Genomic DNA, 115,343 nt, shown 5'->3' with positions numbered 1-115,343 from the left:
TCGCGACACGGAGCGCGCCCGTCAGATGAGCTGCCAGCGCATCAGACTTGACGGGTCGATGAGCCGTGGTCACGGCATCCGCACCAACCGCATTCACGACACCATCGATGCGGCCGAAGCGGCGCACGATGCCGACCACCGCCTCCGCTATGGCGTGCTCGTTCGACATCTCGACCGGAAGCGCATGGCATTCGGCTATCCCTGCAGCGAGTGCCGCCAATGGCCCGCCGTCGGCATCGACCGCGACGACCGTCGCATCCTCATCGGAGAACCTTCGGACCATTGCCTGGCCGAGGGAGTTGCAGGCGCCGACGACGACGCAGGTCGGACGCCCGGCGGGCGCCGCGCTGCTGCTGACCTCGGTCGCAGGCCCGAGACCGCCGAGCAGGGATCCACCGTCGACCAGAAAGGTCGACCCGGTGATGGCCGATGCCCGAGGCGACGCAAGGAACGCGATCGCGGCTGCGATTTCCTCCGGCGCCGCCATGCGGCCGAGCGGAATACGCCTTGCGACGGCGACCGGATCGATGCGGCCGCGCGCGATCAGCGCTTCGACGAGCTCGGTGCGCGTATAGCCTGGCGCGACTGCGTTGACCCTGATTCCATCGCGCGCCCAGGCGCAGGCGTGATGCCGCGTCATCGCGAGCACACCCGCCTTGGAAGCACTGTAGCCGTTTCGAAACGGCACCGGCCGCAGCGCCGCGCCGGACGCGACATTGACGATGGCGCCGCCACCGGAGCGCCGCATCAACGCCGCCGCCTGCTCCGCGGCGACAAGGCTGCCGCGCAGATTGACCGCCACGAGAGCCTCGAAGGTGGAGACCGGCTGATCCACCACACCCAAGCCATCCGTGTCGGTACGGCCGGCATTGTTGACCAGCACATCGAGGCCCCCGAGGCTGCGGACGCAATCCTCCACCATCTCGGCCACCTGGTCCGGCTGCGCCATGTCGACGCCGAAGGATCCGTGCGCGGCACCCAGCTCGCCGGCGCGAAACGCGGCCTTGTCGGCGTCGATGTCAGCGATCATCACGCGGGCGCCCCGGGCCGCAAAACGCCGCGCGGCCGCCCAACCGATTCCGGCGGCCGCCCCGGTGATCAGGACGACGCGTCCGCTCAGGTCAACTTCCCGTTCCGCCCGTGTCACGCCCGATCCCCGCGATGCATCTGTGCCGCATGGCGCTAGGCAATGTTGGTGAGGACAATCCCGCCGTCGACCGTCAGCACCTGTGCCGATATGAAGCCGCTGTCGTCGCCCACGAGGAAGGCGATCGCCCTGGCGATATCGTCCACCGTGCCGAGCCGTCCGAGCGGCGTCCGCTCGATCCGCCGCGCGTCGAGCTCGGCGTTGCGGTTGCGCATCGTTCCTTCGGTCGGGATCGCCGACGGTGCCACCGCGTTCACCCGGATCTTGCGCTCGCCGAGCTCCGCGGCCGCCGCGCGCGTGATGCCCATGACACCGGCCTTGATGCCGCTATAGACGATGCTGTTCTTCGCCGAGATCAGTCCGGCGACAGACGCGACATTGACGATCGTGCCGCCGCGTTCGGCATCCATCACCTCGGCGGCGGCCTGAATGCCCCAGATGATCGCCTTGAAGCCGATGTTGAGCATACGATCCACGGTCTCGGGCGCGATGTCGGGCACCGATTGGTAGCGCACCCAGGCCGCATTGTTGACGAGGATATCGAGCCGGCCCTGCCGCTCCGCATGGCCGAGAACCGCCGCCCGCATTCCGTCGCGGCTCGCGACGTCCTGCGTGATCGCGACTGCCTCGCCGCCCGCCGCCTTGATCGCATCGACGGTCCCGGCGACAAATTCGGGCTTCAGATCGTTCACCCCGACGATGGCGCCGCGCGCCGCCAGCAGCAAGGCGGTCGCGCGTCCGATTCCATTCCCGGCGCCGGTCACCAGCGCAACACGACCCGCGAGGGGCTTGTCCTTGGCATCAGTCATTGCGGTTTCCCTTTCCTATCCTGACACGGCGACATCGGACGCCGGGGCGATTGCCGCGATGGCGCGGCGGCCGAGCGCGGCCAGGCCTGCGCTGGCATCGCCTTGCGCCTGCAGGGCACGGACACGGCGCAGATGCCGATGCACCGGCACGTCCCAGGTGAACCCCATACCGCCGTGAACCTGCAGCGCGCCTTCGCTGATCAAGCAGCCATAGGAGGCTGCGGCAAGAAACACCGCATCGCGCTCGAGCGGGCCTGCCGCGTCACCGACGCTGCGTGTGATCGCGTGCCTGATGCCTTCGAGCGCGAGCTTTTGCCGCGCCAACGAATGCCGTATCGCCTGGTTGTAGGACAGCGCGCGGCCGAACTGACGGCGCGTCGAGGCGTGCTCCTGCGCCAGCGCGAGGCAGCTCTCTGCCGAGCCGAGGATCGCGGCAGCACGCAGCACGTTGGCGTCCGAGCACAACAGCTCCCATGAGCTCTCCGGCAGGATGCTTGACGCCGGTATGGTGACGCCCTGCAAGCGCACCGCGTGTTCGGGCACCGTCAGATCCAGCCCTGCCGCGTCCTCGACGACGGCGCCTTCGCTGTCCGCCGGAACCAGCGCCGCGCCGTCCGTGCCGATCCGCACCAGAATGCAATCGGCATCCCGAGCGCAGGCCGCACGTGCAACCCAGCCGTTGAGCACCACTGATTCACCTTCACGCTCGGCGCTCACATTGCCCTGCCAGGCGATCGTCGCCAGCATATCGCCGGACACGACGGCCTCGGCCGTGCGCGGCAATACATCCTGCAGCGCGCGGCCGAGCAGCAGCGCCTCCATCAGGGGAAAGCCGAGCAGGCCCGAGCCGGCAGCGGCAACCACCGGAACGGCAAAGGCCAGCGGCAAGTCCAGCCCACCGACGTCCTGCGACGCGATGACACCCAATAATCCGTCATTGGCGAGATGTCTCGCCTGCTCGCGCGGGCCGAGCGGCGCGCAATCCGCCACCGCGCGCGCCGCGGTGACCGCGAACTCGCTCGGCTGCAAACCTTCGGTCAGTGTCGTCATCACTTGCCTTTCGAGAGCTGCAGGATCCTGTCGGCGATGATACCGAGCTGAATTTCGGTGGTGCCGGCATAGATGGTCTCGGCGCGCGCCTGCAGATAGATCGCCTCGAAGCGACGGCGCGCCACCTGCACGGCCGGAAGCACCGGTACCGACGCTTGCGCCAGCAAATCGAGTGCGAGCGCGGCGAAGCGTTGGTGCGCCTCGCTCCAATGCAGCTTGGCCAGACTGCCGCGCGCGCCAATCCTGTCACCGTTGACCAGCGCGTCGACGGCCGTCTCGACATGCGCCTTCAGCACCTCGATATCGACGATGACCTCGCCGATCTTGGCCTCATAGTGGCGATTGGCGACCAGTTGCGCCAGCGACGGATCGCTCTTGCAGGCCGAGATCATATGCCGCAGCTCGTTCTCGAAGCGCCACGCCCGGTACATGCGGTTGGTTGCCCGTTCGATCTCGAGCACGCGGATCGCCGCGTTCCAGCCCTCATCCGGCGCGCCGAGAGCATCGGATTGCAGGACCTCGACGTCGTCGAAGAAGACCTCGCAAAAGCTCTCGCGTCCATCGATCGATTTGATCGGCCGCACGCGGACACCCTTCGCATCGAGCCGCACCGCGAACATCGCAAGGCCGCGATGCCGGTCCTCCAGCGATCCGGTTCGCGCCAGCACCAGGCAGCGCTGGGCGCGGTAGGCTCCGCTGGTCCAGATCTTCTGGCCGTTGATCCGCCAAATCCCGCCGTCAAGCGTGGCACGGGTCCGCAGGCTCGCCAGATCCGACCCGGCCTCCGGCTCGGAAAAGCCCTGGCACCAGATGTCGCGCATCTCGAGGATCGCCGGCAGAAAGCGACGCTTCTGCTCCTCGGTGCCGACGGCGAGGATGATGGGACCTGCGAGCTCCTTGCCGATCGAATTGACGCTCTCCGGCATCGCAAGCGCGCCGATTTCCTGGTTGGCGATCAGGTGCTCGCGCAGGGTCCGGCCGTGGCCGCCATAGGCCCGCGGCCAGGTGATGCCGGCAAGGCCGGCGCGATACATCGCCGCTTCCCATTCAATCGACTGCGAAAGCTCCGGCGACGAGAACGCCGCATTGTCGCTGCGAAAGCTCGCAGGCAGGTTGGACCGCAGCCAGCGACGCATCGCCACCCGATAGGCCTCGCCGGACAATTCTCCGGCCGTGACTGTTGCGGGCGGTGCTGCTTCAATGACTGTCATCGTCGAATTCCTGCGTTGGCTGAACCTCGGGCCGACACCGGCCGTGCGTCGGCCGGCATCACCCCGCTTCTTTCGATCATTGCGACTTGAGCAGATCGCACGCGCTCTCCGAGGCTGGACGCCATGCGTCCTCGGGCGCGATGGTCCCCGTGATCTCGTAATAGTCGAAGGCGTATTTCGATTCCGCCGGCGTCTTGATCCGCGCGACATAGAGCGGACGCATCACCTGCCCGTCGGCGCGGAGGCTGACATCCTTCATCTCGAAATCGTTGACCGGCGTATTCTTCATCTGCTTCATCACGGCCTCGCCATCGTCCGTTCCGGTCGCTGCGACGGCCTTCAGGTAATGCGTGATCGCGCTGTAGGTGGCGGATTTGGCCTCGTTGAGGATCTGGCCGCCGGACGCCTCGGTGAAGCGCTTGGCGAAGGCGCGCGTCTCCGGCGTCATGTCCCAGTAGAACGGTGTGGTCAGACGCACGTTCTGCAAGTCACGCAGGCCGATGCCATGCGTCTGGCTGATCATCAATCCGAGCGGTACCAGCAATTGCTTCTGCGACAGGCCGAACTCCTGGGCCTGCTTGATGGCATTGCCGAAATCCGATCCGGAATTGGCGAGCGCGATCGCCTTCGCGCCGCTCGCCTGCGCCGTCAGCAGGAACGAGGAGAAGTCCGACGAGTTGAGCGGATGCAGCACCGAACCCACCACCTTGCCGCCGCCCGCCTTGATGAAATTCGTGGCGTCGGCCTGCCACCCCTTGCCGAAGGCGTAGTCGACCGTCAGGAAGAACCAGGTGTCAACGCCCTGGGCCAGCAAGGCCTTCACCGTGGCCTTCGGCTGCGCATAGGTATCCACCATCCATTGCGTGGTCATGGGCGAGCATTTGTCGTTGGTGAAGAACGAGCCGGCCGTCCCCGCCAGCATGTAGGGCTTCTTCCGCGCCTTCATGATGTCCTGGACGCCGAGCGCGATCGACGAGGCCGAGCAGCCCACGATGGCGTCGACGGCCTCATTGTCGAGCCATCGCAGCGCGACCGCGACGCCGATATCGGGCTTGTTCTGGTCGTCCGCGACGATCAGCTCGATCTTCTTGCCGTTGACGGCGCCGCCGAAATCGCTGACCGCGAGTTTCGCCGAAACGACCGCTCCGGGGCCGCAATTGTCGGCATAGGGACCATTCTGGTCGTTCATGATGCCGATCTTGATGACATCGCCGGAAACGCCTTGCGCGCGCAGCGGTGTGGCAAACATCAGCAGTGCTCCCAGCATCACGGCGATGTTGAGAAGACGGGTATTGAGCCTCATCTCGAATTCCTCCCTGTAATCGTTGAGCCGACTTCGCGGTTCTTGTTGATCGATGTGTTCAGTGGGGTTGGGTTGCCTTCCCGGCATGCGGGACCAGCAGCGCATCGAGCGCGACGGCCCCCTCGCCCTCCGCTTTCAGCAGCAGCGGATTGATGTCGATTTCCGACACCGCATCCGCCTGCGCGACGGCAAAGCGCGACAGCACCGCGATTGCCCGCGCCGCGGCCTTCAGGTCCGTGCGGCGCCGTCCGCGCGCGCCGTCAAGGACCGCGAACGCCTTGAGCGATCCGAGCATCGCCATCGCCTGCGCCTCGCTGACGGGCGCCATCTGCACGGCAGTATCCTGGACGATTTCTGCAAAGATGCCGCCAAGGCCGACCATCACGACCGGTCCGAACACCGGATCGATCCGGCTGCCGAGGATCAGTTCGGACAGGCCCTGCGCCATCGGCGCGACGATCACGCCGTCGATCACCGCATGCGGCGCCTTGTCGGCGACACGCGCCAGCATCTGGGCATGGGCCCGTCGTACCTCCTCCTCGGACCGCAGGCCAACTGCGACACCTCCGACCTCGGTCTTGTGCGGAAGATCGGGCGAGGCAATCTTCAAGACCACCGGAAACCCGATCTCGCGCGCGGCGCGCGCCACCGCATCGGCATCCGTCGCCAGCCGCTCGGCGAGCACGGGGATGCCGGCTTGCGCCAACGCTTGCTTGGCACCGAGCTCATGGCGGAAAACATCGGCGTTCAGCGGCGCAGCCTTCGCAATGGCCGGCGGGTCCGCATCCTTTGGCGCGGTCGTCAACACCTGCAAGCGCGCCAACGCCGCGATGATGGCGCAGCAGCCGTCGAAGCTCGCAATCGTCGGATAGCCCATGGCATGCAACTCGGCGAGCGCATCGGGCGGACCTTCCACGCACAGTATGACGGGACGATGGGGGTATTGCGCTCGGATGGCGCGCAGCGTCTCCATATACACCGAGCGCAATCGCGGCATATGCAGCGAGAACGGCAGCGGCAGCACGATCGCATCGGAGCACTCGTCGGCCACCACCGCCGACAGGATCTTCTGCAGCATATCGGGCCGGCTGGACATTTGCGCGGTGGCATCGACCGGATTGCGCGCGGACGCAAACGGCACGAGCTCGAGAATCGCGCGCTGCGTCACCTCTCCCAGTTCCGGCAACGACAGCCCGACGGCCTGCGCTGCATCAGCAAGCAGAACGCCGAAGCCGCCCGATGCCGTCACGACCGCAAGGCGCGGCCCCTTCGGCAACCTATCCGGCAACAGGATGGAGGCGGCATGACCGAGGTCGATCAGTTCCTCGATGCTGCGCACCCGGACCGCGCCGTAACGCGACAGCAGCGCATCAAAGACTGCATCCGATCCCGCCATGGCACCGGTATGGGACGCCGCCGCGGCCTGCCCCGCCTCCGACGTGCCGACCTTCAGTGCGATGACCGGCTTGCCGGCATCGCGCGCCTCGGTCAGCGCGGCGATGAGCCGACCGGCATCACGGCAGGCTTCCAAGCAGCAGAGGATGACCTTGGTCGCGGGATCCCGGGCCAGCCAGGCGATACCGTCGGCGATGTCGATATCGCACTCATTGCCGGTTGTCATGAATCGGCTGATGCCGGCACCACGATCGCTCGCCATGCGCATGGTGTAGCTGCCGAGATTGCCGCTCTGCGACACGATGCCGAGCGAGCCCGCTTTCGGCATGCTGTGCTCGAGCACGATCGAGAAGGTCGCGATGGCCCGTTCTGGAATGCTGACAGCGCCAAGGCAATTCGGACCGAGCAACCGCATGCCGGTCCGACGCGCGGCTGCTCGCAGCCGATCCTGTATCGCACGCCCCTGCTCGCCGAGCTCGGCAAAGCCGGACGAGAACACGACGACGCTTCGCACGCCCCGATTGGCACACTGCTCGATCGCTTCCGGCGCCCGCTCGGCGTCGACGGCGATGATCGCAAGATCAGGCGCCTCAGGCAGCGCGCTCACCGACGCATAGGCCTGAAGACCCTGAACCACATCCGCCTTCGGATTCACCGGATAGATCTTGCCCGCGTAGCCGTAACGCAGCAGCAGATCCACCGGCCGGCCGCCGATCTTGGTCGCATCCTGCGATGCGCCGATGATCGCGATCGAGCGCGGCGCCATCAACGCGTCGAGACCCTCTCCCGGACGCATCGTCAGCGTCCCTTGAACACCGGCGCGCGCTTCTCCAGGAACGCCATGCGCGCTTCCTTGGCGTCTTCGGTCTTCGACAGCGCCATGGTGATGTTCTGCTCGAAACGATAGGCATCGCGCGGCGGCATCAGCTCGACCATATTGGCCGCATTCTTGGCATACTCCATCGCGATCGGGCTCTTGGCCGCGATTTCGCGCGCGATCTTCATCGCCTCGGGAATGAGATCCTCCTTGCTGGTGCAGGCCTCGATGATGCCGAGGCGATAGAGCTCGGCCGCGGGAATCCGGACGCCGGTGAAGAACATGCGGCGCATCAGCGACTTGCCGAACAGCGTGTTGAGCATCGCCGCACCGCCGGCGAGCCCGACATTAATCTCGGGCATGCCGAACACGGCTTCTTCCGACGCGTAGAAGATGTCGCAAGACGCCATCAAGCCGAGGCCGGCGCCGAGCGCGACGCCGTTGATCGCGGCGATCACCGGCTTGGAGCATTCGCGGATGCAGTTACCGGTCTCGCGGGTGATGCGGTTGTGATCGTGGAACGCGCCGACCTTCGACGGATCCGGACGATCCTTCAGATCGGCGCCGCTGCAGAACACCTTGCCGTTGCCGGTGAGGATCGCGACGCGGACGTCGCTGCGCTCGGATATCTCGTCGAACACCGCGACGATGCGGTCGCGCATCGCGCGATTGAGCGCATTCACCGGAGGACGATTCAGCGTCACGATTGCGATGTTGTCGGATACTTCGAGCGTCACGATATCGTCGGACATGGCTTCCTCCTGACTCTTGCTTGATCTTGGTGCTTCGACGTCCGGACGGCGGCGCGTCGCCGCCTGACCGATCGGTCAGCCGATGTGCTGATAGCACCACGCTCCGCGTCTGACAATAGGTGCGACGCTTGCCCTGTTGACTGACCGATCGGTCGGGACATAGATTTCAGCCAACACGACAAACATCCCCAGGGAGGAACCGCCATGGCCAGGATCAGCCGACGTCAGGCCGCAACACTCATGGCCGGCGCCGTCGTCGCGCCATTTGCTGCACCTGCGATCGTGAGCGCGCGCACGTCACAAACCGTCTTCATCATCGTGCCTTACGCAAGCGGCGGCTCGATCGACAGCCTGATGCGTTCAATCGCCAAGGGGATGTCGGAGGTGCTCGACCAGCCCGTGCTGGTCGACAACAAGCCGGGCGCCAACGGCATCGTCGGATCGCAATATGTGGCACGCGCGGCCAAGGACGGTTCGGTGCTGCTCGCCGGCGGCACCGGCCCGATCTCGCTCAACGTGCTGCTGCGCAAGAACCTGCCCTACAAGCTCGCCGATTTCGCCTCCGTCGCCATGCTCTGCAACGGCCCGCTGTCGCTGACCGTGAACGCGAAGATGCCGGCCACCGACATGAAGAGCTTCGTCGCCTATGCCAAGGGCCGCGACAAGCCGCTGTTCTACGCCACCCTCGGCCCCGGCAGCGTGACCCATCTGTTCGGGATCATGATGGGAAAATCGATGGGCTTTGCGGTCACCGACGTCGCCTACCGCAACAACCCGGCCTCGGTCATGGAATTGCTCTCGGGCGAGTGCGACCTCAATTTCGCAACGCCTGCCGCCATCATCGAGCACGTCAAGGGCGGCCAGTTGCGCCTGCTTGCCGTTTCCTCCGACAAGCGCATGCCGAACCTGCCCGATGTCCCGACCCTGGCCGAGTCGGGCTATCCGGAGCTCTCTGCGTCGTTCTGGACCGCGCTGCACGCACCCGCCGGCACCCCGCGCGAGGCGATCGAAAGGCTGAATGCCGCCGCCAACGCCGCGATGCGAAAGCCCGAGATCGCCAAACAGCTCGAGATCGACGGCTTGCAGGCGGATCTCGGGCCGCCCCAGTTGCTCGACTCACAGCTCAGCAGGGACGCAGCCCTGTGGGGACCGGTGATCACGGCGCAGCACATCGCGCTCGACTGACGGCGGCCGTCACGGCGCCTTGCGCGCCTTTCGCCGGGACGGTTTCGGCGGCACGGCTGCCGGCGGACTTCCGGGAACGCCGTCGCGCAGACCGTTGAACACCATGTCGAAAAAGATGTCGGCGATCTGCTCGGGCGTCGCCGACTTGTTGGGATTGTACCACCGATGCATCCAGTTGAGCGACGACAGGATCAACCGCCCGGTCATGGGAACATCGAGCTTGCGGATCTCGCCGGCGTCGATCGCTTCCTGGATCAGTCCGCGCAGGAAGTTCTCGAACCGGTCGCGGCGCGTCATCCGCTCCTTCTGCCGGTGACGGTCGGGATCGTTCCAGAACGCAGTCGTCGACGCGATCCAGGCCCAGCGGTAGCGCCGGAAATATTCGGCTGTGGCGATCATGAAGGCGCGGATCTTCTGCGACGGCGGGCCGTCGGGAATGCGATCGCGCACGAACAGGTAAAGTTCCAGCGTGGACCCGACCGCAACGCGCGCGTAGATCTCGTCCTTGTTCGAAAAATGATGATACAGCAACGATTTCGAGATGCCGCAGGCCACCGCGATGTCGCGCATCGACGTGCCGTCGAAGCCCTTGGTGGCGAACAGCCGTCCGGCTTCGGCAAGAATCTGCAGGACGCGATCGGACGCCTCCGCCTGGTTGGCTACTCCGTCCTTTGTCGTCGACAATTCAACCATTGAACCCGCAATCTGACCTGGACACGGAGCATATGTGCAAATGAACGTAGTTTTTCACCGACCGACCGGTCAAGCCCGCTCTGGCCAAGAGATCGACGGGATGCCCCGATGAACGCAATCCCGCGCATCAGCCGGATCGGAGCGACCACGGACCAGCTCGGCGAGAGCCCGGTCTGGGACGATCGAACCCAGTCACTGATCTGGGTCGATTCGCTCGCAGGATTGATCCGAAAACTGTCGCCTGCGACCGGCGCGATCGAGCAACTTCCGGTGCCCGCCCCGATCGGATCGTTGGCCCTGGCGCGGGACGACCGCGCGGTGCTGGCGCTACGTCACGGCTTTGCGCACTATGATTTCCGGACGCGGGCTTTGACCGCGGGCCCCTCGATCGGCCTCGATCATCCGATGCTCCGCCTGAACGACGGCAAGGCCGATCCGTTCGGACGTTTCGTCGCCGGCACGATGCAGGGCGGGCGGGCCGAGGATGAGAAACCGCTCGGTGGCCTCTATCGCGTCGATGAATCGGGGGCGATCGAACAGCTCGAGTCCGATCTTGCGGTGACCAACGGTCCCTGCTTCAGCCCCGACGGCCGGACGTTCTATCTGGCCGACACGGCGCGGCGCGTGATCTGGGCTTACGACTACCGCCACGATGGCCCCCTCGCGAACAAGCGCGTCTTCGCCGACATGGACGCGCACGGCTCCGGCGGCGACGGCGCAACGGTCGATGCGGACGGCCATCTGTGGACCGTGCTGGTGCGGATCGGCGCCATCGCACGGTTCGCTCCTGATGGAACGATGGTACGCAAGCTCGAGATGCCGGTCCGCCATCCGACCAGCGTGACCTTCGGCGGCCCCGGCCTCGACATCCTCTACGTGACGTCGATCTCGCGCAGCACGCATCTCGCCGATGACAGTCCGGGCGCCGGGGGCTTGTTCGCCGTCGAAGGTCTCGGCGTGAAGGGGCTGCCGGCCCACAGGTTTGGCGCGCGCTGACGGCGCTGCGCGGCGCTAGGCCGATCGCTTGATCAGCCGCGGCACGCCCTCGGCCATGTAGTCGACGAAAACCCGGATTTTCTCCGGCAAATAGCTGCTCTGCTGGAACGTGGCGTAGATGCCCTCGTCGAAGGTCGAGTTCGTCACGCGGAACCCCGGCAGGAGGCGCACCAGCCTGCCGCTCTTCGTCTCGTCCGCCACCGTGTAGTCGTCGAGCAGCGCAATGCCGTGTCCGCGCACCGCGAGGTCGCACAGGATGATGCCGTTGTTGCTGCTGAACGAGGCCGGCACGACGATCTCGCGCAGCCTGCTCTTGCGCATGAACTTCCACACCACGTCGTCAGGCCCCATCCAGTAGGTCAGGCAGTTGTGCCCGGCGAGATCATCGGGCCCGCGGAGCCGCGGCATGCGCGCAACGTAATCCGGCGAGGCCACCAGGATGCGTTCGCTCCGCACCAGCCTGCGCTGCATCAGGCCGGGATCCTTGGGCGCGGCGATCTGGAAGTCGATGTCGAACTCCTCCTCGCGAAGCTGAACGCGCCGCTCCGACAACCGCAACTCGACCTTCAGTTCAGGATAGAGCTTCTGGAATTGCGGGATCAGCGGCGACAGCACCTTGATGCCGAACAGCGTCCGCGAGTGCACCCGCAGCGTCCCGCGCGGCGTGCTCTGCAAGGCGAGTGCCGCGGCTTCGGCATCCTCGATGCCGTGCAGCACCTGCTCGGTGCGCTGGAAGAAGATCTTGCCGGCCTCGGTCAGTCCGAGATGACGGGTGCTGCGATTGATCAGTTGCACGCCGAGCTGGGCCTCGAGTTCCCCGACATGGCGCGACACCGACGCCGGCGAGAGCCCGGCCCGGCGCCCGGCGGCGGAGAAGCTGCCTTCGCGAACAGTGCTGACGAACAATTCCATGGCCTGGAGGCGATTCATCGATCTTTTCAGATTTTGCAAAAGAGATGCTCAGATTACGCCAATTGTTCGAAAAATCTCAAGGCCGTAACTTTTGATCCAACAAACGTGACGGAGGACTACACCCCATGGAATTCGGCGTCTTCATTCTGGCGCAGCAGCGCGGCTATCATCAGACCTCACAGCAGGTCATCAACAACGCGGTCGAGCAGACGGTTGCCGCGGAAGCCGCCGGGTTCGATACCGCCTGGTACGCCGAGCACCATTTCAACAATTACAGCCTGTGCCCCTCGCCGCTGATGATGGTGGCGCATTGCGCCGGGCTCACCCAACGGATCCGGCTCGGCACCGCGGTCTGCGTGCTGCCGCTCTATCATCCCGCGCGCCTGCTCGGCGAGATCGGCTTTGCCGACACGGTCTCGAACGGCCGCCTCGATCTCGGCATCGGCTCGGGCTATCAGCAGTTCGAGTTCGACCGCTTCGGCGTCGACCTCAAGGATTCGCATTCGCTTTTCGCGGAGTTCTACGACGTGCTGCACGCCGGCATGCAGGAGCGAATCTTCTCCTATGCCGGCCGGCATCTCAACATCCCGCCGACCGCGATTGCGGTGCGCACCGTGCAAAAGCCGATGCCGCCGATCTGGGTGACGTCGGGACATGCCGAGACGCTGGGTCGGGCGATCCGCGACAACCACAATCTGTTCGTCACGGCACTCTTGAACGGCGTCGACGCCATCAAGGCGCTTCGCGAGCGGCTCGAGGGTATCGCAGCCAGGGAAGGCCGCGCGATCGACGACACCCGCTTCGGCTTCCTGCGCTGCGCCTATGCCAGCGACAATGACAGCGAGGTCACCTCCTATCTCGACAACGCCCGCTTCCAGCGACGGCTGTCCGAAAGCCTGAAGTTCCGACGGGCGCAGAGCGACGACGGCTATCTGATCAAGGAAGAAGCTGGCCCGAACGATATGAGCCTGGAGACCATGCGCAGCAACCTTCCGGTCGGCAGCGTCAACCGGGTGATCGACCGCATGCTCGAGGAGATCAGCATCCTCAAGCCCACCCACATTGCCGTCCAGACCCAGCTCGGCGACTTCGATCAGCGCACGATGCTCAAGCAGATCGAGCTGTGGGGCAGCAAGATCATCCCGGCGATCCGGAAGGAACTGCGCAGCGGCCGCAGCGAGGTCGTCGGCGAAGCCGTGTCGGCTTGACGTCATCAACTCCGGAGATGATGGCCATGGCCTGCCAGACCTTTCCGCAAGGGGCCGATCGCCACTCGATCGACGCGGCAGAATTTCGGCGCGCCATGCGCAATCTGGCCGGCGGCGTCGCCATCGTGGCAACCGGCGCGGACAACAGCCGGCGCGGGCTGACGGTCAGCTCGGTCACTTCGCTCTGCATGGATCCCCCCTGTCTGCTGGTCGGGATCAATGCGAGCTCCGAAACCCACGACGCGATCCTCGCCAATGGCAGTTTTGCGATCAGCCTGCTTGGCAGCGGCCAGCAGGATCTGGCACTGCGGTTCGCCGGCCGCGATGGCGTCAAGGGTGCTCAGCGCTTTGCGACGGCGCCTTGGGATCAAGGCCTGCTCGACGTACCCGTGCTGCGGGATGCGATCGGCGTGGTCGAATGCGAGCTCTACCAGCATCAGGCGGTGGGCACCCACGGCATCTTTATCGGCCGGATCGTGGCGACGCGCGGCGGCGATGGCGGTCCGCTGGTCAACTTCCAAGGCGCCTTGCGCACCTTGCTGCATTCGTGATGGATACGGCACGGAGGGTCGGGCGATGATCATTACATGCACGTCTGACGAGGTCCGGCTGGCAGAGCCGTCCGACTTCGGCAAATTCAAGCTGGTGCTGCAAGGCGAGGCCGCCGCGCGATCTGCCACGATGAGAGGAATCACCTTCGTCGATGACAACAACGTGCTTGTCCCCGTCAACCTGGCCCCGACACTGCCCGGACGGCCTAACGACAGGGCATGGGACACGGCTTACGCCGACATGGTCGCGAAGGCTCGTGAGCATGGCTGGATCGAAACGACGACCAATGCAATCCGAGCTCATGTCGAACACCAGCCCTAGCTGCACGTGACACTGATACTACGAGTTCGAATTTGCGGCGGGTTGTCTCGTAGAAAACTGTCGATGCGAATGCGCTCCTGACACCGGGGTCACCACGGCGATCCTGCACCGGCTCTCTGCGGCGCAAGCCGCGTCGACGGACATGAACGCGGCGACTGCCAGTCAGCGGGCGCATCACGGCGCCGCACCGTCGCCGATTGCACCGCAAAATCACTTGCGCCGCAACATTCAAAAATGAGACTGCCCGTCAAACCGGACGAGGCGCCCACGCAGGCACCGCATTCGACTTCGGCTAGCTTCCCTCCAAAGCCACGGGCCGCTCGAGAGCCACGGGCGTCGCGCCGGTTCGGCGCGGCAACAAAGCGACGACACAGGGAGGAGCACAATGTCGAAATGCAGTGTGGGACTGCTCGCGCTGAGCAGCCTGTTTTTTTCGGGCGCGGCGATCGCCCAGGAAAAGATCAAGGTGGGCGTGACCGCAACCCTCGAAGGCACCTACACGGTGCTCGGCGAGGACGGCATGCGCGGTCACCAGACGGCACTCAACGTGCTGGGCAAGAAAGTCGGCAACAAGGAACTTGAATTCATCGTGGCCTCGACCGACGCGACGCCGGATTCGGCAGTGCGCGCCGTCCGCAAGCTGATCGAGCAGGACAAGGTGCAGATCCTGCTGTCGCCGCTCTCCGGCGACGAGGGCATTGCGGTAAAGAACTTTGCAAAGACCCACCCCGAGCTGACCTTCATCAATGCGGCCTCCGGCGCGCAGGAAACGACTTATGTCGATCCCGCCCCGAACTTCTTCCGCTACAACATGGACGGCGCGCAGTGGCAGGTCGGCCTCGGCAAATACGCCTATGAGGAAAAGAAGTATCGCAAGATCGCAACCGTCGGCGAGGACTATTCCTTCATCTACACCCAGGTGTTCGGCCTCGTGCTCGAATTCTGCGGCGCCGGCGGACAGGTGACCAACCGGCAATGGGTGCCGCTCGGCACCAAGGATTTCGCCTCCGTCATCGCCGCCCTGCCCGACGATGTCGATGCCATCTATCTCGGGCTCGGCGGTGCGGATGCCGTCAACTTCCTCAACCAGTATCAGCAGGCCGGCGGCAAGGCGCATCTGATGGGCGGTTCCATCATGATCGACCAGACCATCCTGTCGTCGAAAGGAAACGCCAAGAATGCGCTGATCGGCACCATCGCAGCGAGCGGCCAGGCCGATACCTGGGAGGATCCTGGCTGGCAGAAGTTCGTGAAGGCCTATCAGGACGCCTTCCCGCCCAACAAGCGCTTTCCAAGCCCGTCACTGCTTGCGACCAATTACTATGACTCGACAATGGCCTTGATCTTGGCGCTGCGCGAGGTGAATGGCGATCTGGGCGACAACCAGTCGAAGTTCAGGACTGCGCTCGCCAAGATCGAGCTCGACGCGCCGAACGGCAAGATCAAGCTCGACTCCAACCGTCAGGCGATCGGCACCAACTTCGTCACCGAGGTCGTCGACGATGGCAAGGGCGCGCTGTTCAGCAAGGTCGTCAAGGTGATCCCCAACGTGAACCAGACGCTCGGCTACGATCCGGCCGTGTTCTCGAAGATCGGCCTCCCGAGCCGTAGCGTGCCGGAATGTAAGAAATACTGACGCATCGCATCGGCGACACATGAGCGGGGAGCGACTTGCTGACGCAAGCGCTCTCCGCTCTTGCAATCTCGGCGGCGTTGTTGAACGCTGGCCGAAAAGACAAGAACATTCGGGAGGGAAGGCATGAGCCGTGCGCTCGCCGTCTTCCACGGCCGGTTCGGTCGGGCGACGGTTTATCAGTTGAACCGCCCTTTCAATATCCACGCGCATCGTGAAGGTCATCTGATCTTCCATGTCGGCGGCATGCCTGCATGCATCGATGTCTCCGGCGGACACCATGATCTCACCGAAACCTCCGTCGTCGCCGTTAATCCCTGGGAGCCGCACAATTTTCTGCCGAACGATCTCGACGGCGGCGCGATCTTCTTCGTGCTCTACGTCAATCCCGAATGGTTTGCACCCGATGCATCCGGTACCGACCGGTTGCGCTTCGGCCGCACGCAGTTCAAGCGCACCGTCGCGCTCGACAAGCATATCCGGCGGACCGCCGCCCTGGTGTGCGGCGCACCATCGCTCTCCAGCCTCGATTCCGAGCTCCGGCGGCTGATCGACATCTGCTACGACGAAAGCTGGCAACAGGCGGAGACCGCGCGCGATGCGCGGGCAAACGGCTCGGTCACCGATTTTCGCGTGCGCAAATGCATCAAGATGATGTCGGAGAGCCCCGGCGCCGAGATCGAGCTCGACACGATCGCGCGCGAATCCGGCCTGTCGCGACCGCACTTCTACCGGCTATTCCGCGTCCAGACCGGCGTCACGCCGAACCTCTATCTCAACACGCTGATCATGGAACAGGCGCTCGAAGCGCTGGTCGCCAGCGAGGCACCGATCGCCGATATCGGCTTCGATCTCGGCTTCTCCTCGCAAAGCGGCTTCACGCGCTTCTTCGCCGCCAATGTGGGGATGGCTCCGACCGACTATCGTCGCGCCGCCAAGGTCTTGCGCGCCTGACCGCCGCGCGAAAAGATACTCACGATCAAACGTCCCTCTTCGAGCCCCGCTAGGATGAGCGCAACGCGATCCCGAGATGGTCGCGACGACGGGAGCGCACGTTCATGGCGAGGCGAGCAGCCGCTGCGAGGCTGTCTGACCTGCATTCGGTGAAGTTTCGGCGCGCTGCCTGGACAAGCGGGCGGCGCACATGAGCCGTTTCATCGAACGCCATCCCGCCTGGGCGCTGATCGTGATCATTGCGATTGCCGTCGCGCTCTGGCTGGTCTTCGCGGTCTGGCCGCCGGGCCTCGAAGAGGCGATCGGCCGCAAGCGCGTCTTCCTCAACGCCGTCTTCAACGGCATCACGCTCGGCGGGCTCTACTTCCTCGTCGCGAGCGGCTTCACGCTGATCTTCGGCCTGATGCGCAACGTCAACCTTGCGCACGGCTCGCTCTATCTGTTCGGCGGCTATGTCGGCTACGCCATCAGCACAGCCACCGGCTCCTGGATCCTGAGCTTCATCGTCGCCTTCCTCCTGACGGCGCTGGTCGGCGTCCTGCTTCAGCTCATCGTATTCCGCCGCATGGAGGGCCAGGACCTCAGGCAGACCATGGTGACGATCGGGCTCTCGATCGTGTTTGCCGACCTGATGCTCTGGGCCTGCGGCGGCGACTTCTACCAGATCCAGACCCCGAGCTGGCTGATCGGACCCATGGACCTGCCGCTGATCACGGCGGTGAAATCCTCAGGCGAGCCGGTCTACCTCCGATATCCGGTGGTGCGGCTGGTGATCTTCGCGGCATCCGTCGTGATCGGCGTCGGCATGTGGCTCGCGCTCAACCGCACCCGGATCGGCATGATCATCCGCGCAGGCGTCGACGACCGCGACATGCTGGCCGCGACCGGCGTCCGCATCCAGCTCGTCTTCGTGCTGGTGTTCGCGTTCGGCGCCGGGCTTGCCGGCGTCGCCGGGGTCGTCGGCGGCACCTTCCAGTCGCTGTCCCCCGGCGAAGACATCCGCTTCCTGCTGGCCTCGCTGGTGGTGGTGATCGTCGGCGGCATGGGCTCGATCCCCGGTGCGGCGCTCGGCGCGCTCATCATCGGCCTCGCCGAGCAGCTCGGCTCGGTCTACATCCCGACCTACGCCATCGTCGTGACCTTCCTGATCATGGTGCTGGTGCTGGCAATCCGGCCGCAGGGCCTCCTGGCGAGGCGCTGACATGTCCCTCGCCCACGACGCCCGCGTCACCGTTCGTCCCGCCACCGCGGCGCAGCGCCCAGCGTTGCGTGGATGGCCGGAGATCGACAATCCCGCGGCCTGGATCGTCGCGCTCGTCCTTCTGATCATGCCGCTGATCGCCAACGGCTTCTTTCTGATCGAGATCTTCGCCACCACGCTGATCCTCGGCACCATGGCGCTGAGCATGATGTTCCTGGCCGGCTATGGCGGCATGGTCAGCCTGATGCAACTCACCATCGCGGGCTTTGCCGCCTACATGGTCGCCGTGTTCGGCGTCAGCGGTAACGCCAATATCAGCCTCGGCTGGCCCTGGTGGCTCGCGGTCCCGATGGCGCTCGCGCTCGCGACCATCTTCGGCACGCTCGGCGGCGCGCTCGCCGTCCGCACCGAAGGCATCTACACCATCATGATCACGCTCGCGATCGGTGCGGCCTTCTATTATTTCACCAACCAGAACTGGGCGATCTTCAACGGCCACACCGGCATCAACACCGTCGCCACGCCGCATTTCTGGGGCGTCAATTGGCGGGCCGACATTCCCTTCTACTATGTCGTGCTCGCGGTCGCCGCGCTGTGCTACTTCGCCGTCGACTACATCTCCCGCGCACCGTTCGGACTGGCGCTGCAAGGCGTGCGCGACAATCCGCGCCGCATGGCCGCACTCGGATTCAACGTCAATGCGCACCGCGTCGCCGCCTATGCCTTCGCGTCCTTCGTCGCGGCACTCGCCGGCGTGCTTCAGGTCTGGAACTACCGCCAGATCTCGCCGGGCTCGGTCAGCGTCGGTGCCTGCATCGACGTGCTGATCATCGCCGTGGTCGGCGGCATCACGCGCCCGATCGGTCCCTTCATCGGCGCGCTGATCTTCGTGCTGCTGCGCACCTTCGCGCTCGATATCCTGATCAAGTTCGGGCTCGACGGCAACCGCTTCCGGCTGCTGATCGGGCTCGGCTTCCTCGCCATCGTATTCTGGTCTTCGGACGGCGTCATCGGCCTGTGGCAGCGCTGGCGCCGGAGCCATCGCCCCACGACGGGCCGTTCGGGCGGAGCGCACGGCCATGGATAGCGTCGCCCAACGCCTCTCCGCCGTCGGCGCCGGCGCCGCGCTCGAGCTGCGCGGCGTCACCCGCCTGTTCGGCGCGCTGGCGGCGCTAACCGACGTCACCATCACCGTGCGCCCGGGCGAGCGGCGCGCCGTGCTCGGCTCGAACGGCGCCGGCAAGACCACGCTGTTCAACTGCATCACCGGCGACTTCCCGCCCTCTTCCGGAACCATTCGCTTCTTCGGCGAGGACGTCACCCACTTCCCGCCCTATGAGCGCATCCGCCGCGGCTTGCGCCGGACCTACCAGATCTCGGCGCTGTTCCCCGGCCTCACCGTGCAGGACAACGTCTATCTCGCCTGCCGTGGCGTCTCGCGCGGACGCTTCTCGTTCCTGCGTCCGAGCCAGAACGACGCGCTGATGCATGCGGCCGACAATCTCGTGCAGGCCGTGCACCTGACCGCGGTGAAGGATCAGCGCGTCGCCGAGCTCGCGCATGGCCAGCAGCGCCAGCTCGAGATCGCGCTGGCGCTCGCCGGCGCACCGCGCTTCGTGCTGTTCGACGAGCCGGCCGCGGGCCTGTCGCCGACCGAGCGTGCCGAGTTGATCGAGATCCTGACCTCGCTGCCCGCCCATATCGGCTACATCATCATCGAGCACGACATGGACGTGGCCTTGCGCGTCGTCGAGAGCGTCACGATGATGCACAACGGCCGCATCTTCAAGGAAGGCCTGCCGGAGGAGATCCAGTCCGATCCCGAGGTGCAGGAGCTTTACCTCGGAGGCGGCCATGAATGAGGCCCGCCGGCCCAATGCCGCGCTCGAGGTCCGCGGCCTCGACGTCTACTACGGTCACTCGCACGCGCTGCAAGGCGTCGACCTCACCCTGGAAAGCGGCGTGTTCTCGGTCGTCGGCCGCAACGGCATGGGCAAGACCACGCTGTGCAAGGCGATCATGGGGCTGGTGCCGGTCAGCGGCGGCTCGATCCGTGTCCGCGGCGACGACATCACGCGGCGCACGCCCGCCCATATTGCACGTCTCGGCGTCGGCTACGTGCCGCAGGGGCGACGGCTGTGGCGCTCGCTCAGCGTCGACGAGCATTTGCACCTCGCTGGCAGCATGCGATCCGGGGCCTGGACCGTCGAGCGCATCTACGACACCTTCCCGCGTCTCGCCGAGCGCAAGGATCATGGCGGCGGCCAGCTCTCCGGCGGCGAGCAGCAGATGCTCGCGATCTCGCGCGCGCTGCTCACCAATCCGCACTTGTTGATCATGGACGAGCCGACCGAGGGGCTCGCCCCCGTCATCGTGGCGCAGGTCGAGGAGATGCTGCTGCGGCTCGGCGAGGACGGCGACATGGCTGTGCTCGTGATCGAGCAGAACATCGGCGTCGCCACCGCGGTCTCGCGCAACGTCGCGATCATGGTCAACGGCCGCATCAACCGCATCATCGATTCGGCGCGGCTTGCCGCCGATCGCGAGCTCCAGCAGCGCCTGCTCGGCGTCGGGCTGCATGCGGCGCTCGAGCCCGACATCGACGTGCCGGCGGCGGGGACCGAGGCGAAGCCCGCCCCGCAGCCGGCGCGCCCGGGCGGCCCGATCCGAATCTATGTCTCCAACCCGACACCGCCCACCCGCTGGTCGCAGCCGGTGCCGATCGCCCGCATCGAAGCCGCCGCACGCACGATCTCGACACAGGTGACGCGTCTCGAGGAGACCGCACGGCGCAGGCGCGAGCCGGTCGCGACGCAAACCCAGGGACCGCCGGCCGTCCTCGTCGTCGGCACGCTCGACACCAAGGGCACGGAGCTTCGCTTCATCCGCGACATTATCGCCGCAAGCGGCCTGCGCACACGATTGGTCGACGTCTCCACCAGCGGCAGGCACGCCACCAGCGACGTCTCGGCGCAGGAGATCGCCTTGAATCATGCCCGGGGCGGATCGGCGGTGTTCGGGCCCGACCGCGGCGCCGCCGTGACCGCCATGGCCGACGCTTTCGCCAACTGGCTGCGGCGCCAGGGCAATGTTGCCGGCGTGATTTCGGCGGGCGGCTCCGGCGCGGCGTCGCTGGTCGCACCGGGAATGCGGACCCTCCCGGTCGGTGTACCCAAGCTGATCATCTGCTCGGTCGCCTCCGGCGACGTCGGGGCCTATGTCGGTGCCGCCGACATCACCATGATGCATTCGGTCACCGACGTGCAGGGTCTCAACTCGATCTCGCGCGCCGTCCTTGCCAATGGCGCCAATGCGCTGGCCGGCATGGTCAAAGCGCGCCTCGATCAGCATGCGCGAAAGGACCGAGGCGATGTCGGATTGCCATCGGTTGGCATCACCATGTTCGGCGTCACCACGCCGGCGGTGCAGAAGATTGCCGCCGAGCTGCAAGAAGATTTTGAGTGCCTGGTCTTCCATGCCACCGGCGTCGGCGGCCGGGCGATGGAGAAGCTCGTCGAGTCCGGGCAGCTTGCGGGCGTCATCGACCTCACCACCACGGAGATCTGCGATCTCCTGATGGGGGGCGTGTTCCCGGCGACGGACGATCGCCTCGGCGCGATCATCCGCGGCCGCCTGCCTTATGTCGGCTCGGTGGGCGCGCTCGACATGGTCAATTTCGGCGCTCCCGAGACCATTCCGGAGCGCTACCGCAGCCGCAAATTCCACGTCCACAACCCGCAGGTCACGTTGATGCGAACCACTGCCGAGGAGAACGAGCGCATGGGCCGCTGGATCGCTGAGCGGCTCAACCAGATGGATGGACCGGTGCGCTTCTTCCTGCCCGAGGGCGGCGTCTCCGCGCTCGACGCTCGAGGGCAGCCATTTTGGGATCCGGATGCCGACACGGCTCTGTTCCGCGCGCTGGAACGCTCCGTGCGACAGACCGCCAACCGTCAGCTCATACGCGTCCCCAAGAACATCAACGATCCCGAGTTCGCCTCCACCATCGCAGCTGCGTTCCGAACCCTGTTCGGCCGCAGCGGGGCGCGCCGGCGACGAGCGAGGTGACCGATGGCCCGGTTTGAACGCGCAGCATTGTTGAAGCGGTTCCGCGAGATGGCACGACGCGGCGAGCCCATCGTCGGCGGCGGCGCCGGCACCGGCCTGTCTGCCAAATGCGAAGAGGCCGGCGGCGTCGACCTCATCGTCATCTACAATTCGGGCCGCTACCGCATGGCCGGCCGCGGCTCGCTCGCCGGGCTGATGGCTTACGGCGATGCCAACGCCATCGTGCTGGAGATGGCCGGCGAAGTGCTCCCCGTCGTCAGCAAGACGCCGGTGCTCGCCGGCGTCAACGGCACCGATCCGTTCCGCGACATGGACGTGTTCCTCGACCAGTTGAAGGCACTCGGCTTTGCCGGCGTGCAGAACTTTCCGACCGTCGGCCTGATCGACGGCACCTTCCGCGCCAATCTCGAAGAGACCGGCATGTCGTATGCACTCGAGATCGACATGATCGCGAAGGCGCGCGAGAAGGACCTGCTGACGACACCTTACGTCTTCAGCGAGAACGAAGCCGCCGCGATGGCGATCGCGGGGGCCGACATCATCGTCTGCCATCTCGGGCTCACCACCGGCGGCACGATCGGGGCGCAGACCGCCACGAAACTGAAGGACTGCCCGGTGCGTATCGACACCTGGGCCTCGGCCGCGCTCAGCGTCAATCCGGACATTCTGGTGCTCGCGCATGGCGGGCCGATCGCCGATCCCGCGGATGCCGATTTCATCATGAAGAACACCCGCAACTGTCACGGCTTCTACGGCGCGTCCTCGATGGAGCGACTGCCTGTGGAGCGGGCTCTGACGGAACAGGTACGTCAATTCAAGGCGATCGGCGCGCGGTAACGCCTTTAAGGTTCGAGGGAGGACAAGATGTCAGGGATATTGGTCGGCGAGTTGATCCTCTGGCTGATCGTCGCGATCGTCGTGATCGTCGTCGCGGTCTACATCGTGAACTGGCTCTACCATCGCTCCTCCAAGGAGACGTCGTTCGTCCGGACCGGCTTCCTCGGCGAGCGCGTGGTGATCAATGGCGGCGCTTTCGTGCTGCCCTTCATTCACGACTACACGCCGGTCAACATGAACGTGCAGCCGATGGGCATCGTGCGTTCCCGGCAGGACGCCGTGATCACTCGCGACCGCATGCGCGTGGACATCGAGGCCGATTTCTATGTCCGGGTCCAGGCGACTCGCGAAGCCGTCTCGATCGCCGCCGCCACGCTCGGTCGCCGCACCATGGAGCCGGAACAGCTCCACACTCTCCTTGCCGGCAAATTCATCTCCGCAATCCGTTCGGTCGCGTCCGAAATGACCCTCGAGCAGATGCACGAGCAGCGCGGCGAGTATGTCGCCCGCGTCAAGGCCAACGCGGCGGAGGCGCTCGCCCAGAACGGGCTCGAGCTGGAGTCGGTCGCGATCACCGATCTGGACCAGACCGACCTCGAGTTCTTCAATCCCTCGAACCGTTTCGACGCCGAAGGTCTGACGCGGCTGATGGAGGACATCGAGGCCAGGCGCAAGCTGCGCAACGACATCGAGCAGGACTCGATGATCAAGATCCGCACCCGCAATCTGGAGGCCGAGCGGCAGGCCCTCGACATCGAGCGCGAGAGCGAGACCGCGCGCCTGGAGCAGGAGCGCGACATCGAGATGCGCCGCGCCTTGCAACGCACCGAGGTCGCCCGCGAGCGGGCGCTGCGCGAGACCGAGGCCGAGCAGGCGCAGATCTCGGCGCGCGAGGCCATCGAGAAGGCGCGCATCGCCAACGACCAGGCGATCGCGGAAGCGCGCATCGCATCCGAGCGCGAGACGCGTCAGCGCGAGATCGAGCGCACCCGCACCATCGAGGAGAAGGAACTGCTCGCCCGCGAGGAGATCGAGAAGACCCGGATCGCCAACCAGCGCTCGATCGACACCAGCCGCATCGCCTCGGAGCGCGAGGTGCGCCAGCGCGAGATCGAGCGGATGCGCACCGTCGAGGAAGCCGAGATCACCGCCCGCGAGGCGATCGAGAAGGCGCGTATCCAGCAGGATCGCGTCGTGACCGACGCCCGTATCGCCAACGAGGAAGAGACGCGGCGCCGCGAGATCGAGCGGACGCGCGCCGTGGACGAGGCCGAGATCGCCGCCCGCGAGGCGACCGAAAAGGCCCGCATCGCCCAGACCACGATCGTCAATGCCGAACGTATCTCGTCGGACGAGCGCATCCGCGCGCTGGAGATCCAGCAGGTGCGGACGATCCAGGAGGCCGAGATCGAGGCCCAGCGCGCGGTGGAGGCCGCCCGGATCGCTCGCGAGCGGACGCTTGCCGCCGAGCGGATCGCCGCCGAGCAGAACACGCGGCAGCTCGAGATCGAGCGCAACCAGACGCTCGACGTCGCCGGCATCGCCGCGCGCGAGGCCACGGAGGCCTCCCGCATCGCCCAGGAAGAACGGGTGCGCTCGCTGGAGATCGCCCGCAACCGCGCCGTCGAGGAAGCCGACATCGCCTCGCGCGAAGCCATCGAGGCCGCCAGGATTGCGCAGGAGAAGACCGTGGCGGCCGAGCGCATCCAGGCCGAGCGCGAAACCCGCGCGCTCGAGATCGAGCGCACCGGCGTTCTGGAGGCGGCCGAGCTGAAGCGACGCGACGCGATCGAGCGCCAGCGCATCGGCGTCGATCTCGCTCTGGAATCCGAGCGGATCAATTCGTCCAAGAAGCGCGAAGTGCTCAATATCGAGCAGAAGAAGGCGATCGAGATCGCGGACGAGGACCGCGTCATCGCGCTCTCCACCAAGCGATCCGAGCGCATCGACGCCGACCGCCAAGTCAAGCAGGCCGAGATCGTCGCACGCAAGGATGTCGAGACCACGGACGTCTCGCGTGAGCAGGCGCTGGAGGCGGCGCGGATCGAGCGCCGCCGCGCGATCGAGCAGCTCGAAGTCGCCCGCGTCCAGTCGCTCCAGGAAGCCGAGATTGCCGCGCGCGAGGAGGTCGAGCGGGCACGGATCGCCTCCGATCGCGGCCTGGACGAGGCCCGCATCGGCCGCGAGCGCGAGTTGCGCAAGCTCGAGGTCAATCGCGAGAAGGAGGTCGAGACCGTTCTGATGGAGAAGGCGATCGCGATTCACCTGAAATCGCTGGAGGAATCCGCGGCCAAGGCCTCGGCCGAGGAAGCGCGGATGCACGCGACGGAGGCCACCGAGCGCGTCATCACCGCGCGCGAGAACGAGATCGCGAGACGTCGCAAGACCGTGGAAATTCTGCTCGCCGAGAAGCAGGCCGAGGAAACCCGAATTGGCGCCGAGGCCGAGCGCGTGCGCGCGGCCGTCGAGGCCGAGGCGCAGCGGCTGCTCAACGAGGCCGAGAACGTGCTGACCGACCAGGCCCGCTACTCGCTGTTCCGCCGGAAGCTGCTCGACCGCATCGAGGGCATCGTGCGCGAAAGCGTCAAGCCGATGGAGAAGATCGAGGGCATCCGCATCCTCCAGGTCGACGGGCTCAACGGCAATGGCCATGGCGGCGGCAACGGCGGCCGCAGCGCCACCGACGAGGTGATCGACTCGGCGCTGCGCTACCGCGTGCAGGCGCCGCTGATCGATTCGCTTCTGGCGGATATCGGCGTCGAGGGTGGCAGCCTCGCCAAGATGCCGGGCCTGATCCGCGAGGCCCGCGACATGCAGGGCATCAAGGAGTCCGCGCGCAAGGGTGGCGGTGGCGGCGACAAGCCGGCCGCCTCCCCGCCTGCGACCGAGGGCGGCGGCGAACCGCCGGCCGAGCGCGGGCCGCGGAAGAAGAGCTGAGGATCGCGTTCATGGCCCGCGTCTACGTTTCCACCGTCGTCAATGCCCGCAACGACCGCGTCTGGGCGCGGGTGCGCGACTTCAACGGCCTGCCGAACTGGCACCCTGCAATCGCCGAGAGCCGGATCGAGGGCGGCGAGCCCTCGGACAAGATCGGATGTGTGAGAGATTTCCGCCTGCGCAACGGCGACCGCATCCGCGAGAAGCTGCTCGGCCTCTCCGACTACGACATGTTCTGCACCTATTCGATTCTGGAATCGCCAATGGGCGTGGAGAACTACGTCGCCACCCTGCGGCTCACGCCCGTCACCGACGGAGACCAGACGTTCATGGAATGGACCGCCGAGTTCGACTGCGCCCCCGAGCGGGAAGCGGAGCTCGTCGGCAATATCGGTGGCGGCGTGTTCCAGGGCGGCTTTGACGCGCTGAAACGTGTGTTCGGAGGCTGACCGTGCCGCATATCGTCAAGAGCACGATCCTGGATGCAGCGACCGACACGGTCTGGACCGTGCTGCGCGATTTCAACGGACATGACCGCTGGCACCCGGCGGTTGCGACCTCCACGATCGAGCGCGCACAATCCTCCGACAAGATCGGCTGTGTCAGGCGCTTCAAGCTGAAGGATGGCTCCGAGTTGCGGGAGCAGCTCCTGGCGCTGTCCGATCTGGAACAGTCCTTCAGCTACTGCCTGCTCGATACGCCCGTGCCGATGTTCAATTACGTAGCCCATGTCCGGCTGCTGCCGGTCACCGACGGCGACCGCACCTTCTGGCACTGGGAGTCCCGCTTCGGCACCAGGCCGGAAGACAAGGACCGCATCACCCACATGGTCGCCGAAGACATCTATCAGGCCGGATTCGAGGCGATCCGCCGGCACCTGAAGGAGGCCGCATAATCATGGCCGTGACAGTGAAGACTTTCACCAGCGCCAGCGAGGCGGCCGGGGCGCTGTCCTCGGACCGCAGCGCGCGCTATCTCGGCGGCGGCACGCTGGTGATGCGCGCGCTGAACGAGGGCGATGTTGCGATCTCGACCGTCGTTCGCGCCCAGGACCAGGCGTTGACCCGGATCGAGGCATCCGGCCCGCGCGTGACGCTGGGCGCGGGCGTGACCTTCGCGCGCGTGCTTGCCGAGCGCGACCTTGGATTCCTGCATGCCCCGGCCCGCTCGATCGGCGGCCCCGCCGTGCGCAACATGGGAACTGTGGGCGGCAATCTCTTTGCGCCAAACCCTTACGGTGATTTCACCGTCGCGCTGCTGGCGCTCGATGCCACCGTCGCCGTGCAAGGCGGCTTCGGCGCGCGCGACATCCCGATCGAGGAGTTTTTGCAGGCACGCGACCGGCAGGCCGGGACATTGGTGCTGTCGGTCTCCTGCACCCGGCCGGCCAGCAATGAGGCCTTCCACTATCGCAAGATCGCGCGCATCAAGCCGAAGGGCGGCTCGGTCATCACCCTTGCCGCGCATTTGCCGGTCAGCGGCGGCCGGATCGCGGGCGCCCGCATCGCGCTGGGATCGATGGCGCCGACGCAGATCCGCGCGCGCGCAGCCGAGCGCGCGCTCGAGGGCCGCTCGCTGGATGCCGCGACCATCGCGGCTGCCGCATCCGCTGCGACCGAGGGAACATCGCCCTCCGACAACGCGCTCGGCAGCGCATGGTATCGCCGCGAGATCGTCGGCGTGCATCTGCGCCGTCTGCTGTCGGGACAGGAATAGAGCCCCATGTCCAAAATCCCCCTGCAATTTCGTCACAATGGCCGCGACGTCGCGATCTTCGTCGATGGTGGCACCAACCTCCTGGTCGCGTTGCGCGAACTGATCGGCGACATGACGCCCAAATTCGGTTGCGGCCAGGGCGGCTGCGGCACCTGCAGCGTGCTGATCGACGGCGAGCTTCACCTCTCCTGCCTGACGCTGGCGGAAACCGTGGCCGGCCGCGCGATCGAGACGCTCGACGGCATGAAGCAGGGCCCGAACCTGCATCCGCTCCAGCGCGCCTTTGCCGACCATTTTGCCGCCCAGTGCGGCTATTGCACGCCGGGCATGCTGATGGCCGCAAAGGCGCTGCTCGACCGCAATCCCTCGCCGAGCCGCGACGAGGTGATCGAGGCGATCTCGGGAAATATCTGCCGCTGCACCGGATACGAGCCCATCATCGACGCCATCCTCGCTGCTTCCGGCGGCCGAGCGAGTGCCTGAGGATCTCCATCATGCTGGAACTGCGCAAGGACATCTTCGCCGACGAGCGCGACGATAATCTGAAGGAGATCGGCAAGGGCACCCAGCGCCAGGACATGCTCGGCCATGTCACGGGCACGTCGAGCTACTTCAACGACCACAAGCTGCAGGGCATGCTGCATCTGAAGGTGGTCCGTTCGACCGAGACCCACGCCCGGATTCGCCGCATCGACACCACCGAGGCCGAACGCTCGGCCGGCGTGCGCCGGATCATTCGCGGCACTGACGTGCCTGTTAATCTCAACACGCTGCTGAGCCTGATCAATTTCGGCAAGGACGACGAGCCGTCGCTGGCGGTTGACAAGGTCCGCTACAAGGGCGAGCCGATCGTCGCCATCGTCGCCGACAGCGAGCGCGAGGCTTTCGAGGCGATCGCCAAGGTCAAGATCGACTACGAGGTGCTGCCGTCGGTGTTCGACGTCGAGGAGGCGCTGAAGCCCGGCGCGCCCGTGGTCAACGAGACCTACCCGAAGAACACTTTTACCTATCACGACGTCTACGACCACCAGCGCCTGCGTTTCGGCGACGCCGATGCGGCGCTCGCGGCCGCGGATCACGTGCTGGAACAGCGCTATCAGATGTCGCCAATCGAGCACGCGCCGACCGAGACCAATGGTGCGATCGCCGCCCCCGACACCAACGGCCGCTACGTCGTCTACACCTCGACGCAGGCGCTGTTCTTCTCGGTCGACACCTGCGCCAAGATCCTGGACGTGCCGTCCAACACCTTCCACTTCATCGGGGGCACCGTCGGCGGCGGCTTCGGCGGCAAGGTGGACACGCTGACCGAACCGCTCGCCATCCTCGGCGCGATGCTGACCGGGCGGCCCGTGCGCTACGTGTTCGGCCGCGAGGAGGAGATGCAATATGGCCCGCCGCGGGGCGCCGAGCGCATCTACATCAAGGATGGCGTGATGCGCGACGGCCGCATCGTCGCGCGCAAGATCCGCGCCTATTTCGACAGCGGCGCCTATACGCGGCTGTCCAGCTACGCCGCCGTGAAATGCGCCGCGCACCTGCCCGGTCCCTACACCATCCCGAACGTCTATGGCGACGTCTACTGCGTCTTCACCAACCGGACGCCTGCCACCGCGATGCGCGGCTTCGGCGTCACGGCGATGGATTTTGCGATCGAATGCCAGATGGACAAGCTGGCAAACCTCGTCGGCATGGACCCGATGGAGTTCCGAATCCTGAACGCCTATCGCGACGGCGACATGAAGGCGCACCGGCGCGAAGCCAAGAACACCGCGCTGATCGAATGCGTCCAGGTCGCGGCCGAAAAAGCCAAATGGCCGCTCCGCGAGGAGTTCAAGCGGGCGTCCTCGCGCAAGGACGGCGGCGGTAGCCGCGCCGTCATCCCGCCGACCCCGACGGATTCTTCGCGCGCGAGGCCGACCGCGCCGGTCCAGCAGCGCACCAGCTATGACCGGCTTCCGCCGACCGTCAGCCGCGAACCGCCGCGCGAGCCGCCACCACCTTCTCCGCCACCGCCCTCACCGCGGCCCGCAGCGCCCTCACATGGCGCCACCCGCTTCTCCTCCGTCTTCGGCACCAGGAGGCGCTAGATGACCCGGCATCGTGGACGCGGCATGGCGTCGATCAACTATCCCATCGGCATGAATCTCGGCGGCGACCCGAGCCAGGCCCTGGTTCACTCCAATCCGAGCGGCAAGTTCACGGTGGCCTTGTCGTCGATCGACCTCGGTCAGGGCATGAAATCGGTGACACGGCAGATCTGCGCCGAGACGCTGGGCGTGCCCGTCGAGGACGTCTATGTCGACACGGCGGATTCCGATACCGGCCCGCACTGCATGGGCTCGTTCGCCTCGCGCGGCACCCACCGCGTCGGCAACGCCGTGATGGCGGCCGCCCGCGAGGCACGCGGCGTGATGATGGAGGCCGCCGCCGAGGAGCTGGAGGTCAACGCCGCCGATCTCGAGACCGACGGGCGCGGCAACATCCACGTCAAGGGCGCGCCGCACCGGTCGATCTCGACCAAGGACGTCGCGATCGCCGCGCAGTTCAAGCAAGGCAAGACCATCTCGGGTCGCGGCATCTTCCTCGTCCCTCTCTCCAATGTCGATCCGGAGACCGGAGAGATGTCGCCGGCGACCTGCTACGCCCATGCCTGTCTGGTCGCCGAGGTCGAGGTGGACGACGAGACCGGCGAGGTCGCCATGGTGCGCATGGACTCCGCCTATGAGCTTGGCCGCGCGCTCAACCCGCGCCTGGTCGAGCAGCAATTGGTCGGTGGCGCGTGGATGGGTGTCAGCCACGCGCTCTACGAGACGCCCGAGCCTTACTATCCCGACCCCGTTCACGGCCCCCGCGACTTCGTCGAATATCTGATGCCCGGCCCCGGCGACATCTGCCCGCACGACATCGCCGTGCTGGAGCGCCCGGCGCCTGACGGTCCGTTCGGCGCCAAGGGTCCCGGCGAGATGTGCGCCAATCCGGTGCTGCCGGCCGTCGCCAATGCGATCTTCAACGCGGTCGGCGTCCGCATCGACGATCTGCCGATCACACCGGAAAAAGTGCTGCGCGCCATCAAGTCCCAGGGCGGCGCGCGACCGCAGGCGCGGCGCTAGAGGTTTTGCAATGGCGGTCCGCAGCAACATCGTCGGCATCGACAGCCCCGAAGCGCTGGAGAAGGCGCTGCGCGCGGCCTATTACCTCGCCGACGAGGGGCTCGCGACCGCCGCCTATCTCGGCCTCGCCCTCGGCAAGCCCCTGCTGCTCGAGGGCGCGCCGGGTGTCGGCAAGACCGAAGCGGCAAAGGCCATCGCCGCCGTGCTCGGCCGCCGCCTCATCCGTCTGCAATGCTACGAAGGCATCGACGCCTCCGCCGCGCTCTACGAGTGGAACTACCCGCGCCAGATGCTCGCGATCCGCCAGGCCGGCGACGAGAGCATCGACATCTATGGCGAGACGTTCCTGATCGAACGGCCGATGCTCGCCACGCTGCGCGCGCCCGACTCGACCGTGCTGCTGATCGACGAAATCGACCGTGCCGATCAGGAGTTCGAAGCCTTCCTGCTGGAATTCCTCTCCGACTTCCAGATCTCCATCCCCGAGCGTGGCACGGTGCGCGCCGCCGAGCGCCCCGTCGTCGTGCTCACCTCAAACCGGACGCGCGACCTGCACGAGGCGCTGCGCCGCCGCTGCGTCTACCACTGGATCGACTATCCCACCGAAGAGCGCGAGGCCCGCATCGTGATGCTGCGCGCCTCCAGCGTTGCGGAAGCGACCGCACGCGCCGTCGTCGCAGCCGTCGGCAAGCTCAGGCGCGAGCCGCTGAGCAAGGCGCCTGGCATTGCCGAGGCCGTCGACTGGGCTGAGGCCGCAACCCTTCTCAACAAGGGCGGCGCGCGCTGGCCTGATGCCTTCAAGCGCTCGATCGGCGTGGCATTGAAAGATGAGGAAGACCTGCACTTCATCTCGCCCCGGCTCGACGCGTTGCTCGCGGAGGTCACTGCATGAACATCGAGCCGCAGCTTCCACGGGCCGCCCGCGTATTCGTCTCCTTCGTCGCCCTGCTGCGCGTCAACGGCTTTGCCGTCGCCCCGGAGCAGACCACCGCGTTCCTCTCCGCGATCGCGCTGCTCGGCCCGCGTGACCTCAAGGATGTCAGGCAGGCGGCGCTGGCCACCCTCGCCCCGCCGCCGGAGCGACGCGCGACCTTCGACCGGCTGTTCGATCTGCACTTCAGCGGCAGCGAAGCCATCGCGCATGCCGACGACGGCGAGGACGACGAGACCGTCCGGCTGCAGGAGGAAGGCCGCGGCGACGAGGAGCCGCTGCTCTCCGATGACGCCAACGAGTCCGGCCTGACCGCGACGCGCACCGAGGCGCTGGTCGAGCGCCGCTTCGCCCAGCTCTCCAGCGCCGACGCGCTGCGCCATCTGGCGCGAGAGGCGCCCAAGCGCCTGCCCCGGCGACGTGGCCATCGCCGCATGCGCGCCCGCCGCGGACCGTTTGCCGACCTCCGCCGGACCTTGCGCGACAGCGTCCGCAGCGACGGCGAGATTCTTCGGCTCGGCCACCTGAAGCGCAGGCAGCGCCCGCGAAAAGTCCTGCTGCTGATCGACGTCTCAGGCTCGATGAAGAGCCGCACCGAGGAGAACATGAAGCTCGCGCATGCGCTGGTGCAGGCCGCGCCCAATGTCGAGGTCTTCACCTTCGGCACGCGCCTCACGCGCGTCACCCGCGCGCTGCGGCTGAAACGCCGCGAGCAGGCGCTGAACGCGGCCGCACACCTCGTCAGCGACTGGGACGGCGGCACCCGCATCGGCGATGCCTTGCAACCCTTCCTCGCCGTGCCGCGCTTTGGCGGCTATGCGCGCGGGGCGGCCGTCATCGTGATCTCGGACGGGCTGGAGCGCGGCGCAGTCGATGCGCTGCGCGACGCGGTGGCAAAGCTGTCGCGCCGGGCCTGGCGCGTGAGCTGGCTGACGCCGCTCGCGACAGGACCGGGTTTCCGTCCGCAGACCGAGGCGCTGGTTGCGATCGAACGTTTTGTCGACGATCTCGTCAACGGCGGATCGAGCGCGTCGATCGTCGCACATGTACTGGCACTGGGAAGGAGAGTTGCGTGACCGAGATTGTCGACGGGCATCATCACATCTGGCGGCAGGCCGACCTGCCCTGGCTGACCGGCCCCATGCAGCCGCGCATCTTCGGACCCTACGAGCCGATCCGGCGCGACTATCCGATCCAGGAATATCTCGACGACCTCAAGGGCACCGGCGTCACCCGCTCGGTCTACGTCCAGACCAACTGGGCCAATGACCGTTTCGAGGACGAGGCGGCCTGGGTGCAGCAGACGGCCGACGAGCACGGCTGGCCACATGCCATCGTAGCCTACGCCAATTTCGCCGTCGACGACGTTCGCCCGCAGCTCGACCGGCTGAAGCGTTACCCGCTCGTGCGCGGCGTGCGGATGCAACTGCACTGGCACGAGAACCCGCTCTATCGTTTTGCCACCCGGCCTGATCTCTGTCTCGACCCCTTGATCCGCCGCAACATTGGACACCTCGCCGACTACGGCTGGAGTTTTGACCTCCAGGTGTTCACGCCACAAATGCCGGGCGCCGCCGACCTTGCCGAGGCCTGCCCCAAGGTAACATTCATCCTCCAGCACGCCGGGATGCTGGAGGATCTTTCGCCGACAGGCCGCGCGGCCTGGCGCGCGGGAATGGCACGCCTCGCCGCATGTCCGAACATGGCGTCGAAGCTGTCCGGGCTCGGCACGTTCATTCACCGCAACGATCCCGCGCATATCGCGGCAATATTGACCGATACGGTCGCGATCTTCGGCGCCGAGCGCTGCCTGTTCGGCTCCAATTTCCCGATCGAGAAATTGTGGACCAGCTATCGTGAGCTCGTCGATGCGTTTCGCGCGGCCGCCGCTCCGCTGAGCACCGAGCAACAGGACGCGATTTTCAGGACCACCGCAGCGCGCGTCTATCGGCTTTGACGGACAAGAAACGAGACAGGGAGAGATACGGATGGCGCTGGAGATCAAGATCCTGGATTATGGCGATATCGAACTGGAATCGAGCTTTCTGGTTCTCGGCCGCGACTGCGGCCGCACCCGCCGCGTCCTCACGCTCGGCTTTCTGATCCTCGGCGGCAAATATCCGGTCGTGGTCGACACCGGCTATCGCTCCAACCAGATCATGGAAACGCTGGGCATGCGCGGGCTGCAGTACCACGAGCACATGATCGAGAACCAGCTTGCCCGCCATGGCGTGCGCATGGGCGACGTACGCTTCGTCTGCCACACCCATCTGCACATCGATCATGCCGGCAAGGACGATCTGTTCCCGATGAACACGACGGTCGTGGTCAACCGCAAGGAGCTCGAATATTCCGTCTCCGGTCTGATGCATCCGCAATATCCGGCGCCCGACATCAAGCATCTGATCGACCGCCTGCACACCAAGAGCGCGTTGCGCTTCCTCGACCTCGAGGTAACCGGCCCGATCGAGCTGATGCCCGGCGTCTATTGCGACGCTGCCAACGCCCACACCGAAGGCTCCATGAACATCATCGTCGAGACCGCCGATGGGATCGCCACCATCTGCGGCGACGTGATCTATGATTTCAACGACCAGATCGTCACGCCCTTCAACGAGATTCACGACTGGGAGCCGCGGACGACCGGCAATCACGGCACCAGCAAGCGGGCCGAAAAGGCCTCGATCAAGAAGCTGCTGAGCAATTCGCGCTATCTGCTGCCGGTGCACGACAGGCCGGCCAAGATCGAGGGTGGCACGGTGGTCGGACGCCTGCACGACCAGGTCCCCGGCCCAATCGTTCAGTCGCTGCCCCAGCGCAACTGGTTCCCGGCCTGACGCCAAGGATCGACCGATGACGCATGTCACCTTGCGAAGTGAATTCGAGACCTTGATCGATCCCTATGCGCCGGTCGCGCAGGTCGGAACGGGCTTTGACTTCACGGAAGGCCCGATCTGGCATCCGGTCGATCACTACCTCCTGTTCTCGGACATGCCCGGCGACGTTCGGCGGCGCTGGGATGCGCGGCGGGGCGTGACCGAGGTCAAGCGTCCCTCGAACAAATGCAACGGCATGACCTATGACGCGGAGCTCAATCTGATCGTCTGCGAACACGCCACCTCGTCGCTGATCCGCGAACGACCGGACGGGCGACGCGAAGTGCTGGCCTCGCACTTCCAGGGACAAGAGCTCAACAGCCCCAACGACGTCTGCGTGCACTCCTCCGGCGCGATCTATTTCAGCGATCCCTGGTATGGCCGCATGCCCGTCTACGGCGTCGAGCGGCCGCGCCAGCTCGGCTTCCAGGGCGTCTATCGCCTCGTGCCTGGCGGCGAGCCGAAACTCGTGGTGGAGCGCAATTTGTTCGATCAGCCGAACGGGCTGTGCTTCTCGCCGGACGAAAGACTGCTCTATGTCAACGACACCGTGCAGGCGCTGATCCGCGTGTTCGACGTCAACAGTGACGGCACGCTGTCGAATACGCGGGTGTTCGCAAGCGGAATCAAGTCCGAGCTCGAGCCCGGCCTGCCCGACGGCATGAAGTGCGACCAGCACGGCAACGTCTGGGTCACGGCACCCGGCGGCATCTGGGTCTATTCGACGCGCGGCGAGCTGCTCGGAAAGGTCCGCGTGCCCGAGCTCGTCGCCAATCTCGCCTGGGGCGGGCCGGATTTCCGCACGCTCTATCTGACTTCCACCCGCTCGGTGTACGCGATTCCGACCAAGGTCGGCCCGCGCCACGAGCCCTATATGAGCGGCCGGCGCGGCAGTGGCAGCACAAGCCCGGGCGCCCCGCCTTCCGCGCCCATCCTCACCGAAGGCGAGATGCAGCTCGATCCGCAGCGCTGCGCCATGATCATCCAGGACCTCCAGAACGACGTCATCATGGATGGCGGCGCATTCGCCGAGTCGGGCGCGCCTGCTCACGCCAAGCAGCAGCACGTCGTCGAGAACGTCCGGCGTCTTGCCGAGGCCGCGCGGGCACGCGGCGTCGCCATCATCCATGTCTGGTTCGTCGTCGAGCCCGGCGCACCCGGTGTCACCCTGAACGCGCCGCTGTTCGAGGGCCTCGTCGACAGCAAGGCGATGGTGCGGGGCAGCTGGGGGGCGGCGCCCGTCTCCGGGCTAGAGCCACGGCCCGGCGATTTCGTCGTCGAGAAGATGCGGATGAGTGCCTGGGAAGGCACGCGGCTGGAGACGATCCTGAAAGCCACCGGCCGCGACATGATCATCAACACCGGCGCCTGGACCAACATGTCGGTCGAGCACACCGCGCGCACCGGCGCCGACAAGGGCTATTTCATGATCGTGCCCGAGGATTGCTGCTCGACCATGAACGCGGACTGGCACAATGCCTCGGTCAATTTTGCCATGCAGAACGTCGCCATCGTCACGCGAGCGGATGCCGTCATCAGAGCGCTGGGATGAGCGGTGGCAAAGCTCCTGCACCTGTCCTGTTCGCCCCGCGCCGATTCTGAGTCGAGCGCCGGCGCGCGCGTCTTCCTTGACGGATTTCGCCAGGCGCGACCCGACTGGGACATCGATGTCATGGATCTCTGGCGGGACCGGATGCCGGAGTTTGCGGGGCCGATTGTCGAGGCCAAATATGCGCGGATGACGGCCCAGGCCTTCAACGACGCTCAGCGCGACAGCTTTGCCGAGGCCGAACGGATGGCCCTGCGCTTTTCACTGGCCGATCGCGTGCTGATCTCGACGCCAATGTGGAATTTCAGCATCCCCTACAAGCTGAAGCAGTGGTTTGACATCGTCATTCAGCCCGGTCTGACGTTCCGCTTCGACCCAGCGCACGGCTATCTTCCGCTGCTGAAGGACCGGCCAACCATCGTCATCCTCGCCTCGGGCAGCGACTTTGCCACCGGCATGAACCGCGGCCGCATCGACATGGCGACGCCCTATTTGCGCGAGGCACTCCGCTTCATCGGCGTCAGCAACGTGCATTTCGTGCCGATCGGGCCGACCACCGGCCCGGCCGACCCGATCCTTGCCGCGCGCGAGACAGCGTATCGGCGACTTGGGGAGATGGCCGCACGCTTTTAATGGATGCCTGCCCGCCAGCAACGTTCAGCGTGCTCGAAGCGCCCGTCTCCGCCGGACTATGGATCAACCCATCCAGGTCACACCCGCCTCCGGCGAACGCCCGCCTTCAATCGAATTGAACCGGATCAGGCCCGGGATAAGCAAGTGAGACGAACTCGCAAAAAGCGCGGGCTGCTGGGGAAAGCCGGCCCTTGCTTTTCCAAGCAAGGCCCACATCCATGGTGTGAACATCGTCATCCAGCGTCTTGAGATCGATCCGATGTCCTTCAAGCGACCATGGCCGGTAAACCATGTCGGACAGGACCGTGATGCCCATGCCGGTGGCTACCATGCTTCGCACCGCTTCCACGGACAGGGTCCGGAAGATGACATTGGGAACGTGAGGTGTCCGCTGCCAGTAACGCATAGCGGAGCGTTCCGCCTCGTCGACGGTCAGCATCAAATAAGGTTCGCTGGCCAGATCGGCCAACTTGACGCTGTCCTTGTGCAACAACGGATGGTTTGCGCAGGTCCACAGGCGGCGGGGCGAGCGCAAAAGAAGGCGAGAACGGATGGAACGCCGGTCGTGCAGGTTCGAGACGAGCATGATGGCGGCATCGACGCTGCCTTTCACGAGACTCTGCTCGATCGCGTCGCGCTGGAATTCGTGCAGCCGCACCGTGATACCGGGAAAGGATCGCCAGAACCGCGATAGCAGCGGCGGCAGGAAATAACCCGCAACGGTGTAGCTGACGGCGACATCCACCGTGCCGTCGACTTGGGTCCCCCAGCGATGCGGCCCCCGCATCGCGTCCGACACGCTCGCCTCGATGGCGCGGGCGCGCTGCAGGAATTCCTGGCCATCGAAGGTGAGGGTCACACCGTTCGAATGCCGGTCGAACAGTTTGCGGCCAAGATCGGCTTCGAGCGCCTTGATCGACGCGGTGACGGCGGATTGCGTCACGTTCAGCGCAGCAGCTGCCGCCGAGACCCGTCCGGACTCGGCGGTCGCGATGAAGTGGCGGACCTGACGGAAAGTCAGCGTCATCAATTTTTCCGATATCAGCGACCATTATTTCGAATTTTACAATCCCCCGCCGCAACGCAAAAATCAATCGTTGGCTCGCGTGTGAGAAGGCGTCTTGATGACTTCCGATGGATTGGAACTGGTCGCGCGCGATGTCAGTGTCCAATTCGAAGGCTTGAAAGCCCTATCAGAGGTTGCGCTCGCCGTACCCCGCGGACGCATTACGGGCTTGATCGGCCCCAACGGAGCGGGAAAGACCACGCTCGTCAACGTCCTGACCGGGTTTCAGCCCGTCGGCACCGGAAGCGTCGAACTCGAAGGCGAAACGGTCAATGGCGTGGCGGCACACAAGCTGCGGCGCAAGGGCGTCGCGCGCACGTTTCAATCGGGGCGACTTTTCCGCGATCTTCCCGTCATCGACAACCTCGAGGTGACCGGCGTCGGGCTCGGCCAAAGGCGACGCGACGCGATCGCGGAAGCCCGGCGCGTGATGGCGTGGCTCGGCATATCGCAGCTCGCCGGCACGATCGCCGGCGCGTTGCCCTACACCGACGAACGCCGTGTCGCCATCGGCCGCGCCATCATGTGCACGCCACGATATTTGCTGCTCGACGAACCCGCAGCCGGGATGTCCGAGCACGAAAGCCACGATCTCGCCATCATCATCAAGCGGATCGCCGGCGAGCTCGGAATCGGCGTGCTGCTGATCGAGCACAATATCGGCCTCGTCCTCGAATTGTGCGAGCGGATCTTCGTGCTCGACTCCGGCGAGATCATCGAGGTCGGGCCGCCGGACCAGATTCGCAACAGCGACGCGGTCCGCCACGCCTATATGGGCACCCAGCTCGACGAGGCCATCCCGGCGCTCGCGGACGAGGAGGCCGTCGCCTCATGACGCTGCTGGCAGTCGACGATATTGCCGTCAGCTATGGGCGCCTCGCCGCCTTGCGCGGCGTCACACTGAAGATTTCCGAAGGTGAAATTCTGTTCGTGACGGGGCCCAACGGCGCCGGAAAATCGACCTTGCTGAACGCCATCGCGGGCGTTGTACCGTCAGGATCGGGCTCCATCACGATGGAAGGCCGCAACATCACGGGAGCGCCGCCCGAAGAGATCGCGCGGCGTGGATTCTCGTTGGTGCCCGAAGGACGCAATGTCTTTGGCGCGCTGACCATCGAAGAGAATCTGAAGGTCGGCACCGGCATGCGCACCGACCGCAGAAAGATCGCCGCCGACCTCGATTCCGTCTACGCGGAATTTCCGATGCTGGCGGACCGCCGCCACACCACCGCCGGCATGCTCTCCGGCGGCCAGCAGCAGATGCTGGTGATCGGCCGGGCGCTGATGGCTGCCCCGCGCATCATGGCGATCGATGAGCCGTCGCTCGGACTTGCGCCCAAGATCATCGACCAAGTCTACGAAATTCTGATGCGCCTGCGCAGGCAGCGCAAGCTCACCCTCCTGATCGTCGAGCAGAGCTCGACGCGCGCCAAGATGACCGGCGGGCGGATGATCCTGATCCGCGGTGGCCGCATCGTGCTGGAGGGCGAAGCCGCCGACATGGTGAAGGACGAGCGGCTGAAGCAGGCCTATTTCGGCTTCGGGGATCATTAGGCGATGACGGCCGTGCTCCAGATCATCTTCGACGCGCTGAGCCTGGGCAGCATCTATGCGCTTGGCGCACTCGGGATCGCAGCGATCTTCGGCGTCATGCGGCTGGTGAACTTCGCCCATGGCGACTTCATCGCGTTCTGCGTGTTCGCGATGCTGTGGCCCTCGGTCGATGCCGCCGCGATCGTGTTCGCCGGCAGGCTGCCTGCCTATCTCCTGATTCCGCTGCTGCTTCTGGTCGGTGCCGGGCTGTCGATGCTGTCGGAAGTGATCGTGTTCCGCCGCTTCCGCAACGCCAATCCGGCGACGATGATGATCGCCTCCTTCGCGCTCGGCTTCGTGATCCGTCATCTGTTGCTGATGCTGTATTCGAGCCGCCCGAAGTCGATCGCGCTGTGGCCCAATCTCGGCCTGCCCGTCGAGCTTTTCGGCGCCCATATCCCGATGCTCCAGGTCGTCACCATCGTCATCACCCTCCTGGTGCTGAGCGTCCTCGTTCTCTTCCTCAAGCACACCCGCTACGGCCTGGAGATGCGCGCGGCCGCGGAAAACTTCACAATGGCCCGGTTGCTGGGCGTGCGCGCCAACGGCGTCATCCTGCTGGCCTTCGCCATCAGCGGTATGCTGGCCGCGGCGATCGGCCTGATCCTCGCCACCAATTCCGGCACGGCCGACATCGGCATGGGCGCCAACGTCATGCTGATCGCCTTCATCGCAACCGTGATCGGAGGCCTTGGCAGCGTGCCGGGCGCGGTCGCCGCGGGCTTCCTGATCGGCGCCGCCAGCGTGGTTTTCCAGGCGACGTTGCCACATGACGCCCGCGTGTTCCGCGACGCCTTCGTCTACGGCGCGGTGATCGTGGTCCTGCTGGTGCGCCCGCAGGGCCTGTTCGCCCCCAAGTCCGCCAAGCAGAGGGTCTGATTGATGTCGCAGCCACCGTCAGTCATCAGGCAAACGATCACGACGCCGATCGTGCTGATCGTGGTGCTGCTCGCGATGACGGTCTTGACCTATCAATTCGGAAGCCGGGCCTTCAACCGCACGGCGATCGAGATGTTCATCAACATCATGCTGGTGGTCGGGCTCTACGCCTTTGTCGGCAATTCCGGCCTGCTGTCGTTCGGGCATATCAGCTTCATGTGCCTCGGCGCCTATATGACGGCGTGGCTGGCGATTCCGCCGGTGATGAAGTCGATCACGCTCAAGGGGCTGCCGGCGTGGCTGCTGCACACGCAATTGCCGATGTGGGTCGCAACGCCGCTCTCCGGCCTGTTCGCGGCGCTGTTCGCGCTGATCGTCGGCCGCATCATCATGCGCCTGTCGGGAATTGCCGCCTCGATCGCCACGTTCGGTCTGCTCGGGGTCGTCAACAACGTTTATTCGAACTGGGACTCCGTCACCGGCGGGCAAGGCTCGATCGTCGGGATTCCGCCCACCATGAACGTCTGGATCGGGTGGCTGGGGGCCGCCGTCGCCATCGTGATCGCCTATTTCTATTCGATCTCCCGCTCGGGTCTTGCGCTGCGCGCGACCCGCGACGAGGCCGTCGCGGCAAGCGCCTCCGGCATCGACATCGTACGCGAGCGGCTGATCGCCTTCGTCGTCAGCGCCTTCATCATCGGCCTTGCGGGCGCGCTCTACGCGCATTTCCTCAGTATCGTCAATCCAGGTTCGTTCTACCTGCGTACGACCTTCATCTCGCTGTCGATGCTGGTGGTGGGCGGCATGTACAGCCTCAGCGGCGCCGTGACCGGCGTCGTCACGGTATCGGTCTTGATCGAGCTGTTTCGCAATCTCGAAAAGGGCGTCAGCCTCGGCGGCACGACCGTCGCGCTGCCGAACGGCGCCCAGGAGATCGCGATCGGCATCATCACGATCATCATCCTGATCTATCTGCCGAGCGGCCTCACCCGCAACCGGGAATTCTCCTGGCGCGGCTGGCCGCTTCAGCGACGCCCCGCACAACCCGTGCAGACGGCGCTGAAGGAGATGACCTGACTTTCGATGTATCATTGGAGGAGTGGACAATGGGTTTCATGAAACTACCTGGCATACTCGCCGGCCTGACCGCGCTGTGGTTCACGCCGGCTCACGCCGCCAACGAGATCGTGGTCGGATTTGCCACGGCGGCATCCGGCTTCATGCAGGCTTACGACAAGCCCGCCCAGGATGCCGCCCTGATCCGCATCGAGGAGATCAACAAGGCGGGCGGCCTGCTCGGCAAGAAGATCAAGCCGGTATTCGCCGACACCAAGACCGATCAGGCCGAAGGCGCCAAGGCGGGCCTCACAGTGCTCGACCAGGGGGCCGACCTCGTGATCGTCTCCTGCGACTACGACTTCGGCGCTCCGGCGGCCTTGCAGGCGCAGGCGGCCGGCAAGGTTTCGTTCTTCCTGTGCGCCGAGTCGATCAAGGCGGGAATTCCCGGCGTCGGTCCATTCTCGTTCTCGGCCTCGGTGCTGGCGGCCGTGCAAGGCGCGACCATGGCGGAGTGGGCCTACAACAAGAAGAACGCCCGCAGCTTCTATCGCCTGCTCGACAGCTGGACCGTCTACAACAAGGGCATCTGCGACGGCTTCGACTGGATGCTGCCACGCCTGAAGGAAGCGACCCTCGCCGGCAGCGACACCTTCAAGAACGATGACGCCTCGGTCGCATCACAGATCACGCGCATCAAGAGCCTGCCGAAGGAGCCCGATGCCATCATGCTCTGCACGATGATGCCGGGCGCCGTCTCCGCCATCAAGCAGATCCGCGCCGCCGGCATCAAGTCGATGATCCTCAACGGCTCGGGCGTCGACGGCAGCTACTGGCTGAACGCCGTGCCGGACCTGTCGAACTTCTACGTTCCGGTACAGGGGTCGGTCTATGGCGACGATCCGAACCCGGACGTCAACGCCTTCAACAAGAAGTACAAGGAAGTCACCGGCGGCGATCCGTCCAGCCAGTATGTCTATCCGGGCTATGTCCTGATCGACGTCTGGGCCAAGGCGGTCGAACGTGCCAAGACGACGGATGCCGCGGGCGTCGTGGCCGAGCTGGAGAAGATGAACAACGAGCCCACGCTGTTCGGGCCCCGCACCTTCACCAAGAACATCCACCATCAGAACCAGGGCCGCTACCTGATCGTCGACACGGAGGCCGGCAAGCCAAAGGTGATCGATCAGTGGACGATCTCGGAGAAGATCCCCGTCGACTATCTGGTATCGAAATAGCCTGGGCGTGGGCCGCGCACCGGTACAGATCGTGCCGTGCGCGGCCCTGCTCTCGGATCACATGCAACAGCCCGGGAAGAAGGACAACGGGAGGACAATGAGAAATGGTCGTCATTAACTGCGACATGGGCGAGGCCTACGGCCTCTACAAGATGGGCGATGACAAGGCGCTGATTTCCCATATCGACGTGGCCAACGTCGCCTGCGGCTTCCACGCTTCCGACTTCAATCACATGCGCAGCACCGTGCAACTGGCGAAGCAACACGGCGTCAGGGTGGGCGCCCATCCGTCGTTGCCGGATCTGCAAGGATTCGGGCGCAGGGAGATGAAGATCAGCCGTGAAGAGCTGACCAACTGCCTGCTCTATCAGATCGGCGCCCTCAAGGCGTTCCTGGACGCCGAAGGCATGACGCTCAACCACATCAAGCCGCACGGCGCGCTATACGGCATGGCGACGCGGAACGAGGATATCGCCGAAGCGGTCGCCGACGCCGCCGACGTCTACAAGGTGCCGCTGCTCGGCATGAAGGGCACGCTGCATCAGAAGGTCTATGAGCGGCGCGGTCACACTTTCGTCGCCGAATATTATGCCGATCTCGACTACAACGCCGACGGCAGCCTCATCATCACGCGCGAACACGACGCGAAGGATCCGGCCGACGCCGCCTCGCGTTGCACACGCGCCGTGAATGAAGGGAAGACCCGGACGGTCGCCGGCAATGACGTCACCGTGGGAGCGGACTCCATCTGCATCCACTCCGATACCCCCAATGCCGTTGCCATCGCGCAGGCGGTACGCGAGGCGGTCCGTCCCTATTTGACGGCGCCTTGAGGGCGCCGCACGATCCAAGCGAACACACAAGGAGCAGCACATGGCCACCCAGCAGATATTCTCGCCGCTACCGGGCATCTTCTACCGCAAGCCGGCGCCGGACAAACCGGCCTATAAGTCGGACGGCGACGTCATCACTGAAGACGACACGATCGGCCTGATCGAGGTGATGAAGTCCTTCAACGAGGTCAAGGCGGGCGCCGCAGGCAAGATCGTGCGTTTCCTTACCGAAAACGAGGAAGCCGTGATGGCGGGCCAGCCCATTGCCGAGATCGACGTTTGAACCGCTTCAGCCGTCCATGACCATCAAGAAGCTCCTCATTGCCAATCGCGGCGAGATCGCCGTGCGCATCAATCGCGCGGCACGCGAACTCGGTGTTGCGACCGTGCAGGTCTACAGCAAGGCCGACAAGGACTCGCTTGCAGTCCGGCTCGCCGACGAGTCCGTCGAGATCGGCCCGCCGCAGGCGTCAAAATCCTATCTCGACCAGGCGAAAATCCTCGCCGCCGCCGAGAGCACAGGCACCGATGCGATTCATCCGGGCTATGGCTTCCTGGCCGAGAACGCCGAGTTTGCCGCCGCCGTCGAGGCGGCGGGACTGGTCTTCGTCGGCCCAACCGCGCAGTCGATCCGCCTGATGGGCGACAAGGTTGCGGCCCGTGAAGCTGCCGCAGCGGCAGGGGTTCCGACCGTTCCGGGCAGCCGTGGACGCCTGGATTCTGCCGAGGCGGCCTTCGCTCTGGTCGAGAGCACCGGCTTTCCAGTGATGATCAAGGCGGCGGCAGGCGGCGGCGGACGCGGCATACGTATCGCGCGCACGGCCGAAGAATTTCATCACCTGATGCCGCAGGCGCAGGCCGAGGCGCTCGCGGCGTTCGGCGACGGCGGCCTCTATGTCGAGAAGCTCGTCGAAGGCGCGAGGCACATCGAGGTCCAGGTGCTGGGCGATGGGCGGGACGTCATCCATTGCTTCGAGCGCGAATGCTCGTTGCAGCGCCGCCGTCAAAAGGTGTGGGAAGAAGCCCCCTCGCCTTCGCTGGCGCCGGCCATGCGCGAACGGCTCTGCGCATCGGCCGTCGCCCTCGCCAAGGCGGTGCACTATCGCGGCGCGGGGACGCTCGAATATCTCTACGACGACACCAGCCACGAGTTCTACTTCCTGGAGATGAACACGCGCATCCAGGTCGAGCATCCCGTGACCGAAATGGTGACCGGTATCGATCTGGTGCAGGAGATGATCCGGATCGCCGGCGGTGAGCCGCTGCGCATCCGCCAGGACGAGGTGCAGGTCAACGGCCATTCGATCGAGGTCCGCATCAATGCCGAGGATCCCTCGAAGAACTTCCTTCCCAATCCCGGCACCGTCAGCGCGCTCGGCGTGCCCGGCGGAGAAGGTGTGCGCTTCGACAGCATGCTCTATCCCGGCTACACGGTGCCGCCGTTCTACGACAGCCTGCTCGGCAAGCTGATCGTGCATGCCGAGGACCGGGCGAGCGCGATCCGACGCCTCGACCGCGCCCTCGCCGAGCTGAATGTGGAGGGAATTGCGACCACCAAGCCCTTGCACCAGGCGCTTGCCCGCGATCCCGAGGTGCAGGCCGGACGTTTTCATACCGCCTGGCTCGAGCCGTGGCTCGCCGCACACGCCAACAGCCTCGGGGCCGCGGCGCCGCTGCCGCCCGATCAAGTCGCCCCGAAGATCGCACGTTAACCCGCCCGGTCAGAAACAGGAGGCCGTAGTCCCATGCAAACTCGATTTTCCTTCGGCGGCGACGAGCACATCTTCGCCGAAGTGGATGACTCCATGTCGCTCGAGGCATTTTTCAAGAGCCTCTTCATCACCAATGCGGTACGCGACGCCAGGATCAAGGGCGTGACCGAGATTTGTCCGGCCAACGCCTCCTATCAGGTCAAGTTCGATCCCGATCAAATCAAGCCTGACGACCTGCTTGCCGAGCTGAAGCGGCTGGATTCGGCGTCCGAAAAGTCCGAGCCGGTCATCAAGACAAGAATCATCGAGATCCCCGTGCTCTACAACGATCCCTGGACGCATGAGACGCTGATGCGCTTTCGCGAGCGCCACCAGAATCCCAACGGCACGGATCTCGAATACGCCGCTCAGATCAACGGCCTCGATGGGGTCGACGCGTTCATCAAGGCACATTCCAGCGCGCCCTGGTTCGTCTCGATGGTCGGCTTCGTCGCCGGCCTTCCGTTCCTCTACCAGATGGTCGAGCGCAAGCGGCAGATCCAGGCGCCGAAATATCTGCGCCCGCGCACCGACACGCCGAGGCTCACGGTCGGCCACGGCGGATGCTTCAGCTGCATCTATTCGGTGCGCGGCGCCGGCGGCTATCAGATGTTCGGCATTACGCCCATGCCGATCTATGATCCCAACCAGAAGATCAGCTATCTCCGGGACTTCATGTGCCTGTTCAAGCCGGGCGACATCGTGAAGTGGAAACCGATCGATCGGTCCGCCTATGACGCGGCGGTCGCCGACGTCGATGCAGGCCGCTTCGCGCCGGTCATTCGCGACGTCTCGTTCTCACTGACCGAATTCAACCGCGACGTCGATGCCTACAATCGCAAGCTCGAGGGGGTTCTCCATGGCCATTAGGGTTTTGAAGCCGGGTCTTGCGACGACCGTCCAGGATCTCGGACGTCCCGGGTACTATCATATCGGCATCCCGCTCTCCGGCGGCATGGATCGTCACGCACTCGCAGCGGCCAACCTGCTCGTCGGCAACGTCGAGGGCGCGGCCGTGCTCGAAGCCGTCTTCATGGGACCCGAGCTCGAGTTCACCGATGACGCGACCGTCGCGATCACGGGCGCCGAGCTGCCGCCGAAGCTCGATGGCACGCCGCAGGAGACCTGGACCAGCTTCAAGGTGAAGCGCGGCCAAAAGCTCTCCTTCGATTTCCTCAAGCAGGGCGCGCGCGCCTATATCGCGGTATCCGGCGGAATCGACGTCCCGGTGGTGCTTGGTTCGCGTTCGACCTACGCGCTCGGCGCGCTCGGCGGGTTCAAGGGCCGCAAACTCGAAGCCGGCGATGAATTGCCGATCGGCACGGACGCCGCCTCCGTCAAGGAAGGTCGCACGATCGCAAACGAGCTGCGCGGCCTGCCGACGACGATGCCCACCGAGTTGCGCGCCATGCCGGGCCTCTATTGGCACCGCATCACCGAGCAGGCCGGCAACGGCTTCTTCTCCGATACCTGGAAAGTCGCGCCGGAAGCCGACCGGATCGGCTATCGCTTCAAGGGCGGCAAGCCGCTCGCGTTCGTGCCGCGCGAGCCGCCCTTCGGCGCCGGTTCCGATCCGTCCAACATCACCGACGCCTGCTATCCCTATGGGTCGATCCAGGTGCCCGGCGGCACCGAGCCGATCGTATTGCATCGCGATGCCGTGTCCGGCGGCGGCTACTTCATGGTCGGCACGGTGATCTCGGCGGACATGGATCTGATCGGCCAGCTTCAGCCGAACACGCCGGTCAGGTTCGTGAAAGTCGGGATGGAGGAAGCGCTGGCCGCACGACACGCGCGCGCTGCGCTCTTGACCAGACTTCGCAGTTCCCTGGCGTGATCGCCAGAGCGCTTTGACGGCGGGCAACCTCCCGGCATGAACTTCATCCGGGAGGTTGTCGTCGACCGCAGCTTCCATCTTTCGGCGGTCCTCATGGAAATTGAGCACACGGCCTAAAATATCGGCTTCCCCTTCCATTGGACTTGACGTCATCCTGCCGTGCTCGCCAAGCTGATGACGACGACGAGAGTGCAGTAACGGGAGTGCAGCCCACATGCGGCCATCAACGATCGGGATGATGACGCGGTTCGCGTTCTTGCCGCCCCCGACGGTACCCGGCCAGGAGAGACGATAAGACGCAGCAGTCGACGGCAGTGACGGAGCGCAAGATGCAGACCACTTTCGCGACCAGTGACATTCCCGCCCATCATCGCCGCCAGTTCTGGCAGCAGATCGTCTCCGACATCTACTATTCGCTGGACCTTCGATTTCTCGGAGGCCACGACTTCCACGGCAATTTGGGCGCCTGGTCGCTCGGGCCGGTTTCGATCTCCCGCAACGTCTCGGACGGCCTGCTCTACAAGAGGCACGAACGCCACCTCCTCAACGAGCGCGAGGAGTGCTTCCTGATCACGGTGCCCGAACTCGCCGAGATCCGCTTCGAGCAGGACGGCAAGGACATCCGCTGCCGACCCGGCTCCTTCCTGATCGAGCGCAGCCATTTGCCTTATGAATTCAGCCACTGCGATCCAGCCGCACTCTGGGTTCTGAAGATCCCGAGCGCCGTGCTGCGCGGGAGGATCTCCGGCCCCGAACGTCTGGCGACGCTGCAATTCGACGCCAGCCGCAGCGTCGGCGCGCTATTCGTCGACACGCTGCGCCTTGCCGGCGAGCGTATCGCGGAAATGGACGAGAGCGCCCGCACCATGATGGGCAAGCATCTCATCGATCTCCTGGCGATGGCGGTCGAGTCCGACGAGCGCGTGCTGGCAGGTCATTCGTCCACGATCCGCAACGCGCACCTGCACCGCTGCGAACAATTCATCCGCACGCGCCTCGACAACATGCGCCTTGCGCCGCAAATGGTGGCCGACGGCTGCGGCATCTCGCTGCGGTATCTGCACCAGATCTTCGAGAGCGAAGGCATCACGGTGAGTGCCTATATCCGCAATCAACGCCTGCTGATGTGCGATGCGATGTTGCGCGATCCGAATTGCCGCAAGAGTATCTCGGAAATCGCCTATCACTGGGGATTCGGCGACCAGGCGCAGTTCAGCCGGAATTATCGCGGCCGGTTCGGCTGCACGCCGAGCGAAGCCCGTGCTGCGTCGCGTGCGCTCAACGCGTGACCCTGCGCCATGCGGCGTCGCTGCTCCGGCATTGACCGCCGGTTGACCGGCGGGCCGATTTGATCGTTTCGTGCTCTCTGGCACAAATTGTCCTGCGCTCAGCGTCAAGAGTGCCGATGGCGACCTGCCTATAGTCCTTCCGACATCTTGCGAAATCCGCCGGCCGAACGGGCGGTTCGCGGCACTCCCGGATCGTCGGTCCGGGTCGGCCCGCGTGCTCGCCCGACCTCCGCCCGGCAGGCATGTGCTGGAAAGGAAATCGTATCGTGCAGACCCTTCGCGTGGCCGTCGACGTCGGCGGCACCTTCACAGACATCTGCATCATGGACGAGACCACCGGCCTCATCCGCATCGAAAAGACCTCCTCGACACGCGATCCCATCGAAGGGATCATGGGTGGGGTCGCAAAGGCCGGCATCGATCTGTCCAAGGTGGCGCTGTTCTCCCACGGCACCACGGTCGCGACCAACGCACTGATCACGCGCCGCCTTCCCCGCACCGCCGTGGTGACGACGGAAGGTTTCCGCGACGTCATCGAGATCCGGCGCGCCAACAAGGAAGACCTTTGGGATACCTACAAGGACGTCGTCAGGCCCTACGTGCCACGGCGCGACCGGCTCACCGTTCCCGAACGCATCGACGCGGGCGGCAAGGTGATCCAGCCGCTCGACATCGCGGCGGCGCGCGACGTCGCGCGCATCCTCAAGCGCCGCGGTGTCGCGGCAATCGCTGTCTGTTTCATGAATGCCTATCTCAACGGCGAGAACGAGCGCGCGATGCGCGATATCCTGCTGGAGCAGATGCCGGATATTCCGGTCTCGATCTCGTCGCAGGTGTTGCCCGAGATCTTCGAGCATGAGCGGTTTTCGACGACCGTCGTCAATGCCGTGGTCAGCCCGGTCGTCGTCAGCTACACGAGCCGGCTCGGCGACCGTCTCGCCCAGGAAGGCTATTCCCGCGATCTCCTGCTGCTGCACACCGGCGGCGGGGTCATGACGCCGGCGAGCGTCAAGGATTTCGCCGCTCGTCTCGCCGGCTCCGGGATCGCCGCGGGCGCCATCGCCAGCCGCTACATCGCCGGCCTGTGCGGCTTCCCCAATTCGATCGGCCTCGACATGGGCGGCACCTCGACCGACGTGTCGCTGGCCTATGAGGGCCAGTCGCGCATCACCAAGGACTGGTACATCGAGTTCGGCTATCCGATCCGCTTTGCCTCCATCGAGGTGCTCACCATCGGCGCCGGCGGAGGATCGCTGGCCTGGACCGATCCGGCCGGCTCGTTGCGCAACGGCCCGCAATCGGCGGGGGCCCACCCGGGCCCGGCCTGTTACGGCAACGGCAATACACAGCCGACCAACACGGACGCCAACGTCACGCTGGGCCGGCTCGGCACCAATCTGGCCGGCGGCAAGGTGAAGCTCGATCCGGCTCTCGCCCGGCAGGCCGTCGAGGAAGGCGTCGCAAAGCCGTTCGGCTTCGGCCTGCACGAGGCTGCGGATGCCATCGTCAGGGTGGCCAACGCAAACATGTCGGACGCCGTGCGGCTGATCTCGATCAGCCGCGGCTACGATCCGCGCGATTTCGCGCTGGTCGCCTTCGGCGGCGCCGGCGCCCTGCATGGCGTCGATGTCGCGCGCGAGCTGGCGATCCCCGTCGTAATCGTGCCGCCCAACCCGGGCGTCACTTCGGCCCTTGGCTGCCTGCTGGTCGATATGCAGCACGACTTCTCGCAGAGCTGCATGGTCGGCGCCGACGAGGCCAATTCCGCCGACATCGAGGCGCAGTTCGCTGCGCTGGAGAAGGAGGCGCTGGCCCGGCTGACTCACGAGGGCGTCGCGGAACGGGACATCGTGCTGCAGCGCTCGATCGACATGATGTATCGCGGCCAATGGCGTTCGCTCGCGGTGCAGGCGCCGCGTCCGATCGGCGCCATCGCCGATCTGGTCCAGAGCTTCCACGCCGAGCACAAGCGCGAATACAATTTCCGGCGCGACGACTCGCCGGTGAGCTTCTTCCGTCTCAACCTGAAAGCCATCGGCGTCGTGCCCAAGGCCGAGTTCGCCGTCCACCAGCCGACCGGCGTGATCCCTCAGCCGGCCAGCCACCGCAGGGTATGGTTCGAAGGCAACGGGCTCGATACGCCCGTCTACGAGCGTGACGACCTGCCCTGCGGCTTCTCCTTCCAGGGCCCCGCGATCGTCGAGCAGGTCGACGCGACCACCGTCGTGCCGCCCGGCGCCAGCGCCGAGGTCGACAAATATCTCAATATCATCATCCGCGTGAAGGAATGAACCATGGCCGGAGATCTCCCGCTCGACCCCGTGACCTTCGAGGTTCTGAAAAATTCCTTCATCACCAGCGTCGACCAGATGGGCGAGCAGGTGCTGCGGACCTGCTACTCCTTCGTCATCTACAACCGCGACTTCTCGAGCGCGCTGCATGACGCCAAGGGCGAATGCGCCGCGCAGGGCAACCAGGACATCGCCGTCCATGTCGGCACGCTGCACTTCACCTGCCAGGACGTCATGCGCCACTTCGAGGGCGACATGCACGAAGGCGACGTGTTCGCGATCAATGATCCCTATGCCGGCGGAACGCATTTCTCCGACGTGCGATTGATCCGGCCGATCTTCGCCGACGGCAAGATCATCGCCTTCAGCCAGTCCAACGGCCACTGGTCGGATGTCGGCGGCAGCGTGCCGGGCTCGTTCGACGTCGCCGCGCGTGAGATGTTCCGCGAGGGCCTGCGCATCACGCCGATCCGGCTGTTCGACAAGGGACGCTTCTGCAAGGACGTCGCGCACCTGATCGCGTCCAACACGCGCGATCCCGCTTCGATCATCGGCGACATCCAGGCACAAGCCGAGGCGACGGCGGTTTGTGAGCGCGAGATATTGCGCCTCGTCAACAAGTACGGCCGCGATACGGTCGAGACGGGTCTTGCCGCCGTGCAGGACTATGTCGAGCGGTCGGCGCGCCAGCGCATCGCCGCGCTGCCCGATGGCGAATGGGAGACGGTCGACTTCATCGATCGCGACCCCGCCGGCGGCGAAGGCATGATCCCGATCCGGATCAAGATGACCATCAAGGGCGACAAGGCGATCTACGACTTCACCGGCAGCCATCCGACCATCGGCTCGATCTACAACTCGGCCTTCGGCGCGACCTTTTCGGCCGTCGCGGCCGGCATGAAGACGTTCTTCCCCGACCTGCCGCTCAACTCGGGCTTCTATCGCTGCTTCGACATCATCGCCCCGGAGGGTTCGATCGTCGACGCGAAATGGCCGATCGCGGTCACCGGCTTCCTGATGCCGTTCGAGAAGATCATGAACTCGATCTACGAGATGTGGTCGAAGCTGATGCCGGAACGGGCCCTCGCCTGCGCCTTCAATCTCGAATATCTGCTCACCGGCGGGCTCGACGCCCGCAGCTCCGACAAGCCGATCTTCATGTTCTACGACTGGCTGCCCGGCGGCTGGGGTGGCCGCAACGGCAAGGACGGCAGCAACGTCACGACCGCCTGCTTCGGGACCGGCCTGATGTCGCAGCCCGTCGAGGGGCAGGAACGCGCCAACCCGATCCTGACCACCAAATGCGAGATCCTCAGGGACTCGCCCGGACCCGGCAAATGGCGCGGCGGCGCCGGCGTGATGAAGACCTCGCGCATGCTGGAGGCCGAGAAGACCGTGATCTCCTACATCTGCGACCGCGAGCGCGCCGTGGTGTGGGGCATCGAGGGCGGCCTGCCCTCCATGCCGCATGGCCTGACGCTGAAACGAAGCGGCAGCGATGGCGAGGAGAGGCTCGGCTCGATCTTCTCCGATGTGCCGATTGGCGAAGGCGACGTGTTCTCACGGCCGACGGCCGGAGGCGGCGGATTCGGCGATCCGCTGGAGCGCGATCCGCGTCTCGTAATCGAGGACATCAAGGATGACTACGTCTCGGTCGAACGCGCCGCCAAGGATTATGGCGTGGTCGTGCAAACCATCGACGCCGAGCTCTGCGAGTACGAGGTGGACAGGGCCGCGACCGAGGCGCTCCGCGCCAGGATCGCCGCCGGGCGCATCGCCAATGCCCGGCTAGATCCGGAGCTCGTGGCGCAGCGTTATCGCAGCGGCGCGATCGATGCGCTCGACGTCATCCGCCAGCACGCCGTGATCCTCGACTGGGGCAACGGCGATCTCCTCCCCGAATCCACGCGTCAGTTCCGCGAAGTGTTCGAGCGGCGCTCGATCGCAAAGTGGGCGGTGCGCTGATTCCGATCGGCAACCGCATCGCCCACGGGCGGTGCGGCACGCATGCAGAACGAGGATCCGAAGCCGTCGGCCCTCGCCCTTTCGTCGAACCCTGAGGATTGAGCCATGACCCGTATGACGTGCCTTTCCATCGACCGACTTCGCCCGATCCGCTCCACGCTCGGTATCGCCGCAGGCCTCGCGCTTGTCGCCGCGGCCACGCCGGCGGCCGCCGAGACGCCATGGTTCCCGATGAAGGTGTACGATGCCTCATCGGGCACGCCGAAGCCGGCAGAGTACACGCCGTTGCCGAAGGCCGAGAAGCCCTACAAGCTCTGCATCCTGTTTCCGCACATGAAGGACAGCTTCTGGGTCGCCGTCGCTTACGGTATCGTGAAGCAGGCCGAGGCGATGAACGTCAACATGACCCTCTACGAAGCCGGCGGCTATGAGAACCTGCCCAAGCAGCTGTCCCAATTCGACGATTGCATGGCGAGCAACCCCGACGCGATCGTTGTCGGCGCCATCTCCGGCGCCGGTCTCAGCAAGAAGTTCGAAGAGGCCAAGGCCAAGGGCGTACCGGTGGTCGGCGTCGCCAACCCGCTGCCACCAAATGCCCTGCCCGCTGCCATCTACGTCGATTTCGTCGCCATGGGTGAAGTCACCGGCGAAGGCCTGCTGGCGCAGGCCAAGCCCGGCGACAAGCTCAACATCGTGACCTTCCCCGGCCCGGCCGGCTCGGGCTGGGCAGAATCGTTCAACGAAGGTTTCAAGAAGGCGGTGGCCAAGAATCCGAACGCCAAGGTCCTTGCCGAGAAATTCGGCGACTCCGGCGTTGCAGTCCAGCTCCAGCTGATCCAGGACGCGCTGCAGGCCTATCCCAACATGAACGTGATCTGGGGCACCGCGCCGACCGCCGAAGCCGCCATCGGCGCGGTTGCGGAAGCCGGGCGGAGCGACATGAAGATCATGTCCTCCTACGAGAACCAGGCCATGCTCGATGCGCTGAACCGCGGCGACATCCTGGCCTTCGCGACCCAATACCCGGTCGGCGAAGGCGCCATCTCGGTCGACCAGGCCGTGCGCCTGATCGAGAAGAAACCGGTGATGAGCCTCGCCCAGCCGCTCGCATCCGCGGTCGACAAGACCACCGTGCCGAAGCTTCAGATGGACCTCGTGCTGGCGCCGGGAAACTGGAAGCCGGTCTATTCGGTCAAGGCCAAGTAGGCCCGGACGTCTCGTCGAGGCGGGAGACACGTGCTCCCGCCCGCTTGCCCACCGCCTACGGAGAGGGAGATGACCATCGACATCGACGCGAAACCGACCGAGCCCCTGCTCGTCTTGCGGGGCATCTCGAAGCGATTCACCGGCGTTCGCGCGCTCGACCGGGTCGATCTCGACGTCCGCGCCGGCGAGTTGCACGTTCTGTTCGGCGAGAACGGCGCCGGCAAATCGACGCTGATCAACGTAGTGTCGGGGACGTTTCCGCCGGACGAAGGCACATTCCATTTCGGTGGCGAGGAGATCCGCCATCTCACACCCCAGCGGGCGCGCGCGATCGGCATCAGTCCGGTGTTTCAGGAATTCTCGCTGGTTCCCAGCCTCACGGTGGAAGAGAACCTGTTCCTCGGTCGCGAAGTCGCGCACGGCGGCGTGTTGCGCACCCGCGACATGCGAAAGCGCGCGCGAGCGCTGATCGACGAGCTCGGCTTCGACCTCGATCCGTCGCGGCGGGTCGACGATCTCTCGCGCGCGCATCAGCAGATGGCCGAGATCGCCAAGGCCCTGCTCGGCCGGGTACGCCTCTTGATCCTCGACGAGCCAACCGCTTCGCTGACCGAGCGTGAGACCGGACGGCTGTTTGAGCTGATTGCCCGATTGAAGAGCCAGAACGTCGGGCTGATCTACGTCTCGCACCGCATGCGCGAGATCCGCGCGCTGGCCGATCGCGTGACCGTGCTGCGCGACGGCCGTCACATCCGCACCCTCGACGCCGCGACCTCGAGTGACGGAGAACTGGTCGAGCTGATGACCGGCCGCAAGATCGACCTGCTGTTTCCGACGATCGCGCACACGCCGGACAAGGTCATGGTCGACGTTGAAAACCTCACGCTCGCCGATGGCAGTGTGCGGGACGTGAACTTCCATGCGCGCGCCGGCGAAATCACCGGCATCGCAGGCCTCGTCGGTTGCGGAAAATCGGAGCTGATCCGCGCAATCTACGGGATTGAGCCGATCGCCTCCGGCACGGTCCGGATCGACGGCCTGCCTTACGAATTTCCGGCGCCGCGGCGCAGCTTGAAGCACGGCATCGCCTACTTCCCCGCCAACCGGATCGCCGAGGGACTCGCGCTGTCGCGCCCGATCCGTGAGAACGCCTCGATGACCGGGCTCGACCTGCCCGCCTTCGCCCGCTTCGGCGTGCTGCGGCAGGCTGCGGAGCGCGCGACGATCAAAGGCATCATGGAACAGCTTCAGCTCAGGCCACCCAATATCGAACGGACCGTCGGCGCACTGTCCGGCGGCAATCGTCAGAAGGTGATGCTCGGCCGGGCGCTGACGCGCGAGCTGACCGTATTCCTGTTCGACGAGCCGAGCGTCGGCATCGACGTCGGAGCCAAGCTCGAGGTCTACGAATTCATGAAACGCCTCGTCGAAGCCGGAGCCGCCGTGATCGTCGTGTCGTCGGAATTGCCGGAAGTGCTGGCGCTGTCGAACCGGCTTTACGTCATGCACCACGGCCGCATCGCCGCCGAACTGAACGGCTCCGAGAAGACCGAGCAGAACGTGCTGGCGAGCTTCTTCAAGGATCATCTCACGGCGGAGGTCGCATGAGCACGGCGCTGACGGCCGGCCAACCCAGGATTTCGATCGAGCTGGGTCGATCGATCGCCGGCCGGATCGGGTTCCTGCCGGCCCTGCTGCTCGCGCTGATCGCCGGCATGTCCGCCGTCGATCCCCAGTTCTACGGCCTCGTCAACATCCTCAACATCCTGCGCAACGCCTCGTTCCTGGCGATCGTTGCCTGCGGCCAGGCGCTGGTGATCGTCGCAGGCGGCTTCGATTTGTCGGTCGGTGCCGTCGTCGCGCTGGCGAGCGTGGTGACTGCCAAGACAATGGCAGCCACGGCGACCGCGTTTCCCGACAACAATGCGCTGATCATCGCAAGCGGCGTCGCCGCGGGGCTCGGCAGCGGACTCATGGTCGGACTGGTCAACGGCTTCTGCGTTGCGAAGCTCAAGGTCTCCGGCTTCGTGGTGACGCTGGGCACGATGTCGGCCACCGCCGGCGTCGGCCTCATGATCACGAGCGGCATCCCGGTCTACGGCATGCCCGACATCTTCGTGAAGGGATTTGGGCGCGCCCAGATGTTCGGCCTGCCGACCGCCATATATGTTGCGCTTGCCGTCATCCTCGTGATGATGTTCACGCAGCGGCGTACCCTGTTCGGCCGCTACGTCTACGCGATCGGCGGCAATGTCGATGCGGCCGTGGTCTCGGGCGTGTCGATCCAGCGTCACATCGTCGGGACCTATGTCGTCTCCGGCGTGCTCGCGGCCCTGGCCGGCATTTTATTGACCGCGCAGGTCGGCTCCGGTCAGGCGAGCTTTGGCGGCGACCGCATGATGCTGCAGTCGATCGCCGCCGCCGTGATCGGCGGGGTCAGCCTGCGCGGCGGCGTCGGCCGGGTCGAGGTTGTCGCCGTCAGTGCGCTGTTCCTGACCATCCTTGGCAACGCACTCAACCTTCTGCACGTGAACTCCCGCCTGCAGCCGGTCTTCCTCGGCGTCATCATGGTGGCCGCCGTGGCACTGGATGAATTCAGTCGACGGAGGAAGTCCCGTGTCTGACCTCGAATTGTCGGTCGCCAAGGACGCAGGCCGTGCGAAGCTGGTACCGGGTCAATGGTTCGCGCGCGCGATGCTGCCGATCGCGCTGATGCTGCTGTTGCTCGGCTTCGCCGCCGTCGATCGGGGCGTGCTCTCGCCGGGCAATCTGCTCAACATCGCGCAGCAGACCAGTTACCTTGCTCTGTTCGCCATGGCGCAGACCGTGGTCATCCTGACACGTGGCTTCGACCTCGCTCTCGGCCCGACGGTGTCGGCGGTGAGCGTCGGGACCGCGCTGGCGATGGCCGGCGCTACGGCGGCCGGCTATGACATAGGCAGCGTCCTGCTCGCCGGACTCGGTGCCGGCTTCGGCCTCGGCATCGCCTGCGGGCTTTTCAACGGCGTGGTTGTCGCGCTGCTCGGCGTCAGTCCCTTCGTCGCAACGCTCGGCAGCTACAATATCGCGATCGGCGTCGCGACCACCCTCTCCTCCGGGCGGCCGGTTCAGGGCGTGCCCGAGCTGTTCTCGCAGATCTTCTACGGCGGCAACGTCTTCGGCGTTCCCGCCGCCATCGCGATCACCGTTGCCGTCGGCATCGTGCTGCAGCTGATCCTGGCTCGCACGGTGTTCGGCCGGTCGCTCTACATCATCGGCACCAATCCGCGCGCAGCGGCGGTGGCGGGCCTGCCGGTCAAACGCATCCTTGTCGCAACCTATGCGCTGTGCTCGGCGCTCGCCGCGCTCGGCGCCATCATGATGACGGCGCGGACCGGCTCGGGCGAGCCGAATCTCGGCGGCTCGCTGTCGCTGCAAGCGATCGCCGGCGCCGTGGTCGGCGGCACCAGCCTGGCCGGCGGACGCGGCGGTGTCGGCACCGCGGTGCTCGGCGCCTTGTTCGTCACCATCCTGTCCAACGGCATGAACCTCACCCGCATCGACGGATACGTCCAGATGATCGTGCTCGGCGCGATCGTCATCATCGGCGTGCTGCTCGATCGCCTGCGGCTGGAGGGCCGTCAATGATGGCTGGATCTCTCATGCAAAGCTCTCTGCCTGAAACCCGCGGTTCAGCGGGCTCGATCTACGTTGCGCCGTCGCTGGCCGCCGCCCTCGATGCCTTGAACGATTATGGCCCGGCCGGCGCTCCCTTTGCCGGCGGCACCTGGATCATGAGGTCGCCGATCCGGCACGAGCCGCTCCGGAAACACTACGTCGCGATCGGGAAGATTTCCGAGCTGCGCGCAATCCAGATCGGCAACGACGCCATCGAGATCGGCGCGGCGGTCACCCACGCGGCGCTGGCGACGGCCTTGGCCGGGTTCCCGGAGTTCGACGTCCTCACGGCAGCCGCCGGCGGCGCTGCCAATCCCGCGATCCGCACGATGGCGACGATCGGCGGCAATCTCTCGACGCCCAATTTCGCCGCCGCCGATTGCGTGCCGGCGCTGCTTTGCCTTGATGCCGAGGTCGAGGTCGCGAGTCATGGTGATCGCGAGCGGATGAGCCTGAACGATTTCCTGAAGGCCCGATCGACATTGGCGCCCGGCCGCATGCTGACCAACATCATCGTGCCCCGCACGACGCGCAAGACCGCTCACGCCCGCCTGCCACTCCGCAGGTCGGGTGACTATCCGGTTGCCATCGTCAGCTTCTCCGCGAAACTCGATGCGCTCAACCGCGTCGAGCGCGTGCGGGTCGCGGTCGGCTCGGTCGAGCCGATCGCACGCCGCTGGGAACGGCTCGAAGCTGCACTGCTTGGCCGCACGCTCGAGCCGACGCAGGCGGCGAAAATCGCCGCCGAGCTGGCCGGCGAGTTCGCTGGCCGCGACAGCGTCGAGGCGCCCGCCTGGTACCGTGTCAACGTGTTGCCGAGCCTCGTGCGTCGCGCGACCGCCGCCGCGCTTGGCTCGTGAACGGCATTGCTGGAGGTGAACATGGTCCTGAGCCTGACGGTCAATGGCGATCGGCGCGCTTCTGCCGCCGATCCGATCACTCCGCTCGTCGATGTCTTGCGGGAAGAATTTCACCTCACAGGCGCCAAGCCGGTTTGCCGTGAAGGTTTTTGCGGAGCCTGCATGGTGCTGGTCGACGACCAGCCCACGCCGTCGTGCCTGATCCCTGTCGGGCTGGCGCAGGATTGCGAGATCCGGACGGTCGAAGGGCTCGCTGCAAGCGACGCGTTGAATCCGATTCAGCAGGCGCTGGAGGCCTGCGACGCCGTGCAATGCGGCATGTGCTTTCCCGGTATGGTGGTGACGTTGACGCATGTTCTGACGACCGCGCCCGGTGCGACGCGCGACGACATTCGCGCAGCGCTGACCGGCAACATCTGCCGTTGCACCGGGTATGAGCGCATCGTCGAGGCAGCCGCCGCCCTGGCCGCGAAATAATCGGGGGCATTCATGTCCGACGTCCCAGCAACCATGGATTTCCGCCGCCGCGATGCCCGCGACAAGCTGCGCGGCCGCACACGCTACACCGTCGATCGCTATCTGCCCGGCATGCTGCACGCAGCGGTGCTGCGCGCCAGCGTGCCCTCGGGGCGCATTCTCCGTCTCGACACCGGCAAGGCCGCGCGCATGCCGGGCGTGCGTGCGATCGTCACCGCGGCCGACGCGCCCGGCCAGATCGGGATCGGCATCGCCGATCATCCGCTGTTTGCCCGCGACGTGATCCGCTATGATGGCGAACCGCTGGCGGCCGTCGCCGCCGACACGCTTGCGCAGGCCCAGGCGGCGCTTGCGGCGATCGACGTCGAGATCGCGCCCCTGCCGGCCGCGCTCACCATGGCGGAGGCCCTCGCGCCCGATGCCCCGCTCGTCCATCCCGACTGGCGCCAGTACGAGGTCCTGTTCGAAGGTGGGGCACGCGCGGGCAACGTCGCCTGGGAGGCTACGGTCGTACGCGGCGACGTCGATGGCGCCTTCGCCCGACCGGACGTCGAGATCGTCGAAAGCACATTCCGCGTCGGTCGCCAGAACCACGTCGCCTTCGAGCCGCGCGCGGTGGTCGCGAGCTACGAAGACGGGCGCTTTCACATCGAGACATCAACGCAGGTGCCCTGGAGCATCCGCAACGCGACCGCGCGCATCCTTGGCATCGCCCCGTCGCAGGTGCGGGTCACAGTGCCGCCGGTCGGCGGCGGATTCGGTCTCAAGTTCGATCTCGCAGTGGAGCCGTTCGCCGCCCTGCTCGCCCGCGCCAGCGGACGGCCGGTGCGGCTGGTCAATTCGCGCGAGGAGGAGATGCTGACCTGCCTGTTCCGCGAGAATGCCGAAATCCGCATGCGCTCGGCTGTGACACGCGACGGCGAGATCGTCGGGCGCGAGGCGGTCGTCCTGATGGATTGCGGTGCGTATGGCGGGGAACAAATCTTCCTCACCACGATGACCGCCCATACGCTGGGCGGCAACTATCGGCTCGGCGCGGTGCGGCTGGTCTCGCGCGCGATCTACACCAACACGGCGCCGAACGGCGCGTTCCGCTGCTGCAACGGCGTCTACAATACGTTCGCGCTGGAGCGACATACCGACGAGATCGCCACCCGCATCGGCATGGATCCCCTCGCCTTCCGCCGCCGCAACGTGCTCGGCGACGGCGATCTCGGTGCCACCGGACAGGTATTCGAAGCCGACGTGCTCGGCCCGATGCTGGACCGGATGGATACGCTGCGCGACGCCGCCGCGCCGCCTCCCGAGCTGACCGACGGCCGGCTGTATGGCCGCGCGACCACGGTCGGCACCTGGTTCGTCTTCGTCGGCCCGTCGGCGGCGACCGTGAACATGAACGCCGACGGGACGGCGACGCTGGTGACGTCCGGTGTCGAGATCGGCTCCGGCTCGATGATGCAGAGCCTTCCCCAAATCGTCGCAAGCACGCTCGGAATGAGGCCCGACGACGTGATCGTGCGCGCAGCCGACACCGATGCGGCCGGCTACGACGTCGGTGTCGGCGGCGGCCGCACCACGGTCGCGCTCGGCGCGGCAAGCCTGTCGGCCGCGCAGGAGGTGCGGACCAAGCTGCTGAAGGTCGCCTCGGAGATGATCGAAGCGGCGCCCGCAGACCTCGTGATGCGCGAGGGGCGGATCGAGATCGCCGGCGCGCCCGGCTCCGGTCGCACGATCACCGAAGTTGCGACCCGTGCGCAAGCTCAGCTCGGCCCGATTTCCGGCACCGGCGCCTTCACCGGTGCCGGCGTCCCGGCGATGCCGGGTTGCGTCGCCGGCCACTTCATCGACGCGATCGACATCCCCGTCTTCGCCGTCCACGATTGCGAGGTCGCGGTCGATCCGGAGACCGGGCAGGTCGAGGTGCTGAACTATCGCGTCGTGCAGGACGTCGGCCGCGCGTTGAACCCGCGCGCGATCCATGGCCAGATCCAGGGTGGCGTGGTGCAGGGACTGGGCTATGCCTTGCACGAAGAGGTGACGATCGGCGCAAACGGCCGCGTCCGCCAGAACGGATTTGAAACCTATCGGGTGCCGCTCGCGCTCGATGTCGTGCCGGTCGAAGTCAGCCTGTACGAAGGCGCGCCGTCGGTCGGCCCGTTCGGCACCAAAGGCGCCGGCGAGGTGCCGATCCTGAACGTCGGCGCGGCTATCGCCTGCGCCGTCGCCAACGCGACGGGAAAACGCGTCCAGGAACTGCCGCTGACGCCGCCGCGGGTGCTCGAGCTGCTGCTCGGCCGCAAGGATGAGCTCAGTCTCCCCCACATCGCAAAGGCCTGGGCCGACAATCTGGTGCGGCCGCACGGCACGGCTGCACGAAATTGAAAGTGACGCATCTTGGCCATTGCAACCATCGAGTCCACTGCGTCGTTCGATCCAGTCACCCACGAAATCATCCAGGGCAAGCTGCTCTCCGTCGTCGACGAAATGGCGATCGTCATGACCAAGACCAGCATGAGCCCGGTGATCTACGAGGTGCTGGATTTCGCATGCGGCATTTGTAACGCGCACGGCGAGCTCATCGCCCAGACCAATGGAATCACGCTGTTTACCGGAACGTTCGGCGCGCAAATCCGCAGCGTCATCGACCGGTTCGGCGCGTCGATCTTTCCCGGCGATGTGATCGTCACCAACGACCCCTTTCGTGGCGGCACCCATGCCTGTGATTTCGCGATCGTGCGTCCGGTTTTCGCCGAAGACCGGCTGATCGCGTTTGCCATCAATGTCGCGCATTGGCTGGACGTCGGCGGCGCGATCCCGGGAAGCCTGCCGCCCGATGCGACCTCGATCTTTCAGGAAGGGCTGCGGCTGCCCTGTGTGAAGATTGCCGAGAAAGACCAATTGGTCGAGAGCATCGTCGAGATCATCCGCGAGAACGTCCGGCTTCCCGACATGGCCATCGGCGACCTCCATGCCCAACTCGCGACCGTCCGCATCGCCGATCTGCGGCTGCAGGAGGTGGTCGGCCGATATGGTGCCGGCACGCTGCTCGCTTCCTTCGATCAGCTGCTGCGGGATTCCGAGAAGAGAGCCAGGGACATCATCCGGTCGCTGCCGGATGGCGAGTACATCGCCACCGACATCGTCGACGGCGACGGCGTCAATCCGCTTCCCATCGAGGTCAAGGTTGCGGTCCGTATCGCCGGCGACAGCATGGAGGTCGATTTCACGGGCTGCCCCCCGGCGTGCGCCGGTCCGATCAACTGCGCCCGCGGCGCGCTGCACTCCGCGGTGAAGACGGTCTTCAAAGCCCTGGTCGCGCCCTACGAACCCTCGAACGAAGGCTGGTTTCGTCCCCTGTCGGTCTTTGCCCCGCAAGGCACGCTGTTTACCGCCGAGCGACCCTCTCCCACCGGTTGGTACTATGAAGGATCGGTGCAGGCCTCCGAGCTGGTCTGGAAGGCGCTCGCGCCGATCCTGCCAGAACGATTTTCGGCCGGCTCCTATACCAGCCTCTGCGTTACTTACATCGCCGGACATGATGAGGCCGGCGAATTGTTCGTCCACATCGAACCCGAGCACGGTGGCTGGGGAGCCTGTCACGACAGTGATGGCGCCAATGCGCTGATCGCGCTGACCGACGGCGACACCTACAACTATTCCATCGAACTCATTGAAGCCAAGTTTCCGCTGCTGGTCGAGCGCTACGGCTTCAATGTCGAAGGCGGCGTCGGCGCCGGCCGCTTTCGTGGCGGATACGGCCTGGTGAGGGAGTATCGGGTGCTGGCCGAGCGCGCCGAGGTCTATTGCGGCTTTGGGCGGACGGTCACGCCGCCATGGCCGATGGATGGCGGCGAGTGCGGATCGGTCAACTACCTTGAACTCGTGCAGCCAGATGGAAACGCCTTGAGGCTCGGGCGATCGCCGACCAGGCCGGTCGGCCGAGGCGACCGTATCAAGATCGTGACGGGTGGCGGCGGCGGTTGGGGAGCGCCATCGGACCGAGACCCCGCAGCGGTGACGGCCGATGTCGAGAGCGGGCTGATCTCTCCGGAAGACGCTCGGCGCATTTACGGAAGACCGCAATAACGCCCGGCCAGGAGTGCAGCTGCATGATTCGCGTTGCGACGGATGTGGGCGGTACCTTTACCGACCTGATTGCCTATGACGACACCAGCGGCGCCGTCGTCTTTTCGAAAAGCCTGACAACCGTCGACGACCAGTCGATCGGCGTGCTCGACGCCATCGCCATGGCCGAGCAATCCGGCCTGGGCGTTGACGGCATCGGCTTCTTCGTGCACGGCGGCACCACCGTCATCAACGCCATCACCGAACGCAAGGGCGTCAAGACCGCGCTGGTCACAACGGCCGGCTTCCGCGACGTGCTCGAAATCGGCAGGGGCAACCGGCCCGATCTGTATAATCTGCGCACCAGGACTCCGGCGCCCTTCGTACCGCGTCATCTGCGGTTCGAGGTGAGAGAACGCATGAGCGCATCGGGCGAGGTCCTGCACCGCCTGGACGAGGAAGATGTCGCGCGCTGCGCCCGGCAATGCCGCGAGCAGAACGTTGCTGCGGTCGCGATCATCTTTCTTCACAGCTATGCGAATCCCGTCCACGAGCAGCAATGCGCCGAGCTGCTGCGCAAAGAGCTGCGCGGGATATCGGTATGCGCCAGTCACGAAATCTCGCGGCAATGGCGGGAATACGAGCGGTCCAACACGGTCGCGCTCAATGCCTATGTTCAACCCATCATCCGGAACTATTTCGACAACCTCGATGCGGCGCTGCAGAGGAAGCGGTTGAACTGCCCCTATTATGCGATGCAATCGAACGGCGGCATTGCGAGCTTCGAACAGGTGGTGACGGCTCCCCTCACGCTGGTCGAATCCGGTCCATCCGGCGGCGTCGCTGGCGCGGCGCGCATCGGATCGGAAATCGGTGAAACCGACGTTCTGTACCTGGACGTCGGCGGCACGACCGCGAAATGCTCACTGATCAAGGCGGGACAGCCCAAGGTCGACGCCGACTATCGCCTCGAGAAGACGCGACGCTCTCCCGGCTACACCATTCAAGTCCCGGTCGTTGATATCGTGGAGGTCGGCGCTGGCGGAGGCTCGATAGCCTGGCTCGACCCGAGCGGCAGGCTGCGGGTCGGCCCGCAAAGCGCGGGCTCCTCCCCTGGGCCGGCCTGTTACGGCAGAAGCGGCGTCGACCCGACGGTGACGGACGCCAAGCTGGCCCTCGGAATTCTGGACCCGCTCACCTTCGCCGAGGGCCGCATGCCGCTCGACGTCGATCGTGCGCGCACGGCGATCGCCCGCGTTTCCCTGCCGATGAAGCTTTCCGTCGAGCAGGCCGCGCTGGCCATCGTCAAGGTGGCCGAGGAGTCCATGACCAACGCGCTGAAGTTGATCACGATACAGCGGGGCCACGATCCGCGCGACCTCGTGCTGATCGTATCCGGCGGCGCGGGACCGTTGCTGGCGGCCAGCCTCGGGCGGGAACTGAACGTCAAGCGGACCGTGATTCCCACCCATCCCGGAATTTTTTCGGCCTGGGGAATGCTCGCCGCGCGGCCGCGGGCCGACATCAGGCGCACGGTGCTGAAGACGGTTCGCGAGCAAGAGATGAATTCGATCTCGCAATTGTTTGCGGAGCTCGAACGGGAGGCCCGCGCATATTTCGCCGGGACCGGCGCGGAGAGACTGAAATTCCATCGCCACGCCGAGATGCGATATCGCGGCCAGGAGCACAGCGTCTCGGTGGCCCTTTCCGGCGGCAGCGCGGAGGAATTGTTGTCCGACTTCCATGCCGCCCATCAGAAGGCGTTTTCGTTTGCGCTGACGGAGGCAACGGCCGAGATCACGATGCTCCATCTGCAGACCGAGGTGCTCAGCGACGTGATCGCCCTGCCGAATATTCAGGGCAACCGGCAGACCACGCGCGACAACGCCCTCAAGGGCCAACGCCTCGTTTTCCTTGCAAGGGAGAATGATTGGGTCGCCTGCAACGTCTATGATCGAAACCGGCTTCCGATCGGATCGTCGATTCCCGGCCCTGCGCTCATCGAGGAACCCACGACGACGACGTTCGTGCCGTCCGACCAGGCCTTCACCCGCGACGAGACGGGTCAGCTGATCATCCAGGGGCCTCCATCGATTGCGGGGGCGCAAGCTGGAGCGGCATGAGTGAACGCTCCGGCAAGAGAACATCGAAAACAACCCCATGCACAGTAGCCGCGGCCTGCGGAATCAATGACTTGCGCGTGTGACGGTGCAGTTTGACTCGTCGGGCAAAACAGGGGCATTATGCCACCTTCGGAAAATCCGTCGGAGCGCTGCCGGGGCAGCCCACGCCGCGCCGCCTGCCGCGGCGTCTCACAGCGTCAGTCGCGCGGCAACCCCACCAAGGCATCCTTCAACCCAACGCCGCTGATACCCGTTGTCAGCATATCGGCAACCAGCGACGCCACTCCGTCAGCTGCGCTGTCGATGGTGAGGCCGCCGGCGCGGATGTTGGAGATGCAATTCCGCCTCGAATCCGGCGTGCCCGGCCGCGGCGAGCAGGTCACATAGACCCCGATGCTGTCGGCGGCCGAAAGGCCGGGCCGCTCCCCGATGATCACGATGGAGATCCGCGCAGCCACGATCTCCGCGATGGGATCGCCGAGCGCGACGCGCGCCTGCGAGGCCAGAACCAGGGGAGCCATCGACAATTGACGGGCCGAAAGACGCGCGACGATGGCCCGCACCAGCGGCACGGCGTTCGTATCGATGGCGCTGGCAGACAATCCGTCCGCAACGACGATCAGGATATCGTGGTTCGAACCGGCGCCGGCGAGACGTTGTGCCGCCTGCGACGCGAGCTTCCGGCCCAGATCCGGACGGCGGACATAGGTGGCGCGGTCACCGGCCTGGCTTTCAACCTCGACGATGCCCGGCCCGAGGCCAGCCAGCCCGGATCGAACCGACGCCCAATCGACCTCCGACCACACCGCCTGCCGGGCGCGGGCATGATCGAGCAGGAACGACTGCGCCGCCCGCGTCGGCAGCCCCGCGCCGAACCGGCCGAGCAGCACCCGTGCCTGGGTCATCGCCCGGAGATCGAATGACGCCACGGGCTTTGGATCGCGATTCTCGGTCATGTCATGCTCCGAGCAGCCGGGCATCGGCCATGTAATTCGCAAGCCTCGGTGGCGCCTCCAGAAGCCGGCCGGCCCCGTCGGTGAGCCCGATGTCGCGCAGCCATCGTTCGAACTCCGGCGCCGGCGGCCGTTGCAGGATCTCGCGGCAATAGACCGCGTCATGATGCGCGAGCGACTGGTAGTTCAGCATCACGTCGTCGGCTCCGGGCACGGTGATGACGAAGTTGACGTTGGCCGCGCAGAGCAGCGTCAGCAGCGCATCCATGTCCTCCTGGTCGGCATCCGCGTGGTTGGTGTAGCAGACGTCCACGCCCATCGGCAGGCCGAGCAGCTTGCCGCAGAAATGATCTTCGAGGCCCGCACGGATGATCTGCTTGCCGTTGAAGAGATACTCCGGACCGATGAAACCGACGACGGTGTTGACCAGCAGAGGGCTGAATTCGCGCGCCACCGCGTAGGCGCGCGCCTCCATGGTCTGCTGGTCGACGCCGAAATTCGCCTCGGCCGAGAGTGCGGCGCCCTGCCCGGTCTCGAAATACATCAGATTGGCGTCGATCGCACCGCGACCGAGGCCGCGCACGGCCTCGTGCGCCTCCCGCAGCAGCGCCAGGCTGACGCCGAATCCCTCATTGGCCTTCTGCGACCCCGCGATCGACTGGAACACGAGATCGACCGGCGCCTTCGCCGCCATCGCCTTCAACGCCGTCGTCACGTGGCCGAGGCAGCAGGTCTGCGTCGGAATCGACAGACGCGCGCGCAGCTCGTCCAGCAGCGAAACGATGCGGATGTAATCGTCCACGGTATCGGTCGCCGGATTGACGCCGATCACGGCGTCACCCGATCCCATGAGGAGACCGTCGATCGCCGACGCGGCAATGCCGTAGGAATCGTCGGTCGGATGGTTCGGCTGATTGCGTGTCGAAAGTCGTCCCTTGAGCCCGATCGTCGACCGGAATCGCGTGATCACCTCCCGCTTGGACGCCACGGAAATCAGGTCCTGCAGCCGCATGATCTTCGAAACCGCGGCCACCATCTCGGGCGTCAAGCCGGGCGCGACCTCCTCGAGCAGCCGCGGGGAGGTCTCCGGCCTGAGCAGCCATTCGCGGAATTCGCCGACCGTCAGCGACGCGACGATCGCGAAGGCCGCCTCATCATGCCGTTCCATGATCAGGCGCGAGACCTCGTCGGTCTCGACCGGGATCAGCGCCTCGGCGAGGAAGGCCTTGAGCGGCAGATCCGCGAGCGCCATCTGCGCGGCAAGCCGCTCGACCGGTCCTTCGGCGGCAATACCGGCCAGCTGATCGCCCGACCGCTCCGGCGTCGCCTTGGCCAGGAGATCCCTGAGGTCGGCGAAGCGATAGACGGTCCCGTCGATGGTCGTCCTGAACGGCATGCGCGCTACCCGCGGATCAGAGCCAGCGCGTCCGCGTGAAGCCTCGGCGTGGCGGCCGCCAATACGCGCCCTTCCGATCGAATCGTCAGCGGACGTCCCGCCCAATCGGTGATGCAGCCGCCGGCGCCCTGCACGATCGGTATCAGCGCCATATAGTCATGCGGCTGAAGGCCGGTTTCGAGAACGATGTCGCAGTGCCCCGACGCAAGCAGGCCATAGATGTAACAGTCGCCGCCGAAACGGCGCAATTTCGCGGCGCGCGAAATCCGCTCGAACGCCTCGGCATCGCCGCGGTTGACGAACATATCGGGCGACGTCGTGTAAAAGCGCGCATCCGCGATGCGCTCGCACGCGCTGGTCCGCGCCGATCCGCTGCCGAACAGAGCCAGGCCCGGCTTCCCTGTCCATCGCTCTCCCGTGAAGGGAACGTCGATCAGGCCGCAGAACGGCTGCTCCTGATAGGTCAATGCGATCAGCGTCCCGAACAGGGGAAAGCCGGAGATGAAGCTCTTGGTGCCGTCGATGGGATCGACGATCCAGGTGAAGGCGCCGCCTGGCTTGCCCCCGATCTCCTCGCCGATGATGCCGTGGTCCGGAAAGCGCTGCTCGATCCTCTCCCTGAGACGCAGCTCGACGGTGCGATCGGCAATCGTCACCGGGCTGTCGTCGGATTTGGAGGCGACCTCCAGCGGCGTCCGGAAATAGGACAGCACGATGGGCCTGACCAGATCGGCAAGTTCGGCGGCAAAGGACAGGTAGAGGTCGGCATCGTCTGCCGCGACGGCTGGGTGTGCCATCATAGCGCCTTCAGAAACAGCGGCCATCGGGGATCGTGGATGATGGATCGGGCCCGCATGTGCTTCCATATGCCGTACTTGTAGAAGTCGAAGTCCAGAGTCGAGATCCGGTTCTGCACCATCGCCCAGGTGCTCCACTTGATATCGGCGAGCGCCTTGTGAACGATGAAGCGCGCATGCCACTGCTTGTTGCAGGAGCCGAAATACTCCTCGATGATTTCCTGCTCGACGTCCTCGGAGAAGAAGTGCTCCCCGCTCCAGATTGCGAGGTCGTAGAGCCTCTCGTTGTTGGAGGCATATTCGAAGTCGATCAGCTTGATCGACCTGTCCTCCCCGACGAGAAAATTCCCCGGCATCGGATCGTTGAAGCAGGGCACAAGATCGAGCCCGGCCGCTTCGAGCGCCGCACGGGCCTGCCGGTACTGACGATACAGCCAGGCATGATCTTCCGGCCAGTAGCCGCCGAGCTGCCTCACCTGCTCGTAATGCTCGTCGATCATGTCGAACACGGTCTTGGTCAGCGGCAGCGGCTGGCCTTCGTGAAAACGGCGATACATCCTGACGACGCTGGCGCGAAACCGCGGGTCGACGCAATCGCGATGGGTCGACGCGCGGCGGTCGTCCAGGAACTCGGACACCTCGATGTCCAGGTGGTCCAGATAGTCGAAGGTGCGGGGCCCGACCGCCATGATCTCCGCCTGCTTGCTCGCGGCCCGCGCCGCGCCGCGATCGATGAACATCTCGGTGCCGCGACCGGGTATCTTGACGAAATAGCCGACCGGGTCGCCTTCGACCGCGACACGAAAATTGGTGTTGCTGATGCCGCCCGACACCGGCCTGTAGGTCAGACGAGACCCCTTCCAGGCTTCCACCTGAACGATGGCCGCCTCCAGCGCCCGTTCGGCGTCGGACCGGCCTGCCCCAACCTCCATCATCACCTTGTCCACCTTCGCTAGAGAGATCGTAGCCGCTGTTCAAAGCCGGGATGTCCGAGCAGCATCCGGCATCGCAGGAAGCGCCACGCCGCGTATTTCAGGAACTCCACGCCCTGCACCGGCGAGCGGATATCCTGCAACAGGCTGCGAAGCGCCCAGTAGAAATCGTCGGCGGCTGCGTAGAGCCGGCACCGGCTGAAGGCCTTCTCGCTGAACTGGCCGTCATGCATTTCCAGAAGCGGCTTCATCTGGCTCTCGAACTGATAGAGCTCGTTCATCTGAACCCCCAGCTGATAGTAAGGGTCGATGTCGCCGGCCATGTCGAAGTCGACCAGCATCATGGCGTCTTCAGGACCCAGCATCACGTTGGAGGAGTGCGGATCGCCGTGCGCCGGTCTTAGCTCCACGCCGGCCGCAGAAATCGCCGCTCGGATGGAGGTCATCCAGGCCAGCATCCAGGCCGCGTCGCCGGGAAGCACGGCGCTGGACTTCGAGACCAGCGGCCAAAGCTGATCAATGCCGTCGAAGACGGACCAGGGCCGCCCCAACGGTTCGCCGTCGGCGATCATCTTCTGCATTTCAACGAGCCGCACCACGGCGCCTTCCTGCATCAGGTCGTCGATCTTCGCCGTGCGCCAGCCGTCGCCGAGCCGCGCGAACAGCATGGCTCTCTCCGCGGGCGCACGCGCGATCGGCGTGGGCGACAGGCCCAGGCCAAAAAGGCGTCGCGCGGCCACAAAGGCCATGTCGTCGTCGACGAGTTCGGCGACCTCGTCGTTCGCCAGCCGCAGAAACAGGCTTGCTTCAATGCCGTCGGGCGCGACGTCGAAGGTGGTCGCCTCGACGGCGTGGTAGGACGGAGAAGCCACCGGAAACGCGGACACAGCGTAAGCGGCCCTGGCCGCATCGGTGTCCAGCAGATTCCTGATGGCGCGTTCGGCGCGCATCTCCATGACCGTATCCGGATGACCGAGCGTCTTCATGCCGCCGCCTCGTTTGCTGGCAGTCCTTCACTGGCAAGTGCGTAGAGCATGTCGGCCAGGACCTGCGTTCCCAAGGCCTGGTCCGCCGCGCTCGTGAACTCGGTCGGATGATGAATGACGCCGTCGCGCGAACGCACCGCCAGGACGATCGAGGGACAGACGCCGGACAGCGCCACGGCATCGTGACCGCCGATCGTATCGAGATGACGCGCCGTTTCGCCGAAACCTGCGGCCGTTCGCTCCGCGAGCGAGATCAGCCCTTTCGCAAATCGGCCGGCCTTGCGGCGATCGATCGCCCTGACCTCGAATGTCACCCCGGCCTTCTCCGCCGCGGCCTCCATCCGAAGTTTCATCTTCCGTTCGGCCTCGGCGAGAACCTCGGGCGAGCCCGAACGCAGCTCGATGAAGAGAACGGCCTCGGCGGGAACGGTGTTGGGCGAATTCGGAGACACCTCCAGGCGGCCGACCGAGGTGTGCAGATCGAGGCCGTGCTCGCCGGCGATCTGCTTGAGATCGGCGATGAGATAGGCAGCCCCCAGCAATGCGTCCTTGCGCTTTGCCATCGGCGTCGCCCCCGTATGGGCCTGCCGGCCGAGGAAGGCGAGCCGATACTTGGTCGCGCCCCAGAAGCGGGTGAAGATTCCGAACTTTTCATTGGCCTCGAACAGCGCCTTGTCGCCCTCGATGTGAAGCTCGATCAGCGCGCCCGGAATCGCCACGCTGTCGCTGCCGGCATAGCCGATCTGCGCCAGGGATTCGCGCACCGTCACGCCATCGCCGTCCTTTCGCGCGAGCGCCCATTCGCGCTCGAGCGCGCCGGCAAACACGCTGCTTCCCAATAGGCTCGGCTGGAAGCGCGCGCCCTCCTCGTTGGTCCAGTTCACCACCTGGAAATTGCAGACCGGCAGCTTCTTCTCGGCCTTCAGCCGCTCCGACACGGCAAGCACCGCCTCGCAGGCCGAGACGACGCCGAGCGCACCGTCAAAGCGGCCGCCATTGGGCTGGCTGTCGATATGCGATCCGACCATGACCACCGGCGCGTTGGCGCCAGCCAGCGACAGGCTCCCGAACTGATTGCCGATGGCGTCGACGGACTGGGTAAATCCGTTCCGGGCGAACCAGCGGCCGAGCCAATCACGCGCCGCTCCGTCCTCCTTCGAGAGCGAAAGCCGCGTCATCGATCCGTCCGGCCCGCCGCCGAACACGGACAATTCGTCCATCATCGCCTGGAGACGCGATGGATTGATGGGAGCGCGCTCGGGGGCGATGTCAGGCATAGATGATTTCCACGTTGGACTTGAGGAACTGGTCGGAGAAGTCTTTGGTCAGGGTGCTCCCCGTGATCACCGCGTGGATGTCTTGCAGGCCGAACGTATGGATCGAGCCGAGGCGGCCGAACTTGGAGCTGTCCGCCACGATGACCGAGCGCTTCGCCTGCGCACGGGCCACGCGGCGGATGATCGCCTCGTCCTCGCCGTAGTCCATGAAGCCGCGCTCGGCATGGACGGCGCTGATCGCGATGATGGCGAGATCGAAGAAGTGCTCCTTCATCGCTGCCGCCGTCTCCGGACCGAAGGTCGCCTGATAGTCGGGGCGCAACCGCCCCCCGAGCACGCGGACGCTGGGCGTCGCCGAATAATAGAACTGGGCCGCCACCGCGAGCGAATTGCTCACGATCGTGAGATCCTTGCGGGTCTCGAGATGCTTCAGGCAGGCCAGCGCCGTGGTCCCCTCGTCGACGAAGATCTTCATGCCGTCCTTGACCAGGGCCGCGGCCGCCTCGCCGATCCGGGCCTTCTCCCGCGCGCCGACGCGCAGGCGATCGGCAAAGGGCTGGTCGCTCTCCTGGCGGTCGAGCACGGCACCGCCATAGACGCGGCGGGCAAAACCTTGCGTCTCGAGCTCGCGGAGGTCACGGCGGATCGATTCCTGGCTGACCTTGAACTGATCGACGAGGTCCTTGACGTGGACGCGCTGGTTCTGCCGCAACAGGTCGCGGATCAGCTCCAGGCGATGCTCGGTAAAGCTCATGGACGTTCCCCGGCTGTATCGGCACTTCCGGCCGCTGCGCGGCCCTTCTTGTTCATGAACCTCCTCATGGCACGGTGACGCGCACCTCGCCGGAAGCCGCCGGCGGCACGACCAGGTGACAGGCTGCGAAATCCTGCCGCTCGCGCACCGTCAGGCTGGGTTGAACGCGGCTGCATTTGTTCATGGCCTGCGGGCAGCGGGATCTGAAGCTGCAACCGTCGGGGATGTCGAGCGGGCTCGGCGGCTCCCCTTCCAGCAGGCACTCCTCCGGCCGGTAGCGACGCTGCTCGAGCGTCGGCATCGCGCTCAGGAGCGCCTTCGTATAGGGGTGTCCCGGGTCGAAGAAGAGGCGCTCATTGTCGGCGAGTTCGAAGACCTCGCCGAGATACATCACCGCCACGCGATTGCAGGCCTTCCTCACCATCGCAAGATCGTGCGAGATGAAGATGTAGGTCAGGTCATACTCCTTCTGAAGCTTCTGGAAGAGGTCGAGCAGCTTGAATTGCTCGGCCTGATCGAGCGCCGACAGCGTCTCGTCCATGATCAGGATTTCCGGCTCGAGGACGAGCGCGCGGGCGACGTTGACACGCTGCCGCTGTCCCGCGCTCAGGCCGAGAGGAAGCTCTTCGTAAAGCTCGGCCGGCAGCCCCACCTCTCCCATCACCTTCAGGACGCGCTCGCGAATCCTGGCCTTGTCGCGCCAGCCGTGCGTCCGCAGCGGATCTTCCAAAATCCTTCCGATCGAGGTCCGCGGCGGCAGCGAGCCGAACGGGTCCTGCAGCACCATCTGGAGCTTGCCGCGAAACGCCAGCAGAGCGCTGCCCTTCAGTGCTGCGATATCCTGGTCCGCGCAGAGGATCTGTCCCGAGCTCGGCAGTTCGAGCCGGCACAGCAGCCGCATCAGGGTCGACTTGCCGCAACCGGACTCGCCGACGATGGCGAAGCTGTCGCCGCGGCGGACGTCGAAGGTGACGTTGCGGACGGCGCGAACCAGATTGACCCCGCCGAAGCCGGTCTTCTTCCTGACCTTGTAGATCTGCGAGGCGTCACGCAGGCTGAGAACCACCTCCCGCCGGTCGTCCAGAGGGGGCGTCGCCGCCGGCTCGCCCCATATCCTCGGGGTCTGCCGCACCAGCTCTCGCGTGTAGGGATAGACGGGCTTGCCGATCAAATCCTCGGTCGACTGCTCCTCGACGATCCGGCCTGCATCCATCACCAGGATCCGCGAGCAGGCTTCGCGCGCCACCGGCAGCGACGACGTGACGAACAGGACGGCGGTGTTGAAGCTCGTCGTCAGCTCCTTCATCAGCCGGATCACCTGGGCCGCGACCGTGACGTCGAGCGGCTGGGTGACGTTGTCGGCGACCAGGAGCGCGGGGTTGGTCACCAGCGCGTCGACGATCAGCGCGCGCTGCATCATGCCGCCCGAGAATTGGGAGGGATAATCGTGAAAGCGGTTGCGCGCGGACGGGATGCGAACGGCATCGAGAAGCTCGATCACGCGGCGCTCGGCATCGCGCCGCGATACGCCGGGCACCACCGAGCGCATCTTCTCGACGATCTGGGCGCCGACCGGCAGCGTGGGATCGAGCGCCCCCATCGGATTGGCGCCGACGTAGGAAATCCGCTGGCGCAAGCTGCGCATGTCGGCGCCACCGATCTCATAGATGTCGCGCCCCTCGAACAGGACCTCGCCGGACCGCTTCGTCAGCGGCGGTTCCAGCCAGTTGACCACGGCCTTGGACAGCACGGTCTTTCCGGAGCCGCTGGCGCCGACCACCCCGACGATGTCGCGCGGCGCGAGGCTCAGCGACACGCTGTCGAGAATGATCTTCGCCGAGCCGGCGCGGCCGGCGGCAACGGTCAGGTTCCTGAGTGCGAGCAGCGGCTGCGTCATCCTTCCCCGCCTCCATGGACCGTGTTGCGTGCGCGCTCCAGGGAAGCACCGATCAGGTTGATGCTGGTGAGGGTCAAGCCCAGGAACAGGCCCGGCATGGTGGCGATCCACCACGCGTTCAGCAGATATTTGCGCCCGTCCGCGATGATGTTGCCGAAGGTCGGCGTCGGCGGCTGGACCCCGAGCCCGAGAAAGCCGAGCGTCGATTCGAAGATCATCATGCGGGCCACGTCGAGCACGGAGGTGAACAGCACCGGCGGCAGCAGCAACGGAAGCAGCAGGGTGAGGATGATTCGCGCGTCTGTCGATCCGCCGATCTTCGCGGCACGGACATATTCGCGCTGCCGCTCGGTCATCACGATGCTGCGCATGATGCGCGCATAGACCGGCCAGTTGGAGACGCCGAGCACCACGATGATCGCCGGGATGGTCGGCCGGGAGACGCCGAGGACGGAAATGGCGAGGATGATCATCGGGATCGACAGCTGGGCGTCGGTGAGCCGCATGATGACGGCATCGGTCCGCCCGCCGAAATAGCCGGCGATCGTGCCGAGCGCGCAGCCGATCGCCAGCATGACGATCACGGACGCGACCCCGATCAGGAACGAGTAGCGCAGGCCGACGAGCGAGCGCACCAGCATGTCGCGGCCGATCTGGTCGGTGCCGAGCGGATGAGCCCAGCTCCAGTTGTTGCCGAGAAGCAGCGGCGGCAGCAGGCGGGCTTTGACATCCATCTTGGTCGGATCGATGCCGCTCAGCTCGGGATAGAGTGCGGTGGCCAGCGCGAGCACGAGAAAGATGCCGAGGCCGACGCGGAATCCCGGCGTGGATGCCGCCTTGCCGAAGATGCGGCGGGCAATCGAGCGTTGGGCCGGCTTGTGCGCGATCGGCGCGCCGGCGGCAGTGGCGACGGACATCAATATCGAGCCTTAATATTCGAGCCTTGGGTCCATGGTGGTGGCGACGAGGTCGACGATGATGTTGATCAGCACGAAGATGGCGCTGGTCACGATGGCGATCCCCTGGATCAGCGGAAAGTCGCGCTGGAGCACCGCGTTGATGGTCAGGAGGCCGAGCCCCGGATAGTCGAAGATGTACTCGACGATGATGACCCCGCCGAGCAGGCTCGAAAACTGGATCCCGAGCAGATTGAGCAGCGGCACCGAGGCGTTGCGCAGCGCATGGTTGGCGATGATGCGGCTGCGCCCGAGGCCGCGGACGTGCCCGACCGCCACATAGGGCTCCGTCATCTGCGCCGAGACGGAGCTCACCAGCGTGCGGATCAGCACCGGCGACAGCTCGACCGCGAGCACGATCGCCGGAAGGATCGTATAGGCAAATCCCCTGTAGCCGATCGCGGGCAGCCATCCGAGCTTGACGGAAAACAGCAGCGCCAGAACGATTCCGAGCCAGAAGTTCGGCAGCGATATGAAGATCGAGGAGATGTAGAACGCCAGCTTGTCCGGCCATCGTCCGATTGCGAGGCCTCCGGCAATGCCGACGATCGCGGAGAACACCAGGGCGATCACCAGCGTCACCGCGGCAAGCTGCAGCGTCATCGGCAGTGCCTCGAGGATCAGGCTCAAGACCTTCGCCCGCTCACCGCGCGTGGTGTCGTTGAAGTTTGCCCCGCCCGTCGCCGCTCCGTTCGCAGGGCGGACGAAGGACTGCCCGAGATCGCCGCGCGCGACGCCGCCGATGTAGCGCCCGAACTGGACGACGATCGGATCCCGCAGGCCCATGTCGGTCGCGATCTTCTCGATCAGGGCTTCGGGCGCCATTCCGCCGGCCATCAGCCGCACCGGATCTCCCGGCACGACCCGCAACAGCGTGAAGATCAGCAGCGAGACCAGGAAGATGATCAGGACGCCCTGGGCCAGACGCCGCAGGAGGAAATTCAGGACGAACATCCCTAAGCTCCGTGAAGGACACGGCGTGCCGCGCGCCGCCCGATCGCGGCACGCGGCAGCCAGTCATGGTCAGGCGACGGGCTTGGACGCATCCATCGATCCATCCGGGTAGATGTAGAGGCCTTCGAACTCCTTCTGCATCGCGTGAATCATCACGGAGGTGAAGAGCGAAAGCGCCGGCATCTTCGAGGCGAGCAACGGCATCGTCTCGGTCTGGAGGATCTTCTTCCGCTCCTCGAGGGTCGGGGCGCTGCGCTCCTTGTCGAGGCTGGCATCGATCGCGGAATCCTCGATGCCGCAGATGCGATGCGAGGAGGAGTGGAAATGCGTGCGCAGGATCAGGTCAGGCTCGGGCGAACCGGTCGACCAGCCGCAATCCACCATGTGGCCGGGCCCGCCGCCCGGGCGATGGTACAGCCGCTCGTTCCAGGCCGCCGGCTCGAGCACGGTCAGGCTGACATTGAAGCCCTGCTCGTTCAGCATCGCGGTGATGATCTCACCGTATTCCTTGGTCTTGGGATAGAAGCCCACCGACGTGATGTATTCGAGCGGCGGCAAGCCCTTGCCGTTGGGGAAGCCCGCCTCGGCGAGCAACGCCTGGGACTTCTTCGGATCGAACTTCGGATAGTTTTCGAGGTCGACATAGCCGAACTTCACCGGAGAGACGAAGTTCGACGAGGCGTGGCCCGCCGAACCCAGCACTTCGAGGATGAGGTCGCGGTTGATGGCGTGGCAGGCGGCCATGCGGATGCGGGGATCGTTGAACGGCGGCTTCGAGCAGCGGAACCAGAGATATTTGTTCTCGACCGACACCACCCGGTTGATGCGGATGTTGGGGTTGCCCTTGACGGTGTCGACCTGCTCCGGCTCCAGGCGCTCGACGATCGAGGCCTGGCCGTTCATCAGCGAGAGCATGCGTGTCGTGGAGTCGCCGGTGAAGGTGAAGCTGATCCCGGCGATGGCCGGCTTGCCCTTGAAGTAGCCATCGAACGCCTTCAGCACGGTATCGTTGCCGCGCTGCTCGACGAACTTGAACGGACCCGTGCCGTTGAGACGTTGCGAGAGCACGCCGCCCGGACCGCCCGCGATGTCCTTTGCCGACATGATCGGCAGGAACGCCGCGAGGAACATGAAGAGGTGCGCGGGATAACCGCCCTTCGAGGTGTCGACGATCACGGTGTAGTCGTCGGGCGTCTCGATCTTCAACGTTTCGCTGGGGCCGGGATACCATTGCGCCGGGCGATCGGGCTTGGATCCGTATTCGAACGTAGCCTTGACGTCCTCCGCCTTGAACGGCTTGCCGTCGTGGAAGGCCACGCCCTGACGCAGCTTGATCTGCAGGCGGTTGGGGTCGAGCAGCTTGATGTCGGTTGCAAGCTCGTAGATCACCTCGCCCGGATTATCGAGCTTCATCGGCGTGCGGGTCAGGAAGCCCATCACGAAGCCTTCGATGTTCTTCTGCGACAGCGTCGTGTGCGCGGTCGGATCCCAATTGCCGGTGATGTTCTCCGCCGACAGAAAGGTCATGGTCTTGCCCGCCTGGGCGTGAGCCTGAGCGATGAAGAAGTCCGGGTTGATTTGCATGTAGCCGGCCGCGACCGCGGCTCCCGCCGCCCCCTTCAGAAAGTCGCGACGGTCAAACTTCGGGTGCATCGACATTCCCCTTTTCCTGGAGCAACCGCTAAATCGGTCAAAACGGTCATGCAGATGCCGTGCCAGATCGGATTTTGCGGCATAAATTGTGGATTTTGACCGATCTTGCGCCAAATGCTCGCGTTAGGGGCACCAATGGGTGTGCAAGGCGCCAGCGCCTTGGCGGACCCCGCCTGCGCCGCGGGCACTCCGTGAACAGCATTTGGACGCCTCGGCCCGCTGCGCTCAATTCCGAACGCGCTGCCCGGCGGCCCGAACCTGGCGATCCCGCCTTGCGAAAACCCCGGGGATGGCAATGCGGTCGCCTGCCTTCTCGCGTAATCTGACGCTGCCTCCCATCCAACGAAAGCGCCGCGGACAAAGATCATGACCAGCCGAGAGACGATCAGCTTCGAACTGTCGCAATCTGCACTGCAGGCGCGCCGCAATGCCAAATGGAATCAGTACGACGCCGACGTCCTGCCCGCCTTCGTTGCAGATATGGATTTTGCCGTCGCCGCCCCGATCCAGGCGGCGATCGAGCGGATCGTCCGGGATCGCGATTACGGCTATCCGCTGCGCGATGGCCAGAAGCCGGACCGGCTCGTCGCCGCGGCCTTCGCCGACCGGATGAAATCCCGCTGCGGGTGGGAGCTCTCGCCCGATCTCGTGCTGCCGCTGGCGGATCTGGTGCAGGGGACCTACGCGCCGATCCTCGCGTTCTCGGATCCCGGCGATGGCGTCGTTCTCCAGGTCCCGAGCTACCCGCCGTTTCGCGACGCCATCAACACGACGGAACGCCGGCTTCTGGCGTTGCCGATGCGCGACAACGGGAGCCGCCACGTCTTCGACATGGACGAACTGGCCGCGCTGGTCGACCGGCGAACCCGCATCTTCGTGCTGTGCAATCCGCAGAACCCGACCGGACGGGTGTTTTCCCGGGACGAATTGCTGTCATTGGCCCGCTTCGTCATCGACCACGATCTCATCGTCATTTCGGACGAGATCCACTCCGACCTGGTCTATCCCGGACACCAGCACATTCCGTTTGCCTCGCTCGGCCCCGACATTGCCGCGCGCACCGTGACCCTCAACTCGGCGACCAAGAGCTTCAACATTCCGGGCCTGCGCTGCGCGGTGATCGCCTTCGGCAGTGACGAGCTGCGCAGGCGATTTCACACCCGTATCCCGCTGCGGCTGACAGGCCAGCCCAACGTCGTCGGCGCCGACGCAACGGTGGCCGCCTGGACCGAAGGCCAGCCCTGGCTCGATGCGGTGATGGACCACCTTCACAAGGCCCGGAACAGGGTCGTCGAGGTGCTCGCAGCGGAAGTGCCGGAGATCCGTTTCCGTGCTCCGGAAGCCACCTACCTCGCCTGGCTCGATTGCCGCGAACTCCGTCTGTCGGCGGCCGCGTTCCCGTTCTTCCTGGACAAGGCCCGACTCGGCTTCAGCGCCGGAGAGACCTTTGACCCCGACTGCGCGCAGTTCGTCCGGCTCAATTTCGCAACCTCGATGCCGATCCTCGACCAGATTCTGGATCGAATGATCGTGGCTGCGCGGCAGAACGACCGGTGATGCCCATTGAACTGGCGACCGTTCGGGACGACCGCAGTTGCCGGCCGACCTCAGCGCCGCGGATCACGCGGCGTTCCTCAGGCGCTTGAAGCGCTCCATGCGGAACGGCGCGGGATCGACGCGAGGCGTGGATCCCGTTACCAGATCGGCCATCAACGCGCCGGCGCCGGGGCCGATACCGAATCCGTGGCCGGAGAAGCCGGTTGCGATGTGGAAGCCCGGAACAGAACCAACCGGCGCGATGACCGGCACAGCATCCGGCGTGACATCCATCAGGCCAGCCCACATCTGCGTGACCTTGGCGTCGCGGAACGCCGGGAATGCTTCGCGCAAATGGCTGATGCCGCCCAGCACGAAGCGCGGCGACGGATCGGGATCGAGAATGCGGACCTGCTCGAAGGGCGTGACCTCGTCGCTCTTCCAGCTTCGGGCCATCGTCAGCTCACGAAGAAACTGGCCGCCGATGCGCAGCGTCAGCTCCTTCCAGCTCTTGATGAGCGTCGGCGTATAGTCGCAGAACAGACGGAAGCTGTCCGGCGTGATCGGAGCGACGTTCGCGTTGCGTTGGGCAACGGTGAAGCCGCCGTCCAGACGGCGGCGGAAGGCGAAATTGCCCGCACCAACGGCGAAATCCGGAACACCGTCGACCGCGGAAACGCGGGCGACGCTACCGAGGATCTTCAGGACCGGAAGATCGATGCCCATGTTGCCGGCGAACAGGCGCGACCAGGCTCCGCCCGCCAGAACGACGGACGAACAGCGGATCTCGCCGCGCTCGGTGACGCAGCCGCTGACCCGGCCCGCCGTTCGTTCGATGGAGCGGACGGCGCAGTTGGTGAGGATATGCGCGCCTTTGGCGGCCGCGCCCCGCGCGATGGCCGGAACGGCGATGAACGGCTCGGCCTTGCCGTCACTCGGTGTATGCAGCGCGGCACGGAACGGTTTTGCCATTCCCGGAATGAGCGTCCTCAGCTCGTCTCCCCTTGCGAAGCGGGAATCGAGACCAAACGGCGCGGCGTGCTTCAACCACGCCTCGTACATGGCAATGTCGGCATCGTTTTCGCAGAGATAGGCGACGCCGGCCTGCCGAAACCCGGTTTCGCCGCCGATCCGCTCGTTCATGCCGCGCCAGATCCGAAGACTTTCAATTGCGAGCGGCAATTCGGCCGGGTCGCGCCCCATCTGGCGTACCCAGCCCCAGTTCCGCGCCGACTGCTCCGCCCCGATCAACCCCTTTTCGCACACGGCGACGCTCACGCCGCGCTCAACCAGCGAAAGCGCCGTCGAGATGCCGACGATACCGCCGCCAATGACGACGACGTCCACCTGCGCAGGCAGCTCCTGCGGCGCGACGACGAGATCAGGAATAATTCTGGACATATTGTCCTCCTGGAAACGAAGCAATCGAAGGCCAATATGGATCAGACGTGCCGTGCTCCGTGAGCATCCGCTCCAGCCGGCCGGCAATGGTGGGCTCCTCCATGTCAGCGCCCCGGACGGTCGAGCAGATCGCGCAAGCGGTGCCAGCCGGCGAAGAGCGGCACGAACCATGGCCTGCCCGAATAGAACGGCACCGCTGCGAATTCTTCCCGATCGAAGGCGGAAGGCATGTTTTGCTCGCCGAGAATCTTCCGCGCCGTCTGGTAACCGAGATAGGTCATCAGCGCGACGCCGTTGCCGTTGCAGCCGGCAGCGAAATCCGTACCGTCGCGGGCGCCGAGATGGGCGATCTTGTCGACCGTCATGGCGACGCGTCCGCTCCATGCATGGGTGATCTTCACGCCCGCGAGCTGCGGCCAGATGACCAGCATGCGCGCGTAGAGCCGCTTCGCGGCAAGCTTGTCCGGCATGTCGAAGATGCCCGGGCGTGAACCGAAGAGAAGACGCGACCCGTCGGGCGCCGGCCTTGCATAGATGAGGTCACGGCGCGTGTCGGACACCATGCGCGCCTGCGGAATAAGCTCGGCCAGCAGATCCGCGGGCAGCGGTTCAGTGGCAATCTGATAGCTCTTGACCGGCACGATACGGCTGGCGAGACCCGGCGTGGCATCGGCCCCGGTGTAGCCGTTCGTGGTGGCGACGACATGGGCGGCCCGGATGTTGCCTCGCGTCGTGGGCACGATCTTCTCTCCGGTCGGCCCATCCTGCACGACGCCCGCGCGCGCATGCGAGCGCAGCACGACGCCTGCCGCGCGCGCCCGGTCGCGCAGGGCCTTGTGATACTTGCCCGGATGGAGACCGCCATATTCGTCGATCACCATGCCACCATGATAGTAGTCCGAACCGATCGCCGCCCGCTGCTGAGCGCGGTCGAGGAACCGCACGGTCACGCCTGTCTTTTCCGCCAGAAGCGCGCCATGGCGCTTCAGCGTTTCGTAATCGCCCGCGGCATGGGCACCGAAAAAACGGCCGGTGAGCGCAAGCCCCGCATCGAGCTTTTCCGTCTCGACCAGCGTCTTCAGATAGTCGAAGCTCTCGTTGCTCTCGCCGATCAAGCGCGAGAAGAGTGCGGGATCGATCCCCTTGATCGCGCCGCCGACGACCAGTTTCTGGCCGCTCGACACCATGCCGCCCGACCGGGTCGAGGCGCCCTCGCCGATCCGGTCGCCGTCTATGACGACGACGGAACGACCGGCACGCGCCAGATGGGTGGCGGCATTCAGGCCGGCATAGCCCGAGCCAATGACGACCATATCGGCTCGCTCCGGCAGCGGATCGAGATCGGTTTCCGGCTCGGCGGCCTCCCACCAATAGGGCGCCTCCTTGAAGTTCTTCGCATAGATATCGTCAAAACGGGGCATGATGCATCAAGCCTTGCGGCTCACCTTTCACTGAACGCGGGATGGCGGCACCACAACGCACGGCCGTCCCGATAGACCGGCCGCGCAGGGCCGAACGAAATTCTCCCGACCTGGATGCGATCAGAGAACCTGACCGAGAAATTCACGCGTGCGAGGATCCTCCGGGTGGTCGAACAGCTTTGCGGGAGGGCCGCTCTCCACGATCAAGCCACGATCGGTGAAACAGACGCGATGCGAGACTTCCCGGGCGAACTTCATTTCGTGGGTCACCAGGATGCAGGTCAAGCCGTCCTCCACGAGTTCGCGGATGGTCGAGAGCACCTCCTTGACCGTCTCGGGATCGAGCGCTGCCGTCACCTCGTCGAACAGGATCACATCCGGTTGCATGGCAAGGGCGCGCGCGATCGCAACGCGCTGCTGCTGGCCGCCCGACAGCTCACCCGGATAGCTGTCCGCTTTTTCGGAGAGCCGCACCTTTTTCAGGAGTTTGCGGGCCCGCTCCTCGACCTGGGCGCGATCATGTCCGAGCACCTGGATCGGCGCCATCATGATGTTTTCCAGTGCCGTGCGATGCGGGAAGAGATTGTACTGCTGGAAGACCATCGCCACCTGATGGCGGAGTACCCGCATCTGCTTCTCCGACTTCATCTCATGCACGCGATGCAAGCCGACGCGGATGAAGCCTTGGTCCACAGGGACAAGGCCATTGATACAGCGCAGGATGGTGGACTTTCCCGACCCCGACGGGCCGATGATGCAGACCGCTTCGCCCTTCTGCACGAACAGCGAGATGCCCTTGAGGACCCGGACGTCGCCGAAGGACTTGTGGATGTCATCGAGCTCAATCAGCGCGTCGGGACGATTCACAGATTGTCTCCTTTCACGGCCCGCTCCAACCGGCGCGCGAGGAGCGCGATCGGATAGCAGTAGGCGAAGAACAGGAAGAGGATGGTCAGATAGAAGTACACGATCACGCGCTCGCTCTCGATCGCGAGCAACGTGTTCAGGATGGTCAGGACGTCCTGGATTCCGGTGACGGTCGCGAGCGCTGTTGCGATCATCACCAGCGCGTAGAGGTTCATCCACCCCGGAATCATCCGCCGAAAGGCCTGCGGCAGGATCACATGGCGGTAGATCTGGCCCGTGGTGTAGCCGAGCGAACGCGCCGCCTCCCACTGGCCGCTATGAATCGATTGGACGGCGCCTCGGATCACTTCGGAGAAATTCGCGGCCGTCGGCAACGCAAGACCGATGACGGCCTTCACCAACGGCGGAAACACAATGACCCAGCCGAAGACCTCTGTCTCGAACGGCAGGATGTAGAGCATTGCGAACAGCAGGACCAGCCAGGGCGAATTGCGCAGGAAGTTCATCAGCAGCAGAGACGACACACGGATCGGCGCGAATCTGGCGAGCGTCGCAACACCGATGACTGCGCCGAGTGCCGTCGCCAGTCCCATGGTGGCGATGGAGAGGAGAATGTTGAGCACGAAGCCGCCCTTGATCGGCCAGCCCGAGGCGGAGCCGGTGAGAATGAGCGGCAGCCGCACCAGCACGCGCGCCCAATATCTCGAGCCGCCGGCCGCAGCGTCGATCCCGACCCAAACCAGGACGCCAAGCGCGATCAGCAGCAAAACCGCGCGCTTCTTGCCCTCGTAGGAAAGCGTGAGGCCCACGATCAATGCCCTTTTCCATAACCGGGAAAAGCCATGAACGCTTCGAGCCTGGCCATCGCGAATGTCAGAATGGACACGAGCGTCACGTAGATGACGAGCACGAGGATCATGACCTCCAGCGTGCGGAACGTGTCGTTGTAGATCTGCCCGGCGTAGTACATCAGCTCCGGCACGGTGATGACGGAGGCCTGCGACGTCGTCTTGAAGAGGTTCGTCAGAATGTTCGTCAACGCCGGCAGGCAGATGCGGGTCGCGATCGGCGCCTCGATCCACCAGAACCGGGCCCACCGGCCGTAACCCAGCGACCGTGCCGCCTCGATGATGGACCGGGGCATCGTTTCGATGCCTGAACGAAAGGCTTCTATGGCGAGCGCCCCGCCGAACAGGCTGAGCGACATCGCTGCGCAGGCGAAGGCGCTGAGCAGCGGAACCGACAGGCCCGTTGCCGGGTCGGTCACCCTGAGACCAAGGGTGGAGAGCGTGAAATAGGCGAACAGCATCTGCAGCAGCGGCGGCGTGTTGCGAAACACCTCCACGAACAACTCGATCAGGGCGTCGAGCCAGAAGATCCGCAGCGTGAGCCCGAGGGCTCCCAGCAGGCCGATGACGATGGCGGCGCTTGACGAAAGCGCCGCCAGCTTGAGCGTGTTGACGACGCCGGTCAGCAGCCAATGCTGGTACGCTGGATCCGCGAGCCAGGAATAGTCGAGACCGAACAAGGGCTGCTGCTCCGCGTCAGTTCTTCTTCGCGGCCGCAGCCTTGGCCCGCTCGGCAATGTAGGCAGAGTGCGGCATGTCGAATTCGGTTTCCCATGCGATCAGCTTGCCTTCGGCCTCGGCCTTCCCGATGGCCTTGTCGACGGCTTCGCGAAACTCCGCGTCGCCTTTGCGGAGGCCGCCCGCCATTGGCTGGAATTCATAGGGCGCGACGGCGATCTTGTAGTTCGCCCAGTCGGCTTCCTTGAGCTTCTGCGCGAGCGTCATGTCGTCGAAAACGAAGCCGATGCAGCGATTGTCCTTCAGCGCGCGATAAGCTTCAGGCTGGGTCTTGAAGGCGACGAGATTGATGCCGAACTCCTCCGTCATCTTCTTGTTGTAGTAGGAGCCCTGGATGCCGCAGATCTGCTTGCCCTTCAGTTCCTCCCATTTGGAGATCGTCGACGCCTTGTCCATCAGCACCGAGGGACCGGCGGCGGAAACATATTCGGTGGTGAAGTCGATCACCTTGCCGCGCTCCGCGGTAACGCCGAGCGTGGCGAAAATCGCGTCGATGCGGCCCGCGGTCAGAAATTCAATGCGGTTGGAGGCAACGACCGGGACGAGCTCGATCTTGTCCTCGGAGCCGAGCAGTTCCTTGGCGACGTATTTGGCCAGCGAGACCTCGAAGCCGACGACCTCGCCCTTGTCGTTGAGAAAGCCGTAAGGTGCGTAGTCGTTCTTCACACCGACGATGATCTTGCCACGTGCCTTGATGTTCTCGAGCGTGCCGGCCATGGCGGCACCATCGACAAGGAAGGCAACGAGCGCGAGCGCCGAAACGCTCATCTTTCCGAGTTTCGTCATTTGGGTCCCCTGAAACAATGATGACCTGCCGGCGCTGTTGCAGCAGCGTCGCGCCAAACCATCAGCCTTGCGGATGTGAAAGCCGCCTAAAATTCACGCAACCGTGTCAGGCGATCGATTTTTCAGCATTGAAGGCATATATTTCTCATCATACAAGCAACCCGGGAAATATTTTTCATAATGTGAGAAATGAGTGTCGGGACCTGGTCACTTGATATCCGGCGGAGCGCAATTGCTCGACCGTGCGATCATCCTGCTCGACCTCGTCGCGGATGGCGGGGTCGAGGGCCTCGCGCTCAAAGAGCTGACCGCGCGCTCCGGGCTCAACACGGCCACCTGTCACCGCATCCTCAACACGCTGGTCGGCCACAAGCTGCTGGCCCGCGATGACAAGAAGCGCCGCTACAGGCTCGGAGCCCGCATGGCCATTTACGGGGTCCGCGCCGCCCGCGGGCCCGGAATCATCAGCCGTTGCGAGGTCGCGCTGACCAGGCTGAGACGCCGTACCGGCGACACGACCCATCTGATGGCGCGTTTCAACCACGATTCCGTGTGCCTCGACCGGCGCGACGGCGAATGCATCGTACCGACGTTGACCGGATCCATCGGCGGCTCCGTGCCGCTCGGAGTTGGCCCCGGCTCGATCGCGATGCTCTCCTTCCTCGACGAGGACGAACAGGACTACACCATCCGCGCCAACCTCCACCGCTACGCGTCCTATCGCGACCTCACCAAAGACCGGGTTCAGCAATTGATCGCCGACACGAGGCAACGCGGATACGCGGTCGACATGGGCGAATTCATTCCCGGCATCGCCGGGGTTGGAATGCCGATCATGACGCCGGGCGAAAAGCCGGGCGCCGCCCTCAGTTTCACATTGCTCTGTGCGAAACTGGCGCCCGGCGTCATCGAGCATTACGCGTCGCTTCTGCGGGAGGAAATCGCCGCCATCACCGGGCAATAGAGGCGGTCAAATCCCCCTCGCGCGAAAACTCCGGGGCGTGGTGGCTCCCCTCGTGCAAGCGAAGCGCGGCCGTTGCTCCGACCGCGTCAGCGGATCTCGTTCACATAGTGATGATGTGCGGTCGTCGCGCGGTGCTCGCTGAGCAGCGCCAATGATCCGGCCTGATCATATGCTTCCTCGCGAATGACCAGGACGGCACTTGGCGATCGCAAGCCGAGCAGTCGCCGGTCTTCCGCGCTCGCCAACTCCGCCAATAATTTTTCGCGGACCGCTGAAATGCGGATGCCATAGGCATCGAGCAGATGCAGATAGAGCAGCGCCGGCACGCGCGCCGGCGCCGTGGGGAAATCCGGCACGCGACGCGCAACCAGGCTGATGCGCGAATGCATGACCGGTGTGCGGCCGACGCGCCGGATGCGGTGAAGATGCAGCAGCGGCTCTCCGGCCGCCTCCGAGAACAGCGCGGCCTCCTCGGAGCTTGCCGGCCGGACCGCCACGGACAGGACTTCTGGCACGGAACGTTGCAGGCTTCCGTTCTCACCGTGCAGGCGGAAATACTGGAAGAAAAAGCGCAGGCTGTGCTGTGGCGCGCGACCGGTCACGACGGTACCGGTCTTGCGACGCCGCACCAGCATGCCGTCGGCCGTCAGGTCCGCCAGAGCACGGCGGATGGTCCCGACCGCAACGCCATATCGTGCAGCAAGCGCAACCTCGCCCGGCAAGACCGTGCCGGGGGATAACTCGCCAACGAGGATCGCTTCGGCGATCTGCCGCTTGACGTGCTCGTACAACGGAACCGGCAGGCTCGAGGGGCCGCTGCTCGCTGCCTTTGCCTGTTTGCCGGTCACATGTGCCTCATTCTTTGGAATTGACAGCAGTCGGCGTCCATCGTCTATTTCTTTATAGAATATAGAAATCGACGACCGCAAATGATTTCGCCTCCATCGAGCCCCAAGCTGGCCGGGCCGACCCTGGTCGACGGCTTTGCCGAAATCGAACGCACCGCCGAAAGTGCGGTCGACGATCTCGCGCGGATGGTGGCGGTCGACACCAGCTTCCCGCCCGGCGCGGGATACGATGCGTTTGCCGCGCTGATGGAAAAAGCCGTCGCAACGCTCGGCTTGCAATGCCGGCGCGTCGATGTGCCGGAGCAGCTGTGGCGCGTCGCCGGCGGCCCGGCGCACGGCGCGCGCACCAATCTCATCGCACGCCGACACTCCGGCAAGCCGACGCTGGGATTGTATTTCCACGTCGATACCGTGCCGGCTGCGCCGGGCTGGACAAGTGATCCCCTGCGGCTGACGCGCGAGGGCGATCGCCTGACCGGCCTTGGCGCCGCCGACATGAAGGGCACCATCGCCGCCGTGCTGCTGGCGCTGCGCGCCGCCGGCAAAACCGGCCTGCTGCTCGGCTACGATCCGATGCTGCTGCTCTGCACCGACGAGGAAGCCGGGCTCTATCCCGGCATACGCTATCTCGCCGAACAGGGCATGCTGGACGGCCACATCCTCAACTTCAACGGTGCGGCCGCGCCGCGCATCTGGGCCGGCTGCTTCGGTCTGTTCACGCTTCTGGTGCGGGTTCACGGCAGGACGCTTCATGCGAGCGAGGCTGCGCGCGCGGGCAGCAGCGCCAACGCCATCGAGGCTGCTCTGCCGATCCTCAATGGGCTTGCCACCCTGAAGCCGGAGATCGCAAAGCGCATCTCCGCCCTGCCCGCTCCGCCAGGCGCGACGCATCCGCTTGCGGCGCAACTCGATATTTCCGCCGCTCATGGCGGCCAATGCGGCGGCCAGATTCCCTCGCGCTTCGACATCCTGGTCTGCCGCCGCTACGCGCCGGAAGAGGACTTCCTCGTCGCGCGCCGCGAGATCGAGGATGTGATCCGCAAGGCCGCGCCCCACGCCGAGATCGAGATCGCTCTCACCGGTCATTTGACGCCGACGTCGGATCCGACCGGCCCGCACTGGCCGCGCTGGCAGGAGGCGCTGTCGGCCGGGTTCGGCTACGCGCCCGGCGACTTCGCCAGATGGGGCGCAACGAGCTGCTCCGACTTCGGCTGGGTGCAAGCCACCGGCATGCAGGAGATCCTTCTGACGGGCCTTGGCCGGCCGGACAGCCGCATTCATGCCCCCGGCGAATTCACCACGCTCACTGACATCGTCGCACTGGCGAAGTCGGTCCTCGCCTATCTGTCCGCCGAATTCCGTCCCGATCTTTCGCCCGAAGCAACCGCCATTCGCTAACTCGTGGAGCGTACTTCTATGCTGTCCGTCACCCGCCGCCTGTTTCTTGCCGGGACTGCCTTAAGCCTCGTCACCTTGCCCAGGATCGCCATCGCCGATGCTCCCAAGCGCGGCGGCGTGCTGCGGATGTCGCTGGACCAGGCCGCGTCGGTGATTCATCCGATGCTGGCGCGGGTCAATCCGGAATATCTCGTCACCGAATTGCTCTACTCCAACCTGACCCGGCTGAAGCCGGACATGACCGTCGAGCCGGACCTCGCGATCTCCTGGGAGCCGAACGAGACGCGGACGGAGTGGATATTCAAGCTGCGCCCGGGCGTGACGTTCCACGACGGCTCGCCACTGACCTCGGAAGATGTCGTCGCCAGCATCAATGCCATCCTCGATCCGAAGACCGCCTCCCCCGGCCGAACCAATGTCGGTCCGATCAAGGAGGTCGCCGCGGTCGATCCCCTGACCGTCAAGTTCACGCTCTCCGGCGCCTACGCCGACCTGCCGGTGGCTCTCACCTATCTCAACGCGCGTATCGTCCCGGCCAAGGTCATCGCCTCCGACCTCGCCAGCCTGTCGACGACGGCAAACGGCACCGGGCCGTTCAAGCTCGTGTCCTACGAGCCCGATCGCAAGATCGTCGTCGAACGCAACGCCGCCTATTACGATCCGACACGGCCTTACCTCGACCGGGTGGAATTGCTCGTCTATCCGGACCGCACCGCCGAGGCGTCGGCGATGATATCAGGCGAGATCGACCTGCTTCTGACGACGACACCGGGCGAATACGAACGGCTCGTGAAGGCCGGCGGCGTCAAGGCGCTGCGCACGCCCTCCGGTCAATTCCTCAATATCAACCTCGGATGCGACCAGAAGCCGTTCAACGACATCAGGGTCCGCCAGGCCCTCGCATTGACGGTCGATCGCGAGGCGACCGTCGGTTTCGTCGCCGGCGGCTACGGCACGCCAGGCAACGACACGCCGCTGAACTCCGCCTATCACTTCTACAGAAATATCCCGCAGAAGAAGCCCGATATCGCCAAGGCGAAGCAGCTTCTGGCCGACGCAGGCTATCCCAGCGGGATCGATCTGACGCTGATCGCTTCCGACCGGCCGGCCACCCGCACCCAGCTCGGCGTCGCAATTCGCGAAATGGCCGCCGCGGCCGGCTTCCGGATCAACGTGCAGACGATGCCGCACGCGACCTATCTCGATCAGGTCTGGAAGAAGGGCAATTTCTATGTCGGCTTCTACAACATGCAGCCGACGGCCGACGCGATCTTCAACCTGCTCTACACGTCCAGCGCGACCTGGAACGAGACCCGCTGGAACAACGGCGCGTTCGACGCCGTCATCAATGCGGCGCGCGTCGAGACCGACGAGGTGAAGCGCGCCGCGCTCTATGCCAAGGCGCAGGAGATGATGAACACGGAGGTCCCCACGGTGATCTCGGCGTTCTTCGATCTTCTCGCCGCACAGCGCTCCTATGTCGAAGGTTACACGCTGCATCCGCGCGGCTCGGTGTTCCGCCTCGACATGGTTTCGCTCGGCGCCGGCGCGCCGAAGCGCGCTTGACGCCGGAGACATCGCTTGTCGCTCACCTGGCTTGCACGCCGGCTGATGTTGATGGTCTACACCGTCATCGTGGTCTCGATGCTGGTGTTCACCATCACGCAGATCCTGCCGGCCGACGCGGCCCAGTCGCTGCTGGGTGAGAACGCGACACCGGAAATGCTGGCCGCGCTCAGGGCAAAGCTCGGGCTCGGCGATCCGGCCTGGCAGCAATATCTGCGCTGGGCCGGCGGCGTCTTCAGCGGCGATTTCGGCGTCTCGATGCGCACGAGCCAGCCGGTCGGACCGGACATGATGGCGGCGCTGTCGCGTTCGCTGCTGCTCGCGGTGTGCTCGATCCTCGTCACGCTGGTCGTCGCCGTGCCGTTCGGCGTGGTGGCGGCGCTCCGGCAAGGCAGACTCACCGATACGGGTGTGAGCCTGATCGCCTATCTCGGGATCTCGCTGCCCGAATTCGTCACCGCGACTCTGCTTGCGCTCCTGCTGGCCGACACGCTGCATTGGCTGCCGCCGACCGGCTACGTCTCGCTGCTGGAAGACTTCGGCGACGGCGTGCGCCATCTGGCGCTGCCGGTCCTGACCGTCTCCGTGATCCTCATCGCTCATGTGATGCGCATGATGCGGTCCGAGACGCTCGACGTGCTGAAATCCGACTATATCCGCGCGGCGCGGCTGAAGGGATTGCCGGAACGCACCGTGCTGTTTCGCCACGCGCTGCGCAACGCACTGCTGCCGGTGGTCACCATCATCGCCCTCGACGTCGGCTACCTGCTCGGCGGCATCATCGTGATCGAGGAGATCTTCGCCATTCCAGGGATCGGACGCGCGCTGATGGTCGCCATCACCACGCGCGACCTGCCGTCGATCCAGGCCGGGGCATTGATCATGGCCGCCACCTATGCCGTCACCAACACGCTCGCCGACATGGCCTATGCCCTTCTCGACCCGCGGATCCGCTATGACTGAGCTGTTCATCCGCCTGATCCGGAGGCCGCAGGGTTTTCTCGGCGTCGCGCTCCTGGCGCTCCTCGCCCTCGCATGTCTGCTCGGACCGGCACTGGCGCCCTATGCGCCGGAGAAGATCGATTTTCTCGGCCGGTTTCGCGCGCCCGGCTGGCAGAACTGGCTTGGCGCCGATCAATTCGGCCGCGATATCCTGAGCCGCCTGATGGTCGGCGCGCGTTCGACCGTGCCGATGGCCCTCATCGCGACCTTTGTCGGCAGCGCAGCCGGCGCCATCATCGGCGTCGGCTCGGCCTATCTCGGCGGCCGAACCGACGACGCCATCATGCGCACCAACGACGCCGTGATGGCGATCCCGGGCCTTCTGATGGCCCTGTTGCTGGTCTCGACGCTCGGCAACGGCGCCGGCAACGCAGTCGTCGCCATCGCTGTGGCCTTTGCACCGGGCATGGCGCGGGTGACCCGGTCGGTCGCGCTCAATGTGCGCAATCAGGATTACGTCAAGGCGGCCATCGCGCGTGGCGAAAGCGCGATGTGGATCGTTTTGCGCGAGATGCTGCCCAATGTGATGGCGCCGATCGTAATCGAATCCACCATCCGCGTGTCCTTCGCCGTCATGCTGTTTGCAACGCTCAGCTTCCTCGGCGTCGGTGCGCAGCCACCTGCATCCGAATGGGGGCTCATGGTGGCGGATGCCCGCCAATACATGTATCAGGCGCCGTGGGGTCTGATCGCGCCGTCCGCCGCGATCGCGCTCACCGCCATTGCCTTCAACCTCCTCGGCGACGGTCTTCGCGACGCCCTCAATCCTAGGGATGAGCGGTGATCCCGGCGCTTGCGATCAAGAACTACACGCTCGACTATGTGACGGCCGCGGGACCGGTGCGCGTGCTGCACGACATTTCGCTGGAAATCGGGCCGGGCGAGGTGCTGGGCCTCGTCGGCGAATCCGGCTCAGGCAAGAGCTCCCTCGCCTGGGCGCTGATGCGCCACCTGCCGGACAATGCCCGCGAAGTCGCAGGCTCGCTGCATCTCGGCGACACCGACCTCCGGCACGTGAGCCCGCGCGAGCTGACGAAGATCCGGGGACGCCGGCTCGGCATGGTGTTTCAGGATCCGTCGACCTCGCTCAACCCGACGCTGACCATCGGCCGGCAGGTCACGGAGACACTCATCCAGCACCGCGGCCTTGGCCAACGCGACGCGGAGAAGCTGGCCATCGACCTGCTCGGTCATGTCGAGCTGCGCGACCCCGCTGCGATCATGCGGCGCTATCCGCACGAGATCTCCGGCGGCGAGAAGCAGCGCGTCATCATTGCCACGGCGTTCGGCTGCCGGCCCGACGTCATCCTGTTCGACGAGCCGACCACGGCGCTCGACGTCATCACCGGCGCACGCATCCTCGAGCTGTTTGCCCGGTTGCGCGAGGAAACCGGCGTTGCCGCACTCTACATCTCCCACGACCTCGCGCTGGTGACGCGGGTCGCCGACCGGGTCGCGGTGCTGAAACGCGGCGATCTGGTGGAGCAGGCCCCGGCCGCCGACATTTTCCGCGCGCCACGCCATGCCGATACGCGGGCCCTCGTGCAAGCCGTGCCCAGGCCGGAACGACGCCTCGTTCACGACACGTCCAGCGCCGAAGTCCTTCTCGCCGTCTCGGACATCGAAGTTCATTACGGCCGCGCCGGTCTGTTCGGCCATGCGCCGCCGCCTGCGACCAGGGGTGTCGGGCTGGACGTGCGGGCTGGCGAAATCCTCGGCCTCGTCGGCGAATCCGGGTCAGGCAAATCGTCGGTGGCACGCGCGCTCACGGGGCTCGCCCGCTTCTCGGGCAAGGTTCGCTTCGACAATCGCGTGATCACGGGCGCGCGCGACATGAACGCGGCCTATCGCCGCGACGTGCAGATCATCTTCCAGCATCCGGATGCCTCGCTCAATCCGCGCCACAAGGTCGGCGAGATCCTGTCGCGGCCCCTGAAGCTCTATGGCGGCAGCCTCGCCGAGATTCCCCGCCTGCTCGAGCAGGTTCGCCTGCCGGCGTCCTATGCGGGTCGCTGGCCGCACCAGCTCTCGGGCGGTGAGAAGCAGCGCGTCGCCATTGCGAGGGCCTTTGCGGCACGGCCGAAGCTGGTGATCTGCGACGAGATCACCGCGCCACTCGATGTTTCCGTCCAGGCGCAGATCATCGAATTGCTGCTGGCGCTGCGCGCAGCGACCGGAACCGCCTTTCTCTTCATCACTCACGATCTCAATCTCATCCGTCAAATCGCCCACCGCATCGCCGTGATGCGCCGCGGCGAGCTGGTCGACCTCTTGCCGGCCGAGGATTTCGACGCCGACCACGTTCATCCCTACACAAGCGAACTGATGGCCGCCTCCCCCGTACCGGTCGGCTGACGACAAGGACTTCCCTCATGGACCACAACGCACTTCTCGCCCGGATCGACGTGCCCGCCGCGCTCGACCTGCTGTCACGCATGGTGCAGCACAAGAGCTACTCCAAATCGGACGGCGAGAAGCAGCTCGCTTCCTTCATGGCCGGCCGCATGCGCGAGATCGGCATCGAGACCGAGCTTGCGACCTTCGGCAATGAGGGCCGGGTCAACGCCGTCGGCCGCTGGAAAGGCACGGGCGGCGGCAAGAGCCTGCTGTTCAACGGCCATCTCGACACCAACCCGGTGACCGAGGGCTGGACCGTCGATCCCTGGGCCGGCAAGGTCGACGATGATTTCATCTACGGCATCGGCGTATCCAACATGAAGGCCGGCGACGCCGCCTATTTCTGCGCGGTGAAGACGCTGATCGACGCCGGCGTCAGACTCCGGGGCGACGTCATCCTCACCTACGTCGTCGGCGAGCTGCAGGGCGGCGTCGGCACCTACTCGCTGGTCGAGCAAGGGCTTCGCGCCGACTACTTCATCAATTCGGAGCCGACCGACCTGAAGGCCATGACCATGCACGCCGCGGCGTTCATGTTCATCATCGAGCTGACCGGCAATACCCGCCATCTGTCCAAGCGCGAAGAGGCGGTCGACGCGATCACCGCGGCGTGCGATCTCATTCCACGCCTCAATGCGATGAAGTTTTCAGGCGCGCTCTCGCCGGAGCATGAACGGATCAACCGCGTCCATGTCGGCGTCGTTCACGGTGCGCTCGGGCGTGAGCTGCACGAATGGCGCACGCCCCAGGTCGCCGACTTCCTGCGGATCAAGGGCTCGGGCCGCTATGCGCCGGGGCAGACCGAGTCCGGCGCGATGGCCGACATGCGCCGCGAGCTCGACGCGCTCGAAGCACGTTTCCCCGGCCTCAAGGCCGAAATCATGTCGGAGGACCGCGCCGGCGTGCCGACCATGCCGCCTTACGAGGTGTCGCCCACGAGCCCGATCGTCGCGGCAATCAACCGCGCCTATCGCGCGGTACGCGGCGAGGATCAGCCGACGGGAGCCGTTGCACCGAGCTGTTTCTACGGCACCGACGCGGGGCATCTGCACTATTTCGGCGGGATGGAAGGCATCGTCTGCGGCCCCGGCGGACGCTACAACACGATGCCCGACGAGCGGGTCGACATCGTCGACTTCGTCGACATGATCCGCATCTACATGCTCGCCATCCTGGAGATCTGCGCCTAGGCGCAATCAAGAGCGCGCATCTGAGGGTAAATGACGATGTTGTTTCCGATCGACGAATACGAGGCGCGCCTCAGGCGTGTGCGCGAGCAGATGGCGGCTCGCGAGCTCGATGTCTTGATCATCGACCAGAGCGAGTTCCTGGGCTACGTCACCGGCTTCCTGATCTCGGAGAACATGTACCGGGCCTGCATGCTGCCGCGCGACGGCGAGCCCATCATGATCCTGCGTGCCGTCGACCTCGGCCCGTTCACCGAGAGTTCTTGGCTGTCGCGCTCCGTTGCCTTCGCCGATTGGGAAGACCCGATCCGGGTGCTCGCCGACACCATCCGCAGCCTTGGCTATGCGACAGGGCGAGTCGGGCTCGACGAAGACTCCTATTGCATGCCGCTCTCCCGCTTCAAGCATCTGTCGGCGCAGCTGCCGGATGCGCGCTTTGTCGATTTCTCCGGCGTCATGGCCGAGCTCCGTGCCAGGAAGAGCGCAAGGGAGATCGCCGTGCTCCGGCGCGCCGCAGCGATCGGTGACCTCGGCATCGACGCCGCTCTGAAGGCATCCGGCGAGGGACGATCGGCCCGCGATGCGGCGGCCGCCGTCTATCAGGTGTTCATGCAGGAGGGCGCGGATGCCGCGCGCGCGGGGATCATCACCGCCGGTGTCGGCAACGCCTTTCTTCACGGCGGGCTGACCAGCGAACCGCTTGCCAAAGGCGATGTGCTGCACATGGAGCTGCTACCCTATGTCGACGGCTACAGCGCCCGTCTGATGCGCTCGGCGGTGGTCGGCGAAATCGGGCCTCATCGGTCGCAACTGGCCAAGCGCCTGATCGATATCCAGGATCGGCAGTTCGAGGCCATGAGGCCGGGGGCCGCGGCGGCTGATGTCGATGCGGTCGCGCGAAAGGCCATGCTCGCCGACGGGCTGCGGACCGACTACCCCAATATTACCGGCTACCCGCTCGGCTGCTATCCGCTGCACAGCCCGCGCACCAGCGACTTCTCACGCATCTTCCTGCCGACGTCGGACTGGACGCTCGAGGAAGGCATGGTGTTTCACATGTACGTCTCTGCCGACGGACTCGCCCTGAGCGAGACCGTGCTGGTAACCGCGGACGGACATGAGCGTTTGACACGGTCGCCACGGCAAGTCTTTCAAGTCTAGACCCGCGAAGCACGACGCCTTTGTGAGCGGAACCGACATGCTCTCGCCCGTCCTCACCCATCTCGTGCCGGAATGAGACGCAATGTCTTCCCGCACGAGCGATCAGGTGCCGATGACCTCAGCCATCGGCGCCAGCGTGACGCCCGCCGCAGCAAGGCGCACCTTCAGGTGCTGCGCCATCGCAACGGCGCCCGGCGTATCACCATGGACGCATACGCTGTCGATGCGGGTCGGCAATCGCGTTCCCGACAGGCATGTGATCGCGCGGTCCTCGATCATGCGAACGACCCGCTCCGACGCTGCTTCCGCGTCATGAATGACGGCTCCGGCGAGACGACGGGAGACCAGATTGCCGTTGTCGGAATAGGCGCGATCGGCATAGACCTCGCGCACCAGCGGCAGGCCGAATTTCTCGCCGGCCCGCTCCGTCTCCTGGCCGGGCATCACCACAAAGATCAGGTTGCGGTCGATGGTGCGGATCGCACGCGCCACGGCTTCGGCGAGATCGCGATCCTCCGCGGCGATGTTGCCGAGCGCACCGTGGGTCTTGACATGGCGGACATTGTGGCCGGCGTCGGATGCCAGCGCCATCAACGCGCCGACCTGATAGAGCACGATCTTCTCGATGTCGGCGGGCCGCTCGCCCTGAATCGGCCTGCGGCCAAAGCCCCAGAGATCGAGGAACCCCGGATGCGCGCCGGCCTGCACGCCATTGGCCTTCGCCTCCGTCAAGGTACGGTGCATGACGAGCGGGTCGCCGGCGTGAAAGCCGCAGGCGATGTTGGCCGAGGTGACGGTCCGCAGCATCGCGGCGTCGTCGCCGAGCGTGTAGACGCCGAAACCTTCGCCCATGTCGCAATTGATATCGATCAGAGTCATCGTCGTCCTCATCTACCGTGCAGGCTCGATATACCCATGATAGACGGTGCCCGTCACGGAAAATTCGGCGCGCTGCTTGCATGGGACGGCGTCGCCTATCGAAGGGCAGGCATGGCTCCCACACCTTCGCAACGGCATGAATGAGCATGATGAATGATGCACTCTACGCGGTGCCGCGCTTCCGCCGATCCGGCGACGCTGCGCTGACGGTCGAAGTCGGGGACGGCATCGACGCCGACGTCAACGCACGCGTCGTCGATCTCGATCGTGCACTGACCGAGCGCACGCTGCCCGGCATCGTCGAGATCGTGCCGACCTATCGCACGCTGCTGGTCTGCTTCGATCCGACCGTGCTGTCACGGCGCGACATCGAGGCGGAGGTCATGGCGCTGTGGCCGCAAGTGGCCCCGGAGGGGCAGGTCCGCCGCCGCTGGACCGTCCCCGTCGCCTATGGCGGCGACAACGGGATGGACCTCGACTGGCTCGCCCAACGCCTCGAGACGACGACCGACGAGATCGTGGCGCGGCACAGCGCCGCCGAATACCGCGTCTACATGATCGGCTTCATGCCGGGATTTGCCTATCTCGGCGGCCTCGATCCCGTCCTTCATATCGACCGGCGCCCGGAGCCCAGGCTCGTGACGCCGCCGTGCAGCGTCTCCGTCGGCGGCCAGCAGGCCGCAGTCGCACCGCCTCTCGCCGCGCCCAGTGGCTGGCACATGCTCGGCCGCACGCCGGTGCGCTCCTACGACCCGCGCCGCACCGATGAGCCCTTCCTGTTCCGCGCCGGCGATCTGCTGCGGTTTTACCCCATCGGGCCTGCCGAATTTGCCGTACTCGAACGCGCGGCGGAAACGGGCGCGATCGTTGCCGGGAGAGAAGAGTTGAAGGTCTGAGCCGCGCAATGCCTGTTGATCTCGAAATCATCGCGCCCGGCCTTGCGACGACCCTGCAGGATCTTGGCCGCCGCGGCTACCAGCGCTTCGGCATCTCGGCGTCCGGCGCGATGGATCCCATTGCACTCGCCACCGCCAATGCGCTGGTTGGCAACAAGCCCGGGACAGCTGCGCTCGAAATCACCCTCGCAGGGCCCACGCTCAGCTGCGCCGGCGCCGACATTCGATTCGCGCTGGCGGGCGCGGACTTCGCCATCAGCATCGACGGCCGGCCGATCGCGTCCCATGAGACCCATGATTTGAAGGCCGGCCAGCGCCTCGCGATCGGTACCGCGAGGGACGGCGCCCGCGCTGTCCTCGCCGTCTCCGGCGGATTTCAGATCGCGCCGGCGCTCGGCAGCGTCTCGACACATTCGCGCAGCCAGCTCGGCGGGCTCGACGGCGGTCCACTGCGCGCGGGCGATCGGTTGCCGCTGGCTGTTCCCGGACTGCCGGCACAACCGCACCGGATGGTCTCGCCGGCACGCCGCCGCCATGCGCAAGGACCCGTTCGCGTTCTCCTGGGCCCGCAGGACGATGCCTTCAGCCCCGAGGGGATCGCGACCTTCCTCACCTCCGATTACGCCGTCACGGCCCTGTCCGATCGCATGGGATGCCGATTGGAAGGACCGCCGATCCGGCACGCCGGCGCGGTCGGCATCGTCTCCGACGGAACGGTGTTTGGCAGCATCCAGGTTCCGGGGAACGGTCAACCGATCATCCTGCTCGCCGATCGCCAGACCACCGGAGGTTACCCAAAGATCGCAACCGTGATCTCGGCAGACCTGCCACGGCTTGCGCAGCTCCGCCCCGGCGAACGCATGCGCTTCGAGGCGATCGAGGAAGACGTCGCCGTGAAGCTCGCATATGACATGCGCGAGCAGATCGGGCGCATCGAGGCGTCCTTGATCGAGATCCGGCGTAACGCCGCACCCAGCAGCGGCCATTTGCTGGCGTGCAATCTCATCGACGGTGTCATTTCCGCGTTCGATTGAACGAGGTCGGCGCCAGCGCCTGCGCGTCCGTACGACGGCTTGGATCGACGCGCGCTCGTCAGCGCGGGACGACGGCCGTTGCTTCGATCTCGACGCGCGCGGAAGGCTCGACAAGACGCACGACCTGAACGAGCGCCATGCTGGGATAGTGGGTCCCGATCACCTCGCGATAGGCTTTGCCGAGCGCCTTGAGATTGGAGACGTATTCGTCCATGTCCACGACATACCAGGTCAGACGAACCAGATGATCCGGCCGCGCGCCGCCTTCGGCCAGGATCGCAACGATGTTTTCGAGCGTCTGGCGGACCTGCGCAACAAATCCTTCGCCAAACCGGCCTGAAACGTCCCAGCCGACGACGCCGCCGGTCACGACGAGGCGCCCGTCGGCCATCATGCCGTTCGCATATCCCTTTGGCTGCGGCCAGCCGCCGGGCTGGAGCACCTGCAAACCGTTCGCCATGTCGGGCGCCGCTGCACCCGGCTGTCTCATCACACTCATCGGCTTCTCTCTATCGTCTCAGCGCGGTTTCAGTAAGTCGCGCGCCACAATCAGTTTCTGGACCTCGGTCGCGCCCTCGTAGATGCGCAATGCGCGGATTTCGCGGTAGAGGCTTTCGACGACCTCGCCCTTGCGCACGCCGCGTCCGCCGAACATCTGGACCGCGCGGTCGATGACGCGCTGCGCGGTCTCGGTCGCGGTCAGCTTCGCCATGGCAGCTTCGCGCGTCGTGGGAAGCTTCTGGACGTCGCGGCGCCAGGCCGCGCGATAGGTCAGGAGCGCGGCGGCGTCGGTGTCGGTCGCCATGTCGCCGAGCGCAGCCTGGGTCAGTTGGAGATCTCCGAGCGTCGCACCGAACATGTGCCGGCTCTTCGCATGCGACAGCGCTTCGTCGAGCGCCCGCCGGGCAAAGCCGAGGGCCGCGGCCGCGACCGATGCGCGGAAGATGTCCAGCGTCTGCATCGCGAGCTTGAACCCGCCGCCGGGCGCGCCGAGGCGACGGCTCGCCGGGATCCGGCAATTGCCAAAGCGCAACGTCGCCAGCGGATGCGGCGCGATGACGTCGATACGCTCGGCGATGCCGAAGCCGGGATCATCGGGAAAGACGACGAACGCCGAGATGCCGCGGGCGCCCGGCGCCTCGCCGGTTCGCGCAAACAGCGTGTAGACGTCGGCAATGCCGCCGTTGGAGATCCAGGTCTTCTCGCCGTCGATGACATAGTCGTCACCGTCGGCGCGCGCCGTGCAGGACATCGCCGCGACATCCGATCCCGCCTCCTTCTCGGACAGCGCGAAGGCCGCCAGCCATTCGCCGGAGCGAACTTTCGGCAGCACGGCCTTGCGCAGCTCGGCCGAACCGCCGAGCGCGATTGCGCCGGAGCCAAGCCCCTGCATGGCGAAGGCGAAATCGGCGAGGCCGTCGGCATAGGCGAGCGACTCGCGCGACAGGCAGATCGAGCGGGAATCGATCGTGGTCGCATCGCTGTCGGGCGCCGCGACCGCGCAATCGAGCACCCCCGCCTCGCCCATCGCGCGCACGAGCTTGCGGCAGGCACCGTCGACGTCGCCGTGATCGATTGCGTCGAGAGACCCCGACTGCACGAAGCGATCGAGCCGCTCGCCGATCGTGCGGTGGCGCTGTTCGAAGAACGGCCAGTCCAGCCAGTCTCGCTTGATGACTTTTGCCACGGAGCTCATCCGATCCCTCCTCCGCTCACTGCGCGCTGGCTGCCGCGGCGCGCGCCAGATTGGCTTCATATTGCCCCTTGGCGGACAGATATTGCTTCGGCCAGTCGACCCTGGTGATGCCGATGCGCGCGGCTTCGTGCAGCGTCCAGGCCGGGTCGGCCAGATGCGGCCGCGCGATGGCGCAGAGATCGGCGCGGCCGGCCGCCAGGATCGAGTTGGCGTGATCGGCCTCGGAGATCGCACCGACTGCGATCGTCTCGATGCCGACCTCGTTGCGGATCAAGTCGGCGAACGGCGTCTGGAACAGGCGTCCATAGACCGGCCGCTCCTCCTTCCAGACCTGCCCCGAGGAGCAATCGATCACGTCGGCGCCTGCCTCCTTGAACATCGCTGCGAAGATCGCTGCATCGGCCGGAGTGTTGCCGCCTTCGGTCCAGTCATGGCACGACAGGCGCACCGAGGTCGGCCGATCCGACGGCCACACCGCGCGCATCGCCCTGAACACCTCCAGCGGAAAGCACGCGCGGTTCGCATGGCTGCCGCCGTATTCGTCCGTGCGCCGGTTGGTCAGCGGCGACAGGAAGCTCGACAGCAGATAGCCGTGGGCGCAATGCAGCTCGAGCCACTCGACGTCGGCGGCAGCGGCACGACGTGTCGCTGCGACGAAATCGTCGCGCACGCGGTCCATGTCACTGCGGTCCATCGCCCGCGGCAACTGGCTGTGCGGCAGATACGGCAAGGCCGACGCGGAGATCAGCGGCCACTCCCCGGATTCAAGGGGTTGATCGATCCCTTCCCAGGGCACCCTGGTCGCACCCTTGCGCCCGGCATGGCCGAGCTGGATTCCGACCTTGGCGTGTCCGAGACCGTGGATCAGGTCGACCAGCCGGCGCCACTGCGCTTCTTGCGCATCGTTCCAGAGCCCGAGGCAGCCCGGCGTGATCCGCGCATCCGGCGAGACGCAGGTCATCTCGGCAAAGATCAGCGCAGCGCCACCCATGGCACGCGCGCCGAGATGGGCGATGTGGAAGTCGTTGATGAGCCCATCCTGCGCCGAGTACATCGCCATCGGCGACACCATGATGCGGTTCGCGAGCGAAAGGCCGCGGACGCGGTGCGGCGTCAGCATCGGCGGCGGCACCCGCTCGCCGTCCTTGACTGCGATGCCCGAGCGCGCGGCGAACCAGCGCTCAAAACCTTCCAGCCAGGTACGGTCGCGCAGGCGCAGGTTCTCATGGCTGATGCGCTGGGAGCGTGTCAGCATCGAATAGAAGAATTGCGGCGGCTCGAGCGTGTCGGCATAGCGCCGGCCGACCACCTCGAACCATTCCATGGCGTTGCGCGCCGCGTTCTGGATGCGCGCCACGTCGACGCGGCGCACTTCCTCATAGGCATCCAGCACAGTCTCGATCTGGTCGCGACCATGACCATGACGATCGAACTGGTTGGCGAGCTCGATGGCGTCGTCGAGCGCGAGCTTGGTGCCCGATCCGATGGCGAAATGCGCGGTGTGCGCCGCGTCCCCCATCAGCACGACGTGAGACTTGCCGTTGAACACGCTCCATTTGCCGCAGATCAGGCGGCTGAAATTCAGCCAGGCCGAGCCGCGGAGATGGCGGGCGTTGGTCAGGAGCTTTGCGCCATCGAGCGTCTCGGCGAAGATCCTTTCGCAGAACTCGATCGAGCCCTGCTGATCGAGCTCGCCGAGCCCATGGGCATTGTAGGCTTCTTCCGTGGTCTCGACGATGAAGGTCGAGGTCTCCGCATCGAACTTGTAGATGTGCGCCTGGAACCAGCCGTGCTCGGTCTTCTGAAAATCGAACGTGAAGGCGTCGAACGCCTTCTTGGTGCCGAGCCAGATGAACCGGTTTGGGCGGATCACCATGTCGGGCCGGAATTGCTCGGCATAGCGGGTACGGATCCTGGAATTGACGCCGTCGCAGGCGACGATCAGGTCGGCGTCGGGAAATTCGAGGTCGGACTCGACCTCGCGCTCGAAGACGAGCTCGACACCCAGCGCCTCACAGCGCCTCTGGAGAATGTTGAGCAGATGCTTGCGCCCGATACCGATGAAGCCATGGCCGGTCGTGCGCTGGCGCGTGCCCTTGAAGACGAGCTCGATATCATCCCAGTGATTGAAGGCGTCCTCGATTTCGGCGGCGCTCTCGGGGTCGGCAAGGCGCATCGCGGACATCATGGCATCGGAGAACACCACCCCCCAGCCGAACGTATCGTAGGGCTTGTTGCGCTCGACGACCGTGACGACATGCTCCGGATGCCGGCGCTTCATCAGCAGGCCCAGATAGAGACCGGCCGGGCCGCCGCCGATACAGACTATCCGCATGATCCCTCGCTTTCGCGCGCCGCGCCGTGGGCCGAACTCTCGCTCGAATTATTTTAAGCATAAAGTATTTTGTCGGCACGGGCCTTGTCAAGGTGAGTTCTGCAAACCCCTCGAGCGACGGCCCCGCCTCCGCGACCTCGAACCTTAGATACAACGCAAATTGGACACATGGCAGAGCCAATTCCGAGGCATTCGGGCTCAGCCTTGAATTTACTTTTGGCACGAACTATCCTGCCAGCATCCACGAGAGCTGCGTCAGCTGTCGTCAGGCCACCAAGCCCGGGAGATTCGATTGGCACTCGCGAAGGAGTCCACGCCTGTTTCGGCCAGGAATGGGGCGGATCAGGAGGCCGAGTACAGGGCTCAAACGCGAGTCTGGCTCCGGCTGCTCGCCTGCACGACCCTGATCGAGGGCGAGCTGCGGCGCCGGTTTCGCGAAGAGTTCGATTTCACGATGCCCCGCTTCGACGTCCTCGCCCAGCTCGACCGCGAACCGAGCGGACTCGTGCTGGGAGAGCTGCCGAAGCGCCTGATGGTCTCGGCCGGGAACCTGACGCCCATCGTCGACCGCCTGGTCGAGGATGGATACATCACCCGCACGCCGTCGAACCTCGACCGCCGCGTGCAGATCGTCTGCATGACAGTCGAAGGCCGCAAGGCCTTCAGGCGAATGGCCAAGAGCCACGGCGCATGGCTTGCCGAGCTGTTGGCCGATTTCCCGGCGGACCGGTTCGACGGACTGATCGGCGAGCTCGACGAACTGAAGGGCGCCGTCAGGGACGCTCTGCAAAAACGCTGAGGCCGACGGTCAGCGCCGCACCTTCACTCCGGCCGCTTCGCGATCCCACGTATCCGTGGTGACGCCGGCGTCGCGCAGCACGCCCTTCTTGATCTTGCCGTTCTCCGTCAGCGGCATCTGGCTGAGAATGCGCACATAGCGCGGAACGGCGAAATAGGCGATCTGGCCTTCGCAATGCCGGACAATGTCGACGGGCGCCAGCGATTGGCCCGGTTCCAGCAGGATCGCGGCCGCAACCTCGTCCTCTCCCAATTCCGACGGCAGCGGGTAGATCGCGCAGGCGGCGACCGCGGGATGGGACTGGATGGTCTGCTCGACCTCCCAGGAGGATACGTTCTCGCCACGCCGGCGGATGGAATCCTTCATGCGGTCAATGAAGCGATAGTGTCCGTCAGCATCCCGGACGACCCGATCGCCCGAGTGAAACCACAGATTTCGCCAGGCCTCGACCGTCTTCTCCGGCATGCCGAAATAGCCGGTGGCGAAAGCAAAGGGCTCTTTTGCGCGGAGCACGAGTTCGCCGGCCTGCCCGTCAGGAAGCGCTGAATCATTTTCATCGACGATTCGCGCCTCGATCCCGTCGGCCAGATAGCCCATGGTCCCCGGACGGTCGGACGGAATCGTGCCGGCGAACACGAAGTTGGTCTCGGTCGACCCGTAGCCGTCGACCAGCGGTACGCCAAACCGCGCGAGGAACGGACCGTGGATCTGCGGCGGCACGCCGCCGCCGAGCGCAACGCGAAGGCGATGCGTCGAATCGTCGGCGCTCTTCGGCTGCGCCAGAAGCATCGACGCCATCGCGCCGAGCAGATAGCCGACGGTCGCATGGTGCCGGTGCGCGGCCGCCCAAAAGCCGGAGGCGGAGAATTTCGGCTCCAGCACGTAGGTGCATCCGTTCAGCAGCGCCTGATAGAACGCATTCAGCGCGTTGGTATGGAACAGGGGCAGCGTCGTGAACAGCACATCGCCTTCGCGGATGCCGAGCGCGCGCGCCGAATAGATGCCCCACCAGAACAGTTGCGCCTGCGGGCAGCACACTCCCTTCGCAGGCCCCGTGGTGCCCGATGTGTAGAGGATCGCAACGGTGTCGCCGGGACGCACGGCCCCCGCCGGTGCCGCGGCTCCGAGCGCCGGCAACGGCAACGCGGAAAGCCTGGCATCGCCTGCGCCGTCGGCATCCCCGATGATCCAGGTTCGCGGCGGCAGCTCGACGCCGGCCTCGACAGTCTCGATCGCGGTGACGAACTGAGCCTCGACGACAAGCAGCGCGGGACGCGAGTTGCGGAAGATGTGGGAGAGCTGGAAGCCGCGCAGCGCGGTATTGATCGGGACTGCGATGGCCCCGAGCCACGCACAGCCGAGATAGACCTGCAAGAACTCCGGACGGTTCGAACACATCAGCGCGACCCGATCGCCCGGCTTGATCCCGGCATCGACCAGCGCCTGGGCCGACGCGGCCGCGATCGCCGCGGTCTGTGCAAAGGTCCAGCGCGTCCCGCCCGCGACCAGCAGGATACGCTCGCCATAGCGCTCCGCCTGCCGCGTGAGGATCATTGAGAGGATGCGGTCCGACGGCGGAAACGACGCCACCGCATGCGCCGAGGCCGGCGTCTTGCCCTCCCCGCCGACCGCTTCGCTGATCTTTGCCGGCGCCCCGTTCTCCGTCACGATCATGCTTCCGCCTCAGGGCAACAGCTTGTATTTGCCGTCCTCGATCTGGACCATGATGCGCGAGCGCTGATCGACGCCATGCCGATCCGCCGGCGTATAGGTGTAGACGCCCTGCGTCCCCACGACCTCCTTGGTCGTGAACAGCGCCTGACGAAGCGCGGTACGAAATTCCGGTGAGCCGGGCTTGGCGCCGGTCGCCATCGCGCGCTTGGCGGCATCGGCGAACACCAGCCAGCCATCGAAAGAATAGGACGAGAATGAATCCGTCGGCGCCTCACCGTTCGCCTTCTCGAAGGCCGCACGGAAATCCAGCGCAATTTTCTGGATCGGATTGCCGGCCGGAAGCTGCTCGGCCGCGGTCACAGGTCCAGTCGGGCAGATGATGCCGTTGGCGGCCTTGCCGGCAAGGCGGAGGAAATCGGCGCTGATCAGCCCGTGATTGCCGTACAACGGCCCTTTATATCCGCGCTCGGACAAGGCGATGACCGGCAGCGCACCAGGCGTCCCGGTGCCGCCGAGCATGATGGCATCAGGACGCGCGGCAAGTGCGCGGAGCACTTGCGCCGTTACGGAGGAATCCGACCTGGCGTAGCGCTCGTTGGCAATGACCTTGATGTCGGCCGTCTTCGCACTCTGCTCGAGCGAGTTGTACATGAGATCGCCGAACGCATCGGAGAAGCCGATGAACGCGACGGTCTTCAGGCCCTTCGCCTTCATGTGGTCGACGATGCCCTGCACCAGAAGCGGCGTCGGCTGCGGCGTCTGGACCACCCAGGGACCGCCATCGCCCGGCGGCACCGGCGCGATCGGGGACACCGCAATCATCGGAATCTTCATCTCGATGGCCGCAGTCGCCATCGCGAGCGTCTGGGGTGCGCCGGACGTGCCGATGAGGACGTCGACCTTCTCCTGCTCGACCAGCTTGCGGGCGTTGCGCGCCGAGGCGGTCGGATCAGAGCCGTCATCGAGCTGGATAAGCCGGAGCTTCTCGCCGCCGATCTCGCCGATATAGGCCTGCCCCGCCGCGATCCCCTTCGCGTTCGGGATTCCAATCGACGACACCGGCCCGCTGAGGCCGGTGACGAAGCCGACGAGGATCTCGGCCTGCGCAATGTTCGAGGCCGCAAGCAACAATGCAGTGGAGGCCAGCAGGCTCTTGATCAAGTTCATGGCACCTGTCTTTCGTGAGGATGTCTTCTGATTGGCAAGCGCCATGGAATCAATTCAGGTTGACGACACCAGCGCGATGACGCGCAGCGGACTGCCGGAGCCGTTCTGGATCTTCAGTGGCGAAGCCACGATGACCGCCCCGGTGGCCGGAAGCTGATCCAGGTTGCACAGGCATTGCAGGCCGTAGCGGCCCGCGCCGTGCAAGAAGTGATGCGCCGGATAAGGCGGCTCGAAATGCCCGGCCTGCCCCGCATCGGTGCCGATGGTCTCGGTGCCAAACCCGATGACGCCGCGCTCCTCCACCAGCCACTTCATGACGGCCGCGTTCGGGCCCGGCGTGTGCGCACCGTCATCGCCGAGATTGGAGTAGTCGCGCCAGCCCTTCTTCGACCAGTCGGTCCGCAGCAGCACCCAGTTCCGTTCGGGGATCCGGCCGTGCTTGGCTTCCCAGGCTTCGACGAGCGGAACGGTCAGCAGGAAATCGGGATCCTGCGCGGCCAGCGCGGAGCAGTCGATGACGCAGGCCGGCGCGATCATGTCCTTGGCCGGCATGGTGTCGACGGCATTGTTCGGCAGGTTCTTGCCGGTGAACCAGTGAATCGGCGCATCGAAATGCGTGCCGGTGTGCTCGCCGAACGTGACGTTATTCCAGTACCAGGCCGGACCGCGACCGTCGTATCGCGAGATCTCCTGGATGCGGACCGGCGCCGCCTGCCCGAACTCTGGCGGCAGCACGATGACCGGAAAGTCCGGGCTGAGCGTGAAGGTCAGATCGACGACGCGCACCGCGCCGGAAGAAATCGCACTCGCCAGCTCCAGGAGATTGTTGCTTTGCATCGTCACGTCCTCCGGCTTGGTTGAAATCCTGCTTCTTACCTGTCGAGCTCGCGCTCGAGCGCTTTTGGATTCGCCGCCAGACGCTGCCGGATCTCTTCGGCGACATCTCCGACATACATCTCCTCGAGCCCGCCTTTGAGCCCCGACACGATCGCCTGCGCGATGGCGCGCGGCGCGACCTTCGGCGGCGGCACGGTCTGGAACCATTCGGTGTCGACGGGCCCGGTGAACAGATTCATCACCCTGACGCCGCCGGGCCTGAGCTCGGCGCGCAGGCAGTGCGAGAGCGACAGGCACGCCGCTTGCGAAGCCGAGTAGGCGCCAAAGGCAGGCCAGTTCGCCAGCGCATAGACCGAGAGAATGTTGACCCACGCGGCACTGTTGTTGACGCCATCGGCACCCCGCATCCGCATGGCGTGGCCAAAGGCCTGCGCGAGGTTGATGAAGCCGAGATAGGCCTGGTCGACCTCGTCGCGCGCGATGCTGGTGCCCCTGCGGTCGAGCAGGCCGCCCGGCCGCACATATTCCGTCGTGTTGACGAGGATATCGACCTTGCCGCCGATGTCGGCCGCAAGATCGGCCGCCGATTTTTCGTCGGCTGCATCGAGGGTCACGATCTCGATCCCGTCCTGGCCGCGCAGCAGCGTCTCGCCGGCGAACGGCCGCCATGGTTCGGCAATGCCGACGAACACCGTCTTGGCGCCGGCCGCCTTCAAGGCGGCGACGGCTTCCTGGCCGATCACGCTGCGACCGTTGGTCACGAGCACGCGCCGGAATTTCGGATCGGCTGTCATTTCCCGCCACTGCTTGTCGTCTGCCATGTTGGGAGTCTCCCCCTCGGGATGGGCAAAGGCCACCGCCTGACCGCTCTTGTCGAGTTGCAACGACATGCGGACCGGCGCGCCCTCCACGCAGTCGGCATGGAGGTGTGCGACGATCGTCGGCCCGCAGTCCATCCTGATGAGGCCGATGCGCCAGGGCGCCCGTTCACGAAAATAGACGTCGCTCGGCACGCGCGCCGTGGTCTCGGAAAGAAGCATGCCCCGGCGCGGCGCATCGACGAAGGCGAGGCCGGATGACAGGCAAGACGGACATGCCTCCCGCGCCGGATAGGCAAAAGCGCTGCAAGCCTCGCAGCGTTGCAGCATGAAGCGGCCTTCGGCGGCCGCTAGCGTGAACCCATGCGATGTCCTGCTGCGCGGCCGCGGCGGCGAGGCAGGCAGCCGCGTCCGCAGCAGCGGGTTCTTGCGCCGGGGCGGCTTGATCGGCTCGATCATCGCGAAGGCCCTGCAAAGATCGCGGCGCCCGAGGCGAGACCGCGGTCATAGTTGATCATACCGAACCCAGAAGCCAAGGCGAGGCTCGCATTGCTGACCTGCGTGGGGCCTGCAGTTCCCAGAACCTGCCGCAGTCCCTCGACCAGACCAAGATAGGCGCCGGCCGCGCCGGCCTGCCCGACCGAGAGCTGTCCGCCCGAGGTGTTGTGCGGAAAGTCGCCGTCGATGGTGAGGTCATGCTGGCGCACGAACTCGGCGCCCTCGCCCTTGTTGCAGAAGCCGAGATCCTCGAACTGCATCATGGTGATGACGGGATAGTCGTCATAGGTCTGCACGACGTCGAGATCGTCGGGCTTCACGCCGGCCATCGCGTAGAGCTCGCCGATATCCATCGCCCAGCCGCCGCGCACCTGCATCGGATCGTCGGCAAAGGCATTGTGCCGCTCGATGGTGGAGAGAAGTCGTGCGGCTGCCAGCCCGAGCGACGCCGCGGTTTCTTCCCGCATCACCAGGAAGGCCTCGGCGCCCGCGCAGGGCATCACGCAATCGAACAGGTGGATCGGATCGGAAATCGGCCGGGCCGCGAGATACTGTTCGAGCGTCAGCGGCGCCTTCATCAGCGCATGCGGATTGCGCAAGGCATTGGCGCGCTGGGCAACGGCGATCCTGCCGACATCCTCCCGCGTGACCCCGAAGGTGCGCATGTAGTTGCGCGCGATCAGCGCGAAGCTCGCATTGGCGCCGCCTGCACCATAGGGATAGACGGCGTCCTGGTTGAAGCGTGAAAAGTTCTCCAATGTCAGCCGGAAGGAATCGACATGGTTGGTGTCACCGGCGACGCAGGCCACGATGTCGGCGTCATGAGCCTGAACCGCGCGCGCCGCCTTTCGCAAGGCGGCGACGGCGCTGGCGCCGCCGAGCGGGATCGTGTCCAGCCAGCGCACGCAGAGCCCGAAATGCTGCGTCAGTCCGACACCGCTGTCGGTCCCCATGGTGAAGCTGGAGACGCACAGACCGTCGATGTCGGAGGCCTTGATGCCGGCCTGTGCGACGAGCGCGCTCAACGCACGGCCGATCCACCACTGCGCGCTTTCGATGGAGTAGCGCACATAGGGAATCGTGACGGGCGCCGCGATCACGACGCCATCATACGGTGTGCGTAAGGAATTGGTCACCGACCGCCCGCCTCGTTCATCCGCCTCAGACCACCGTCAGTTTCACGGCAATATTGCCGCGGGTTGCGTTCGAATAGGGGCAACGCTCGTGCGCGCCGGCGACGATCTCTTCGGCCACCGATGTCTCGACACCCGGCAGATTGACCTTCAGCTCGACGGCGAGCGCATATCCGACGGGGACCGGCCCCATCGCCACCTTCGCGGTCACGGACGGCTCCGCGGACGGCACGACTTTCCGGGTCCGCGCGACCAGCTTGACCGCACCGAGAAAGCACGCGGCGTAGCCCGCTGCAAAGAGCTGCTCCGGATTGGTCCCGTCGCCGCCGGGGCCGCCCATCGATTTCGGCAAGGACAGCGACACCGACAACAGACCGTCGGCGCTGGCAGCCTTGCCGTCCCGACCTCCGGTCGCCGTCACCTCGGTCTCGTACAGGATTTTTTCAGGAGTCATCATGATTCATTCTCCAGGACTAGCGGCTGCTACGGGCAAGCAGCGCACGGAAATCAGCGCGCGCCTGGGCGCTCGCCCGCTTGAAGCTCGGCCCGCGGCTGGGCTCAGTGCCATTGAGCTTCCGGAGCTGCACCCACATCTCGGCACTCTTCAGAGCCACGGCCGCGCAGTTGACCACCGGCGCATGGCCGACCTTCAGGCCATGCTCCCTGCCGATCAGGAGACCCGGCAGCACACCGGCGGGGATCACGACGTCGGCGCCTCGCTCGACCAGCGGAAGGGCGCAGGCGACAAAATCCTCGATCATGCGGGCTTGCGCGGCAGCATCTCCGGCGAACGCATCGGCGAAATCCTCCGGCTTGCAGCCAAGACCGGTCACATGGACCACCCGGCCACCGAGGCCGTAACGCTCGGCCTGCTCGTAGTGCCAGACCTCGAAGACGGGATCGAGCGTCACAAGGCCTAATCGCCGGCCGAGCTGCGAGGCCGCCAGCAGCGTCGCCTCGCCGGTCCCGATCACGGGGATGTCGAGCGCCGAGCGTAGCTCGTAGAGTCCGGGATCCTGGAAATGTCCCATGACGAAGGCGTCGAACCCGCCCTCCTCGGCCGCGAGGCCGTTGTCGATCGCCTGGACGGCGCAGCGCAATTCCGCGAGCCGCCCGAACTCCCGGTCCGGCGGCGTAATGCCCTCGACGTGAACCGTCGTGCCCGATGCGGCAATGCTGTTGAGGTATTCCGACAGCCGCGCCATGTAGGGCGCGTTCACGCTCGCATCAACGAAGCTCTGCCAGAAGATGCGCATCGTCCTTCTCCTCAAGCGGTGGTCGGAGGACAGGTCGTCGGCTGCCGATGAATATATTTCAACCATAAACTAATTCACGCGTCAAATGCGCATGGCGGCGCCGACGGCGGGCACCGTCACGGCGCGGCGAGCACGGGCTTTTCGTCCGGTCGAGCGGCAGAGAAACGCCGCACTCTGACGGAATTGTATGCAACGACATTTTTTTCTGACAGCGCCGTGACACGTGTTGACGGCCCCACCGATAATACTTTAGGCTTTAAGTAATTCCTCGCCGGTCAGGGACCGGTGGCCATGACAATGACGTTGCAGGCACCGATTTTGAGAGACTCAATCGTGTGGACAGTCGCCGCGCTCGAACAGCCGGCAGCAGCAGCACCGCCGGTCGCGCATCGCGGCAGGGCCAACGACCTTTCATCGCTTCAGAAAAGACCCGCCCGCATTCGCCGATGGGCCCGTCATTCGCGCGGCAAGCAACATCATGGCTGCTGACGCCAGGCCGAACAAAACTCTCTTCGGTCGCGCCGGGGATTCGGCGCCGCAGCAATGCTTTCAATCGGTTGGTTCGTCGTTCGGGGTCCCCGCGCGGCAGCTTCAAGGCATTCCTATCCAGCATCAACGGAGGAGAACGCAAATGCGCAAGACTCTGAGCCTAATTGCACTTGCCGCCGGAATTGTCGCAGCTCCGGCTGCGCAGGCCGACATCACCATCGGCTTCGTCACCTCGCTCAGCGGCAATGGTTCGTCGATCGGCATCCCCTATGGGCGCGGCATCAACGCCGCCTATGAATACAAGAAGACCATCAACGGCGAGACCATTCGCCTGATCCAGCTCGACGACGGCTCCGACCCGTCGGCCGCGACCCGCAATGCGCGCAAGCTGGTGGAAGAAGAGAAAGTCGACCTTCTGATCGGCACCGCGACGGCGCCCTCGACCATCGCCATGGCCGCGGTGGCGAGCGAATTGAAGGTGCCGATGATCGCGGTGTCGCCGATCGGCAAGCTGCCTGAAACGCCGGAGCAGTGGGTGGTGTCGGTGCCGCAGCCCGCGTCCCTGCTCGTCAAGATCATCGCCGACCGCATGAAGCGCGACGGCATGAAGAACATCGGCTATATCGGCTTCTCCGACGCCTGGGGCGATCTCGTCTACAACGGCGCCAAGGCGGCCGAGGCCGCCGGCGACATCAAGATTCAGACCAACGAGCGCTATGCCCGCACCGACACCTCGGTGACCGCGCAAATTCTCAAGGTGATGGCCGCGCGGCCCGACGCCGTGCTGGACGGCGGCTCGGGAACGCAAGGCGCGCTGCCTCTGCTCAGCCTCGCCGAGCGCGGCTTCAAGGGCAACACCTACGGCACGGTAGCGCTGGTCAATCCTGATTTCGTCAACGTCGGCGGCAAGGCGGCCGACGGCATCCAGGTTTCCGCCGGTCCGGTGATCGTCGCCGAGCAGCTGCCCGACGAGCACTTCGCCAAGAAGATCGCGCTGGACTTCCGCAGCGTCTACCAGAAGACCCATAACATCCCGACCACCGACGGCTTCTCCGCCTACTCCTTCGACGCCTGGCTGATTTTCGCCAATGCCGCGGAGCGCGCGCTGAAGACCGCCAAGCCCGGAACGGCGGAATTCCGCACCGCGCTGCGGGATGCGATCCTCAGCACCAAGGAGCTGCCCGGCGTGCACGCCATCTACAACTTCAAGCCCGGCGCGGTGACCGGCGTCGACGAGCGCGCGCTCGTCGTGGTGCGCCTGACCGGCGGCGCCTGGAAGTACGCGCCGTAGTCGGACGACGGCAGACGGCCAGAACGGGGGAACGGCGTCTCAATGACGAGCGACATCGCAGCCATCCTTGGGATCGACGGGATCGCCACCGGCGCAGTCTATGCGCTGGTGGCGATCGGGACCGTCCTCATCTTCACGGTGACACGGGTCATCTTCATTCCCTTTGGCGACATCGCCGCATTCACCGCGCTGACGCTGGCTGCCCTCGACGCGAAGCGCTTTCCGGGCACGGGAGCGCTGGTCGTCATCCTCGCCTGCCTTGCGACCCTGATCGAGATCATCTCGCTCATACGCGCCGGCGAGACCCGGCTGCTGCCCCGCGCACTCTTCTTCTACCTCGCGCTGCCGCTCGCCGTGGTCGGCCTCGCCTGGCTCGCGATGCGGACCGATCCTCCGCTCGCCGTCAGGCTGGTGCTCGCGCTGATGCTGATCACGCCGATCGCCCCGCTTCTGGACCGGATCGTCTTCCGCCCCATCGCGGACGGCACGGTGCTGTTGCTGCTGACGGTCTCCGTCGCGCTGCATTTCGCGCTGGTCGGCCTCGGACTGCTGTTCTTCGGACCTGAAGGCGTCAGGACCGAACCGCTGACCTCGTTCTCGACCGAGTTCGCCGGCGTGCTGGTTTCGGGCCAGACCATGCTGATCGTGATCGCGGCGCTCGTCTTCAGCGGCCTGCTCTATCTCTTCTTCGACTTCACGCTGGTCGGCAAATCGCTGCGCGCCACCGCCGTGAACCGGACCGGCTCCCGCCTGATGGGCATACGGCCGGCTCGCGCCGGCACCATCGCCTATCTCCTGGGCTCGCTGATGGCCGGCGTCTCCGGCATCCTGATCGCGCCTGTGAACACCGTGTTCTATGACTCAGGCTTCCTGATCGGGCTCAAGGCCTTCGTCGGCGCCATCGTCGGCGGCATGACCAGCTATCCGGGTGCGGCGATCGGCGCCGTCGGCGTCGGCATCCTCGAAAGCTTCGCATCCTTCGAGAGCAGTGCGCTGAAGGACGTCATCGTGTTCTCGCTTCTGATCCCGATCCTGATCTGGCGATCCCTCGCCTCGCTGCATTCCGAGGAGGAGATCGAGGAATGACGCGCCTTCATGTTCAGCTTGCGGCGGTGGCCGCTGTGGTGTGCCTCGCGCTCGCGCCTCTCGTCCTGAGCCCGTTCAGCATCACGCTGATGAACTATATCGGCATCTATTCGCTGGTCGCCATCGGGCTTGCGCTGCTCACCGGCGTCGGCGGCATCGTATCGTTCGGACAGGCGGCGTTCGTCGGGGTCGCAGCCTATGCGACAGCGTGGGTCTCCGCGTTGAATGGGTACTCGCCGTGGCTCGGCCTTCTGTTCGGCGTGGCGCTGACCTGCACGGTCGCAACCATCCTCGGCGTCGTCACCTTGCGGCTGCAGGGCCATTTCCTGTCGCTCTCGACCGTCGCCTGGGGCCTCGCGATCGGCTTCCTGTTCGGCAATGTCGAGGGGCTCGGCCGCTTCAACGGCATCTCGTCGATCCCGCCGATCAGCATCGGATCGTTCGCGCTTGTCACGAGCGCGCAGATCTATTTCCTGATCTGGGGCATCGTCGCGGCCGTCCTGCTGCTTGGATATAATCTGCTGGACTCCCGGCTCGGCCGCGCCATGCGCGCGCTGCGCGGCGGCAACACGCTGGTCGAGAGCCTCGGCATCAACGCCTTCCGGATCAAGCTCGTAACCTTCGTGATCGCGGCGTTCCTCGCCTCGCTGTCCGGCTGGCTCTACGCCCATATGAGCCGCTTCATCAGCCCCGGCCCGTTCGACGCCGGCATGGGCATCGAATATTTGATGATGTCGATGGTCGGCGGCGCCGGCAGCCTGCTCGGCGGTGTCGTCGGCGCCGCCGTCGTCACGCTGCTCAAGAACAGCGTGCAGGACTATCTGCCGCTGATCGCCAAGGGCGCCTCCGGGCAACTCGAGATCGTCGCCTTCTCGGCGCTGTTCATCCTGTTCCTGCAATGGGCGCGGCAGGGCATCGTGCCCTTCGTCGCGCGCTTTCTGCCGAAGATCAGGCGCGAGCGGCCGGAGCCCGCGGCTCCCCTGCCCCGCCGCACACAACCGGCACCGGGCGAGCTGCTTCTGAAGGTCGATGGCGCCGAGCGGCGGTTCGGCGGCCTGGTCGCCGTCAACAATGTCAGCTTCGAGGTCCGCTCCGGCGAGATCCTTGCCGTCATCGGCCCGAACGGCGCCGGCAAGAGCACGATGTTCAACTGCCTGACCGGCGCGCTCCGGGTCAACAAGGGCGAGATCGTCTTTGCCGGACGCGCCATCACGCGCGACGCGCAATCGCGCATCGCCAAGGCCGGGATCGCCAGGACCTTCCAGCATGTGAAGCTGCGGCCGCGCATGAGCCTCCTGGAAAACGTCATGCTCGGCACCTACGCCCGCACCAGCACAGGCCTGTTCGCCAGCGCCTTCCGTCTCAACCAGCGCGAGGAAGCGAGCGCCCGGCACGAGGCCCTGACGCAGCTCGAACGCGTCGGGCTCGGCGAAAGACCGTTCGAGCTCGCAGGCAATCTGCCGCTCGGCAACCAGCGCATCCTGGAGATCGCGCGGGCGCTGGCCGCGGACCCGGCCCTCTTGGTGCTGGACGAGCCGGCGGCGGGCCTGCGCCGCCAGGAGAAGCTGCGGCTTGCGGAGCTGCTCCGCTCGCTGCGGTCGGACCACCTGACCATCCTGATCGTCGAACACGACATGGAGTTCGTGATGTCGCTGGTCGACCGCATCGTCGTGCTCGATTTCGGCTCGAAGCTGTGCGAAGGCGCGCCAGCCGCGATCCGCAGCGACGAGCGGGTTCAAGAGGCCTATCTCGGAGGCGTCGCGTGAGCCAGATGTTTTCCATGACAGACGTGACC

101 protein-coding genes (1 of these 101 running past the window's edge) are annotated in these 115,343 nt (G+C 65.5%); 62 read left to right on the top strand and 39 right to left on the bottom strand.

Translation table 11 applies throughout. The annotated features are described in order from the left end of the window. The 7 genes from AC1RUR_RS07660 to AC1RUR_RS07630 all read right to left on the bottom strand — a co-directional run. Positions 1–1,147 carry the 5' portion of an SDR family oxidoreductase gene (locus AC1RUR_RS07660; RefSeq protein ID WP_492842500.1) on the bottom strand. The gene continues 386 nt to the left of window position 1, outside the view, so the window shows 1,147 of its 1,533 coding nt (coding positions 1–1,147); its start codon is at positions 1,145–1,147; the stop codon falls past the left edge of the window. 35 nt (positions 1,148–1,182) lie between these two features. Continuing rightward, positions 1,183–1,956, bottom strand: a complete 774-nt coding sequence (locus AC1RUR_RS07655) for an SDR family NAD(P)-dependent oxidoreductase (protein WP_492842499.1) — start codon at positions 1,954–1,956, stop codon at positions 1,183–1,185. Between the two features lie 15 nt (positions 1,957–1,971). Then, on the bottom strand, positions 1,972–3,006 hold the full coding sequence (locus AC1RUR_RS07650) for an acyl-CoA dehydrogenase family protein (protein ID WP_492842498.1): 1,035 nt from the start codon (positions 3,004–3,006) through the stop codon (positions 1,972–1,974). Next, positions 3,006–4,217: an acyl-CoA dehydrogenase family protein gene (locus AC1RUR_RS07645; protein WP_492842497.1), complete on the bottom strand. Its 1,212-nt coding sequence runs from the start codon at positions 4,215–4,217 to the stop codon at positions 3,006–3,008. The genes AC1RUR_RS07650 and AC1RUR_RS07645 overlap by 1 nt, the downstream gene beginning before the upstream one ends. A 76-nt stretch (positions 4,218–4,293) precedes the next feature. Continuing rightward, positions 4,294–5,520 (bottom strand): ABC transporter substrate-binding protein, encoded by a 1,227-nt coding sequence (locus AC1RUR_RS07640; protein WP_492842496.1) that lies wholly within the window; start codon positions 5,518–5,520, stop codon positions 4,294–4,296. A gap of 58 nt (positions 5,521–5,578) precedes the next feature. Then, positions 5,579–7,711: an acetate--CoA ligase family protein gene (locus AC1RUR_RS07635; RefSeq protein WP_492842495.1), complete on the bottom strand. Its 2,133-nt coding sequence runs from the start codon at positions 7,709–7,711 to the stop codon at positions 5,579–5,581. Between the two features lie 2 nt (positions 7,712–7,713). Then, positions 7,714–8,484, bottom strand: coding sequence for an enoyl-CoA hydratase/isomerase family protein (locus AC1RUR_RS07630; RefSeq protein ID WP_492842494.1), 771 nt, complete (start codon positions 8,482–8,484; stop codon positions 7,714–7,716). Between the two features lie 204 nt (positions 8,485–8,688). On the opposite strand from AC1RUR_RS07630, the gene AC1RUR_RS07625 reads away from it, so the two are divergent. Continuing rightward, a complete protein-coding gene (locus AC1RUR_RS07625; protein ID WP_492842493.1) occupies positions 8,689–9,669 on the top strand; it encodes a tripartite tricarboxylate transporter substrate binding protein in 981 nt (326 codons plus the stop codon). Positions 9,670–9,678: 9 nt separating this feature from the next. On the opposite strand, the gene AC1RUR_RS07620 is transcribed toward AC1RUR_RS07625, so the two are convergent. Continuing rightward, complete coding sequence (locus AC1RUR_RS07620) at positions 9,679–10,362, bottom strand: TetR/AcrR family transcriptional regulator (RefSeq protein ID WP_492842492.1); 684 nt, start codon at positions 10,360–10,362, stop codon at positions 9,679–9,681. Positions 10,363–10,470: 108 nt separating this feature from the next. Here AC1RUR_RS07620 and AC1RUR_RS07615 point away from each other — a divergent pair, with 108 nt between their 5' ends. Beyond that, a complete protein-coding gene (locus AC1RUR_RS07615) occupies positions 10,471–11,358 on the top strand; it encodes an SMP-30/gluconolactonase/LRE family protein (protein WP_492842491.1) in 888 nt (295 codons plus the stop codon). Between the two features lie 15 nt (positions 11,359–11,373). Here the strand turns inward: AC1RUR_RS07615 and AC1RUR_RS07610 are convergent, their stop codons facing one another. Beyond that, the gene (locus tag AC1RUR_RS07610) at positions 11,374–12,288 is read right to left on the bottom strand and encodes a LysR family transcriptional regulator (RefSeq protein WP_492842490.1); all 915 of its coding nucleotides are present in this window, start codon (positions 12,286–12,288) and stop codon (positions 11,374–11,376) included. 107 nt (positions 12,289–12,395) lie between these two features. Here AC1RUR_RS07610 and AC1RUR_RS07605 point away from each other — a divergent pair, with 107 nt between their 5' ends. From AC1RUR_RS07605 to AC1RUR_RS07495, 23 genes are all read left to right on the top strand, one after another. After that, positions 12,396–13,478, top strand: coding sequence for an LLM class flavin-dependent oxidoreductase (locus AC1RUR_RS07605; RefSeq protein ID WP_492842489.1), 1,083 nt, complete (start codon positions 12,396–12,398; stop codon positions 13,476–13,478). 26 nt (positions 13,479–13,504) lie between these two features. Further along, entirely contained in the window at positions 13,505–14,029 is a 525-nt protein-coding gene (locus tag AC1RUR_RS07600) for a flavin reductase family protein (protein ID WP_492842488.1), read from the top strand. A 25-nt stretch (positions 14,030–14,054) separates the two neighbouring features. Next, the gene (locus AC1RUR_RS07595) at positions 14,055–14,351 is read left to right on the top strand and encodes a hypothetical protein (RefSeq protein ID WP_492842487.1); all 297 of its coding nucleotides are present in this window, start codon (positions 14,055–14,057) and stop codon (positions 14,349–14,351) included. Between the two features lie 385 nt (positions 14,352–14,736). Beyond that, complete coding sequence (locus AC1RUR_RS07590; protein WP_492842486.1) at positions 14,737–15,987, top strand: ABC transporter substrate-binding protein; 1,251 nt, start codon at positions 14,737–14,739, stop codon at positions 15,985–15,987. Between the two features lie 123 nt (positions 15,988–16,110). Continuing rightward, positions 16,111–16,938 (top strand): helix-turn-helix domain-containing protein, encoded by an 828-nt coding sequence (locus AC1RUR_RS07585; RefSeq protein ID WP_492842485.1) that lies wholly within the window; start codon positions 16,111–16,113, stop codon positions 16,936–16,938. Positions 16,939–17,128: 190 nt separating this feature from the next. Further along, complete coding sequence (locus tag AC1RUR_RS07580; RefSeq protein WP_492842484.1) at positions 17,129–18,139, top strand: branched-chain amino acid ABC transporter permease; 1,011 nt, start codon at positions 17,129–17,131, stop codon at positions 18,137–18,139. A 1-nt stretch (position 18,140) separates the two neighbouring features. Continuing rightward, positions 18,141–19,226, top strand: coding sequence for a branched-chain amino acid ABC transporter permease (locus AC1RUR_RS07575; protein ID WP_492842483.1), 1,086 nt, complete (start codon positions 18,141–18,143; stop codon positions 19,224–19,226). Beyond that, positions 19,219–20,001 (top strand): ABC transporter ATP-binding protein, encoded by a 783-nt coding sequence (locus AC1RUR_RS07570; protein WP_492842482.1) that lies wholly within the window; start codon positions 19,219–19,221, stop codon positions 19,999–20,001. Before AC1RUR_RS07575 ends, AC1RUR_RS07570 begins: the two co-directional genes overlap by 8 nt. Next, positions 19,994–22,207: an ABC transporter permease gene (locus tag AC1RUR_RS07565; RefSeq protein ID WP_492842481.1), complete on the top strand. Its 2,214-nt coding sequence runs from the start codon at positions 19,994–19,996 to the stop codon at positions 22,205–22,207. Before AC1RUR_RS07570 ends, AC1RUR_RS07565 begins: the two co-directional genes overlap by 8 nt. Before the next feature lie 3 nt (positions 22,208–22,210). Beyond that, positions 22,211–23,044: a phosphoenolpyruvate hydrolase family protein gene (locus AC1RUR_RS07560; protein ID WP_492842480.1), complete on the top strand. Its 834-nt coding sequence runs from the start codon at positions 22,211–22,213 to the stop codon at positions 23,042–23,044. Positions 23,045–23,071: 27 nt separating this feature from the next. Next, positions 23,072–25,981 carry a flotillin family protein gene (locus tag AC1RUR_RS07555; RefSeq protein ID WP_492842479.1) on the top strand — a complete coding sequence of 970 codons (2,910 nt, stop codon included), beginning with the start codon at positions 23,072–23,074 and terminating at the stop codon, positions 25,979–25,981. Between the two features lie 11 nt (positions 25,982–25,992). Then, positions 25,993–26,430 carry an SRPBCC family protein gene (locus AC1RUR_RS07550; RefSeq protein ID WP_106952325.1) on the top strand — a complete coding sequence of 146 codons (438 nt, stop codon included), beginning with the start codon at positions 25,993–25,995 and terminating at the stop codon, positions 26,428–26,430. 2 nt (positions 26,431–26,432) lie between these two features. After that, the gene (locus AC1RUR_RS07545) at positions 26,433–26,876 is read left to right on the top strand and encodes an SRPBCC family protein (protein ID WP_492842478.1); all 444 of its coding nucleotides are present in this window, start codon (positions 26,433–26,435) and stop codon (positions 26,874–26,876) included. Positions 26,877–26,878: 2 nt separating this feature from the next. Further along, a complete protein-coding gene (locus tag AC1RUR_RS07540) occupies positions 26,879–27,697 on the top strand; it encodes an FAD binding domain-containing protein (protein WP_492842477.1) in 819 nt (272 codons plus the stop codon). Positions 27,698–27,703: 6 nt separating this feature from the next. Beyond that, positions 27,704–28,180, top strand: coding sequence for a (2Fe-2S)-binding protein (locus AC1RUR_RS07535; RefSeq protein WP_492842476.1), 477 nt, complete (start codon positions 27,704–27,706; stop codon positions 28,178–28,180). 11 nt (positions 28,181–28,191) lie between these two features. Further along, positions 28,192–29,787 carry a xanthine dehydrogenase family protein molybdopterin-binding subunit gene (locus tag AC1RUR_RS07530; RefSeq protein WP_492842475.1) on the top strand — a complete coding sequence of 532 codons (1,596 nt, stop codon included), beginning with the start codon at positions 28,192–28,194 and terminating at the stop codon, positions 29,785–29,787. Then, positions 29,788–30,810 carry a xanthine dehydrogenase family protein molybdopterin-binding subunit gene (locus tag AC1RUR_RS07525; protein ID WP_011086158.1) on the top strand — a complete coding sequence of 341 codons (1,023 nt, stop codon included), beginning with the start codon at positions 29,788–29,790 and terminating at the stop codon, positions 30,808–30,810. It begins immediately after the preceding gene. Positions 30,811–30,820: 10 nt separating this feature from the next. Next, positions 30,821–31,702, top strand: a complete 882-nt coding sequence (locus AC1RUR_RS07520) for an AAA family ATPase (RefSeq protein ID WP_492842474.1) — start codon at positions 30,821–30,823, stop codon at positions 31,700–31,702. Further along, entirely contained in the window at positions 31,699–32,817 is a 1,119-nt protein-coding gene (locus AC1RUR_RS07515) for a vWA domain-containing protein (RefSeq protein WP_492842473.1), read from the top strand. Before AC1RUR_RS07520 ends, AC1RUR_RS07515 begins: the two co-directional genes overlap by 4 nt. Beyond that, positions 32,814–33,698: an amidohydrolase family protein gene (locus AC1RUR_RS07510; protein ID WP_492842472.1), complete on the top strand. Its 885-nt coding sequence runs from the start codon at positions 32,814–32,816 to the stop codon at positions 33,696–33,698. The genes AC1RUR_RS07515 and AC1RUR_RS07510 overlap by 4 nt, the downstream gene beginning before the upstream one ends. A 31-nt stretch (positions 33,699–33,729) precedes the next feature. Further along, on the top strand, positions 33,730–34,578 hold the full coding sequence (locus AC1RUR_RS07505) for an N-acyl homoserine lactonase family protein (protein WP_492842471.1): 849 nt from the start codon (positions 33,730–33,732) through the stop codon (positions 34,576–34,578). A gap of 16 nt (positions 34,579–34,594) precedes the next feature. Continuing rightward, positions 34,595–36,169 (top strand): isochorismatase family protein, encoded by a 1,575-nt coding sequence (locus AC1RUR_RS07500; protein ID WP_492842470.1) that lies wholly within the window; start codon positions 34,595–34,597, stop codon positions 36,167–36,169. A gap of 3 nt (positions 36,170–36,172) precedes the next feature. Then, the gene (locus AC1RUR_RS07495; protein ID WP_492842469.1) at positions 36,173–36,799 is read left to right on the top strand and encodes an FMN-dependent NADH-azoreductase; all 627 of its coding nucleotides are present in this window, start codon (positions 36,173–36,175) and stop codon (positions 36,797–36,799) included. Positions 36,800–36,905: 106 nt separating this feature from the next. On the opposite strand, the gene AC1RUR_RS07490 is transcribed toward AC1RUR_RS07495, so the two are convergent. Continuing rightward, positions 36,906–37,826, bottom strand: a complete 921-nt coding sequence (locus AC1RUR_RS07490; RefSeq protein ID WP_492842468.1) for a LysR substrate-binding domain-containing protein — start codon at positions 37,824–37,826, stop codon at positions 36,906–36,908. Between the two features lie 97 nt (positions 37,827–37,923). Between AC1RUR_RS07490 and AC1RUR_RS07485 the strand changes: the two genes are divergently transcribed. From AC1RUR_RS07485 to AC1RUR_RS07380, 22 genes are all read left to right on the top strand, one after another. Continuing rightward, a complete protein-coding gene (locus AC1RUR_RS07485; RefSeq protein ID WP_492843126.1) occupies positions 37,924–38,700 on the top strand; it encodes an ABC transporter ATP-binding protein in 777 nt (258 codons plus the stop codon). Continuing rightward, a complete protein-coding gene (locus AC1RUR_RS07480; RefSeq protein ID WP_492842467.1) occupies positions 38,697–39,419 on the top strand; it encodes an ABC transporter ATP-binding protein in 723 nt (240 codons plus the stop codon). Before AC1RUR_RS07485 ends, AC1RUR_RS07480 begins: the two co-directional genes overlap by 4 nt. Before the next feature lie 3 nt (positions 39,420–39,422). Then, positions 39,423–40,337, top strand: a complete 915-nt coding sequence (locus tag AC1RUR_RS07475; RefSeq protein WP_492842466.1) for a branched-chain amino acid ABC transporter permease — start codon at positions 39,423–39,425, stop codon at positions 40,335–40,337. Between the two features lie 3 nt (positions 40,338–40,340). Then, positions 40,341–41,414 (top strand): branched-chain amino acid ABC transporter permease, encoded by a 1,074-nt coding sequence (locus AC1RUR_RS07470; protein WP_492842465.1) that lies wholly within the window; start codon positions 40,341–40,343, stop codon positions 41,412–41,414. A gap of 38 nt (positions 41,415–41,452) precedes the next feature. Then, a complete protein-coding gene (locus tag AC1RUR_RS07465) occupies positions 41,453–42,631 on the top strand; it encodes an ABC transporter substrate-binding protein (protein ID WP_492842464.1) in 1,179 nt (392 codons plus the stop codon). A gap of 104 nt (positions 42,632–42,735) precedes the next feature. Then, the gene (locus tag AC1RUR_RS07460; protein WP_492842463.1) at positions 42,736–43,464 is read left to right on the top strand and encodes a LamB/YcsF family protein; all 729 of its coding nucleotides are present in this window, start codon (positions 42,736–42,738) and stop codon (positions 43,462–43,464) included. A 40-nt stretch (positions 43,465–43,504) separates the two neighbouring features. Next, positions 43,505–43,747 carry an acetyl-CoA carboxylase gene (locus AC1RUR_RS07455; protein WP_271568674.1) on the top strand — a complete coding sequence of 81 codons (243 nt, stop codon included), beginning with the start codon at positions 43,505–43,507 and terminating at the stop codon, positions 43,745–43,747. 16 nt (positions 43,748–43,763) lie between these two features. Continuing rightward, positions 43,764–45,176, top strand: coding sequence for an acetyl-CoA carboxylase biotin carboxylase subunit (locus tag AC1RUR_RS07450; RefSeq protein WP_492842462.1), 1,413 nt, complete (start codon positions 43,764–43,766; stop codon positions 45,174–45,176). Between the two features lie 33 nt (positions 45,177–45,209). Beyond that, on the top strand, positions 45,210–46,085 hold the full coding sequence (locus AC1RUR_RS07445) for a 5-oxoprolinase subunit B family protein (RefSeq protein ID WP_492842461.1): 876 nt from the start codon (positions 45,210–45,212) through the stop codon (positions 46,083–46,085). Then, positions 46,075–47,052 (top strand): 5-oxoprolinase subunit C family protein, encoded by a 978-nt coding sequence (locus tag AC1RUR_RS07440; protein ID WP_492842460.1) that lies wholly within the window; start codon positions 46,075–46,077, stop codon positions 47,050–47,052. The genes AC1RUR_RS07445 and AC1RUR_RS07440 overlap by 11 nt, the downstream gene beginning before the upstream one ends. Before the next feature lie 329 nt (positions 47,053–47,381). After that, complete coding sequence (locus AC1RUR_RS07435) at positions 47,382–48,341, top strand: AraC-like ligand-binding domain-containing protein (RefSeq protein ID WP_492842459.1); 960 nt, start codon at positions 47,382–47,384, stop codon at positions 48,339–48,341. Positions 48,342–48,607: 266 nt separating this feature from the next. Further along, a complete protein-coding gene (locus AC1RUR_RS07430; RefSeq protein ID WP_492842458.1) occupies positions 48,608–50,632 on the top strand; it encodes a hydantoinase/oxoprolinase family protein in 2,025 nt (674 codons plus the stop codon). Between the two features lie 3 nt (positions 50,633–50,635). Continuing rightward, positions 50,636–52,597 carry a hydantoinase B/oxoprolinase family protein gene (locus AC1RUR_RS07425; protein WP_492842457.1) on the top strand — a complete coding sequence of 654 codons (1,962 nt, stop codon included), beginning with the start codon at positions 50,636–50,638 and terminating at the stop codon, positions 52,595–52,597. Between the two features lie 105 nt (positions 52,598–52,702). Then, a complete protein-coding gene (torT, locus tag AC1RUR_RS07420; RefSeq protein ID WP_492842456.1) occupies positions 52,703–53,803 on the top strand; it encodes a TMAO reductase system periplasmic protein TorT in 1,101 nt (366 codons plus the stop codon). Between the two features lie 69 nt (positions 53,804–53,872). Next, entirely contained in the window at positions 53,873–55,411 is a 1,539-nt protein-coding gene (locus tag AC1RUR_RS07415; RefSeq protein ID WP_492842455.1) for a sugar ABC transporter ATP-binding protein, read from the top strand. After that, positions 55,408–56,427, top strand: a complete 1,020-nt coding sequence (locus AC1RUR_RS07410; protein ID WP_492842454.1) for an ABC transporter permease — start codon at positions 55,408–55,410, stop codon at positions 56,425–56,427. The genes AC1RUR_RS07415 and AC1RUR_RS07410 overlap by 4 nt, the downstream gene beginning before the upstream one ends. After that, a complete protein-coding gene (locus AC1RUR_RS07405; RefSeq protein WP_492842453.1) occupies positions 56,420–57,430 on the top strand; it encodes an ABC transporter permease in 1,011 nt (336 codons plus the stop codon). Before AC1RUR_RS07410 ends, AC1RUR_RS07405 begins: the two co-directional genes overlap by 8 nt. A 14-nt stretch (positions 57,431–57,444) precedes the next feature. Further along, complete coding sequence (locus tag AC1RUR_RS07400) at positions 57,445–58,320, top strand: FAD binding domain-containing protein (RefSeq protein ID WP_492842452.1); 876 nt, start codon at positions 57,445–57,447, stop codon at positions 58,318–58,320. 21 nt (positions 58,321–58,341) lie between these two features. After that, complete coding sequence (locus tag AC1RUR_RS07395) at positions 58,342–58,797, top strand: (2Fe-2S)-binding protein (RefSeq protein ID WP_492842451.1); 456 nt, start codon at positions 58,342–58,344, stop codon at positions 58,795–58,797. A 12-nt stretch (positions 58,798–58,809) separates the two neighbouring features. Next, positions 58,810–61,179: a xanthine dehydrogenase family protein molybdopterin-binding subunit gene (locus AC1RUR_RS07390; protein WP_492842450.1), complete on the top strand. Its 2,370-nt coding sequence runs from the start codon at positions 58,810–58,812 to the stop codon at positions 61,177–61,179. A gap of 12 nt (positions 61,180–61,191) precedes the next feature. Next, entirely contained in the window at positions 61,192–62,883 is a 1,692-nt protein-coding gene (locus tag AC1RUR_RS07385; RefSeq protein ID WP_492842449.1) for a hydantoinase B/oxoprolinase family protein, read from the top strand. A gap of 23 nt (positions 62,884–62,906) precedes the next feature. Beyond that, positions 62,907–64,985 (top strand): hydantoinase/oxoprolinase family protein, encoded by a 2,079-nt coding sequence (locus AC1RUR_RS07380; protein ID WP_492842448.1) that lies wholly within the window; start codon positions 62,907–62,909, stop codon positions 64,983–64,985. Positions 64,986–65,182: 197 nt separating this feature from the next. On the opposite strand, the gene eutC is transcribed toward AC1RUR_RS07380, so the two are convergent. From eutC to AC1RUR_RS07325, 11 genes are all read right to left on the bottom strand, one after another. Further along, positions 65,183–65,941 (bottom strand): ethanolamine ammonia-lyase subunit EutC, encoded by a 759-nt coding sequence (eutC, locus tag AC1RUR_RS07375; RefSeq protein WP_492842447.1) that lies wholly within the window; start codon positions 65,939–65,941, stop codon positions 65,183–65,185. A gap of 1 nt (position 65,942) precedes the next feature. Continuing rightward, on the bottom strand, positions 65,943–67,334 hold the full coding sequence (locus tag AC1RUR_RS07370; protein WP_492842446.1) for an ethanolamine ammonia-lyase subunit EutB: 1,392 nt from the start codon (positions 67,332–67,334) through the stop codon (positions 65,943–65,945). Between the two features lie 5 nt (positions 67,335–67,339). After that, complete coding sequence (hisN, locus tag AC1RUR_RS07365) at positions 67,340–68,131, bottom strand: histidinol-phosphatase (RefSeq protein WP_492842445.1); 792 nt, start codon at positions 68,129–68,131, stop codon at positions 67,340–67,342. Continuing rightward, entirely contained in the window at positions 68,131–69,066 is a 936-nt protein-coding gene (locus tag AC1RUR_RS07360) for a phosphotransferase (protein ID WP_492842444.1), read from the bottom strand. Before AC1RUR_RS07360 ends, hisN begins: the two co-directional genes overlap by 1 nt. 17 nt (positions 69,067–69,083) lie before the next feature. Next, positions 69,084–70,049 (bottom strand): phosphotransferase family protein, encoded by a 966-nt coding sequence (locus tag AC1RUR_RS07355; protein ID WP_492842443.1) that lies wholly within the window; start codon positions 70,047–70,049, stop codon positions 69,084–69,086. Next, positions 70,046–71,326 carry a Zn-dependent hydrolase gene (locus AC1RUR_RS07350; RefSeq protein WP_492842442.1) on the bottom strand — a complete coding sequence of 427 codons (1,281 nt, stop codon included), beginning with the start codon at positions 71,324–71,326 and terminating at the stop codon, positions 70,046–70,048. The genes AC1RUR_RS07355 and AC1RUR_RS07350 overlap by 4 nt, the downstream gene beginning before the upstream one ends. Then, positions 71,319–72,080: a DeoR/GlpR family DNA-binding transcription regulator gene (locus tag AC1RUR_RS07345; protein WP_492842441.1), complete on the bottom strand. Its 762-nt coding sequence runs from the start codon at positions 72,078–72,080 to the stop codon at positions 71,319–71,321. The genes AC1RUR_RS07350 and AC1RUR_RS07345 overlap by 8 nt, the downstream gene beginning before the upstream one ends. 64 nt (positions 72,081–72,144) lie before the next feature. Next, positions 72,145–73,977 (bottom strand): ABC transporter ATP-binding protein, encoded by a 1,833-nt coding sequence (locus AC1RUR_RS07340; protein WP_492842440.1) that lies wholly within the window; start codon positions 73,975–73,977, stop codon positions 72,145–72,147. Further along, a complete protein-coding gene (locus AC1RUR_RS07335) occupies positions 73,974–74,894 on the bottom strand; it encodes an ABC transporter permease (protein WP_492842439.1) in 921 nt (306 codons plus the stop codon). Before AC1RUR_RS07335 ends, AC1RUR_RS07340 begins: the two co-directional genes overlap by 4 nt. 12 nt (positions 74,895–74,906) lie before the next feature. After that, a complete protein-coding gene (locus AC1RUR_RS07330; protein ID WP_492842438.1) occupies positions 74,907–75,887 on the bottom strand; it encodes an ABC transporter permease in 981 nt (326 codons plus the stop codon). Between the two features lie 69 nt (positions 75,888–75,956). Further along, positions 75,957–77,540, bottom strand: coding sequence for an ABC transporter substrate-binding protein (locus AC1RUR_RS07325; RefSeq protein ID WP_492842437.1), 1,584 nt, complete (start codon positions 77,538–77,540; stop codon positions 75,957–75,959). A 366-nt stretch (positions 77,541–77,906) separates the two neighbouring features. Here AC1RUR_RS07325 and AC1RUR_RS07320 point away from each other — a divergent pair, with 366 nt between their 5' ends. Beyond that, on the top strand, positions 77,907–79,097 hold the full coding sequence (locus tag AC1RUR_RS07320) for a MalY/PatB family protein (RefSeq protein WP_492842436.1): 1,191 nt from the start codon (positions 77,907–77,909) through the stop codon (positions 79,095–79,097). Positions 79,098–79,160: 63 nt separating this feature from the next. On the opposite strand, the gene AC1RUR_RS07315 is transcribed toward AC1RUR_RS07320, so the two are convergent. From AC1RUR_RS07315 to AC1RUR_RS07290, 6 genes are all read right to left on the bottom strand, one after another. Further along, positions 79,161–80,477, bottom strand: coding sequence for an NAD(P)/FAD-dependent oxidoreductase (locus AC1RUR_RS07315; protein WP_492842435.1), 1,317 nt, complete (start codon positions 80,475–80,477; stop codon positions 79,161–79,163). Positions 80,478–80,581: 104 nt separating this feature from the next. Continuing rightward, positions 80,582–81,898, bottom strand: coding sequence for an NAD(P)/FAD-dependent oxidoreductase (locus AC1RUR_RS07310; RefSeq protein ID WP_492842434.1), 1,317 nt, complete (start codon positions 81,896–81,898; stop codon positions 80,582–80,584). 120 nt (positions 81,899–82,018) lie between these two features. Next, complete coding sequence (locus tag AC1RUR_RS07305; RefSeq protein ID WP_492842433.1) at positions 82,019–82,765, bottom strand: amino acid ABC transporter ATP-binding protein; 747 nt, start codon at positions 82,763–82,765, stop codon at positions 82,019–82,021. Beyond that, complete coding sequence (locus tag AC1RUR_RS07300) at positions 82,762–83,574, bottom strand: amino acid ABC transporter permease (protein ID WP_492843124.1); 813 nt, start codon at positions 83,572–83,574, stop codon at positions 82,762–82,764. Before AC1RUR_RS07300 ends, AC1RUR_RS07305 begins: the two co-directional genes overlap by 4 nt. Positions 83,575–83,576: 2 nt before the next feature. Beyond that, positions 83,577–84,293 carry an amino acid ABC transporter permease gene (locus AC1RUR_RS07295; protein WP_492842432.1) on the bottom strand — a complete coding sequence of 239 codons (717 nt, stop codon included), beginning with the start codon at positions 84,291–84,293 and terminating at the stop codon, positions 83,577–83,579. A 16-nt stretch (positions 84,294–84,309) separates the two neighbouring features. Further along, complete coding sequence (locus AC1RUR_RS07290) at positions 84,310–85,137, bottom strand: transporter substrate-binding domain-containing protein (protein ID WP_492842431.1); 828 nt, start codon at positions 85,135–85,137, stop codon at positions 84,310–84,312. A gap of 193 nt (positions 85,138–85,330) precedes the next feature. On the opposite strand from AC1RUR_RS07290, the gene AC1RUR_RS07285 reads away from it, so the two are divergent. Continuing rightward, the gene (locus AC1RUR_RS07285; RefSeq protein ID WP_492842430.1) at positions 85,331–86,101 is read left to right on the top strand and encodes an IclR family transcriptional regulator; all 771 of its coding nucleotides are present in this window, start codon (positions 85,331–85,333) and stop codon (positions 86,099–86,101) included. An 86-nt stretch (positions 86,102–86,187) separates the two neighbouring features. On the opposite strand, the gene AC1RUR_RS07280 is transcribed toward AC1RUR_RS07285, so the two are convergent. Next, on the bottom strand, positions 86,188–86,949 hold the full coding sequence (locus tag AC1RUR_RS07280) for a GntR family transcriptional regulator (RefSeq protein ID WP_492843122.1): 762 nt from the start codon (positions 86,947–86,949) through the stop codon (positions 86,188–86,190). An 81-nt stretch (positions 86,950–87,030) separates the two neighbouring features. On the opposite strand from AC1RUR_RS07280, the gene AC1RUR_RS07275 reads away from it, so the two are divergent. Genes AC1RUR_RS07275 through AC1RUR_RS07245 form a run of 7 tightly spaced genes read left to right on the top strand, consistent with a single transcriptional unit; the run spans position 87,031 to position 95,660 of the window. Beyond that, positions 87,031–88,347, top strand: coding sequence for a M20 family metallopeptidase (locus AC1RUR_RS07275; protein ID WP_492842429.1), 1,317 nt, complete (start codon positions 87,031–87,033; stop codon positions 88,345–88,347). Positions 88,348–88,365: 18 nt separating this feature from the next. After that, positions 88,366–89,913, top strand: coding sequence for an ABC transporter substrate-binding protein (locus AC1RUR_RS07270; RefSeq protein WP_492842428.1), 1,548 nt, complete (start codon positions 88,366–88,368; stop codon positions 89,911–89,913). 15 nt (positions 89,914–89,928) lie between these two features. Beyond that, a complete protein-coding gene (locus tag AC1RUR_RS07265) occupies positions 89,929–90,876 on the top strand; it encodes an ABC transporter permease (protein WP_492842427.1) in 948 nt (315 codons plus the stop codon). Continuing rightward, positions 90,869–91,699, top strand: coding sequence for an ABC transporter permease (locus tag AC1RUR_RS07260; protein ID WP_492842426.1), 831 nt, complete (start codon positions 90,869–90,871; stop codon positions 91,697–91,699). Before AC1RUR_RS07265 ends, AC1RUR_RS07260 begins: the two co-directional genes overlap by 8 nt. Then, a complete protein-coding gene (locus tag AC1RUR_RS07255) occupies positions 91,696–93,270 on the top strand; it encodes an ATP-binding cassette domain-containing protein (protein ID WP_492842425.1) in 1,575 nt (524 codons plus the stop codon). Before AC1RUR_RS07260 ends, AC1RUR_RS07255 begins: the two co-directional genes overlap by 4 nt. A 17-nt stretch (positions 93,271–93,287) precedes the next feature. Beyond that, on the top strand, positions 93,288–94,502 hold the full coding sequence (locus tag AC1RUR_RS07250; protein WP_492842424.1) for a M20 family metallopeptidase: 1,215 nt from the start codon (positions 93,288–93,290) through the stop codon (positions 94,500–94,502). Between the two features lie 30 nt (positions 94,503–94,532). After that, positions 94,533–95,660: a M24 family metallopeptidase gene (locus AC1RUR_RS07245; RefSeq protein ID WP_492842423.1), complete on the top strand. Its 1,128-nt coding sequence runs from the start codon at positions 94,533–94,535 to the stop codon at positions 95,658–95,660. 102 nt (positions 95,661–95,762) lie between these two features. Here AC1RUR_RS07245 and AC1RUR_RS07240 read toward each other — a convergent pair whose 3' ends face one another. Beyond that, positions 95,763–96,539 (bottom strand): LamB/YcsF family protein, encoded by a 777-nt coding sequence (locus AC1RUR_RS07240; RefSeq protein ID WP_492842422.1) that lies wholly within the window; start codon positions 96,537–96,539, stop codon positions 95,763–95,765. 140 nt (positions 96,540–96,679) lie between these two features. On the opposite strand from AC1RUR_RS07240, the gene pxpB reads away from it, so the two are divergent. Further along, entirely contained in the window at positions 96,680–97,435 is a 756-nt protein-coding gene (gene pxpB / locus AC1RUR_RS07235; protein WP_492842421.1) for a 5-oxoprolinase subunit PxpB, read from the top strand. An 8-nt stretch (positions 97,436–97,443) separates the two neighbouring features. Then, positions 97,444–98,469, top strand: coding sequence for a 5-oxoprolinase subunit C family protein (locus tag AC1RUR_RS07230; protein ID WP_492842420.1), 1,026 nt, complete (start codon positions 97,444–97,446; stop codon positions 98,467–98,469). Between the two features lie 58 nt (positions 98,470–98,527). On the opposite strand, the gene AC1RUR_RS07225 is transcribed toward AC1RUR_RS07230, so the two are convergent. The 3 genes from AC1RUR_RS07225 to AC1RUR_RS07215 are packed head-to-tail and all read right to left on the bottom strand — an operon-like array spanning position 98,528 to position 102,500. After that, complete coding sequence (locus AC1RUR_RS07225) at positions 98,528–98,968, bottom strand: RidA family protein (RefSeq protein ID WP_492842419.1); 441 nt, start codon at positions 98,966–98,968, stop codon at positions 98,528–98,530. A gap of 18 nt (positions 98,969–98,986) precedes the next feature. Then, positions 98,987–100,165: an acyl-CoA dehydrogenase family protein gene (locus AC1RUR_RS07220; RefSeq protein ID WP_492842418.1), complete on the bottom strand. Its 1,179-nt coding sequence runs from the start codon at positions 100,163–100,165 to the stop codon at positions 98,987–98,989. A gap of 16 nt (positions 100,166–100,181) precedes the next feature. Beyond that, positions 100,182–102,500, bottom strand: a complete 2,319-nt coding sequence (locus AC1RUR_RS07215) for a bifunctional salicylyl-CoA 5-hydroxylase/oxidoreductase (protein ID WP_492842417.1) — start codon at positions 102,498–102,500, stop codon at positions 100,182–100,184. Between the two features lie 292 nt (positions 102,501–102,792). On the opposite strand from AC1RUR_RS07215, the gene AC1RUR_RS07210 reads away from it, so the two are divergent. Continuing rightward, the gene (locus AC1RUR_RS07210; protein WP_492842416.1) at positions 102,793–103,299 is read left to right on the top strand and encodes a MarR family winged helix-turn-helix transcriptional regulator; all 507 of its coding nucleotides are present in this window, start codon (positions 102,793–102,795) and stop codon (positions 103,297–103,299) included. A 9-nt stretch (positions 103,300–103,308) separates the two neighbouring features. Here the strand turns inward: AC1RUR_RS07210 and AC1RUR_RS07205 are convergent, their stop codons facing one another. The 7 genes from AC1RUR_RS07205 to AC1RUR_RS07175 are packed head-to-tail and all read right to left on the bottom strand — an operon-like array spanning position 103,309 to position 110,682. Continuing rightward, complete coding sequence (locus AC1RUR_RS07205; RefSeq protein ID WP_492842415.1) at positions 103,309–104,973, bottom strand: ATP-dependent acyl-CoA ligase; 1,665 nt, start codon at positions 104,971–104,973, stop codon at positions 103,309–103,311. Positions 104,974–104,982: 9 nt separating this feature from the next. Further along, complete coding sequence (locus tag AC1RUR_RS07200; protein ID WP_492842414.1) at positions 104,983–106,140, bottom strand: ABC transporter substrate-binding protein; 1,158 nt, start codon at positions 106,138–106,140, stop codon at positions 104,983–104,985. 54 nt (positions 106,141–106,194) lie between these two features. After that, a complete protein-coding gene (locus tag AC1RUR_RS07195; RefSeq protein ID WP_492842413.1) occupies positions 106,195–106,977 on the bottom strand; it encodes a cyclase family protein in 783 nt (260 codons plus the stop codon). A 35-nt stretch (positions 106,978–107,012) separates the two neighbouring features. Continuing rightward, entirely contained in the window at positions 107,013–108,254 is a 1,242-nt protein-coding gene (locus AC1RUR_RS07190; protein ID WP_492842412.1) for an SDR family NAD(P)-dependent oxidoreductase, read from the bottom strand. Continuing rightward, positions 108,251–109,429 (bottom strand): thiolase family protein, encoded by a 1,179-nt coding sequence (locus AC1RUR_RS07185; protein WP_492842411.1) that lies wholly within the window; start codon positions 109,427–109,429, stop codon positions 108,251–108,253. Before AC1RUR_RS07185 ends, AC1RUR_RS07190 begins: the two co-directional genes overlap by 4 nt. Positions 109,430–109,454: 25 nt before the next feature. Then, positions 109,455–109,883, bottom strand: coding sequence for an organic hydroperoxide resistance protein (locus AC1RUR_RS07180; protein WP_492842410.1), 429 nt, complete (start codon positions 109,881–109,883; stop codon positions 109,455–109,457). A gap of 16 nt (positions 109,884–109,899) precedes the next feature. Next, positions 109,900–110,682, bottom strand: a complete 783-nt coding sequence (locus AC1RUR_RS07175) for an aspartate/glutamate racemase family protein (RefSeq protein WP_492842409.1) — start codon at positions 110,680–110,682, stop codon at positions 109,900–109,902. A 631-nt stretch (positions 110,683–111,313) separates the two neighbouring features. Here AC1RUR_RS07175 and AC1RUR_RS07170 point away from each other — a divergent pair. The 3 genes from AC1RUR_RS07170 to AC1RUR_RS07160 are packed head-to-tail and all read left to right on the top strand — an operon-like array spanning position 111,314 to position 115,314. Then, positions 111,314–112,462, top strand: a complete 1,149-nt coding sequence (locus AC1RUR_RS07170; RefSeq protein ID WP_492842408.1) for an ABC transporter substrate-binding protein — start codon at positions 111,314–111,316, stop codon at positions 112,460–112,462. A 42-nt stretch (positions 112,463–112,504) separates the two neighbouring features. Continuing rightward, on the top strand, positions 112,505–113,548 hold the full coding sequence (locus tag AC1RUR_RS07165; RefSeq protein ID WP_492842407.1) for a branched-chain amino acid ABC transporter permease: 1,044 nt from the start codon (positions 112,505–112,507) through the stop codon (positions 113,546–113,548). Further along, entirely contained in the window at positions 113,545–115,314 is a 1,770-nt protein-coding gene (locus AC1RUR_RS07160) for a branched-chain amino acid ABC transporter ATP-binding protein/permease (protein ID WP_492842406.1), read from the top strand. The genes AC1RUR_RS07165 and AC1RUR_RS07160 overlap by 4 nt, the downstream gene beginning before the upstream one ends. The last annotated feature ends 29 nt before the right edge of the window (positions 115,315–115,343 follow it).

The sequence above is a fragment of the Bradyrhizobium sp. GW821-FHT12B03 genome (assembly GCF_058807535.1).
The sequence above is the reverse complement of the archived record's forward strand: the minus strand, read 5'-3'. Positions and strand labels throughout refer to the sequence as shown.

Bases quoted from the DNA above. Each gene is read 5' to 3' on its own strand.
- AC1RUR_RS07655 (WP_492842499.1), bottom strand. From the start codon at position 1,956: ATGACTGATGCCAAGGACAAGCCCCTCGCGGGTCGTGTTGCGCTGGTG.
- AC1RUR_RS07650 (WP_492842498.1), bottom strand. From the start codon at position 3,006: ATGACGACACTGACCGAAGGTTTGCAGCCGAGCGAGTTCGCGGTCACC.
- AC1RUR_RS07645 (WP_492842497.1), bottom strand. From the start codon at position 4,217: ATGACAGTCATTGAAGCAGCACCGCCCGCAACAGTCACGGCCGGAGAA.
- AC1RUR_RS07640 (WP_492842496.1), bottom strand. From the start codon at position 5,520: ATGAGGCTCAATACCCGTCTTCTCAACATCGCCGTGATGCTGGGAGCA.
- AC1RUR_RS07635 (WP_492842495.1), bottom strand. From the start codon at position 7,711: ATGCGTCCGGGAGAGGGTCTCGACGCGTTGATGGCGCCGCGCTCGATC.
- AC1RUR_RS07630 (WP_492842494.1), bottom strand. From the start codon at position 8,484: ATGTCCGACGATATCGTGACGCTCGAAGTATCCGACAACATCGCAATC.
- AC1RUR_RS07625 (WP_492842493.1), top strand. From the start codon at position 8,689: ATGGCCAGGATCAGCCGACGTCAGGCCGCAACACTCATGGCCGGCGCC.
- AC1RUR_RS07620 (WP_492842492.1), bottom strand. From the start codon at position 10,362: ATGGTTGAATTGTCGACGACAAAGGACGGAGTAGCCAACCAGGCGGAG.
- AC1RUR_RS07615 (WP_492842491.1), top strand. From the start codon at position 10,471: ATGAACGCAATCCCGCGCATCAGCCGGATCGGAGCGACCACGGACCAG.
- AC1RUR_RS07610 (WP_492842490.1), bottom strand. From the start codon at position 12,288: ATGAATCGCCTCCAGGCCATGGAATTGTTCGTCAGCACTGTTCGCGAA.
- AC1RUR_RS07605 (WP_492842489.1), top strand. From the start codon at position 12,396: ATGGAATTCGGCGTCTTCATTCTGGCGCAGCAGCGCGGCTATCATCAG.
- AC1RUR_RS07600 (WP_492842488.1), top strand. From the start codon at position 13,505: ATGGCCTGCCAGACCTTTCCGCAAGGGGCCGATCGCCACTCGATCGAC.
- AC1RUR_RS07595 (WP_492842487.1), top strand. From the start codon at position 14,055: ATGATCATTACATGCACGTCTGACGAGGTCCGGCTGGCAGAGCCGTCC.
- AC1RUR_RS07590 (WP_492842486.1), top strand. From the start codon at position 14,737: ATGTCGAAATGCAGTGTGGGACTGCTCGCGCTGAGCAGCCTGTTTTTT.
- AC1RUR_RS07585 (WP_492842485.1), top strand. From the start codon at position 16,111: ATGAGCCGTGCGCTCGCCGTCTTCCACGGCCGGTTCGGTCGGGCGACG.
- AC1RUR_RS07580 (WP_492842484.1), top strand. From the start codon at position 17,129: ATGAGCCGTTTCATCGAACGCCATCCCGCCTGGGCGCTGATCGTGATC.
- AC1RUR_RS07575 (WP_492842483.1), top strand. From the start codon at position 18,141: ATGTCCCTCGCCCACGACGCCCGCGTCACCGTTCGTCCCGCCACCGCG.
- AC1RUR_RS07570 (WP_492842482.1), top strand. From the start codon at position 19,219: ATGGATAGCGTCGCCCAACGCCTCTCCGCCGTCGGCGCCGGCGCCGCG.
- AC1RUR_RS07565 (WP_492842481.1), top strand. From the start codon at position 19,994: ATGAATGAGGCCCGCCGGCCCAATGCCGCGCTCGAGGTCCGCGGCCTC.
- AC1RUR_RS07560 (WP_492842480.1), top strand. From the start codon at position 22,211: ATGGCCCGGTTTGAACGCGCAGCATTGTTGAAGCGGTTCCGCGAGATG.
- AC1RUR_RS07555 (WP_492842479.1), top strand. From the start codon at position 23,072: ATGTCAGGGATATTGGTCGGCGAGTTGATCCTCTGGCTGATCGTCGCG.
- AC1RUR_RS07550 (WP_106952325.1), top strand. From the start codon at position 25,993: ATGGCCCGCGTCTACGTTTCCACCGTCGTCAATGCCCGCAACGACCGC.
- AC1RUR_RS07540 (WP_492842477.1), top strand. From the start codon at position 26,879: ATGGCCGTGACAGTGAAGACTTTCACCAGCGCCAGCGAGGCGGCCGGG.
- AC1RUR_RS07535 (WP_492842476.1), top strand. From the start codon at position 27,704: ATGTCCAAAATCCCCCTGCAATTTCGTCACAATGGCCGCGACGTCGCG.
- AC1RUR_RS07530 (WP_492842475.1), top strand. From the start codon at position 28,192: ATGCTGGAACTGCGCAAGGACATCTTCGCCGACGAGCGCGACGATAAT.
- AC1RUR_RS07525 (WP_011086158.1), top strand. From the start codon at position 29,788: ATGACCCGGCATCGTGGACGCGGCATGGCGTCGATCAACTATCCCATC.
- AC1RUR_RS07520 (WP_492842474.1), top strand. From the start codon at position 30,821: ATGGCGGTCCGCAGCAACATCGTCGGCATCGACAGCCCCGAAGCGCTG.
- AC1RUR_RS07515 (WP_492842473.1), top strand. From the start codon at position 31,699: ATGAACATCGAGCCGCAGCTTCCACGGGCCGCCCGCGTATTCGTCTCC.
- AC1RUR_RS07505 (WP_492842471.1), top strand. From the start codon at position 33,730: ATGGCGCTGGAGATCAAGATCCTGGATTATGGCGATATCGAACTGGAA.
- AC1RUR_RS07500 (WP_492842470.1), top strand. From the start codon at position 34,595: ATGACGCATGTCACCTTGCGAAGTGAATTCGAGACCTTGATCGATCCC.
- AC1RUR_RS07490 (WP_492842468.1), bottom strand. From the start codon at position 37,826: ATGACGCTGACTTTCCGTCAGGTCCGCCACTTCATCGCGACCGCCGAG.
- AC1RUR_RS07485 (WP_492843126.1), top strand. From the start codon at position 37,924: ATGACTTCCGATGGATTGGAACTGGTCGCGCGCGATGTCAGTGTCCAA.
- AC1RUR_RS07480 (WP_492842467.1), top strand. From the start codon at position 38,697: ATGACGCTGCTGGCAGTCGACGATATTGCCGTCAGCTATGGGCGCCTC.
- AC1RUR_RS07475 (WP_492842466.1), top strand. From the start codon at position 39,423: ATGACGGCCGTGCTCCAGATCATCTTCGACGCGCTGAGCCTGGGCAGC.
- AC1RUR_RS07470 (WP_492842465.1), top strand. From the start codon at position 40,341: ATGTCGCAGCCACCGTCAGTCATCAGGCAAACGATCACGACGCCGATC.
- AC1RUR_RS07465 (WP_492842464.1), top strand. From the start codon at position 41,453: ATGAAACTACCTGGCATACTCGCCGGCCTGACCGCGCTGTGGTTCACG.
- AC1RUR_RS07460 (WP_492842463.1), top strand. From the start codon at position 42,736: ATGGTCGTCATTAACTGCGACATGGGCGAGGCCTACGGCCTCTACAAG.
- AC1RUR_RS07455 (WP_271568674.1), top strand. From the start codon at position 43,505: ATGGCCACCCAGCAGATATTCTCGCCGCTACCGGGCATCTTCTACCGC.
- AC1RUR_RS07450 (WP_492842462.1), top strand. From the start codon at position 43,764: ATGACCATCAAGAAGCTCCTCATTGCCAATCGCGGCGAGATCGCCGTG.
- AC1RUR_RS07445 (WP_492842461.1), top strand. From the start codon at position 45,210: ATGCAAACTCGATTTTCCTTCGGCGGCGACGAGCACATCTTCGCCGAA.
- AC1RUR_RS07440 (WP_492842460.1), top strand. From the start codon at position 46,075: ATGGCCATTAGGGTTTTGAAGCCGGGTCTTGCGACGACCGTCCAGGAT.
- AC1RUR_RS07435 (WP_492842459.1), top strand. From the start codon at position 47,382: ATGCAGACCACTTTCGCGACCAGTGACATTCCCGCCCATCATCGCCGC.
- AC1RUR_RS07425 (WP_492842457.1), top strand. From the start codon at position 50,636: ATGGCCGGAGATCTCCCGCTCGACCCCGTGACCTTCGAGGTTCTGAAA.
- torT (WP_492842456.1), top strand. From the start codon at position 52,703: ATGACCCGTATGACGTGCCTTTCCATCGACCGACTTCGCCCGATCCGC.
- AC1RUR_RS07415 (WP_492842455.1), top strand. From the start codon at position 53,873: ATGACCATCGACATCGACGCGAAACCGACCGAGCCCCTGCTCGTCTTG.
- AC1RUR_RS07410 (WP_492842454.1), top strand. From the start codon at position 55,408: ATGAGCACGGCGCTGACGGCCGGCCAACCCAGGATTTCGATCGAGCTG.
- AC1RUR_RS07400 (WP_492842452.1), top strand. From the start codon at position 57,445: ATGCAAAGCTCTCTGCCTGAAACCCGCGGTTCAGCGGGCTCGATCTAC.
- AC1RUR_RS07395 (WP_492842451.1), top strand. From the start codon at position 58,342: ATGGTCCTGAGCCTGACGGTCAATGGCGATCGGCGCGCTTCTGCCGCC.
- AC1RUR_RS07390 (WP_492842450.1), top strand. From the start codon at position 58,810: ATGTCCGACGTCCCAGCAACCATGGATTTCCGCCGCCGCGATGCCCGC.
- AC1RUR_RS07380 (WP_492842448.1), top strand. From the start codon at position 62,907: ATGATTCGCGTTGCGACGGATGTGGGCGGTACCTTTACCGACCTGATT.
- eutC (WP_492842447.1), bottom strand. From the start codon at position 65,941: ATGACCGAGAATCGCGATCCAAAGCCCGTGGCGTCATTCGATCTCCGG.
- AC1RUR_RS07370 (WP_492842446.1), bottom strand. From the start codon at position 67,334: ATGCCGTTCAGGACGACCATCGACGGGACCGTCTATCGCTTCGCCGAC.
- hisN (WP_492842445.1), bottom strand. From the start codon at position 68,131: ATGGCACACCCAGCCGTCGCGGCAGACGATGCCGACCTCTACCTGTCC.
- AC1RUR_RS07360 (WP_492842444.1), bottom strand. From the start codon at position 69,066: ATGATGGAGGTTGGGGCAGGCCGGTCCGACGCCGAACGGGCGCTGGAG.
- AC1RUR_RS07355 (WP_492842443.1), bottom strand. From the start codon at position 70,049: ATGAAGACGCTCGGTCATCCGGATACGGTCATGGAGATGCGCGCCGAA.
- AC1RUR_RS07350 (WP_492842442.1), bottom strand. From the start codon at position 71,326: ATGCCTGACATCGCCCCCGAGCGCGCTCCCATCAATCCATCGCGTCTC.
- AC1RUR_RS07345 (WP_492842441.1), bottom strand. From the start codon at position 72,080: ATGAGCTTTACCGAGCATCGCCTGGAGCTGATCCGCGACCTGTTGCGG.
- AC1RUR_RS07340 (WP_492842440.1), bottom strand. From the start codon at position 73,977: ATGACGCAGCCGCTGCTCGCACTCAGGAACCTGACCGTTGCCGCCGGC.
- AC1RUR_RS07335 (WP_492842439.1), bottom strand. From the start codon at position 74,894: ATGTCCGTCGCCACTGCCGCCGGCGCGCCGATCGCGCACAAGCCGGCC.
- AC1RUR_RS07330 (WP_492842438.1), bottom strand. From the start codon at position 75,887: ATGTTCGTCCTGAATTTCCTCCTGCGGCGTCTGGCCCAGGGCGTCCTG.
- AC1RUR_RS07325 (WP_492842437.1), bottom strand. From the start codon at position 77,540: ATGCACCCGAAGTTTGACCGTCGCGACTTTCTGAAGGGGGCGGCGGGA.
- AC1RUR_RS07320 (WP_492842436.1), top strand. From the start codon at position 77,907: ATGACCAGCCGAGAGACGATCAGCTTCGAACTGTCGCAATCTGCACTG.
- AC1RUR_RS07315 (WP_492842435.1), bottom strand. From the start codon at position 80,477: ATGTCCAGAATTATTCCTGATCTCGTCGTCGCGCCGCAGGAGCTGCCT.
- AC1RUR_RS07310 (WP_492842434.1), bottom strand. From the start codon at position 81,898: ATGCCCCGTTTTGACGATATCTATGCGAAGAACTTCAAGGAGGCGCCC.
- AC1RUR_RS07290 (WP_492842431.1), bottom strand. From the start codon at position 85,137: ATGACGAAACTCGGAAAGATGAGCGTTTCGGCGCTCGCGCTCGTTGCC.
- AC1RUR_RS07275 (WP_492842429.1), top strand. From the start codon at position 87,031: ATGATTTCGCCTCCATCGAGCCCCAAGCTGGCCGGGCCGACCCTGGTC.
- AC1RUR_RS07270 (WP_492842428.1), top strand. From the start codon at position 88,366: ATGCTGTCCGTCACCCGCCGCCTGTTTCTTGCCGGGACTGCCTTAAGC.
- AC1RUR_RS07260 (WP_492842426.1), top strand. From the start codon at position 90,869: ATGACTGAGCTGTTCATCCGCCTGATCCGGAGGCCGCAGGGTTTTCTC.
- AC1RUR_RS07250 (WP_492842424.1), top strand. From the start codon at position 93,288: ATGGACCACAACGCACTTCTCGCCCGGATCGACGTGCCCGCCGCGCTC.
- AC1RUR_RS07245 (WP_492842423.1), top strand. From the start codon at position 94,533: ATGACGATGTTGTTTCCGATCGACGAATACGAGGCGCGCCTCAGGCGT.
- AC1RUR_RS07240 (WP_492842422.1), bottom strand. From the start codon at position 96,539: ATGACTCTGATCGATATCAATTGCGACATGGGCGAAGGTTTCGGCGTC.
- pxpB (WP_492842421.1), top strand. From the start codon at position 96,680: ATGAGCATGATGAATGATGCACTCTACGCGGTGCCGCGCTTCCGCCGA.
- AC1RUR_RS07230 (WP_492842420.1), top strand. From the start codon at position 97,444: ATGCCTGTTGATCTCGAAATCATCGCGCCCGGCCTTGCGACGACCCTG.
- AC1RUR_RS07225 (WP_492842419.1), bottom strand. From the start codon at position 98,968: ATGAGTGTGATGAGACAGCCGGGTGCAGCGGCGCCCGACATGGCGAAC.
- AC1RUR_RS07220 (WP_492842418.1), bottom strand. From the start codon at position 100,165: ATGAGCTCCGTGGCAAAAGTCATCAAGCGAGACTGGCTGGACTGGCCG.
- AC1RUR_RS07215 (WP_492842417.1), bottom strand. From the start codon at position 102,500: ATGCGGATAGTCTGTATCGGCGGCGGCCCGGCCGGTCTCTATCTGGGC.
- AC1RUR_RS07205 (WP_492842415.1), bottom strand. From the start codon at position 104,973: ATGATCGTGACGGAGAACGGGGCGCCGGCAAAGATCAGCGAAGCGGTC.
- AC1RUR_RS07200 (WP_492842414.1), bottom strand. From the start codon at position 106,140: ATGAACTTGATCAAGAGCCTGCTGGCCTCCACTGCATTGTTGCTTGCG.
- AC1RUR_RS07195 (WP_492842413.1), bottom strand. From the start codon at position 106,977: ATGCAAAGCAACAATCTCCTGGAGCTGGCGAGTGCGATTTCTTCCGGC.
- AC1RUR_RS07190 (WP_492842412.1), bottom strand. From the start codon at position 108,254: ATGATCGAGCCGATCAAGCCGCCCCGGCGCAAGAACCCGCTGCTGCGG.
- AC1RUR_RS07180 (WP_492842410.1), bottom strand. From the start codon at position 109,883: ATGATGACTCCTGAAAAAATCCTGTACGAGACCGAGGTGACGGCGACC.
- AC1RUR_RS07175 (WP_492842409.1), bottom strand. From the start codon at position 110,682: ATGCGCATCTTCTGGCAGAGCTTCGTTGATGCGAGCGTGAACGCGCCC.
- AC1RUR_RS07170 (WP_492842408.1), top strand. From the start codon at position 111,314: ATGCGCAAGACTCTGAGCCTAATTGCACTTGCCGCCGGAATTGTCGCA.
- AC1RUR_RS07165 (WP_492842407.1), top strand. From the start codon at position 112,505: ATGACGAGCGACATCGCAGCCATCCTTGGGATCGACGGGATCGCCACC.
- AC1RUR_RS07160 (WP_492842406.1), top strand. From the start codon at position 113,545: ATGACGCGCCTTCATGTTCAGCTTGCGGCGGTGGCCGCTGTGGTGTGC.